Raw genomic sequence first — 115,343 nt, 5'->3', positions numbered from 1 at the left:
AGGCCTTGAATCATCAGGTTGAAAAACAGATGCGGGCTTCCATCAAAATGATCGGTGACTTCTGGTATACCTGCTGGATCGATGCAGGACAGCCCGATTTGAATACCCTTCAAGAGTTATCTGAGCAGGATAAAAAATCCGAAGCTCAGGAAAAACGCTCCTGGCTCCAGCGACTGCTCGGCATCCGACCGGAGGAGTAGTTGTTGGTTGTTGGTTGTTGGTTGTTGGTTGTTGGTTGTTGGTTGTTGGTTGTTGGTTGTTGGTTGTTGGGCAGTGCTATTGTGTGCTATTAAGTTCCAGGTCAAGGGCCTTTATTGATTAGTTTCTTAGCTAATTTCCTGAAAGCTTTGAGTCGAATTTCTAGATGTTCTTTTACCCGCTTATTTTTCTCCTGCGAATAGCTTTATATTAATAACCAATAACCACCACTGACGCTCTAGCTGGGGCCCTACTAGCCTTTCTCTGCAAGTAATGGTTGGTGAAGACACCAACCTTGGCGGTAGTAGCTTTTGGTAGATTTTTATTACCCATTTTCACCCATACTCTTCACTGACGCTTCGGCTGGTGTCTTCACCAGCCTTTCTCTGCAAGTAATGGTTGGTGAAGACACCAACCTTGACGGTAGGGAGGGACTTAATTTTCCCCCTAACAACAACTTTTACCCAACAACCAGCACCCAGCAACTAACAACCCCAAGTCCGCCGTATCTTTGCCTAATGGAATCAGTTGTTCAGATCATATTAAAGCCCGGAAAGGACGCCCCCGTTCGTCGTTTTCACCCCTGGGTATTTTCGGGTGCTATTGCCAAAGTCCTCGGGAAGCCACAGGATGGCGAAGTGGTTGAGGTTGTCGATCATCAGAAAAATTACCTCGCCACGGGTCATTACCACGAAGGTTCGATCACGGTTAAGCTCTTTTCGTTCGAACCCATTACGCCCGACGCTGATTTCTGGTTCAAGCGTTTGGAGAAAGCCTTACGCGTACGGCAGGCACTTCAGTTTACGAATACGACCTGCTACCGACTCGTGCACGGCGAAGGCGATGGTTTTCCCGGTCTGATTCTTGACTGGTACAACGGCGTAGTCGTTTTTCAGGGCCATAGCGTCGGCATGCACCGCGAACGCGAAAGCATTACTCAGGCTTTGCAAACGCTTTACGGCGATCAGTTACTAGGCGTTTACGATAAAAGCCACGAAACCTTACCCGATCGTTATGCCCAATCGGTTCAGAACGGTTACCTCTGGCAAAAAGAGACTATAAGCTTACCTCATCCTGTGCTGGAAAATGGTCATACCTTCCTGATTGACTGGCAAACGGGCCAGAAAACGGGCTTTTTTCTGGATCAACGCGAAAATCGTCAGTTATTAACCAAGTACGTAAAAGGCAAGCGGGTTCTCAACGCCTTCTGTTATTCCGGTGGCTTCTCGATTTATGCTCTTTCAGCTCAGGCTTCGCTGGTTCATTCGGTTGATGTTTCCGAAAAAGCCATTCGTCTGGTTGAGCAAAACGTAGCTGCTAATCACGAAGGTGGTCAACCCACGCATGAGGCCTACGCGGAAGACGTAATGAAGTATCTGAAAACGCACGATCAGCAGTATGACGTCGTTGTTCTCGATCCCCCGGCTTATGCCAAAAGCATGGACGCTCGTCACCGGGCCGTACAGGGGTATAAGCGACTCAACATTGAAGGGCTCAAGCGATTGGCTCCGGGTGGTATTCTGTTCACATTCTCCTGCTCACAAGTCGTAGATCGTGAATTGTTCTACAATACCATCGTTGCAGCAGCCATTGAAGCCGGTCGGCAGGTTCGGGTATTACATCACCTTTCACAAGGCCCCGATCACCCCGTGAACTTCTTCCATCCCGAAGGTCATTACCTGAAGGGTTTAGTTTTATACGTAGAATAAATAAAGGAGCCGATTCACTGTTGAATCGGCTCTTTTATTTATTGGTAGTAGCTGTTCGTCCGTGTTTCTCAGGCATTCGTGTACACAGCCGCGGACAACAATAGAAAAAAACTTTAACTCAGATTACCAATCATTCTCCTACGGCAGATAGTAACTGCCTCCTAATAAATTATCCGATTTCTAGAGTAGGGTTTCTCACTACGTTCGAAATGACAGAGTATAGGACTATCTCTAGAATTTAATCGTTGCGGGCAGATACTTCGCAATTAAATCCTGATAGTAAGGCTTCAGTTCCTTCACATTCGGTGGCACCGGAGCTTTTGAATACAGATCATACGGATTGAATAAACGAACGTATTTGAACATCTCGCGGTCATGATCGTCCATAAGGTGATCGTAAGCTTCTTCACGGTGCTGAGCGTAGAACGAGTGGTAACGCATCATGTACAGAGCTGATTCAGGCAGGTAATCCTTCATCATGTGATACAGATACTCATCGTGTCCCCAGGACATGTGTACGTTACGTAAACCGCAATTGGGTTCGTAAACACCGTATTTTGTATTATATCGTTCATCCTTCGTATCAGGATTGGCTTCAAAGAATTCGGGATAAACAATCTTATCTGAAGGTTTACAACCTACCGGGAATGTATCACCCACGACTGCCCATTGAGCTCGCCGAAGAGACATAACACCTTACCCATATCATGTAATAACCCTGTCAACACAAACCAGTCGGGATGGCCATCGGCCCGAATGGCTTCTGAGGTTTGGAGTAAGTGCTGCAACTGATCCAGTTCAATGTCGGGATCAGAGTCGTCCACGAGGGTATTAAGAAAATCAAAAGCTTCCCAAATGGGCATTTCTTTCCGATCGAACTTCAAAAAATCCGCTTTTTTTGCTGAACAAAATCATACGTCTGATAGGTGTGATTCAGTCGATAAAACTCACGAACGGTATCACGCTCGGGGTTTTCATAATTTCTGAATTCATCTTTCGCTTTAGCCGTTTGCTGAGGTTCGGGGTAACGCTCGAGTACGTCATCCTCCCACACATCCAAACTAGCCAGCGGATTCTTTTCTTCAGCAGTGAATTCGGTTTTCATTGTAAGCCGGTTTTGTAAGGTAAGAAATAGTTTTTTGCTCTTGAGATTGAATGAGTTACCATTCTTTTCAAAGGTAATAGAATTTTATAATTACTGAATCATACCACTATAATTTTGCACAATTCAAATACTAAGCTTTTACCAGAATACGGTATACAAAGCCGCAATAATTCCCCAGACTAATACCGAGAACACCACGAAAGAGGGTGAAATGCGAAACATACTTCGGGTTAAGGTAAGGCCTTTGGGGTTAAACTTACTGGCGGAATCCAGTAGGGACACTACAACCATAATACTCACCAGAATCAGGAAGCACCAGCCCGTACGGTGGAGAAAAGGAATTGGCGTTTCAGGAACAAACTTGAATAATAAGGCCAGGGGAATCGATAAGCTCGCTGCCACCAGAGCCGCCGTAGAGGTCGTTCGTTTCCAGAATAAGCCCAGGAAAAACAGGGCGAAAGCTCCGGGAGTCAGGTAATTCGAATATTCCTGAATGAATTGGTAGGCCTGTTCCAGTCGTCGCAACTGCGGAGTAATCATGAGGGCAATCGCGAAAGCCACCCAAACCGCAATACGACCAATCCAGACCGTCTGCTTTTCAGAAGCGTCTTTATTGAGAAATTTCTTGTAAATATCCAGACTAAAAATGGTCGAAATACTATTGCATTTACCCGCCAGGGAAGCCACAATAGCGGCAGTCAAGGCTGCAAAAGCCAGACCTTTCAATCCGTTCGGCAGCAAATTCATTAATGTGGGATAGGCATGATCGGGTTTGACATTTCCCGCTGCATCGACCATTTCCTGCTGGAAAGCTCCATTCTGGTAGAGTACATACGCCGCAATGCCGGGAATCACGCAGATCATGGGTATAACTAACTTCAGAAAAGCCGCAAACAGAATTCCATTACGGGCCGTGGGTAAATCAGCCCCTAGAGCCCGCTGTACAATGTATTGATTGCAGCCCCAGTAATTCAGGTTATTAATCCACATACCACCAAACAACACGGCCATACCCGGTAATTCGTAATAATACTGATGCCCTTCCGAGAAGATCATGTGAAAATGCCCGTCAGCGTGGGTTCGGAGTAAGCTTAATCCATCCATGACGCCACTTCCTCCCCATTGATCCGAGACCATTTGCAAAGCCAGAAAGGTTACCGCTACACCACCCATGACTAACACTACCACTTGAATCAGATCGGTGTATCCAATTACTTTCATACCACCCAGGGTAATGAAAATGGCAAATAGAGCCAGTCCAAACATGCAATACGTGAATGGAACCCCCGAGATGGTTTCGACCGCTAAAGCTCCCAAATACAGGATGGAAGTAAGGTTAACAAAGACGTAAAGCAACAGCCAGAAAATCGCCATGATTGTGGCCACTGTGTCATTATACCGCTGCGACAGAAACTGTGGCATGGTATAAATCTTGTTTTTCAGGTAAATCGGGATAAAGAAAATGGCAACGATAATCAAGGTAGCCGCCGACATCCACTCGTAGGAAGAAATGGCCAGACCCATCGCAAAACCCGAGCCAGACATGCCAATAAAGTGTTCAGCCGAAATATTCGAGGCAATCAGCGAAGCTCCAATGGCCCACCAGGTCAGAGAACCTTCGGCTAGGAAGAAATCTTTGGTGTTGATTTCACTGGACTTTTTCCGACGATAAATCCAGTACCCGTAGAGGGAAACCAGTAGAAAATAGATCAAAAAGACACCGTAATCAATACTTTGCAAGCCCTGCATTTCGGTTGTAAAAGTTTTAGGAGTAGAGATAAATCCTTTCAGGAAGATGAGTGGGGTATCGGCCCACAAAATAGGATTATTTATTTAATTATTTATCTCAAACCTATACAACCTACTAAAAAAGCCCGTGCTGGTTTTCAGCACGGGCTTTCAGTTATGATCAATGAAATTACTTAATCAATCAGGCGGAACAGACGTTTCCAACGGATTTTATTAAGGAAGGTTCCTTCGGGATCAAGTGACATCCAGACGAATACAGCCTTACCCACGATGTGATCGGAAGGAACGAAACCCCAATAACGCGAATCGGCTGAGTTACTGCGATTATCCCCCATCATGAAGTAATAATCCTGTTTGAAGGTATAAGTCGAAACTGCCTGACCATTGATTTTTACCGAAGTACCATCAATTTCTACTTTATCATTGTATTCGTAGTTTTCAATAACATCGCGGTACAAAGCAACATTTTCAGTAGTCAACTGAATGGTTTCCCCTTTTTTAGGAATCTTGATCGGACCGTAATTATCCCGATTCCAGTTAAACAAAGGAGAGTTAGGATAGACACTGAGATCCTGCTGACCTTTAGGGTATATTAGTGGCTCTACCTGAAGTCCCATGTCCTGAAATTGCTTCACCACTCCTGCACTCGTGGTTACATCATATCCCGTTAGGACCGTTTCTTTACGCACGGAATCAATGTCAAAATGTTCAGTCCAGTTGCGTGATTCGTTCTGACGATTCCAGATATCGTATTTCAGAAAAAACTTTTGGTCCAACTGTTCTTTCGTATGAACGAAATACGGTTCAAGCATCTTTTCAGGATTCTCCATCGCCTTGCCATTGATCCATACCTGCGTATCACGAACTTCCACAACATCGCCGGGAATACCAATGCAACGCTTGATGTAATTGGGACGTAGATCAGCCGGCAAGTGTAGGGAGTCAGGGTAGTTGAAAACCACAACATCGCCATTTTTCACGCTTGAAAAACCGGGCAGGCGGTACATGGGTAACTTGATCCAGTCGAGGTACGAATCCATATTCGTTCCCCAGATTTTCTGGTGGGTTAAAGGAACCTGCAAAGGCGTTTGGGGCGTGCGGGTTCCGTAATGCAACTTACTTACGAAAAGAAAATCACCCACTAACAGGCTATTTTCCATCGAAGGGGTTGGAATGGTATAAGCTTCCAGAAATAACCAGCGAATGAGCGTAGCCGCTACCACTGCAAACGTGACCGAATCAATCCACTCGCGAAAGGCCGATTTTTGTTTTTTAGGCTGACCCTGCTGAGCCGTTTTTACTTCCATTATCTTTTGTTTTAGGTGTTGGTTGTTAGGTATGGGTTGTTAGATATGCTGACCACCCATAACCAGCAACTACATTACTCTTCTCCTAATAAATCATCCATTCCGAACACGCCTACTTTACCTACCAGCCATTCAGCGGCTACCACTGCCCCGAGGGCGAAACCCTGACGATTGTGAGCGGTATGTTTAATCTCGATGGAGTCCACTTCTGACTGATACGTAACGATGTGCGTTCCGGGCACTTCACCTTCCCGAACGGCATGGATCGGCAAGGTAGTTTGTCCGTCGCCTTCTTCCAATACCCATTGGGATAAACGGTCATTCGTTTCCAGAATTCCTTCGGCTAACGTAATCGCGGTACCGCTGGGAGCGTCAAGTTTATGAATATGATGGATTTCCGTCATTTCCACGCTGTATTGGGGATAAGGACTGATTAACTTAGCCAGTCGCTTATTGATACGGAAAAACAGATTGACGCCAATGCTATAGTTGGAAGCGTAGAAGAAAGCTCCGCTGGTTTTAGCAGTGAGGGCCTCAATTTCGGAGCGATGTTCAAGCCAGCCGGTCGTTCCGCAAACGGTGGGTAAGCCCTGACCAATGGAATCTTTCAAATTTTGCAGAGCCGCCGAGGGGTGACTGAACTCAATAACCACATCAGCGGTCGCGGGAGAAAATTCGGAAAAACTTTCCCGATTGGTTTCGTCAATCCGACCTACAATTTCGTGGCCACGTTCCTGAGCAATGCGTTCAATGACTTTGCCCATTTTTCCGTAACCTAAGAGTACTATTCGCATATTAATTCTTGTATGAGGAAAGTTTGAATGTAGTTTGAGGCTGTTTGAATGTCTAAGAACGTGTGAAAATCTTCAAACTTTATTCAAACTAATCAAACGATTTCAAACCTGTTTTATCAAACAACATTCAAACTCAGTTACTTAAATGTATAAACGGCAGTAATGCCAATGGGCGTACTTGCGTAATCCGTTCGAACGCCGGGTTTAAATTTCAGGGAAATATCGTCGGTATTATCAAACGTTTTTAAGTGAGCTGAAACGTTCGCTTCCACCAACTGAAAGGCATATAAAACGACACAGCCAATGATGGATAAATCGCGTTGGCGGCGATATTGTGCGGTTGCTTGTCGTAACTGATTTTCAGTCAATGCTGGATAATAAGTATTTCCAATTTGAACCGGAACCGTTGTAGCCTTCTCATTAAGCAGGGTTTGCCAGCCTCCAATAGCATCCTTATACCGTATCTGGTTCCAATGGATGGCATAAGCTAACCCACCAAAACCAGCATAAATGATAGGAATCGTCCAATATTGACGGATATAAGCCTGCCCTAAACCAGGCAAAGCCAAAGATTTGTACGTTGCGTAGCGAGGAACAATATTCAGAGGCTTCTTGAGCTTACCCTTCGGAGCCGGAATCGTCTTTACCAGCGAGTCTACACCCACTTTGGCGATTTCCAGCGAATCCACTTTTTGAGCGAAGGCCGACTGGGTTAACCCTAAAAACAATACGAAGTAAAGCAGATATTTCATGGCTATCGGAAATTGAAAGGCCAAAGAACGCTCTGAATTACTTCGTATCACTTCTAAAAACTGTTAAATATTCTTATGATAACTCACCTAAAGCACCAATGATTCGCTCCAGATCTTCCTGATTGGTAAAGGGAATGCGAATTTCGCCTTTGTCTTTTTCGTCCGATTTAATCGAAACCTTTGAACCAAAGAACGAAGATAAACGGAACTGAATATTCCGAATTTCCTGCTTCAATGGTACTTTTTTCGTCTTCGAATCCGCCAGCTCAGGGTTCTGAATTTTACGAACTTCCTCTTCTACCCGCCGTACGGACCAGTCTTCATCGACAATGCGTTTGAACAAACTTAGTTGTGTATCAACGTCGTCAATGTTAATAATGGCCCGGGCGTGACCCATTGAGATTTTATTATCCCGCAGGGAAGCCTGAATCACTGGAGGAAGTTTCAGCAGACGAATGTAGTTATTAACCGTTGTCCGGTTTTTCCCTACGCGGTCGCCCAGTTCTTCCTGACGGAGGTTACACTCCGAAATCAGCCGCTGATAACTCAGAGCGATTTCGATGGCATTCAGGTTTTCGCGTTGGATGTTCTCAATCAGAGCCATTTCCAGCATTTGCTGGTCATTGGCCGTCCGAACGTACGCAGGGATGTGCGTTAACCCGGCCCGTTTGGAAGCCTGTAATCGCCGTTCGCCAGAAATAAGCTGATACTGATCACGGCCTAACTGGCGAACCGTGATTGGCTGGATAATACCCTGAATTTTAATCGATTCCGCCAGTTCCAGCAACGATTCCTCATCGAAATGAGTACGCGGCTGGAAAGGGTTGGTTTCAATAAAATTAACATTAATCTCGTTCATGGAGCTAATGTGCTCCAGAGCCGATAGTGGGGTGGCACTGGGCCGGCTATTGACCGAGTCTGAGTCCTGTAATAAGGCTCCCAGACCACGTCCTAACCCAACCCGTTTTTTATTGGTGTTATTCATATCTTCCTTCCCTGTTCAGACTTAGTCGTTCGAGGTTTTCGTTGCTCTAAATCCTAAACACGTTCTCAATCAATAGTTACTAAGCCATTTTTGGTAAGAATTTCCCGAGCCAGATTCAGGTAACTAATGGCTCCCTTCGAGTCAGCATCATGGGCGATGGCGGGAACGCCAAAGCTGGGAGATTCCGACAAGCGAATGTTACGGGGAATGATGGTATTGAACACCATATTCTGGAAGTGAGCCGTTACCTCATTCACCACCTGGTTCGATAACCGTACCCGCAGGTCGTACATCGTTAACAAGATCCCTTCAATGCTTAGGTTGGTATTCAGGCGGCTCTGAATAATCTTGATCGTATTGAGCAGCTTGCCTAAACCTTCCAGAGCAAAGTATTCGCACTGAACCGGAATAATAACCGAATCAGACGCCACGAGGCTGTTAATGGTGATCAGACCCAGCGAAGGCGAGCAGTCAATGATTACGAAATCGTAATCATCCCGAACGGAAGCCAGAGCTTCCTTCATTTTCTCTTCCCTGGTTTTCAGGTTAATCATCTCGATTTCAGCACCGACCAGATCAATGTGCGAAGGAATCAGATCCAGGTAATCAATGTCGGTTTGAATGATAATATCGGAGACGTTAATTCCATCGACCATGCATTCGTAGATGGAATTCTCAATTTCTTTCGGATTGAAGCCCAAGCCTGAAGTAGAGTTTGCCTGTGGATCGGCATCTACAATCAAAGTTCGGTACTCCAAGGTTGCCAAACTAGCGGCCAGGTTAATCGTCGTGGTGGTTTTCCCGACGCCCCCTTTCTGGTTGGCAATGGCAATTACTTTGGCCATACGTTAAACTCGGTGCGTTAGAATTTCAAAGATGCGAACATTCAGTCGGATTGCCTAGGAATGTTCCACGAAAGTTTCACGCAAAAAAAAATAAGTAGACTCCCGGAAAGTCTACTTATTGAAAATCAGTTACTTATTACTATAAATATTGATGTTACTAATTTATGAAATCTATTTAATAGCCTGAAAAAGAACTCATTACCCCCAAACTTTCGTTCCCTCCGTGCAATTTTTACACATTTCTATTTCAGAACGGCTTCGTATCAGGGAAGCCCGAAACTGTTCGTATGCTTTTGACTTCCAGAGGCTTTTAAAGGACTGTTCTTTCAAATCTCCCAGCCGATACTCTGCGTCCTTATCAAAACAGCAGGGAACCACCAGCCCATCCCAGGTAATGACGCAGCTATGCCACATTTTCCAGCAGTGATCCACAAACTTGTTTTTGATGCGATACTTGCCGTCAGCTTCTTTGGCGTACCGGGAATATTTGTCAATCGTCGGAATCAGCGGATCGCCGTCTTCGTAATCGTAAATCTGAGCGGTTTTCAAACCCACTTCGTCTACGCCCAGGTCAGCCGCCAACTGCCTCACCTCTTCAATCTGATGTTCATTGGGCTGCACGACCAGAAACTGAAAAATCACGTGTGGCGTTTGAGACTTCAGCTCCTTTTTCCACTTCAAGATGTTTTTTGTTCCTTCGATAACCTTGTGCAGTTTTCCCCCTACCCGGTATTGCTGATAGACTTCCTGCGTTGTACCATCAATGGAAATAATCAACCGATCCAACCCACTTTCAACCGTTTTTTTCGCGTAGGAATCCGTCAGGTAATGGGCGTTGGTGGAGGTAGCGGTATAAATTTTCTTTTGCGAAGCGTACTGAACCATGTCCAGAAATTGCGGGTGTAAATACGGTTCGCCCTGAAAATAGAAGATCAGGTACAGTAGCTCATCTCCGATTTCATCCATGGTTCGTTTGAATAAATCTCCTTCCAGCATCCCCGTCGGACGCGTAAAGGAACGTAACCCGCTCGGGCATTCGGGGCAACGCAGGTTGCACGAAGTCGTCGGCTCAAACGATAAAGCAATAGGTAAACCCCGGTGAACCGGCTTTTGGGTAATCTTGGATTCTATATAACTGGAGACGACTTTGAGGCCATTCCAAACCCGTTTGGCGTTGAGTTTGGAAACAAAATTAAGCCCGTCGACAAGATTTCGATTGATCATAGGTTTGTAGCGAACGCCAATGCCTGCTTTCATTTCAGAATCGGCATTCGTGAAAGGCTAACTGCATTTCTTGGTGAATTATTCCAGAGTGGCTCTGAAATTTTCTATTTCTGTGAATCAGGTACATCGGTCAGAGTTTTCATAAACAAGACCAAATCGGCCTTTTCCTGAACGGTTAGTCCCAGCGGTTCGGGCGGCAAAGTCTGGTTTGGAACGTCCAGCCCAATGCCCTGACCACCGCCCCGATCATAAAACTCCACCACTTCCTCCAGGGTTTTAAAAACGCCGTTATGCATGTAAGGAGCCGTGTGTTCAACATTCCGTAGCGTCGGCGTTTTAAAAGCATAACGTAATACACTGAAATTGGCGATCTTTCCAGCTCCCCAGTCGGAGTCCAGCGTGGGGTGATCCAGATCAGCCTGAGCCGGAACACCTAATACTTCCACATCCGAATGTTCATAGGAAGGCGGTAACATACTATTTGTCAAAGGCATGAAATGGCAGGTGGCACATTTCGCCTTTCCGGCAAAGAGGTTAAAACCGCGTTTTTCTTCGGCAGTAAGAGCATGGGCATTACCCCGCATAAACTGATCAAAACGGGAGTCCAGCCGGATCAAGGAGCGTAAGTAAGCCGCCAGAGCGTTCATAACCTGATCTGACTTTACCTCCGAACCATACGCTTTTCTAAAGGCTTCCTTATAACTTTTGTTCTGAGATAACTTAGATACAGCGATTGAAAGCGAGCCATTCATTTCCAGCGGATTTTTCATCACATCCGCAATCTGCATTTCCAGCGAAGCCGAGCGGGCATCCTGAAACAAAGTCGCCTGCAAGGCTACATTCCAAAGCGTAGGAGCATTGCGGGCTACGGTTCCCTGATGATCCAGGGTCTGACTTTTCGGTAACCCATCGGTAAAAGCCCGCTCGGGCTGATGACAGGTCGCACAACTTCGCTGCCCGTTTCCCGAAAGTAAGGACTCTTTAAAAAGCTTTTCGCCCAGGGCAATGCGGCCTTCGGTTGCGGGCCATTCGGGTTGCGGACTGTACAATTCGGGTTGAAAAACGTCTTTATCAAATATCCACCAGGCATCCGTTGCAAGAAAACGACCATTGTCTCTTAACGCCGGAATCCCAAACCGTTGTTGATCTTTCTGCAACGACTGGCACAAGGGACGCAAGCACTGAATCAGAAATTCGGCCCGATCGAAGGTATCAAAATCACCTTTTAAAGCAGCTTTGGTTTTCTTTAGATACGCTTCCGTTTCAGCACTTACTTCATAGGCATTAATCAAATCCTCGCAGCCTTCCAGCGAAGCCAGGGCTTCGGGCAAGGAGTAATGCACCACGGGTGAATCATACCCCGTAATTCCCAATGTACCTATACGAGCCAGTTCGAGCCGCAGAGCATCCCAGAAATGCACCGGCTGTAACTCATTGAGCCATGGATGTTTGGCTACTAATCGGGCGTTGGCCTGCAATTCTTCGCACTCCTGTTGCAGCTCATCCAGCCGGGTTGTATCCAGTCGGGGAAAAATGATTTCTTCGATTACCTGAAACCCTGTCGGTTCGATCAACAACTGATCTTCCATTTCAACTTCCTCCACGGGCGGGCCATTCATCTGCCGGGCCATGATGGGGTCATACCCCTCCACCAGCCACTCGATTCGCTTGTAGGCAAGCCGGGCTTTCAGAAAAGATTCACGGGAGTTTATGGTATCCAGGGGATAACTTCGTTCGAGGCGTTCGGTGGCCCGGTTAAATTCTGCCAGTCGCTCGCGAAAACGTTCTTTCAAGTCATCTGCCTGCGTACGTTCCGACCGCCAGGACGGTAAGGTAGGCAAGGCTATGATGAGCAGTAAACAAATCCATAAACGGGGCATATTAAAGCTTGAGTTTGGGAAGGATACGTGCCTTTCTACTTCAAAAGTACCGCTCTTTAGCCATCAAAAATGCCTGCTCAGAAAAATCATGATCAATTAATCAGCCTGACCGTTCAGGTATTAATCAAGCCATTATGATTATTTATACTCAAAATTATTCAATTTTATCAGCCTTTATTTAGTAACTCTATGTATTCCGAACGATTCTACCAATTGGCTTTATGGCTCACGCCTGGTGTGGGTGATATGCTTACTCGTTTACTGGTCTCCAACTGCGGGTCGGCTGAGGCCGTTTTTAAGTTACCTCCGGGAAAACTTCAGAAAATCCGGGGTATCGGTGACTTATTATCCCGAACCATTGCTGCCAAGACTAGCTTTGTTCAGACCGAACAAATGCTTCAACGGCTGGACCAGGGTGGTTATACTTTTCTGTTTTTTACGGATAAAAATTACCCTCCTCGTTTGAAATCGCTTTACGATGCCCCGGCTGTGCTTTTCTTCAAAGGGCAGGGAACTATGAACCACCCGCGAACGGTGGGTATTGTAGGCACCCGCAAAGCAACAGATTATGGCCGTCGCCTGACTGAAGAAATAGTGGAACAATTGGCTCCTTACCAACCGGCCATTATAAGCGGACTAGCCTACGGCATTGACATCACTGCTCATAAAGCAGCCCTGAAATATGATTTACCCACGTTTGGGGTAATGGCCAATGGACTTGATACGATTTACCCGGCAGAACACCAGAAAACGGCTTTTCAGATGCAGGAACTGGGCGGTATTGTGTCTGAACAACCCTTGGGTATCAAACCCGACCGACGTTTTTTTCTAAATCGAAACCGGATCATTGCCGGGCTTTCTGACGTGGTGCTTGTGATTGAATCGGCGAAGAAAGGCGGAGCGATGGGAACGGCAGAGTACGCGAACAACTATAATCGGGATGTTTTCGCTATTCCGGGTAATCTGAAAAACCCCGGTTCGGAAGGCTGTAATTTCCTGATTTATCACAACAAAGCCCAACTCTTTCTTGATGTGCCTTCGATGGTGGACAGTTTGAATTGGGGTGAACAATCAGCTAATGCTAAAGATCATTTACAGGATTTGAGCATGCTTTCACAGGAAGAGAGTCAGATTATGAGCTTATTACGAGATGCTGGTTCTCAGCACATTGATGATCTGGCCTGGCGATCACAGATTCCTATGGCTAAGCTGGCTTCTTTGTTACTTAATTTGGAATTTCAGGGTCTTATCCGAAGTCTGCCCGGAAAAGTGTATGGACTTTCTTAAGTTTGGTTCATGGTTTCGGTTCATGAAATACCTTTCAGTGGAAACCTTCGTTCTAAGCAAAATCAGAGACTATTGACACATTACCAACAACTTGGCGTTTCAAGAACGGCTTCAGCCGAAGAAATCAAGCGAGCATATCGTCAGTTGGCCGTTCGCTGGCATCCCGATAAAAACCCTAATCATTCGCAGGCGGAAGAGAAATTTAAAGCAATCAATGAGGCGTATCGAGTTCTTTCGGACCCGGCATTGCGGGCTTCGTATGACTTCAAACTAAATTCTGCTCAAAGGACTCAAACGCAAACACCCCCCCCGCCGCCGAAACCCAAACCTGCTGCCCCGTCACCGCCTCCCTCATCACGATCGACGTATCGCCGCTGGCTTATTTCGGGCGTTTCGCTTCTGATCCTCAGCGTTATTATTGGTTTTTTCGGGTTGCAGCAATATAACCATAAACAGGCCGAACAGGAAGTAGCTCAGGCTACGCGGATGCTAGTGGATGAGGACACACTAGCCGCTTTGGGAAAACTGAACATGGCCATCGTGCATGATGATCAGCTCATGCTTGCTTATCGATTGCGAGGCCAGGTATTGTTACACTTGCGGGAATTTGAAAAAGCTTACGGTGATTTATCCACGGTATCCCAGCAAACTTTACCTGAAGAAGGGCTGGAAATGGAACTGGCTACTTGTAGCTATTACCTGAAAAAATACGCTCAAAGTCGCAGTCACCTCAATAAAGCTCTGCGAAGTAACCCGGAAAATGGAAAGCTTTTTCAGATGCGGGGAACGAATTTCTGGCTGGAAAAAGATAGCCTCCGGGCCTGCGATGACTGGCAACAGGCCGTTCGTTTAGGAGAACAGGAAGCCGCAGCGTTAATGAATAAGTACTGTCGGTAAAAGAGGTGTTAGCCTACGGTTCTAATGAATTCATTAACGTCCGAATCGTTTGTTAGGAGATTTTTCCCCGTCAGGCATCCACATAGAGACGCGACTTCATCGCGTCTGGCCGGGAAATGGAAGTCCATTTAAATGGTAACCAAAGCCGCCGCCCCCGCCCTAGTTGGTGTCCTCACCAACCACTAGGCTTTTAGTAATGGCTGGTGAGGACACCAGCCAAGGCGAGGGCATGTACCTCATACGAAAAACCCCGGATTTTCATCCGGGGCTATCCAACCTGGGTCCATCCAGACCGGGACTATTCATATTTAACCCCTCCGGGGTTAGGGTCTCCATTTTCAAACAACTCCCCTACCTTTAGCAGACAGGCTGGTGAGGACACCAGCCAGGGGAACCCTGGGTTGTCACCCCGGATTTTCATCCGGGGCTATTCATATTTAACCCCTCCGGGGTTAGGGTCTCCATTTCAAAACAACTCCCCTACCTTTATGGGTTTTCTCTTTCCAAACTGAAAACTGAAAACTGAAAACTGAAAACTGAAAACTGAAAACTGAAAACTGAAAACTGAAAACTGAAAACTGAAAACTCCTACTGCTTCCAAGTTTCAGGAGCCTGACGCCATTCTCTCAGCGTAGTTACCTGATCTTCGGTGATGTATCCAAGCGGTAAAGCGGCCTGCACGAGAGCATTATAATCACTCAGGCAACGAAGTTTTACTCCGGCCTGCTCAAAATTCTGTTCGGAAATTGGGAATCCGTAAGTGAAGATAGCCGCCATTCCTACGACCTCAGCTCCACCTTTGCGTAAAGCTTCAACGGCTTTCAGAGAACTGCCTCCCGTTGAAATTAAGTCTTCAATAACCACTACTTTCTGTCCCGCTTCCAGACGACCCTCAATCTGATTACCCATGCCATGATCTTTCGGTTTAGGACGAACGTACAGAAATGGCAACCCTAACACATCCGCCACCAAAGCTCCCTGAGGAATACCCGCTGTGGCAACTCCTGCAATGGCGTCTACACCTGCAAATTCATTCTTAATCATTTCGGCTAACGCATCTTTGATATACGTCCGAACGGAGGCCGAAGAAAGCGTAACGCGGTTATCGCAATAAATGGGTGATTTCCAGCCAGAGGCCCATGTAAAGGGCGATTCGGGGCTTAGACGTACTGCTTTTACTTCCAAAAGCATTTCAGCCACGCGAGCGGCTACGGTTGATGAGGGTACGAGTTCCATGCCACAAAGGTAGGAAATTCTGTCCGTCGTCGAGGAGTTGCACTGAAGTTCCCTTCCCTTTTTTCAGTCCTTTCTTTGACAAACAATCCTTAACTTTATCCAACCTAAGGAACCATTTGAAGGCTTATCTTCTTTATCAGTTTCCTACTTCTGGACTTTGCCACACTTCCTTTATCTTTGTATTACTAACCATTTAGAGAGAGATTCATGGTCCTGTTTATCAACGACCGTCCCGTAAAAATTACTGATGCTCAACGAGCCAATCTATTACGGGAAAAGAGTGATTTTGACGTGGTCATTGATACCCGTCTGGAGGGAATTAAAACGGATCAGCTTCACGGTCATGTTTTAATTCTGAATGCTTCACTAGCGTCTCTGGAACGTTTAATGAACATTTTACACGATGAACATCCTGCCGCTTTACAAAGCATTCTGGTACAAGTAGCCGATCAGAAAGCAGCTGAAAGCCGGTTAAAAAGTTACTTCAAAGTGGTTAAAGCCGCCGGTGGCGTAGTTTTTAAGGATAATAAAATCCTGTTAATCTATCGTCTGAAACGCTGGGATTTACCCAAGGGCAAACTAGATCCGGGTGAAAAATCAAGAGGAGCTTCTATTCGCGAGGTGAAGGAAGAAACGGGTGTGGATGCAGAACTTGTCGATAAAATCTGTACGACCTGGCATACGTACACGCACAACGGTAACCGTATTCTGAAACGAACCAAATGGTATCAGATGAATTGCCTGAGTGATGAAAACATGACTCCGCAATGGGAAGAAGACATCGAGAAGATTAGCTGGATGTCTAAAAAAGAAGTGCAGAATGCGATGGTCGATTCCTATAGCTCCATTCGCTATGTTTTTGAGCGGCTCTGGAGTACGGTCCCTGCCAAAAACTAAGGTCATTATTAACTTCCCGAAAGCTTATAACTTTCGGGAAGTTGTTTTTTAGAGCTTATCGTTTTGCCCGCTCGTATTGAGAAGGCCATTTAATTTCGTCTCCGAGAACCTTCGCGGCATGAATCGGGAAGTAAGGATCTCGCAGCGATTCACGAGCAATGAAAATCAGATCGGCCTGACCCTTCTGAAGAATTTCTTCGGCCTGCTGAGCTTCGGTAATGATACCTACGGCTCCGGTTTGTACGTCTGCCTGATTTTTGATCTGATCCGAAAAAGGTACCTGATAGTTCGGCCCCGCCTGAATCTTGGCATAAGAAGCCAGACCTCCCGACGAAGTATCAATGATATCTACGCCTTTTTCTTTAAGGATTTTGGCCAGTTGAACGGACTGCTCAACATCCCAGCCATTCTCTACCCAATCCGTTGCCGAAACTCGTACAAACACGGGTAACTCTACGGGCCAAACGGTTTGTACAGCTTCCAGAATTTCCAGTAGAATTCGGATTCGATTTTCGAAACTACCGCCGTACTCGTCGGTGCGGCTATTACTAAGAGGCGAGAAAAACTGATGAATTAAGTACCCATGAGCCGCATGAATTTCCAGCACTTCATAACCCGCCCGGAAGGATCGGGCAGCGGCGTCTTTAAAGTCAGCAATCACTTTTTGAATACCCTCTTTATCCAGAGCCGTTGGCTGAACATCAGCCTCCTGAAAAGGGATGTTACTTGGAGCAACGGGTTTCCAGCCCCCTTGCGTTTCGGGTACCTGTCCCCCTCCATCCCAGGGACGAAATACGCTGGCTTTGCGTCCAGCGTGAGCCAGTTGAATACCTGCCACAGCTCCCTGCTGACGAATGAAAGAAGTGATTTGCTGTAATTTTTCGATGTGCTCGTCTTTCCAGATCCCCAGGTCTTCGCGAGAAATACGGGCTTCGGGAGAAATTGCCGTGGCTTCCTGAATAATTAACCCGGCCCCACCCACGGCCCGTGAGCCTAAGTGAACCAGATGCCAGTCATTGGCAAAACCATCGACGGATGAATACTGGCACATGGGAGAAATCACGATTCGATTACGAAAAGTGATTTTCTTGAGCGTCAGTGGAGAAAATAATAGTGACATATTCGGAAAGATGTTTAAACCTAAGTAGTAAATAAGTTAGGATAAACTTCCGTTCCCGAGCGAGCAAATTCGAACGTTAGACGAGCCTGTGTGTCTAGAGATCTTTCACCGAATAGGGCAGATATTGATCTACGCTGGCTCCATACCGATGCAAATCCCGGATGATGGTACTGGAAATGGGAGCCAATTCCGGCGAGCAAATCAGGAATACTGTTTCCAACCCTTCGTATAGATCCCGGTTAACCTGGGCAATACTGTTTTCGTATTCGAAATCCGTTGTATTTCTGAGTCCTCTCAACAAAAAGGAAGCGTTGTATTCTTTAGCCACCCGGGCCGTTAAGTCTTGGTAAGGAACTACTTGAACCGGTTCATTAATAAAGGTTCGCTGAATGGCCCGTGTCATTACTTCCACCGAGAAATACCGCTTTTTGCTGGTATTATGTCCAATACCGATGATAATCTCGTCGAAGAGCTTCAGGCCCCGTCGTACAATATCTTCATGTCCTTTCGTGAAAGGATCAAATGAACCGGGGAAAAAAGCGATTTTCGACATAACTGAAGGATAGGGTTAAGAAAGCAGGGAGGGTTACAGGCATTTCGATTGGCTAGCTCAATAAAGTAGCTACGTGATAGAAAACTGGGGAATCTCCGGGCAGGCGGGGAATGGAAACCGCATCAGGTAAGCCCAGCGACAGATTTTTAATGTGATTATAAAGCCCTTTGTAGGAGTCATCCTCTTCCGTCACCACGCCAAAAACCCAGGCCGGAATTTCTTCCGCATCGATTTTTAATTCATTCATTACAAAAAGTACGTAATAAACTAAGTCAGAAGCGGCCCGGTATACAAAGCGATTGCAGTAATGGAGCTTCGTTTCATTCACATAGACCAGCGTGGCTGCCTGTTTTTCTACGTAAATCATCAGTCCCGTACTTTTCAGTTTGGAACTTAATTCCAGCAGAAGATCGGATTGATGAAAAACCTGAATTTTTTCCAGCGGATAAATATCAAGAATCCAGTCCGAAAACAGCGTTGGGAAAGCAAATAGATTAGTAGCCTCCCACGTCGGATGTAGCGTATGCTGAACCGTCTCCTGGCTAGTCACCTGACCACGGGCCAGTGACAACGTGCGAGCAGCATATTCCTTCTTGAATAGGGCCGTCGGTACCAGGGTAAAAGATTGGTTATTGACAATAAGCCGAATAGACTTCCAGAATGTTTTTTCAGCAATGGGATGCTTGCTGACAATCTCCTGAATCTGAGCCAGGTATTCTTGTTCTGAAGTCGTTTCAGGTAAAGCGAATTCGTCCAGCCACAGACACAGATTATTGACGGGATCAATAATACTAATCTGAAAATCCTTGGGATTCAGAGCCAGGGTAAGTATATATGAACTAACCGAGGTTAGTAAAAATGCCTCCTGCCGAAATTGAAAAGCGGGGGTCATACGCCTATGGATTGATTACTGATGGTTCGTTACCCACAGTTAACTAAAGCAGTAACTGGGTATTAAAGTACCAAAACTATCAACATTTCGGCAAAGATTCGTTTCTAGTGTTGCACCAGACCCCCTTTTTACCTTCAGCTTTTAGCGGCCATCGGCAAATTCAGCCTTCGTGACGAAGAACTTGGTTTCGCCGTCAAAGTCAAACTGGAAGAGTTTTTCTTCGTAAAAAAGCGTTACCCGTCTTCCCGAACGCAGAGCTTCGTTAATGGTACTAATCGTGGAATCCTTCCCATTATCGACACTGAACTGCCATTTTTCAGCGTTCATCTGGCCCGTTCCTTCCGAAAAACCACCCAATAATAGCTCGCCCTCCCAGGTCTTAAAGACATAACCCCGTTTACTGAAGCGAGTGATGGTTCCTGCTCGTTCGCCTTCCGAATAATTAATTTTTGTAAGAATCCAGAAAACGACCAGCGTTACGACGGCCAGAATCAATAATACTTTACCAAATGTTTTCATTTTAGGTTGAATTGTTTAGGTGCCCTACTCAAGGATATGAGTAAAAGGAATCATTTAGACTCAAAGAAAAATATCTTCGTTGAATTATTAACCATTTTTCAGGCGAAGTTCCCTAAAAAACATTGCCAACTCTGTTTACTTCGAGCGGATGGCTAATACGGGGTCCATTCGGGCGGCAATCCAGGCTGGAATAATCCCCGATAACAAGCCAATACTACTCGATACGACCAGGCCAATAACGACGTTTCGTAAGGAAAGCTGAATGATTAATAAATCCTGCGGGTAAAACGTTAATACCCAAACCCAGAGAATGCCGACCATACCTCCAATCAGACTCAGGAAAATGGCTTCGAAGAGAAACTGGAACAGAATAAAGTAGGTTTTTGCCCCCAATGATTTCTGAATTCCAATGAGGCTGGTTCGCTCTTTCACCGAAACGAACATAATATTGGCAATCCCGAAGCCTCCGATTAATAAAGAAAAGAGAGCAATAATAATCCCGGCTCCGCGAAGGGCACTAAAGATCGTTTCCACCAGATTCTGAATGGCCTCGGGGCGATTAAGGGAAAAGTTATCTTCCTGATAAGGCTTCAACCCGCGTTTGCTCCGCATGAGCCCCGTTAATTCGCCTTCAAGTTCCTGAAGCTTTTCGTCCCGATCATATCCTTTTATGGAAATATTAGGTTCTGAGTATTTGGTGTGAAAGAGTTTTGAGAAGGATTTATAAGGAATGTAACAACGGATGTCTGGCTTACCGCCGATCTCAAACATGCCCGTACCAATGCGTTCTATTACGCCAATTACCTGAAACCGCAGTCCTTTAATCTGGACAAATTTCCCGACGGCTTCCTGAAAAGGGAACAAATTAGCCGCCACATCCGCCCCGATAACGACCACGTTTCGGGCAGCCTCTTCTTCCATCGGACTAAAATAGCGTCCTGATTCAACGGGTAAATCTGAAATTTGGTTGTATTGATAACTAATACCCCGCACGCCAGCCGTCATGGAATTATTCCCATTTTTGATGGTCTGGCCACCCCGTCCGTCCGAAATGGCAACATATTGGGCGTTTTCAAGGTTACGTTCTAAGAACTGAAAATCAGAATAACTCGGAGCAGGCCGCCGGAAAAATTTCCACCAGGCATAATCCGGGCTGCTGTAATCCCAGGACCACTTGGAAACGAAAATGGTATTACTGCCCGTAAAACTCAGGCTTTCCCGAATGCTGCTTTCCAGTGAGTCGACCATGGTAAAAACGGCAATAATTGAAAAAATACCCACGCTTACGCCCAGTAGCGACAATACGGTTCGTAACAAATTAGAACGTAAGGCCTGCCAGGCAAAGCGAAGACTTTCGAAAACCTGCCGAAGAAATTTCATGTTTATGAGTCTATCTGAGGTGCAAGTTTCAAAGTAGAAATCATTCCAAATGTTTTACAAGAAAAAGTTGGTTCAACTATACTTTTTAAAGGTTAAACGGAATACCGCTTTTTAAATATTTTTTATAAAATTTCCAAAAAAGCTTGACATTCGGCCTTGATAAAGTGCATATTTAGCCAACACTATCTGGTATCTAGCTGAATTCCATGAAGTTATCCGAATTTAAATTTGATTTGCCGCAAAATCTCATTGCCCTCCATCCAGTCGAACGCGGCGAAGCACGACTGATGGTAGTTAATCGTCAAACCCGGCAATTCGAACATCGAAAATTCGGTGATATCGTGAATTATTTTGGCGAAGGCGACACGATGGTTGTGAACGATACTAAGGTTTTTCCAGCTCGTTTGTACGGTAGCAAGGAAAAAACCGGAGCACAGATTGAGGTATTCTTACTCCGTGAGCTAAATCGTGAACATCGCCTGTGGGATGTGCTGGTAGACCCGGCCCGTAAAATTCGGGTGGGTAACAAGCTGTACTTTGGCGATAGCGATCTGGTAGCAGAGGTAATCGACAATACCACTTCGCGGGGTCGTACCATTCGTTTCTTGTACGATGGCGACCACAATGCGTTGATGAAAGCCATTCACGAGCTGGGCGAAACGCCTCTACCCGAAGAAATTAAAAGTCGTCGGAAAGCCACGGATGAAGACCGGGAGCGTTACCAAACCATCTTTGCGGATGATTCGAAAGTAGGAGCCGTAGCTGCCCCTACCGCCGGTTTGCATTTCACGAAGAATATCAAGAAACGCATGGAGATTAACGGCACCGACTTTACGCCGATTACCCTTCATGTAGGTTTGGGTACTTTCCGTCAGGTAGACGTAGAAGATCTCACCAAGCACAAGACGGATTCTGAGCCTTACTTCATTCCTGCACAAACAGCGGACGTAGTTAATGCTTCTCTGGACGCCGGAAAACGGGTTTGTTCCGTAGGGAATACGGTATTGAAAACGCTGGAATCGTCGGTTTCTGCGAATTCACGACTGAAACCAAGCGAAGGCTGGACGGATCGTTTCATTTTCCCTCCTTACGATTTCAAAATCAGTAATGCCTTGTTAACGAACTTCCACTTACCAGAATCCGTACTGCTCATGGGCGTTTGTGCCTTTGGTGGGTATGACTTGATGATGGAAGCGTACCAAACGGCCATTAAGGAAAAATATAAGTTCTTCAGTTACGGCGATTTAATGCTGATTCTGTAATTGGCTCGTTAGCTATGGGCTGGTAGCTGATAGCTAACAGCCCATAGTTATGAAACGATACGTTATCCTCGTTGCTGGTGGCAGCGGCAGTCGCATGGGCGTTTCATTGCCCAAACAATTCTTATCTCTTGCTGGAAAACCCATCCTGATTCATACACTGGAGCGTTTTCTGGAGTATTCTCCCGATCTACAGGTTATTCTGTGTTTGCCCGCCGACCAGTTTTCCTACTGGGAACAGCTTCGTAAAGAATATCCCCTGCCCTTTTCTCAGCCTATTATTGAAACGCCCGGCGGAGCTACTCGTTTTCAGTCGGTTCGCAATGGCTTACAACAGGTTACTACGGATGGACTCGTGGCGGTTCATGATGGTGTTCGTCCGCTGGTTCCGGTTTCGGTGATTGCCCGTAGTTTCGAAGTCGCGGCAGAAAGCGGTACAGCCATTGCCGCCGTTGCGGCCAAAGATTCTATTCGTCTGGTTACCGAAGATGCGGGGAATAGTGCTCTGGATCGTTCTAAACTTCGCCTCGTGCAAACGCCGCAGACGTTTCAGGTTTCCCTGCTCAAAAAAGCTTTTGAACAGGCCGAAAGTCCTTTATTTACGGACGATGCCAGCGTAGCCGAAGCGGCGGGTTACCCCATTCACCTGCTGGAAGGTTCGTACGAAAACATTAAAATCACGACGCCCGAAGACATGGCCTTCGCAGAAGCTCTGCTGAAAGGCAGCTCTTTAGCTTAACGTTTTTTCTTATTTTCTCCATTATCAGGCAGTTACGTAGTTTTAAAGCGACTGAAAACAATACAGCTTTTTCTGATTCTTTCTTTAAATCAGACGCTTAATTTGTAATTAACCGGATTAGAATTTTCTAATCTTCTGTGGATAAGTGCGTTTTAGCGGGATAGAGTAGGATAAAATCGATATATTTACTATACTATCCATAGCGGAATAGTTAGTGTTTTCTATTCATCACCTTCTCAATTCGCTCTATGTTACACAATACTTCACCTCCATTACGGCTCCCCGGCGTTACTATTACTCATCGCTCGCCCTTCCGTCGCTTTTTTTATCATCAGGTTCGAAACTTTCGCACGCTGAATCCAAAGCAGGTCACCAAAGATACCCTTCTCATCGTCTTTGGGATCTTCACTGCAGCGGTAGGGCTTCGTGGCTTTTTATTACCCAGTCACTTTCTGGATGGTGGCGTTACCGGGATTTCCCTACTCGTACGTGCTCTGACCGATTGGAATCTTTCCATTTTGCTGGTCATCTTTAACATCCCCTTTATTTTTCTAGGCTTCCGACAGATTTCGCTGGGTTTTGCCATTCGTACGCTGTTTGCGATTATTGCTCTGGCTCTCTGTCTGGCCTTTTTGGAATTGCCCGTCTTCACGCACGATAAGCTGCTGATTGCCGTCTTTGGAGGTTTCTTCCTGGGAGCAGGTATCGGGCTTTCCATTCGGGGGGGCTGTGTATTAGATGGAACAGAGATTCTGGCCTTATACCTGAGCCGTAAAACCGGATTTACCGTTGGGGACATCATCATGGCCATCAACGTCTTTATTTTTAGTATCTCTGCCCTCTTAATTAACGTAGAAACCGCTTTGTACGCCATGCTGACGTATTTTTCAGCCTCTCGTACAATTGAATTTATTATTACCGGCCTGGAAGAATATACGGCCATTACTATTGTATCCGAAAAAAGTGACGCCATCCGCCGCATGATTGTGAATGAAATGGGCCGAGGTGTTACCATGTATAAAGGCCAACGCGGCTTCGGCAAACGTGGCGACCGCGAAGGAGATATTGATATTGTATATACCGTTATTACTCGCTTAGAAATTACCCGGCTGAAAAACGCCGTTGACAAAATAGATAACCAGGCGTTCATTGTGCAGCACAGTATTCAGGATACCAAAGGTGGCATGATCAAAAAGCGGGCGTTTCATTAATTAACCTCGAAAACCAATCCCCGGACCTTCGCTTGTTCGGGGATTTTTTTATAGCCTTTTCCTGAATAGGAGACTAATTAAATTAGCAGGCCTTTGTTAGCCCGTATTTCTAACGCGGATTACAGAGGAAAGCGTTTGCGACGCTTAGTTCAGCCATCCACAACTGTGTCGCGGACGAACACCTCTGGAATGAGATTGCCTCTCGTTCCTACAGTAACGGCAGGTTCCCACCTGCCAACCTTCAGAAATTGGCTAGTCTTTCGTCGTACTCTCCATCAGTGTAGGTGTCACGATTCGCTTTAGCGTCCGACGATTAGAATAAATTTTAGATGGTCTCTTAAGATCGCTTCCGTTTTTTCGTTAATACAGAAACAAGTCCTTGTCATTACCAGCGAAAACCAGATATTAGCTGGTAATTGACTTTCTTTCAGCGAATTATTATTCTTTAGAATAGGTTACCTACTCAGAAGTTTTTCATTCCGTTTCAGTAAAACCCCACCTGATGAAATTTTTTTCGCACAAAACGAAAAAAATAGTTGTAGAACTAAAATATTAGTTCAATCTTTGAATCAAGTTATTATTCTCTGATACAAAATCGGGCGAAAGTTCCTTTTGTATCCAAACGCAAGAACAATTATGGTTGAAAAAGAACTTACCCGGGCCGAAGAACAGATTATGCACGTACTCTGGTCTCTTGAGAAAGGTTTTGTGAAAGACGTTCTTGACCAATTGCCTGAGCCTAAGCCAGCGTATAATACCGTTTCCACCATTGTTCGCATTCTGGAACAGAAAGGCTTTGTGGGGCATAAAGCATACGGCAAGTCACACCAATACCATCCGTTGATTACTAAAGAGCAATACCGCACCTTCGCAACGGAGAAATTGATGGAAAGCTATTTCGGTAATTCGATCGGTAGTCTGTTTTCCTTTTTCGTAAAGAAAAAGAAAGTAGAACTCAACGAAGCTGACGATATCCTCAAGATGATCGAGCAAATGAAACAAAAGTAAGAATCCGGTTTAGAGTGTGAACTGGATTTACACTCTAAACCGATTCGACCGCTTTCCAACCCTCTCACCTTTAGACGACCGCTGAGGCCATCATACAACTATGAATTGGTTGCACTATCTCCTGCAAGTAAATCTGTATTTGGCTGGATTTTATGGGTTTTATCGCCTGATCCTCCGTAAAGAAACGTTTCATCAGTTGAACCGGAGTTTTCTGCTGGCGGGAACCGCACTGGCCTTTTTTATCCCGGCCATGCAGTCCGACTGGATTCGTACCTGGCTGCTTACCCAGCAGGTAAACGAGTCGCTTTACACCTATTATAATCCCGGCGTCGTTTTTATTACCCCTGATTACCTCGATAATTCCCGCTCGGCACACCCCATGGCCTGGGGTCATTTGTTAGCCGTTGCTTACCTCTGTGGGATTTTGATTCTGCTGGGCAGATTTGCGTTTCGACTCATGCGACTGGGCGATCTGGTTCGCTATCGAACGAATCGCAAAGTAGATCAGAATATGGCGTTTGCTTTCTTTAATCACTTTTTCGTAGGAAAGAATCTGTCGAATCGCCGCACCATTGAAATGCACGAGCGGGTACACGTTCGCCAGTTACACTCGGCTGATGTGATCTTCTTTGAGCTGATTGCCATCATGAACTGGTTCAATCCGGTGGTGTATTTCCTGAAACAGGACATTTGCCTCATTCACGAATACCTGGCCGACGAAGTAGCCAGTCGGCTGGAAACCAGCCGGGCAGATTATGCCATGCTATTGTTCTCGCAACAGTTTGGCGTTCAGCAGATGGAGCTGGCTCACACCTTCTTTAATAAATCTTTTCTCAAAGCCCGGATTTCCATGCTGAAGCAAAAGCCTTCGCAAACGTCGGCTCTGGTAAAATACGCACTGATTGTTCCCGTTTTCGGATCGATGATCTTTCTGGCAACAGCCTGTGCTCAGCAAGAAAAAAAGGAGGAACTCGTCATTATTCCCATTGAAACTCCGGCTCCGGCACAAACGAATGCGAAGGAGGAAGTTTTTACCGTAGTTGAAAAGCAGGCTCAGTTTCCAGGTGGTGACTCAGAAATGTACCGATACCTTTCTCAGCACGTCAAGTATCCGGCTGCGGCTCAACGAGCGAACGTTGAGGGTAAAGTTTTTACCAGCTTTATAGTTGAGAAAGACGGTTCCATCGCCGATGTAGAAATTATGAAAGGCATTGGCTTTGGCTGCGATGAAGAAGTATTAAGAATTATGAAGGATATGCCTAAATGGAAGCCCGGTTATCAGTCAGGCCATGCCGTTAGAAGCCGCTTTAATTTACCCATTACATTTACCATGGAATAGCCCTCCTGGCTCGGTTTCGAGTACGACTTTTTAGGTAATAAGTGACGATTATTCTAGTCGAAGTGATTATCCCCACTTATTAAACGTTTATTACTATGCGTTCAATCGTATTCGTGTTTGTACTTGGACTCCTCAGTTTTATTACCCAGGCCCAAAGTCCTGCTCATTACGCCGGTGGCCGATCGGAAATGCTAAAATTTCTGGCGAAAAACACCCGTTACCCCACGGCTTCGCAGGAAGAAAATGCTCAGGGTATAGTAAGGGCCTCGTTTACAGTGGGTAAAGATGGAATCATTCAGGAAGCGAAAGCTAATGGGGAGAATTCCGGCCTTTCAGAAGAAGTTTTGCGGGTAATTCAAACCATGCCGAAGTGGCAGGCAGCTAAAGATAAAAATGGTCAACCAATCATTAGTACCCACGAATTAGTATTTGCGTTTGTTATTGACAGCAAAAATGCAGCCATTACCCGATTGCCAGAAGCCGAAAAAGCGGATCTGGTAGTGACTACTTACCGAGATTGATAAATCATCCACCTAACCGTTCTATTGGTAACTAATAAGCGAGATACCCTAGCCGTTTGATGTTTTGAGTTAACGGGTTAGCTACTAACTCTCCACTCAAAACTCATCAAACCATTCATTACTAACCTCTGATAATGTATGAAACGACTTTTACCTGTCCTGGCATTTTTGCTGGGAACCTACGCTGCTTTTGCCCAAATGCCAGTAGATGCTTACGCAGAAGCCCAGCGATTGGTACGTTCCGGCAATTACTCGCAGGCCATTCCTCTGCTTCAAAAACTTAGCGAGACAGATTCATTAAATAATAATCTCGCACTGGAACTTGGAATCGCTCATCAACGAATTGGGAATTCGCTGGCGGCCCGCCGAACCTACGAACGCATTCTGAAACGGGATACTTCCCAGCGGGATGCCCTGCATCAGTTAGGAATTCTTTTCGAGAAAGACGCTCAATACCGCAACGCCCTGGCTCAGTATCAGAAACTCATTCAGATCGACTCTTTGAATGGATATTTCCAACGGCAAGCGGCCCTGCAATACGACCGACTGGAGCAGGATGAGCAGGCAATCATTCATTATGAAAAGGCTTTAAAGATCAATCCAGAGGATCGGGAGTCTTTGGCGGAACTGGCTCGTCTGTATCTGGACCTGAATCCCAATAAGTATCTAACTATTGCGGGGGAATATATTGAACGCGGGCTGGCGAAAGATTCCACCTCCATCCGTTTTCTATTACTGAACAGTCGGGTTGATTTTCGCCTGGCCCGATTCGAAGCCGTGGTGCAATCGCTGGAAAAAACGATGGCTATGGGCGACTCAACCGCTTATTTTCAGCGAATGCTGGGGCGGGCCTACTATGAAACGGGCCGATTTGATAAATCGATTTTTACCTTCAATCGCCTGATTAATCTGGGAGAAGAAACCGAGCATAACTACGGTGGACTCGGCACGGCTTATCTGTTGCAGGCAAAAAAAGATTCTTCTACGATTTTTAATATTAATTCTTTCAGACGTTTCGATCAGGCCGTTCGACTGGCTCAAACCCGCGTACCGGATTATCAGATGGGCATGGCGGATCTTTACGAACTGGAGAAACAACCTTCTTCCATTAAAACCGCCATAAAGCAGTACCAGGCCATTTTTAACAATTTCAGACGTCCGAAGGCCGTTTTCCGGCTGGCTCAACTGAACGATACACATCACATCAACGCCGAACTGGCTCTGCTGTATTACGAGGAGACACTCAGGCTCTGTAAAAACGTGTATTCGAGAAAGTATAGCAGCCCACAGGATCGCCTGGATTGTATGGCGGTTGATAAAGCAGCGGCCCGACGGCTGGCAGAACTAAAACCGGAAAAGGTAATTATCCTCCCCGCCCCCGTCGCTGTTGTCGCCCAGGATACTAGCCATAGTATTCCTGACACGCTCAAAAAAGACTAACACCCAAACCTAACCTTTCCTTCAACCTTTACAATCATCTCTAACATAGCCCACTTGCTGGGCTTTTCTTAAATCCCAATCAACTAAAAATTTAGTTAAACTATGGAAACCCTGCAAACTTTAGAGGATTACGTATTCTCCAACCGAAATCGGAGCTATGGAGCCTACGAACTGCGTCAGGTATACGGAAAAAATATCCGCTTGGCTCTGCTGATTGGTGTTAGCTTCTTTCTGCTCACGGCGTTCTCACCTTTGCTTTTTGCAAAAATTACTAAACCAGAAATCGAAGTAAAAGCTAAGCTATTAACGAAAGATGTCATCATCGAAGAACCCGAACCCTTACCTGAGCCACCCGTAGTTACTCCTCCGCCTCCAGTGGAGACGCAACCCGTGAACACTTATAAGTTATTACAACCGGAGATTACGCCCGATGTACTCGTCAAAGAAGAAGTAGACGTTACCCAGAAAATGTTGCAGGATCATCAGGCGGGAAGTCAGACCGTTCTGGACGGCAGTGATATGCCCGCGGTGGTAGATATTTCTGATCATACGGGAGGAATCAAAAATGCAATTGTTGAAATTAAACCATCCGCTGACAACGATGCTCCGCTGTTAAATGTAGAAATACAACCTGAATTCCCTGGTGGTATTGAAGCTCTGAATCGTTTTTTACAGAAAAATCTGCGTTACCCTACGCAGGCTCAGCAGGCTAATATTTCGGGCAGAGTTTTTGTTTCTTTCGTAGTAGACCGGGACGGTAGTATATCACAAATCGAAGTTGAGAAAGGCATCGGCTTTGGTTGTGATGAAGAAGCCCGACGCGTTTTAAGGGAAATGCCTCGCTGGAAACCCGGTCGTCAACAGGGTCGGTCTGTTCGGTGCAGATTCCATTTACCCATTGCATTTACTTTAGAATGAGTCAGTTATGATGAACGGAATTTAACTGGCTGATTTAGTAGAAAGTTAGCTTCCGTTCATTTCTAACTTTTTAATCTACGGTAAATGAAAATAGAATTATCCCAATAAAAAATTTAAAATTGGATATTACCGTGCTTCACTTTATATAAAATTCTGATAGTCAGTTGTTTTATTGTTCCGTTGCTTGCATATTTGTTTCGGAAATCAAAATGAATAATCCAACCATGAGTCTGTCTAAGCAATCTCTCAAAAGCAAGCCAATCACTAAGGTAACCTTCTTAGTTCCTGCTGAATCTGGCAAAGGAGCAGAAAAAGTAGCAGTTGTAGGTGAATTTAACAGCTGGGATGTAAACGCCACGCCTTTGAAAAAACAAAAGGATGGATCGTTCAAAGCCACTGTTGAATTAAGCACAGGTAAAGAATATCAGTTCCGTTACTTAATCGATGGTACCAATTGGATCAATGATTCGGAAGCTGATAAGTATGTATCCAGCGGTGTCTCATTCGAAGAAAACTCAGTCGTAGTATTGTAAATTTTTCGATCTTCTCTATACCCTTCCCCGGCTTTAATAAAAAGTTGGGGATTTTTTTGTCTGTTCTGCAACGTTTTTCCTTTCCATTGCATCCTTATCCTGTAAACGCTTCAATAGACCGGATACAAACAAATTAGTAAAAAAATAGGTACCATGTATTGCAAAGTACCTAACAACACCTATCTTTGTATCATCAGGGTAAGCTATTGAAACCGAGCTATCATCCGTTCATCCGAAATTGCTGGTAAAGCTCATCCTGAATTTGTTACTTAGAATCACCGTCTGACTTTAACCTTCTTTCAGCTATGAAGTTCTTTGGTTTAGCTTTCCGAAAAATTTCCTTTTTGCTGGTTCTTATAGGCCTGTTTAATGTTCAGGGTTTTGGCATGGGCATGCCCCATCGCCTGTATAATGGTAAAAGCCTGGTAAACCAGCTGGCCAAAAAAACCAGCACGTTTGTACAACCAACCCCGAAAAAAGATCTTTCAGAAAACGCAGCGAATTTAACTTCTTATCCTAAAGTTGCCCGTTCGCTCATGAATATTGTCCTTGACTGGGCCATTCAATTGTTCCTGTCTCAGGAAGACGTCACGATACATACCTACCCCGGCCTGAAGAGCACTCCTCTGACGGATTCTGTCTATTGCCGGGCTTCATGATTTTTTTAGTTTTGGTTAAGGGTTAGTTGGACAAAGCCGCTCACTTGAGCGGCTTTGCCTTTACAACCAACCCCTGGAGTTCAATCTTGCTTCTCATCCCTCTATGCATTATCTATTCGTATACGGTACCTTACGCCGTACGGCTGATCACGCCATGCACCAGGTACTGAAAAATCAGGCCGAGTGGGTTGCCGACGGCTCCGTACCTGGAAAACTTTATTTGGTGGACTGGTACCCCGCGTTGATTTCAACAACGCAGCATGAAGAGCGGGTACAGGGAGAGGTGTATTTATTAGCTAATCCTGAAAAAACCTTCTCCGAATTAGATCCTTACGAAGGGTATTATCCCGATGATGAAGCTCATTCTGATTATTTACGACAGCAGGAGACTGTTCAACTCAGCGACGGCTCTTCTGTCACGGCTTGGGTTTATGTCTACAATTTACCCATCATTGGCCTCTCCCAAATTACCAGTGGTGATTTTATGAAGCGTTAATATAACCCGTTTTTCACGGCGTACACGACCATCGCTGCCGTGTTTTTTGCCCCAATTTTTTCCATAATTCTAGTGCGATGCCCTTCTACGGTTCGGTCGCTCAGAAATAATTTGGCGGCAATCTGGGCATTCGTCAAGCCACTACAAATGAGCTGAAGCACTTCCAGTTCGCGTTCGCTTAAGGCAGGCTGAGCCGTAAAGCTGGGCTTCTTGGTTTTGGCTTTATCCAGCATTCGGCGGTGCATTACCTTATTGATAAAGGCTCCGTAGTAATAATTTTCCTTCACAACGGTTTGAATGGCTTTTACTACTTCATCTGGATCGCTGTCTTTAATGATATACCCATTCGCCCCAAGCTCCATCAGGTGAGCTACAAAGCCGTCATCATCGTGCATGGAGATAATGATGATCTTTACGTCAGGGAAGCGAAGGCGAAGTTGTTCCGTAGCCTTGATGCCATCCATTACGGGCATTTGCAGGTCCAGCAGGATTACGTCGGGAGCTTCGAAGGCCATTTGGGTTAGTAAATCCTGCCCGTCCTGGGCTTCAATAATGACTTTGATCCCGTCATATGTATTAAGAATATTAGCCAAACCCCGCCGAAAAAGTGCGTGATCATCAGCAACAGCAACTCGAATTTGATCAGTAATAATTGACATCATGGGTTGGAATGGAGTAATGGAATTTCTATAACGGTATGCATGCCTTCACCGGGTGAAGTCTCAAAAATAACGTGACCGCCCACAACGTTGAGGCGACTTTCAATATTTTTCAAACCCAGCGAAACCGTCTGTTGCTGAGCTTCTTTCAGATTAAACCCAACGCCATCATCACTGAAGGTTAACAACACGCGATGAGGTTTAAACAGAAGGAATAACTCAATGCGGGAAGCCCGGGAATGCTTCAGGCTGTTATGAAGTAGCTCCTGGGCAATGCGAAAGAGTGTAAATTCAATGGAACGTTCGAGTCTTTCGCCTTCACCCTGGCATTCCAGGTCAATAGCAATAGCCGGGTTGGCTAGTTGAAGCTTTCTTACCAAATCATGCAAAACGGCTACCAAACCCAATTTCTCGAGAGCAGGAGGTTGAATATCTTTGGTGATGCGTCGAACGTTTTCTACGGCCTCTTCGAGTAGCTTCTTCGTGTGATCGGCTGTTTCTTTGGATTCTACGCTATCATCCAGGTGTTTCGTTACCTGCGAAAAACTCATCCGTGTGGCGGAGAGTAAGGTTCCGATATCATCGTGTAAATCTGCTGCAATTCGCTTGGCTTCTACTTCCTGCGAGCGAATACTTGCTTCCAGTAACGCTTTCTGGTGTTGTTCTTCGAGTTGCCGAACCTCCTCCTTCTGCTTATCCTGCCTGCGTTTATACAACACTAGAAATAATACGATGAATATCGCCATCAAAAGCATGATGGCGATGCCGGCAATTAAAGCTAAACGGACGCCTCCCAGCGAAATATTCATCGTTGACTATAAGCTATTCTTTGAATTGATTCAACTCCCAATGTTGCTCCACTAATTTTCGGTGTAGAAACCAGACTAACCCTATAATGACGAGTGAAAGACTAATCATACCAGAAGAACCAATAATAATAATTTCTCTCAAATGCAGTTGAATATAGTTCATCACTTAATTAGGTTGGATTTTTATTACTGATTTTTTCTGAGCTAATCCTATGGTCAGAAGAATATTATAGAAAATATTCAGCCATTTAATCATATCCCATAAGTCCCCCATCGTATCCATATCTGCAATGATATACTTCCCGAAAAGGAACACAAAAATGGTTCCTGAGAAGAAAATCAGAATGCCCGCACTAATCCAGAACATGGGATATTTCGTTAGGACGGCTATTTCCGGTTGCTTTAGTAAATCGTAAAAGAATAACAGTACGTAAGTGATCAATAATGCGTTGGACAAACTCCAGCTTAAATCATCGTAGGCGTGCGGATCAATGAGACAACGAACGGTAGCTAGTAAATCAAAGGCAACAATTGAAATGAGAACTATTCTTTTAAACAGTTTAGTTTTAATGAATTTTACGTATAATAAGCCTAATAACGTAACCTCCAGGATTGTATATATATTATACCCAATCATGTTACCCTTAGAGTTCATGAAAAAAGTGATTTCTCCCCAGGTTTCTACCAGAACAGATGCCGTTAAGTATCCTAGTAATAATTTATAATCTTCTTTGAGGTAATGAAATCTTAATAACCCTACTATGAAAGGTAATAAGACAAAGGCAATAGAAATGTGACGCAACCACTCCTGCGAACTCATAGAAATAGATTCAGATTATAGATTCATAAATATAGAGGTCTTCCATTTTTTAAAACCAGGTGATCCTATAAAATAAAAGCTGGATTGGGAGAATTCTCCCAATCCATTCAATTGATTACTAGCCTTTTCCCGGAGGAATGGTTCCAACTCGATCGGCAGCATAATCGCCCCCATCTTCCTCTCCGCGTTGAGCCGAAGCATCGTTTCGCAGAGGAATCCGATTTCCATCCTTATCAGAAGGATACAAGACGATGTTGACTTTACCGTCCTCAAATTCTCCAAAGAGAATTTTAACGGTGTCCACACCTTCAGGAGCCAGCAATTGTTCAACAATGTTTCTACCGACAATAAAACCTTCCAGTTGACCCGGATGCGTTTTCTGGTAACGGGCTATCAATTCTTCGGCTTCTTTAAAAGGAATTAACTCGCCCGTAGGTAAGACTGAATCTGCCATATGTTAAGTAGATAAAGGGAGATTATGTAAAGTATTCATTAACAATACTTACCTAAGAAGGCAGCATGGTTACCTAAGTAAATTTGCACCAAGTTTTTTATATTGACTTTTACCAAGAGGTAAATCGGTTAATTACCCGCATAAAAAAGGTGAAAATACGTAAGCATTATTACTCAAAACGCCTGCTTTTAAGCTTTACTGTCTTATGCTGGCTCGTTTGTTTGTATTTTGCTTATCTATTTTTGAAGTACGAAAAGCCTGAAGATAAACCTGCCTAGCTTATGCAACCACTTGCGGAACGCATGCGTCCGAAAACAATCGATGAATACATTGGTCAACGTCATTTATTAGGACCGACCTCGGTGCTAAGGCAGGCGATTGAAGCTCAACGCATTCCCTCCATGATTTTATGGGGCCCGCCGGGTGTGGGTAAAACAACGTTAGCGACGCTGATCTCTCAATCGCTGAAAGTTCCATTTTTTAGCCTTTCTGCTATCAATTCGGGAGTTAAGGATATTCGGGAAACCATTGATGCTGCCTCTAAACAACGTTTTTTTAGCTCAGCCAGTCCCATTCTGTTTATCGACGAAATTCACCGCTTTTCCAAGTCTCAGCAGGATTCATTACTTGGGGCCGTAGAACGCGGCATTGTCACTCTCATTGGGGCTACTACCGAAAATCCTTCCTTTGAAGTAATTCCGGCTTTGCTCTCCCGCTGTCAGGTATACGTCTTGAAATCGATTGAGAAAGAAGACCTCATCGAAATGATTAATCGAGCTTTACAGCAGGATGAATTTCTGAAAGATCGTAACATTCAGGTGGAAGAATACGAGGCAATGCTACAGTTATCCGGTGGTGATGGTCGGAAATTATATAATGTACTGGAGCTAATTACCAACTTTCAGCGAGCCGGCGAGCCACTTCTGATTACCAACGAATTGGTCTTCGATAAAGTCCAGCAAAACATTGCTTTATACGACAAAGGCGGCGAAGCTCATTACGACATCGCTTCAGCTTTCATTAAATCCATTCGCGGTTCTGACCCCAATGCGGCGGTTTATTACCTGGCCCGGATGCTGGATGGCGGAGAAGATATTGAATTCATTGCCCGTCGTATTCTTATTTCAGCCGCAGAAGACATTGGTTTGGCCAACCCTAATGCTCTATTACTGGCCGAAAGCTGTTTTCAGGCCGTTAAGGTGCTGGGATTGCCCGAAGCCCGCATTCCCCTGGCTGAAGCAACAATTTATTTAGCCACTTCGCCCAAAAGTAACTCAGCGTATTCAGCCATTAATCAGGCCTTGGAGCTAGTTCAGAAAACCGGAGCCCAGCCGATTCCCTTGCACTTACGAAATGCTCCAACGAAACTGATGAAAGAACTGGATTACGGGAAAGATTATCGCTACGCCCACCAGTATAAAGGCAATTTTGTGGAACAGGAATTTTTACCGGAATCCCTGAAAGGCACGAAGCTATTTGACCCGCAGGGCAACGCCGCTGAAGAGAAAATCAGGGAGCGACTGAAAGCTTTATGGAAAGAAAAATATGGGTATTAAAGGGTTTGAGTGCATTCGAAGTGGTTTGATATGGTTCTTTTCAGCGTATAAAGTCTTCCCCGGGTTGGATAGCCTTGGGCTATTCTTAATTTAATCCCGCTGGGGTTTTGCTGACCCTTACCCTACTGTATTGATAACCTCCCCAATGTTTGAACCTTTGGGGAGGCTATTTTCAACTCCTGGAGCCTACATCAAACCACCTTAAACGTATGTACTAAGCCTTTGTTACCTGATAAGCCAGAATTAACCAGCCAATGATGAGGGACGTTCCGCCGATGGGAGCCACGGCTCCGAAGGCTTTAATACCGGCAAAACAGATCGTATACAGCGAGCCGCTAAAAATGATTACGCCAATCAGAAAAGCCCAGCCCGCCCAACCTAAGCCTTTTTCAATGACTGGTAGCTGATTAATTAATAATCCGATGGCCAGTAAAGCCAGGGCGTGATAAAACTGGTATCGAACTGCGGTTTCAAAGGTATCAAACCGACCCGTTGCCACTAACATAGGCTTGAGTGCATGGGCTCCGAAAGCTCCCAGCCCTACGCCTAACGCTCCCAATAATGAACCCGCCAGCAGGGCAAATCTTGCAGTCATAGAAAAATATACGTTTTAATAAGAAAATTTGAGCTATTTAGGAGTATCCTTTCGGCTACGCTCCGAGAGCGTAAATTTCGGGTACGATTGTTACATTTCTCTTAATAATAACGAGCAAAGGCGTAAGTTTTTATTCTAATTCCGTTCTTTGTTCATATTCCCATTCAGAGACTATCTTGATTCATAGCTTATGATTGTAGAAAAAATACGACTTTCCCAACGTGCGGATAACAAAGGCTGGAAAAAGTGGGGGCCATACCTCGCTGAACGTCAGTGGGGTACGGTACGAGAAGATTATTCATCGAATGGCGACGCCTGGAATTTTTTCTCGCATGATACTGCCCGCAGCCGTGCCTACCGCTGGGGCGAAGACGGCATTGGTGGCCTTTCCGACAATAAGGGTCACATCTGTTTTGCCTTCGCTTTCTGGAATCATAAAGATGGCATTATCAAAGAACGTCTTTTTGGTTTGACCAACCCCGAGTCGAATCACGGAGAAGATGTCAAGGAATTATACTATTACCTCGACTCAACTCCGACGCACTCGTACATGAAAATGCTGTACAAGTATCCACAGCAAGCTTTTCCGTACGAACAGATTTTGCGGGAAAACCGGAATCGGAATCGCGAACAACCCGAATTTGAATTAATGGATACGGGCGTTTTCGATAAAAACGAGTATTTCGACCTGGAGATGGAATACGCGAAGGCCGACGAAAACGACATTCTCATTCGCCTGACGGTACATAACCGTGGCCCTAAGGCGGCTCCCATTACGGTATTACCTACGCTTTGGTTCAGAAATACCTGGATATGGGGTTATGAAAACTACAGTGTGCGTCCGATGCTGACGGGTTACTCCAAGTCGCTCATTGACGTTGACCATAAAATTCTGGGAAAATACAAACTCTACATCGAAGACGCGGATTCGCTGCTTTTTTGCGAAAACGAAACCAACTTCGAACGCGTTTTTAATAGCCCTAACTTCTCTCCTTACCCTAAAGATGGAATTAACGATTATGTCGTTTCCGGTGGTAAGAAAAAGACGGTTAACCCCAATCATATCGGGACTAAAGCTTCGGCGAAATTTACCCGAAAAGTAGCCGCAGGCGAAAGCTTTACCGTTCGTTTACGCTTTGCTAATTATTCCAATCACGAGCCTTTCGAGGATTTTGATACCGTTTTCAACCAGCGAATTCAGGAAGCCGACGAATATTACGACGATCTTCAGAAAAACGTCAAAGATGCTGAACTAAAGAAAATTCAGCGTCAGGCGTATGCGGGTATGCTCTGGTCGAAGCAATTTTATTACTACAACGTCAACGAATGGCTCAATGGTGACCCCGCCATGCCCAAGCCCGCTCCCGAGCGGAAGTTTGGCCGTAACCGCACGTGGCGACACATGTATACCGCCAACATTCTCTCCATGCCCGACAAGTGGGAATATCCCTGGTTTGCGGCCTGGGATCTGGCCTTCCACTGTGTTCCCCTTGCCCGCCTGGATCCTGACTTTGCCAAGCGTCAGTTAGCCGTAGTTCTTCGGGAGTATTACATGCACCCGAACGGTCAGATTCCGGCCTACGAATGGACTTTTTCGGACGTAAACCCTCCCGTACACGCCTGGGCTACCTGGAAAGTGTATGAGATTGACAAGCAAATGAACGGGAAGGGAGACATTGGTTTCCTCGAACGCGTCTTTCATAAATTGTTACTCAACTTCACCTGGTGGGTTAACATCAAGGATGAACAGGGTAACAACATCTTCGGCGGTGGTTTCCTCGGCATGGATAACATCGGGGTGTTTGACCGCTCCGCTCAGTTACCCCTGGGCGGGCATTTAGAGCAGGCGGATGGTACGGGCTGGATGGCCATGTACACGCTGAACATGCTACGGATTGCCTGTGAAATTGCTCTGGAGCGTTCGACTTATCAGGATATGGCTTCGAAATTCTTTGAGCACTTCCTGCACATTGCCGGAGCCATGAAATCGCTGGGCCGTGAAGAAATTAGCCTTTGGGATGAAGACGACCAGTTTTATTATGACTTGTTGCACATTCCAAATGGACCGAGTATGTTACTGAAACTCCGGTCAATGGTAGGGCTGATTCCACTGTTCGCCGTTGAGGTTCTTGACCCTGACTTGCTGGAACGCTTACCTGATTTCAAACGTCGGGTAGAATGGGTATTGGCAAACCGCCCGGATTTGGCTTCGCTGATTTCCCGCTGGTACGAACCCGGTAAAGGCGAAACCCGTCTGTTGTCGATCATTCGTGGTCACCGGATGAAGATGATTTTGAAACGGGTATTCGACGAAGCTGAATTTCTCTCCGACCACGGCGTGCGTTCGCTTTCCAAGTATTACGCCACCAACTTACGAATTTCGGGTGGGCAATGAGGTATTACGGGTGGCGTACACGCCCGCTGAAAGTACCGGAGCCATGTTTGGGGGTAACTCCAACTGGCGGGGTCCCGTGTGGTTCCCCATGAACTTCCTGATTGTGGATTCCTTACTCAAATTTCATCAGTATTACGGAGATGATTTCGAGATTGAATATCCGACGAATTCAGGACAACTGGTCACTATCAAGGAAGCCGCCTTGGCCGTTGCGGGCCGTCTGATTAAAATCTTTACGCCTGATCCCCAAACTGGATTACGTCCTTACCAGCAGCAATACAGTAAGTTTAATACCGATCCGTATTTCAAGGATTGCTTGCAATTCTTTGAATACTTCAACGGAAATGACGGTTCAGGTCTGGGAGCCGCTCACCAAACGGGCTGGACGGGTCTGGTAGCGGAGTTAATTGAATACGTGCACACGCTTCAGCAGACCGTCGAGGCGGAAATTGCAAAGTCATAACGTTTTATAACGAATGAAGGCCTTTTCTGAATCGGGAAAGGCCTTCATTCGTTAGGGGCTTTATCACAGCAACGATTTCTATAGAACATAAAAAAGCGTCCCTCTCCGAAGAAAAGGACGCTTCCCATGCTTGGGGTGACAAGCTATTAATGTTTGAAGTGACGAACGCCCGTGAAGACCATTGCCATTCCATTTTCGTTGCAATAGGTAATGGAATCCTGATCACGAACAGAACCGCCGGGCTGAACCACTGCCGTAATACCCGCCTTGTGAGCAATCTCCACACAATCGGCGAAGGGGAAGAACGCGTCAGAAGCCATCACTGCACCGTTCAGATCAAAGCCGAATTCAGCTGCCTTCGCAATGGCCTGTTTCAGAGCATCTACGCGAGAGGTCTGCCCTACGCCACTGGCCAATAACTGGTTTTCTTTCGCCAGAACGATGGTATTGGATTTCGTGTGTTTACAAACTTTCAGAGCAAACTCCAGAGCTTTGTATTCGCTTTCAGTCGGAGCTTTTTCCGTTTTAGGCGACATTTCCGCTGCCGTTTCCGCTACGTTATCTTTATCCTGAACCAATACGCCATTCAGGATAGTCTTGAACATCTGCTTTGTTGGCTGCACTACATTACGCTTCAGCAGAATGCGGTTCTTTTTAGACTTCAGCAGATCAATAGCATCCTGATCGAATTCAGGAGCAATCAGGATTTCCATGAACAGTTTGTTCAGTTCTTCCGCTACGGCAATATCCACTTTTGCATTCGTAGCCACTACGCCACCAAACGCCGAAACGGGATCGCAGGAAAGAGCATTCAGATACGCTTCTTTCGCCGTAGGAGCCGTAGCAATACCGCAGGCGTTCGTATGCTTGATAATGACGAACGTAGTATCCGTAAATTCATCAATCAATTGCACGGATGCGTCCACGTCAACCAGATTGTTATAGGAAAGCTCTTTGCCGTTCAGTTGCTCGAACATGCCTTTCAGATCGCCGTAGAACGTTGCCGACTGGTGAGGGTTTTCACCGTACCGTAAAGAATTGGCGGGTAACTGCTTGAAGTTAAAAATATCAGCGGCACGACCCGTGTACGTCTGGCCTGCAAACCACTGGTAAATTGCTGAATCATACTGAGAAGTAACCCCGAACGCCAGCGTAGCAAAGTAACGACGTAACTCAAGGCTAGTCGTGGCCTGATGTTCGGACAAAATGCGAAGTAACTCCGCATATTGAGAACGGCTGGATACGATCAGAACATCTTCGAAGTTTTTAGCCGCTCCACGAATCAGCGAGATGCCACCGATGTCAATTTTCTCGATGATTTCATCTGTTGAACCACCCGCTGCTACTGTTTCTTCAAAAGGGTATAAATCTACTACCACCAGATCAATGGGAGCGATTTCGTATTGCTCAGCCGTTTTAACGTCGTCTTCGTTATCCCGACGGTACAGAATACCACCGAAAATTTTAGGGTGCAGGGTTTTTACCCGGCCACCGAAAATAGAAGGATAACTGGTCAGTTCTTCTACGGGAGTTACAGGAATCCCCATTTCCTCGATGAATGACTGGGTACCGCCCGTTGAATACAATTTAACCCCCTGAGCGTGCAGAGATTCAACAATAGGAGCTAAGCCTTCCTTATGGAATACAGATAGAAGAGCGGAAGTGATTTTCTTGTGCGACATGGATTCGTCGATTAAAACTCAGTTTGCAGTTTCGAGTTTACAGGGGGCTTTGGCTTTATCCTTAAACTCCTTGCCAATGGCTATTACTTCCCAAAAGAATTGAGTATGAATAAAAAAACCCCGAGGAAAGCTCAGGGATTTTTTAGGGAGGTACCAAGCGGATTCGAACCGCTGTAGGAGGTTTTGCAGACCTCAGCCTAGCCTCTCGGCCATGGTACCTTGTTATTTCTCAAAAGCTCTTCCGCTCTTGAGGCTGCAAAAATAGGGCGAAAATTGCGTTTTCCATTCATTCGCCTCTTTTTTTTTATTATTTATTATCTATTTTTTTATAAAACACTGACTAATAAGTATTTAAAAATATATTTTCACATAGGTAGAGACGTCATTATCGCGTCTCCTACTCGGTCAGTTTTAAATTCATTTGCTTTCAAAAAAGAAGACGCGATAAATCGACGTCTCTACGAAAGATAACCTTCGATAAAATTGTAGACGTTTCGGATGGGTGTAACTATTCGACAGTAATCAAATGATAGATAATAAAGAAGGGCGAGCCTTTCAGCCCGCCCTGTCTTAAGCATTATTGAATCGCCTGTGGAATTAGTTTCCGCGTTCCATTTGCTCTTTCAGAGCAGCCAGAGCGTCCAGATCGCCAAGAGTAGACTTTTCAGCAGCAGCCGTTGTGTTGGTTTTCTCAACCGCTTTCTGCGTCTTCTTCTTCTCTTCAACTTTCACTTCTTCCTTCGCATCACTCCAGATTTTAGAGTGAGATACAACGATACGACGTTCTTCTTTGTGGAATTCAATTACTTTGAAGTCGATAGACTCACCTACTTCAGCATTTGATCCGTCTTCTTTCGCTAATTGCTTGATCGGAGCTTGTCCTTCGATACCGTAAGGAAGCTCGATTTGAGCTAACTTGTCAGACTTAGCAATGATCGTTCCTTTGTGTACAGAGCCGATCGTGAAGATGTTCTCGAAGGTATCCCATGGGTTTTCTTCAAGTTGTTTGTGGCCTAATGAAAGACGACGGTTTTCAGCATCGAGTTCCAGAACAACCACATCCATTTTGTCACCTACTTTCGTGTATTCAGAAGGATGCTTGATTTTACGAGTCCAAGACAGGTCAGAAACGTGAACCAGACCATCGATTCCTTCTTCCATTTCCAGGAACAGGCCGAAGTTAGTCAGGTTACGAACGGTTCCTGAATGCTTCGTACCAGGAGCGTATTTAGACAACAGTTCTGTACGAGTCCAGGGATCAGCTGTCAGTTGTTTGATACCTAAAGACATCTTGCGTTCAGCACGATCGATCGTCAGTACTACTGCTTCGATTTCGTCACCTACTTTCAGGAAGTCCTGAGGATTACGCAGATGCTGAGACCATGACATTTCTGACACGTGAATCAGACCTTCTACGCCAGGCTGAACTTCTAAGAACGCACCGTAATCGGCTACGTTCACGATTTTGCCTTTCACGCGGGCACCGGGCTCTACTTCGGCAGGAAGTGCTTCCCAAGGATGAGCAGTCAGTTGCTTCATACCGAGAGAGATACGCTTCTTGTCTTCGTCGAAGTCCAGCACAACCACCTGAATGCGTTGGTCCAATTTGAGGACTTCGCTTGGGTGGTTGATACGACCCCAGGAGATATCGGTAATGTGCAGCAGACCATCTACACCACCCAGATCGATGAATACACCGAAGTTGGTCATGTTTTTGATCACGCCTTCGAGTACCTGACCTTTTTCCAGGTTCGTCAGGATTTGCTGACGTTGCTGCTCCAGATCTTTCTCGATGAGGACTTTGTGAGAAACGACTACGTTATCATTAGCGTAGTTGATTTTCACCACTTTTACTTCCATACGCTTGCCAACGAAAATATCGAAGTCGCGGATGGGTTTAACGTCAATTTGAGAACCGGGTAAGAAGGCTTCTACACCGTAGATATCTACGATCAGACCACCTTTCGTCCGACGCTTCACAAAACCATCGATTACGAGGTCTTGATCCAGAGCTTTCTGAATATTATCCCAGGCAGTGATTACCTTCGCTTTCTTACGAGAAAGGATCAGCTGACCGTTAGGATCTTCCTGATTTTCGATATACACTTCCACTTCATCACCAGCTTTCAGCTCGGGCATGTCGCGGAATTCAGCACGGGGAACCATCCCGTCTGATTTGAAACCAATGTTTAAGATTACTTCACGATCCGTAACTCCAACAACGGTACCTTTAACAACTTCTTTCTCAGCTACCTGACTCAGCGTACCTTCGTACAGAGCAGCTAATTCATCACGCTCAGCTTTAGAGTAACCACTACCAAAGCCGCGATTGTCCGCGTGATCCCAATCAAAATCAGTTACTTGTGGTTTTGCCATAATAAGAATTTGGCTCGCCCTGGATACATCAGCCGACCGGGCGAAGAGCCTGCTGAACTTTAGTGAATCCGTTTTTTCAAAACGGAATGCAAAGGTAGTCATTTTTACTGATACTGAGCAGGTAATCCTCAAAATATACGCTCTTTTTTTCCGTCCCTGCTTCTTTCTCCCATTTGTATTGATGCTAGCACACCCTACGCTGTCTCTTGCCATGAATCAGCATACTTAGCTTCCACATTGTGTCAGGTTATACTTATCAATGGCGTTACCAAAAGTCGTTCCTTCTTCAAAAAATACGCAGACGTAACCCAAAATCCGATTAACCGACTTAACTATCATCATCAGCCGTTAGAATTCGACGTAGGTACCCGCTGGCACGACTTAGTTCGAAGCGGCCAGATCATCTGCTCCATCCCTCAGGCTGAACTGGACGCTCAACCTCGCTTGTATTCGCAGAATGCAGGGGATTAAGTGACATTTTCTTTTTTATTAACGCAAAACTCCGACATGTTTTCTGCCGGAGTTTCTGGTTTATAACTTATTTTAAGCTATTAAATTTTCCAAAACCTCAAATATTTCTTAAGCCATAATGAATAAATAATGCCGTATGTAAGGCCTGCCATTAGCCAGGATATTAAAGTCACAGTATAGTATTTGCCTTCACGTGTCAGGAAAAATAAAATGGTTCCATAGAACCCAAAACACCCCATACTCAAAATAACATAATGAAATTTATTCTTTATTTTAAAGTAATTAATTAAACTATGAAATGTCCCTATAGGAAACAGGTAAAAGAGTAGCATTCCATAAAAAACAAAAACTATAAATGTGCTCAACGAATCATTTAAATAATCTATTTCATATGTTTTGTGTAATCTATCTATCAATCTATGGTAAACTAAAGCATGAAACCAAAGGGTGATTAATACGGCTATCAATACCTTAAAAAATATTTTCCCCATCGTTATATGGCTAAATGTAGCTTTAAAATGGCTTTAATTACTAATTCTTTCTCCTTACCCAAAGACCATCTATCAGTCCATACAGCAAACCTGTTATTCCCAGCCCTATCATATCTATTAACCAAAAGTTACTTTTTATTAACTTAAGAGTCAAGAATACGAATGCTCCTATACTTCCAGTAATACCCGCTCCGATCACTAAAGCCCAAAGCGATTGAATCTTAAAGCGATAAACTATTAGATGATACATAGCGGGTATCACCAGATAAGCTGGAAAGAATAACAGAACGGTATATAAATAAACAGATAGGATATGTCCCCCTAAAGCGTACGTTCCTGGTTCAGAAACATAGGCTGCTGCTCCACCGTATTTAGTATCAGATCCTACTGAAAAAACTACATATACGAACAAACAGAAGTAGAGATTAATCAGGATTTTAAAGAAAGATTTCCACATTATTTATCTAGTTAAGAGTTTCGCATTTTCTTTAAGTAAAAGAAAAACCGGAGACAGAATCTCCGGCTTTTCGAGCAACACCAATATGAAAAATCCGTAATGACTATTTATCGTAGTTTGTATTCTGTGGGTTGAAGTTGGTCCAGTTAGCAGTCCAGTTTGTAGTTCCGAAAGCTCCAATGAAATTTTCTTTCGTGAAGAAAGAGTCAGACGCTTTATCTGTCCAAACGGCACCCGTTAATAAAGGAGATCCCGTTTTAGGCAGGAAGTTTACCGTAGCATCCAGTTTCCAGTTGCTATCATTTAGCGACAGCGTAGAAACGTTAGCCGCAGCAATGATTTGGTTAGCGAAAGCTGTCGTATTGAAGAAGGTTTTTGCCTCAGTATCAGTCAGACCATTTGCACCACGAACGTCTGTGTTTACATTAGCCAGGATTACTTTACGAATCTGCATGCGTGAAGGGTTGCCCACTGTGCTTGGCAAAGTAGTTGCGTTATCTAAACGCAAACCTTCAGGGAAACCAACAAACAGAGAGTTAAATACGCTCAAAGAAGTGGCACGACGTAAGTGCATAGCAGACTGGAATCCACCATTACCTTTAATCGTAGCATTTGTAGGTGTGCCACTCGTTCCGAAGACACTCACGTTAGCAAAAACAGGTGCAGTATAAGGTTCTGGAGCTGTACCAGAGTTTGTACCATCACCAGACTGGTTGTCAGATTCAAAACCGTTAGAACCAGATTGATCCGCAAACTCAGGATCACGAAGTGCTAAAGCGTATTGTACTTTACCGTTATAACCAAAATCTGTATCGAAATCATCATCCCAGGTACGGTAAGCTACCAGGTGTTTAGCATTTACAGAACCACCGAACCACTCGAATGAATCGTCACCACTATAAGAAACCTGAACGTAATCGATCGTTGTTCCTGACCCTACACCGTATAAAGTAAGACCGTTAATTTCAGAGTTAGCCTGTGCAGACAGAGCTACACCAGCAAATTCGATACGTACATATTTCAAGACACCTGAATTGTCATTAGCTACTAAACTTGCACTAGGAGCTAGGTTACCTTCAATACCACCTTCGAAATCCTTTTGAGTAATCTGGTTGTGTGTACCGTTACCGGCAATAACAACTCCACCCCAGTCACCGTAGTAGCGAGAACCCGCAGCTTTTGAAGAAGTAAATACGATGGGCTGTGTTTCGGTACCTTCAGCCATAATTTTAGCACCCTTAGTAATAATCAACGTAGCTGCACGACCGTTAGGATCTAAATCTTTACCACCACCTTTGATAACCGTACCAGGCTTAATCGTTAAGGTTACTCCGCTGTTTACATATACATAGCCTTTCAACAGATACACTTTATCGGCAGTCCAGGTTTGATCAGCAGTGATACGTCCTGAAACTTCCTGTACTGCTTTTGCCGATAATGTGAAGCTCGTAGAGCTCGTTACGGTTTTATCACCTACTTTAACTGTAACAGGACCGTCCTGAGCACCTGCGGGTACTGTTGTCGTGATGCTGGTAGAAGTAACCGCTTTAGGCGTGGCACTTACGTTTCCACTGAAAGTTACCGTAACGGCTGAAGTGCTGGTGCCGAATTCAGTTCCTGAGATTGTGATATCTGTTCCTACAGGAGCAGAAGCTGGATTGATTCCCGTGATACTTAATGCTGGTTCTGGAGACTTGTCGTTGTTACAACTTGTCAACGTAATCCCCGTCGAAAACAGGGCCAGAATGACAATATTTACTCGTTTGAACAATTGCATAGTCAATAAGGGTTTTGACTTGTGGAAAGGTTTGATTAACTAATCTAGTCTTACTTGTTTATTAAGGGATAACGGTTCTGCCGAAAGAATAAACTACGCTAAGCGTGCTATAACTGCCTCTCTTGAAGCTACGGATGGTTTGCTCTTTACCTCCATCAATTTTCCCATTACGATTGAAGTCCTGTTCCAGGCGAACGGCTTGGTTTAACAGATCCTGTACTCCTAGACGTAACTCCCATTTCTTGTTGAAGGTCTTACTTACGTTCAGGTCAATGACGTTACGAGGCATTTCGTAAATCGTTGGGCTATCTACGTTTCCTACAGCGAAAATCCGGGGACCGAATACGTTGTAAAGAATGTTAGCCTGCCATCCTTTTTTATCTGCATAATAAACACCAGCATTAACCAGGTAAGGAGATTGGTTCATCATCGGACGCTCCGTGTCCGTAAGGCCGCGAATGTCGATGGTTTGTACTACTCCGCTCAAACCGGGAGCCGTTACGAAATCACCTAATTTGATTTTACTTCGGATCAGTGATACGTTAGCTACCAACGTCAGGTTTTTAAGAAATTCACTACCTGAGTTAGCCAATGACTTTCTTGCTTCCAGCTCCAGACCATAACTCATGGCACTTTTCGAGTTAATGAACGTGTATGCCAATCCATTTACCTGAGGAATCAGGAAGCTTTCAATTGGATTTTTGAAATCTTTATAGAAACCAGTTATCGAGATTACTTCCCCATCGCTAGGGTACAATTCCCATTTCGCGTCGATGTTCTGAATCTGTGCGTTAACCAGCGTTTCATTACCTCGAATATCTGCATTCAGAGCGAAGTCAAAGTAGTTAAATGGAGCCTGCTCACGAAACTCAGGACGGTTCACTGTATAAGAATAGGCTAACCGTACATTTTGCTTATCATTCAGTTTGTAGGTGAAGTTAGCCGAAGGAAGTGGGCTAAATACCGACTGATTCACCAGGTTTGACTGAAGCACATTACTTAATTTCCGAATGTTATACTCACCGCGGAAACCTAACGTTAAGCTGGTTTTAGGAGAGAAGTTGATGTCACCACCTACGTAACCCGCAGCATAAGTATTCGTTGCGTTATAAGCATCGGTAGGTTTTGTACCGTCCAGCATAGAGTAAGCACCGTCGCCACCGTTTACATTGGCAGAGCTAAATACCTGTCCAATACCTTGGCTAGCAATATTCTGAACGTTACCTAAACGCTGATAACCATAGAAACGAGCATGAAAATCACGATTCTTCTGCTCAACATAGGCACCGGCACGAATTACGGCAGGCTCACGATCGGCAGGGTTACCTAATTTTTTCTGGAAGTTAGCCGAACCTGTATATACGTATTCATGAAGCGTAGACCAAAAACGTCCTGATTCTTGCGGAGAAGGATCATTAGGAGTAGATACTGTAAAAGGCTGGCTGCCATCCGAAGGACGGATGTAACGAACACGTTTCCAGTCAGGCTCCCAACGACCAGTGAAACCAAAACCACCCATCCAGTCCAGTTTTGTTTGCTCATCAATCTGGTGCTCGCCAGAAAGCTGACTGGTTAAGATACTACGGTTTTCAAAACGTTCTGAATAACTCAGACGATCTTGCTCAATCGAGAAGTTTTTACCTTCCCGCATAACCGTTTCTGTATTCCCTAACTGATTAAATAAAGTTTTCCACTCTAATGTGAAGTTAGGGTTAAAACGCAGAGCCCAGTTTTGTAAAACGCCTAAACGCGTATTACGCTGATAGCTATGGTCCATGTTCTTTTCAGCGAAATCATTTACCGATGCACCGTTATTATAGATATTCAATTGAATATCTGCTAACTGATTTGTCATCGAGTAGTTCACGCTCGTTAAACTGCTCAGACGCTTGTCACCAATGTCAACCCGGCGACCCATATTAAAGGCAAAACGAATGTCGGGAGACACGGCAATGTTATTCAGACCCCAGGTATTAGCGAATAACTGTGCGTAAGAAGCCCGTGAAGCGGCGTTGAGGGCATTAAATCCATTAGCCGTTGCAGGGAAACTGGTTGGAATTTGTTGATTCTTATCCCATAAACCTAACCAGGCCAAACTGCCCCGATCATGCGTTTGAGCACTTTGAAATGTAGTATTGGCTCGGTATCCTACCGTGAAACCAGCATCGGTAAAGTTATTATCTGGCTTTTTCTTGGTATATATTTTAATAACCCCACCGGCAAAATCGCCGGGTAACTCAGCCGCACCTGATTTGAAGATAATCATGCGGTCCAGGATATTACTGGGAATAAGGTCAAATGAGAAGGCACGCACGTCTACTTCTGACGAAGGCGTAATCATTTCATTCACCATTACCGTATTGTAACGGGAACTCAAACCCCGAACCATCACGAAACGATTATCTACGATAGATACACCGGGAACCCGACGAATGGCCGCAGCCGCATCGCGATCCTGTGATTTCTGGATTTGCAGGGAAGAAATACCTACGGCAATGGGTTTGAATTGTTTGATTTCGGAAATAACAGCTACTTCTGTGTTAGTAGCCCGACTCGCCCGAATGACGACGTCTGAAAGATTTTTACCTTCTTCCACTAATTCCGTCTCTAAAACGGTTGTGTTTCCGGATTCTACGCGAACATTTGGAATTTCACGGGTTTGGTAAGAAATGTACGTCACAAAAACCTTGTGTGTACCTGTGGGAACATTACTGATCACAAACGAGCCGCTTACATCGGTTTGTGTTCCCAGGTTAGTGCCATCGATTCGAATCGTTGCACCGATGATGCCTTCTTTGCTTTTAGCATCGTTGATTTTACCTCGGATACTACCCGTTTGGGCCATGGTGACCAGTGCGGTCAGGGAAAGGAACCAGGTAAAAATTAGACGTTGCATAATCGTCTTTGAGGGTTTCATAAATTTTAGTTTTCGATATTGGTATTTGCTGGTGCAAAATTCGTTCGGGCGTATTACCTGAGTTTTTCGGCAGTTTTAACAGAAAGTGAAGTTTAAGCAGGGTCAGTTAACAATTTGGTAATACAATAGCCTCTTGGCTTAGAACCACTTAGGGCTAGCAGGCTCTATTTTTAATCCTATTTTTATCTAGTTGTCGCAGAAAAAGTCCAAGTGGCCGAAGGCTCATTGCCTTTTGCTCATTTTTGCCAAATTTTCTGTATATTTCGACCACTGTTCACCTAATTTAGCTTCATCACGGATGAGACGATTGATTCTGGCCATCGGCGTTTTTTGTGCAGGATGGTCTTCAGTGTATGCCCAACGGGGCAATCTTCCCTCAGCGGAGTTCAATGCGAACACGCGATTTGAACAACTCGGCACCGCCCTGCCTACCCCCAACTCGACGCGTGCTGCTTCGGGAGCTCCAGGAAAAGAATACTGGCAGCAACGGGCTGATTATGACATTAAAGTAGAATTGGATGATGCCAACCAACGCATCATCGGAACGGAGACGGTTACCTACTTTAACCATTCTCCCGACGATCTGCCTTACCTCTGGATTCAGCTGGATCAGAACCTGTTCAAGAAAGACGCCATCGGAGCCACAACGCAGTTGGGTGGGGTTAATCCACAGGGTATGTCAGCAGGTCAGTTAACGAAGCTGGCGGGTACGTCGACGAAAGAGTACGGCTATAACATCACTTCGATCAAAGACGCGAAAGGGAACCCGCTGCACACGGTGACTAACCACACCATGATGCGGATCGATTTACCTACGCCTTTGAAGCCCAATCAATCCGTTAGTTTTTCGGTCGAATGGAATTACAACATCACGGAATACTATGGTCGCTCGGGTTATGAGTTTTTCAAAGACGGTAACTACAATTACTTCATCGCTCACTGGTTTCCCCGCATGGCGGTTTATGACGACGTAAACGGCTGGCAACACAAGCAATTCCTGGGTCAGGGTGAATTCACCGTGCCTTTCGGAAATTATAAAGTAGCCATCACTGCCCCCAGCGATCACATCGTAGGAGCAACGGGCGAGTGCCAGAACTATTCGCAGGTGTTATCCAAAACGCAGATGGATCGCCTGAACAAAGCGAAGAAAAACTTCAAGGAGCCTACGTTGATCGTTACGCAGGAAGAAGCCGTAGCCGCTGAGAAGAACAAGGCAACGGGCAAAAAAACCTGGGTTTTCAAAGCCGATAATGTTCGTGACTTTGCCTTTACCAGCAGCCGGAAATTCATCTGGGATGCCATGATGACGAACGTACAGGGTAAAGACATCCTTTGCATGAGTTACTTCTCGAAAGAAGGGAATCCTCTTTGGGAAAAATACTCGACTCAGGTAATTGCTCACACGCTGAAGAGTTACTCTGCCCGTACGATTCCTTACCCCTACCCTGTGGCTATTTCCTGCCACGCAACACCCGGTGGTGGAATGGAATACCCCATGATTTCCTTCAACGGTGGTCGTCCTGAGCCCGATGGAACGTATTCAGAGTCTGTAAAATACGGGATGATTGGCGTTATCATTCACGAAGTAGGTCACAACTTCTTCCCCATGATTGTGAACTCCGATGAGCGTCAGTGGTCATGGATGGATGAAGGTTTGAATACCTTCTGCCAGTACTTGGCCGAGCAGGAATGGGATCGTAACTACCCCAGCCGTCGTGGTGAGCCTCAGTATATCGTTGATTACATGAAATCCGCTCCTAACACGCAGGTGCCTATCATGGCTTCTTCGGATAACATCATGCAGTTTGGTCCTAACGCTTACGCAAAACCTGCCACTGCTCTGAACATTCTGCGGGAAACGGTAATGGGTCGTGAATTATTTGATTACGCCTTCCAGGAATACGCTCGTCGCTGGGCCTTCAAACATCCTACACCTGCGGATTTCTTCCGTACGATGGAAGATGCTTCCGGTGTAGATCTGGACTGGTTCTGGAAAGGCTGGTTCTACGGCGTTGAACCCGTTGATCAGGATTTAGCGGAAGTAGAATGGTTTGCCATTGATGCCATGGACCCAGCCATCACCAAGGCTGCTCAGAAAGCTGCCGATGAAAAGAAACGCCAAACGATGGCCGTACAACGGAATAAAAAAGACATCAAACAGACCGTGGTTGAAGCCAATCCGGCGATGAATGATTTCTATAATAGCTACGACCGTTATGCCGTTACTGAAGCCGACAAAAAGAAATACGCCGATTACCTGGCTACTTTATCTGACGACGAACGTAAGTTATTAGAGTCCGGTAAGAATTTCTATACCTTGAGTCTGAAAAACAAGGGAGGCGTTCCGATGCCCGTTATTCTTCAGGCGAAGTACGAAGATGGCACGACGGAAGTATTCCGTTTCCCCGCTGAAATCTGGCGGATGAACGATGTCAGCATCAAAAAGGTAATTCCAACGGATAAAAAAGTAGCTCAATGGACGCTCGATCCCTTCCTGGAGATTGCCGACATTGATACCGAGAACAACAGCTACCCCCGTCAGGCAGCCCAACCGACCCGTTTCCAGATGTACAAACAACGTCAGGGAGGCTCTCAGCAACCAAACCCGATGCAACAACAGCGTCAGGGAGCCAGCGGAGCCGTTGGAGGTCGCAATTAATTTTCTTTGATTACAAGGTGGTAATCAACCCTTTAGTGTCCCGAACCAAGTTCGGGACACTTTTTTTTTGAAATTTTTATCGGGCTCAAGTTGCGGAAAGGGCATTTTTACCCCTATATTTGCACCCACATTTTCGGGATGTGGCGCAGTCCGGTAGCGTACTTGCATGGGGTGCAAGGGGTCGTGGGTTCGAATCCCGCCATCCCGACTTTACAAAAATAGACCTGCTCAGTAATGAGCGGGTCTGTTTGTTTTTATAACGTTTACTCTTCTTATTGGCATGGGGTGTAAGGGGTCGTGGAACTAGCCGTTCGCAACTAGCCGTCCGCGTTCGAATCCCGCCATCCCGACTTTACAAAAACAGACCTGCTCAGCAATGGGTGGGTCTGTTTGTTTTTAAGGCCTTTACTCTTCGCAGAAGGTTGGCTAGGAATAGCTAATAAAAATGGAATGCTGAGCCCAGATTCTATTCCTTTCTGAAGCGAATTCTGAACTTACACAAAATGAATGTCGATTCTGTAAGGTTTGCTTCGGAGTTGATCACATCTTTCATCCTTCTGAAAAAACCATAGTTGTTACGGCCTATTTCATTGTACTGACAGACCAAAAAATCTTGTTCTTTATCAATAAAGATAAGCGAAGACTAGTCTTCTTGTTTTTCTCACTTCAAGTCTAATTCATCTTTTTTAAATGCAATAAAAAAATTCAAACTGCAAACGTTTGCGAAATCATTTCCGCAAACGTTTGCAGAAAAGTTTAACAAAAACGTGTTTTAATTATATTTTTCTTTTTATTCTATTTGCTCCCCTTAGGCAAATGAAATAAAAAATGAAAAAATTATTATTTACTCTACTGCTCCTCGGGGGATATACCAGTTTCGCACAATCAGTTGTTGCCACTCTGAAAGGGCGGGTACTGGGCACCAAAAATGAACCCCTCATTGGTGCCTCTATTGTCTTGTTACCTGACAATAAATATTTTATTACTGACCAGGACGGAAACTTTACTCTGGAAGGTCTTCCTGCCGCTAAGGATGTCAGGCTTAAGTTTTCCTATTCGGGGTATACCGCTACGGAACGAGTAGTTGATTTAAGTTCGGGAACGGCTCCTAATTTGGTCGTTGTTCTTAAGGATGATCCACTCGAATTATCCGCTGTAGTAGTTACTGGTGTAGCGAATCCGGTTTCCAAGCTGACCTCCAGTGTCTCGATCAGTACGATTAAAGTGGACGATATCCAGAAGTCATCGCCTCGTACTACGGCTGAAATCTTTCGTACCATTCCCGGTATTAAAGCTGAAGCCTCAGGAGGTGAAGGTAACACCAACATAACTGTTCGGGGTGTCCCCATTTCTTCAGGGGGTTCGAAATACCTGCAACTTCAGGAAGATGGTTTGCCAGTATTGCAGTTCGGAGATATTGCCTTTGCTACTTCCGACATCTTCCTGCGAGCGGATCAGACGCTGGCTCGGGTGGAAGCTATTCGCGGCGGTTCCGCTTCTACACTGGGAACAAACTCACCCGCTGGTATCATCAACTTTATCAGTAAAACGGGTCAGAAGCAGGAAGGAAGCATCGGCATGAGTGCGGGTCTTGATTATGGTAATTTCCGTACGGATTTTAACTATGGATCTCCTATCGGCAATGGTTTTCATTTCAACGTAGGTGGCTTCTACCGACTCGGCCAAGGGCCTCGGACGGCTGGTTTTACTGCCAACAACGGCGGTCAGCTTAAAATGAACCTGACGAAAAATTTCTCGAATGGGTATGTTCGTCTATACGCTAAGTACCTTAATGACCGGGCTGCTTCGTACATGCCCATGCCTATCCAGGTAACTGGAACGAATAGCCATCCTACCTATTCCGCCTTAGAGGGATTTGATCCCAAGCACGGATCCTTACAGAGTCCTTACCTACTGCATGATTTGGGTTTGGGCGTAAACGGCGAATTACGTCAGGCTAACGTAGCCGATGGAATGCATCCCGTCTCTTCTTCGGTTGGTGCAGAGTTTAGCTTTGATTTGGGCGAAAACTGGTCCATCGAGAGCCGGGCTCGTTATTCACTCAATAGTGGCCGTTTCATCTCTCCTTTTCCGGGCACAGCGGGTAGTACATCATCTATGCTGAGTGCAATTGCAGGTGCTCAGGGCTGGAATCTGAACAATGCACGACTGACTGACGCCATTACAGGAACTGCTTTTACGGGTAGTCGGGCCATGATTATTCACATGTTCGATGTGGAGCTGAACAACCTTAATAATTTCGTTAACGACTTCAAGTTGAAGAAAGATTTTGGAGCAGGTTCTGTAACGTTTGGTTTCTATAAAGCATACCAGAATATTGCCATGTCCTGGCTGTGGAATTCTTACCTGACTACCCTGTCAGGCAAGGGACTTCGGCCCCTGGATATTACGAATGCCAGTGGCACGCGACTTACGCAAAACGGCCAGTTTGCTTATGGTGTACCCTTGTGGGGAAATCTGCAACGGGACTATAACACGGCTTACAATATGTCTGCTCCTTACGTAAGTGGCTCCTGGGAAGTTACGCCATCCCTCAACGTTGATGCCAGTGTACGCTGGGACTTTGGTCAGGTTAACGGTACCTATAGCGGGGGAACTACGGTACGTAAGGATATGAACAATGACGGCGTCATTCTTGCCTCAGAAGAAAAAGTGGCCTCTATTGACTACGCTAGCACTAAACCCGTCAACTATAAGTACAATTACGGTTCATTCTCGCTGGGAGCCAATTACAAACTTCAGGAAAATCAGTCGGTGTTTGCCCGTTACAGCAGCGGTGCCACTACGAAAGCTGACCGGATTCTTTTCACTAGCAACGTTTTGGCTGACGGAAGCATCCGTGGCGTGAAAGATCAGATTGATCAGGCAGAACTTGGCTATAAAGGAAATCTGGGCTTCGGAGGATTATTCGTGACCGCTTTTTACTCTCGCGTGACGAGCAGGGGGGCTTTGAAGCCACTACTCAGCGAGTGATAGCCAACCACTACCGCTCGTTTGGTCTGGAGATTGAAACCATTGTGAAGCTGTCCAAAGCCTTCACGATCAATGCCAGTGCTACACTGACCGACGCTAAAATTACGCAGGGTGCTAATCAGGGTAACTTCCCCCGCCGCCAGTCTCCTTTTATCTTTACCCTTCTGCCCAGCTATACGGCGGGTCCCTTGTCCATCGGTGTAAGTACGATTGGAACGGCAGGTTCGTATACGCAGGATGTCAATCAGTTAAAGATGAGAGGATACGTTATTTTCAATCCATACATCAACTACCGATTCAGCTCTTTCCTCACGGGAACCATCAGTGGCAACAACATTACCAATACACTGGGGCTGACGGAGGCCGAAGACAGCTCCATTACGGATAACGCTACCAATATTGTTCGGGCACGATCCATCACGGGTCGTACCATCTCAGCCAGTTTATTATTAACTTTCTGAGTATTTACCGGGCGGGGGGAACGTCCTCCGCCCGTTTTTTCTCCATTTCACCCCCCTTGCCTTCCAGCACGTATGGCATTCATTAAGCCCTCGCTCAGTTTCAGGTCCATCATCAATATGAATGTGGGCTTTTTCGGCATTCAATACAGTTTTGGATTACAGCAAACCAACATGACACCGCTGTATTCCTACCTGGGAGCCAATCCGGATGATATTCCCCTGTTAAATCTGGCTGGTCCCATGACGGGGTTAATCATCCAGCCCATCGTAGGAGCCATGAGCGATAAAACCATCAGCCGCTTTGGCCGACGGGTTCCTTACTTCATGATCGGGGCTATTTTTTGTAGCATCTGCCTACTCCTGATGCCTTTCAGCCGAACACTATGGATGGCAGCGGGTTTACTGTGGATTCTGGATGCGGCTAATAACATCACAATGGAACCGTACCGGGCTTTCGTCAGTGATAAACTTCCACCCTCCCAACACGCTACGGGTTTTTTAACCCAAAGCTTTTTTACCGGCCTGGGCATTACCTTGGCCAACCTGACGCCCAGTTTGCTGGTCGCTTCGGGGCTGATTCTTGAAAATAGCCGCAGCAGCAATCACATTACCTACTCTACGTACGCGGCCTTTCTCATTGGGGCCGTGGCCTCCCTTACTTCGGTCTTTTACACAATTTTTACGACGAAAGAGTACCCCTTAACCGAACAGCAGATTCAACAGATTAAACAAGAAACCCATCACGGCATCGGTTATATTTTTCGGGACATTGCTCAGGCCTTTCAGGACATGCCTCCGCTGATGCGGCGATTGGGGGTGGTCTATCTTTTCAATTGGTACGCCATGTTTGTTTACTGGCAATTCATCACGTTGTGTCTGGCCAAAACCATTTTCAATACCCAGGACCCTAACTCACTGGCTTTTAGCTCGGCTCAGCTACTAACGGGGAAGGTCAATGCCACCTATAACATTGTGACGTTTTGTACGGCTTTCCTGCTGGGCTGGCTAGCCAAGAAAATCAGTCCAGTGGGTATCCACACGTTGAGTTTGCTGTTGGCAGGAGTTGGCTTGCTGGTACTACCACTGATTTCCAATACCTCCCTGCTCTTTCTGCCAATGATTGGTTTCGGAATTGGCTGGGCCAGTATGATGGGAACGCCGTACGTCATTCTAGCCGGAAGCATTCCCGAAGAAAAGACGGGCATTTATATGGGTATCCTCAACATGTTCATTGTGATGCCAATGATGCTGGAAACCCTGACGTTTCGCTACATCTATCGGTATGTGCTCCAGGGTAATCCCGTATATGCCATCTACTTTGCGGGCGTACTGATTACAATAGCGGCGGCATTGACCCTCACGCTGAAAATGGGCCGCACCCGCCAGCCAGAACTGGCGTATGCTTCACGCTAATTAACTGCTTTCATGCTATCTATTTCCGATTACGAACGCAGTCTGCACTTGTTGCAGCAAGCGGCAACCCCAACGGGATTTACCGCTGCCGTTCATGAACACGACAACTACAAACGCGTCTGGACCCGCGACGGCGTCATCACGAGTCTGGCCGCCCTGGCCAGTCAGGACCCTGCCCTGATCCAAACGGCGAAGGCGACCCTTCAGACCTTGTTCGATCATCAGCATCCGGTGGGGTTTATGCCCAGCAACGTTACGCCCGGTACAAACGCTGTTAGCTACGGCGGTACCGTTGGCCGGGCCGACAATCCTTCCTGGGCGGTGATTGGCCTGCTGTTCTATACGCTTCATACGGAGGATACGACCCTGGCCGACCAATACCAGCCCCAGGTGCAAAAGTGTTTGGCAGTACTGGAGGCATGGGAATTCAACGGAAAAGGTCTGATCTACGTCCCCCAAAGTGGCGACTGGGCCGACGAATACATTCAACACGGCTACATTTTATACGACCAGTTGCTTCGACTCTGGGCACTGGAGCTGGCGGCAGCCTATTACCATGATCAGGCTTATCGTGAAAAAGCTCAGCAGATTCGCTCACTTCTGCAAGTCAATTTCTGGTACAGTGAGCGTACTACCGGATTATATGCCGCCAATATGGTGCACCAAATGCCGTTAGTGCAGAAACCATACTGGTTGTTGGGGTTCAATCCCGCCCGAATCTATCCGCAGTTCGATCTACAGGCTAACGCTCTGGCTCTGCTTTTGGGACTGGGTACGCCGGATCAAAAGGTGACCCTGATCAACTTCATCCGGTCATCTTTGCAGTCCCAGCAGGATTTGTTAGCTTCCTTTTCTCCGGCCATTGAAGAAGATACTTTTTTCATGGAGGAACTCCGGCATAATCACGCCTATGGGTTCAGGAATTTTCCCCATGAATTTCACAACGGGGGGTTATGGCCCGTCTGGAACGGCTTCCTCGTTGCTGGACTCATGGCCTGTCAGGAAGTAGAATTGGCCCAGCAGGTAACCGAATACATCCACCGAGCCAATCACAAACATACCTCCGCCGCTTCCTTCGGTTTTTACGAAAATCTACACGGGTTAAGCAAGGACCCCATTGGCGTTCCGCTCTGTACCTGGAGTGCCGCCGGAGCCGTAATTGCCGAACTAAGCTTATCTGGATTTTCTTTTTCGCTTATCTAATCCACTAACTCATGCAATCTTACGTCCTTGTTATAGGGGAATTACTAATAGACGCCATTAGCTGTGAATATGTAGATCATTTGGGACAGGCGGCCTCCCTTGGCCTTCATCCTGGCGGAAGTGCTGCAAACTTTTGCCGATTCCTTCATACTTATCAGGTTCCAACGCGACTGGTTGCTGCAGTGGGTCAAGATGGACTGGGCCGTCAACTGCTCGATCATTTACAAAGCATTGGCCTCGATACCTCATATGTAGCGACGATGGCTCAGCACGCCACGTCACTCATCGTTGTAGGCCGAACGAAGGGTACGCCCGATTTTATACCGTATCGGGGTGCCGATGCTCAGATTGCTCCCATTACCGACGATTTGATTGAGCCAGCAGGCCTACTGCATACCTCTGCCTTTGCCCTGAGCCAGCAACCCGCCCGTGACACCATTTTACAGGCTTTCGACAAAGCCGCTCAGCGAGGCATTCCGGTATCGATTGACTGGAATTACTCCGAAAAAATCTGGGCGAATCCTGAGGAGGCCCGCCAGACTTTGGAGAAGCTACAAATGTTTAAACCTTTGTTCAAATTCAGTCTCGACGATGTAAGCCGAATGACGGGCGAGCCCATGAGCATTGTGCAGGCGAAAGTATACTTGTCCAATCTCCAGTCCAACGTAGTATGTCTTACCTGCGGCGGGGATGGAGTGTGGTACAAACACGCTCAGGAAGACTGGCAATACTTACCTGCTCAAGCTATTTCCGACATTAAAGATGCTACGGGGGCGGGCGATGCGTTCTGGGCGGGCTTCGTTAAGGCGTATCTACGAAATAGTCCTCTGGCCATATGCGTTCAGCAGGGTATTGATACTGCCTCCCAGCGATTGAGAGGAATACTCTAAGTAGAGTGTGATTGTATCGTGCTAAATTTTATTTATTTTGCACTATTTTACAAAATAAATTTCTTTCCGCTCGAAACGATTTATACCTACTGACGAGTAGCGTAAATTGTAGATACAATCCTCATGAAAGCTGAACCTACCACACTACGAAAACTTTCTGAACTTTTAGGCCTGAGTATCAGTACCGTATCCCGAGCACTTAAAAACCACCCGGATATTTCTGAAGCCACTAAAAAGAAAGTGTGGGAATTGTCAGCCGAACTCGACTACGAACCTAATACCTACGCCGTCAACTTAAGGACCAATCAGAGCAAGCTCTTTGGGGTGATAGTTCCTTCCATATCCAGCTATTTTTATAATTTCTTTCTGGCATCTCTGGAAGAAGAAGTGAAAAAGCAGGGATACTCGCTGCTGATTTTGCAGTCCGGGGATGATCCGGTTATGGAGTTATTTAATCTGAAGGTATGCAAGGAAAATCGAGTAGCTGGAATCTTCGCTTCTCTGACGTCCGAAACCAAAGACATTAGTGCCTTTCTCAAGCTAGCTGAACATTCCATTCCGGTTCTGTTTTTCGACAAGGTTCCTACCTGGGAACCTTGTCTTAAGGTATGCCTGGCCGATGAACAGGCGGCTCGTCTGGCGGCTCAGGCACTCATTGCCCAGAAAAAACAGCGAGTATTGGCTTTGTTTGGTCATCATAACATGTCCATTTCCATGATTCGTCGGCAGGCTTTCCTCGATGAACTGGAAAGCCAAGGCGTAGCGTATCAGGCTCTTGAAGTCACCAGTCAGACGCACGCCTATCAACAAACGTATCAGATGCTTACCTCGGACGCTTCCTTTGATACCATTTTTTCCATGAGCGATGAAATTCTTCTGGGTGTGTTAAAAGCGGTTCAGCAATCAGGCATTCAGGTTCCAACTCAGGTAGGCATCATTGCGATCAGCGACGGCACCATTCCTCAGAATTATTATCCCGAAGTTTCCTACGTAGAAACCAGTGGTCGCAAACTAGGAAAACAAGCGATTGCCGCTATGTTTGAATGCATGCATTACGGGCTAACCGCTCAGCAGTGGATGGTAGAATCTGTGTATGTGTCTGGGGGGACGCTGTAACTGTCTCTCTTGAAATTATTACCTGTCTTACTTCGCTATTAATAGTGAATCTACTAGTTTAAGGCACATTCATTCTATTTCTACACAGATTCATTCAGCTGGAATCAAATTGGCAGCAGTCTTTTAACTTCAGTATATCCGCTACTAGAAACCAGCATATAATTACGGTTTAACTAATGGGAGTATGCCCTTTACATTTAAACTAATCTACCAACCTGATAGAAATATTAAAGTATATACTCAGCTAACGTAAGTAAGTTGGAATAAAAGCCCACATACTACCATGGTAAGTATGATTGATTTTTGAATCAACTGGATGCCTAACTACTTAAAAAAATGGAATATCGAAACGTTTGCGAATAATCTAACAAACGTAAAAAAAATTCAGTTTACTAAAATTGATGCTACCCAACAATCGCAACAGCTTACATTTCTTCAACCTTTACATGAGGGCGTGTCGCTTACCAGATCTTTTTGAATTAGTTAACCATACCTATTCAGGCATCCTTTTGCCTTCTATATTTTAGTTTCCTTTAAACTCACTCCTCTTTTTTAATTCATCAACCGAACCACGTTATATTTTTCATCAATCACATACCGACTCGTATCCATAGTTAACTTTCCTCCGAGCCTATACTTGTTATAGGTTCTGCTATACAAATACGTTTTGCTGGTGTCCTGACGCGTTTTAATGCGGGCCTGTAGGGTGGAATCTATCGTTAGGTAATGTTTCAGAGAGTCGTAAAGAATAATCATTCGCTTGGCTGCGTCTTCCATTTCTATCTTATGAGCAGCCGTAGGCTGTACACCCCTTTTCTGATCGGCTTCTACTTCATTAAGCTTTTCTTCGATCCTCTCTTTTTGATCCTGGTATTTATTCCAGAATACCTTAGTATACACTTCATTCGTAGCCAATCGCATGCGGTCGAGTTGGTTTTCATTGATCGTATCGAAAGCGACGGTCTTGATATCGAAAATAGCCAGGGAAAGCTGATAGGTTTCGGCGATGTCCTCCATGTTGGCCCGAATGGCTTCATCAATTTTTGAACAGACTTCTTCTTTCGTCGGCGTGCAGGCCACTAAGGCTGCTAGGAAGGCAAGGGGTAATAAACAAAGTAACTTCACGAGTAATACGTTATGTTGATCACTCAAAGATAACCCTTCATTCCCTGTAATAGAATAATTGGCAGCTATGCATCGCTGAGGCGATCTCAGGTAGCATTACTGAGTCACGACAGAAAGCTATTGTTTTGATTATAAATAAAAAATGCCCTGCTTCTCAGCAGGGCATTTGGGAAACTATTTCTAAACAAACCTAATTCCAGCCACCGCCTAGAGCCTGGTAAATATTTACCATGGCGTTCAGTTGCTGCTTTTTGGTTTCAATCAATTCAAACTTCGATTCCAGGGCATCGCGTTGGGTTAATAACACCTCCATGTAATCGGCACGAGCGGCCTGAAACAGATCATTGGAAATGGCCGTTGACTGCGTCAGAGCTTCCACTTCTCTTTCCTGCAAACTGTAACTCTGCTCCAGGTTACCGATTTTTGCCATCTGATTGGCTACTTCAAAATAGGCATTCAAAATGGTTTTCTCGTAGTTATAAACGGCCTGAATCTGTTTTGCGTTCGCATTGGCGTAGGTTGCTTTGATCGCATTCCGGTTTACCAATGGCCCTACCAATTCACCCGCCAGCGAATACAGAATTGACTCGGGCGTTTTAATCAGATAGGCCGGATTGAACGCCCGGTAACCCAAAGCCGCACTGATTCCCAACGAGGGATAAAACTGAGCTTTCGCTACCTGTACATCCAGTTTGGCTGCCGCCAGTTCCTGTTCCGCCCGTTTGATGTCGGGGCGATTGGCTAATAACTGCGAAGGCAAACCCGCCTGAATGGCCTGAGGGGTTAAGCGATTGAAGCTATCATCGTTACGGGGAATTGGCTGAGGATAACGAGCCAGCAGGAAGTTAATCCGGTTTTCTGTTTCAGTGATTTGTTGCTGAATTTTATACTGCAAACTGCGTGTATTTAATACCTGAGCTTCAAATCGACGAACGGCTAATTCCGTTACCCGCGTAGCCTGCTTCTGCAAGCGAACAATTTCCAGAGCGTTGGTCTGAATGTCGATGTTCTGCTTCAGGATCGCTAACTGGTTATCGAGAGCCAGCAACTCAAAATAGGAGTTGGCAATTTCAGCAACCAGGGAAGTAATGACGAAGTTTTTACCTTCAACCGTCGCCAGATACCGATTCACTGCGGCTTTTTGAGCATTATGCAGCTTATTCCAGATGTCAATTTCCCAGCGAGCATACGCTCCTCCCAGGAAGTCAGGCACCGGATCAGGCATGGCACGACCGGGCTTCATTTCCGTAGTCGCTTCCATTGCTCCGATGTTGGTATAACGGGCCACTTTATCCACACCTACTCCGGCTTTCAAGCCAACGAAAGGTAAGTACTCCCCTCTTCTGACTCTGATTTCGTTCCGGGAAATTTCAATCTCCTGCAACACCATATTTAACTCCTGGTTATTATGCAGGGCGGTGTCAATCAGGGCCGTCAGGTAAGGATCGTTATAGAATTCCTTCCACTTCAACTGAGCAGTGTTGGTACTGTCCTGCGAGTTGTTATAACTCGCAGGGGTTTTTCTATTCTCGGTTTTTGGTACCAGCGAAGGTACTTTACAGGCCGTTGTGTACAGTAAGGTGAACAGCGTAATCCCTACGTACTGAACAATTCTATTTTTAACCATGATGTTCAATTTCTTCAGTGAGGGGATTTTCGTCTTCATGCTTGATGAGTTTACGCTTAGCGGCAATACTGCCGAAGATGTAATACAAGCCGGGCACAATGATTACTCCGAATACGGTCCCGAAAAGCATACCTCCCAGAGCTGAAGATCCAATCGTACGGTTACCGATGGCACCAGGACCGGTAGCAATAACCAGAGGGATCAGACCAGCAATAAATGCGAAAGAGGTCATCAAAATGGGGCGGAAACGTTCTTTTGCTCCTTCAATGGCGGCTTCAAAAACGCTTACCCCCTGCTCGTGTCGCTGGACGGCGAACTCTACAATCAACACGGCGTTCTTACCTAACAGACCTACCAGCATGACCAGACCTACCTGAGCATAGATGTCATTGGCCAGACCCATCGTTTTGATTAACAGGAAGGATCCGAAAATCCCGGCGGGCAGTGAGAAAATAACGGCCAGCGGCAGGATAAAGCTTTCGTACTGAGCTGCCAATACCATGTAAACGAAGGCTAATACAATCAGGAAGATGACTACCGCCTCATTTCCACGAACCACCTCATCTTTGGATAGACCTGCCCAATCAATGTCAAATCCCCGGGGCAGCGTTTTTGCCGCTACTTCCTGAATCACTTTAATGGCCTCACCACTACTATATCCCTTCGCTGGAGCACCCCGGAAGGCCGCAGTTGTGTACATGTTATAGCGGTTAATCTCGTTGGCTCCCTGAGTTTTCTTGATCTTCATGAATGCCGAGAAAGGCACCATTTCATCGCGGTTGTTTTTCACGTAGAGCTGCATCAGATCGTCGGGTAAGCGGCGATATTCTGGACCAGCCTGCACGAACACCTTAAAGAAACGCTGGAACTTGATGAAACCTAATTCATACGAACTACCAATCAGGATGGACAGCGTGTTCATGGCTTTGCCAATCGAGACGCCTTTCTGCATGGCTAGTTTGTTATCAATTTCCAGTTCGTACTGGGGATAGTTCGCACTGAAGAAGGTGAACAGACCCGTCAGTTCTTTACGTTTTTTCAGCTCCGCCATAAAGTCGTTACTCACTTTCTGAAGCTGCTGATAATCGCCAGAGTTCGTTTTATCTAACAATTGCAGCGAGAACCCACCCGCAGCACCGTATCCAGGAACGGCTGGGGGATCGAAGAACTCGATGGTCGCTCCAGGGATTACCTTCGCTTTTTCTTCAAGTTCGTAAATGATCTCGTTTACCGTCTGCTTGCGTTCCGACCAGGGTTTAAGGTTAATCAAACAGGTACCGGCGTTAGAACCACGACCTTCCGTTAATACCTCATAACCTGCTAGTGCTGATACCGATTCGATTCCTTCAACTTTTTCGGCAATTGCCTGCAATTTGCGACCAATGTCATTCGTCCGTTCCAGCGTAGAACCTGGAGGCGTTTGAATAATCGCATAAATCATCCCCTGATCTTCGCTCGGAATAAAGCCAGAAGGGAGTGTTGTACTGATACCGAAAATACCGGCACCAAAAGCTAACAAAATACCGAAGGTGATCACCCGACGATTGACAATCAGTCGAAGCAGACCGGTGTACTTACCCGTTAGTTTATCGAAACCACGGTTAAAAGCATCCAGACCACGATTAAGGATGGTTTTCTTCCGAGGCTTACCGTGATTATTTTTCAGGATCATCGCACAAAGCACTGGCGTCAGTGTTAAGGCCACCAGACCAGAAAGTACGATAGACGTAGCCATGGTAATCGAGAACTGACGGTAGAAGATACCCACCGGACCCGACATGAAGGCTACGGGAATAAACACCGCCGTCATCAATAAGGTAATGGCGATTACGGCCCCGCTGATTTCGTTAAGTACTTTTTTCACCGCTTTATAGGGCGATAAGTGCTCTTCCTCCATCTTGGCGTGAACGGCCTCCACCACCACAATCGCATCATCGACTACGATACCAATCGCTAATACCAGGGCGAAAAGCGTAATCATGTTAATGGTCAGCCCGAAGAGCTGCATGAACATAAAGGCCCCAACCAGCGATACCGGAACGGCAATGGTTGGAATGAGCGTTGAACGCCAGTCCCCAAGGAAGATGAACACCACGAGAGCTACCAGAATAAAGGCATCCCGCAGGGTATGGATTACGTTTTCAATGGAAGCATCCAGGAAGTTAGATACGTCATAGCTGATTTTATAATCCATTCCGGGAGGGAAGGATGATTTTTTCAGTTCGTCCAGCTTAGCTTTTACTTCCTTAATTACATCACTCGCATTACTACCGTAGGTCTGCTTGAGCACGATAGCGGCGGAAGGATAGCCATTCAGGTTCGAGTAAATATCGTAATACTCACTACCTAACTCTACGTTGGCTACGTCTTTCAGATACAGAATTTCACCGTTAGGGTTAGCCCGTACGATTACGTTCTTATATTGCTCTACTTCGTTAAAGCGACCCTGATAGGTCAATACGTACTCGAGTGCTTCAGCCCGCTTTCCATCACTTCGGCCCAAACGACCGGGTGATCCAATCACACTCTGCTCATCCAGAGCATCCATCACTTCTTCAGCCGAAATATTATAGGCCCGCATCCGGTCGGGTTTCAGCCAGATACGCATGGCGTACTGACGGCTACCGAGGATACTCGCCTGTCCGATCCCGTTCAGACGTTGTAATTCGGGAATCATGTTCACCCCGGCAAAGTTGAAGAGGAACTTCATGTCGGCGTGCGGATCTTTACTGTACAAGTTGACATACATCAACATGTTCGGAACAATCCGGTTTACAATTACCCCTTCCCGTTGAACCAGAACGGGCAAACGGTTCAGAACCTGAGCAATACGGGTGTTGATGTTCAAAACCGCCTGGTCAGGGTTAGTTCCTAAGTTAAAAACTACCTGAATGTTAGCTTCCCCCGCACTGGTGGCATCGGAAGTCATGTATTTCATACCAGGAACGCCGTTAATGGCCTGTTCCATTGGAATCAGTACGGATTCCGTTAATACTTTGGCACTCGCTCCGGGATAAGAAGCCCGAACGATAACCATTGGCGGTGAAATTTCAGGGAATTGGGAAATAGGCAAGCTATTGATCGCAAGGATACCCGTAAATACGATTACCAACGATATAACAATAGCAAGTACTGGTCTATGAATGAACTGTTTAAACATGTTCTTGCTCTTTTAAAGGCTTGTACTACTCGGAATACACTTTCAGTTTCGGAATTACCGCTTTGGGGTCTTCGTAATCGAAGGTGATCTTGTCACCATCTTTCACTTTCCGAATACCTTCTAATAGAATTTTCTCGTCCGCCTTCAAACCGTCTCTTACGACGTATAAGTCCGGCATTTCAGCGGCGATATTGATTTCCCGAGTGTGTACTTTATTATCTTTTCCAACTACGAAAACGTAGCGTTTTTCAAGCACCTCGAAGGTGGCTTTCTGCGGAATAATAAGGGCGTTTTTCAGGGGAACGGTCATTTGAATATTACCCGTCTCACCGTGACGTAACAGACCTTTAGGGTTGGGGAAGGTAGCCCGGAAAGCAATATTACCCGTTTCGTTATTGAAGTCCGCTTCAATGGTTTCAACCACCCCTACGTGTGGGAAAAGCTCGTTATTAGCCATCAACAGATGAACTTTCATTTTATCATCTGTCTGATTATGAGCCTTAAAGTTCAGATACTCAGCTTCAGGAACGTTGAAGTAAACCCAGAGCTGACGGTTATCAGAAAGAGTGGTTAATAACTGACCTTCATCCACCAAGCTTCCTAACCGAACCTGAAAACGGTCGATAATGCCATCAAAAGGAGCCCGGATTTCGGTAAACTGAAGGTGTACTTTAGCTAAGGAAAGTTCGGCTTTGGCTTTTTCCAGTTTGGCATTGGCCATCGCCAGTTCGTTTTTAGCAACGACGTTTTTCTCCGCCAGTGGTCTGGTATTTTCCACTTCGATCTCAGCGGCTTTTGCCTCAGCCTGAGCTTTTTCCATTTCAGCCTGATAGATGTTAGGCATGATACGGAACAACAGCTGGCCTTTCTTCACGAACTTACCCTCGTCTACGTAAATGTTCTGAAGGTAACCTCGCTCCTGAGCTCTTAATTCGATGTGACTAATGGAGTGGATTTGACACACATAATTCTGTGTAATTAGGGTGTCCATTTGAGCAGGACTGGTGACCAGATACTTGGTCTCTTCTTCCTTTTCTTCGTGTTTTGATTCACAGCTTGTTAGGTAGAACAGGCCAGACAAGCTCATCAGCATGAGAATTCTCTTCATAGCGGGAGCGGTTTTGCTTTTAGGGAGCAATACGGTTTTCGAAATGGATATAAGTAGGAAAAGGGTAATGGGATCCGGCCCACTTAAACTTGGTAGCCAGACTTAAAATCAATGATTAATCTATTTATAATCAGCCATTTAAACACAAATGACTGCTTCTTGAATCATAAGCGAAGCACCCGCAAAACGATGTATTTATTAGCGGATGTACCTGAAGATTTTGTGTAGAAAGAATAAGGATGATTAACGTAACGATGATCATATACGGACGTTAAGGCATCGTAGAAACTGGAGAAATACTGGCTTACTTCCAGGCTTTTCTCCAAGGATTTGAGCTCCTCTTCTTCAACCTTCCTTTCAGCAGTTTCAATTGAATCCGTAGCTTCTTCAGCCGTGAATGGAATGGTTTTGATTAGTAAGGATCCTTCGTTTGCAGAAACTTCTTTAACTGACTTTTTAATCTGGACGGGGGAATAATGAATAGGATTCTCATACGACGAAGCGTAGGAGTAACTGTATCCATTTAGAAGGATAAAACTTAGCGATAACAAGAATCGAATTAGCACCTTCATCGTTGATTAAAAAGAACCTGAATTAAGCAGGACACCCGTTATTAAAACACTTTTCTAACCGTTAATGACTGAGATTAAAAAGCATTTATAATCATTATGTAACAAAAAGAAGATAATTTAAAATCTATCTAATAACAGACCTCTAACCAATTACCTATAACACTGATAATCAGAAACTTAACTGTTACTTCTACTCCCTTTGTACTTCAAAAGTAGACGCATCACATAAAATCCATCTTGAATACAGATTAAAATGGAATTAAAATGATCCATTTTCTTAATGATATTCAACCTCTTTACCAATGACGTTTGTGGGCTTTATAGGTCAAATCCATACATTCAAAAAATGGATTACTTGAATTAACCAATTGACTGTAAATGATTTACATAAAGTATTTTTAAAAGTTATTTCAATCGTAAAGCAAAAAGGTTATGCTTAGAAATAAGCATAACCTTTTTAAATCTAATTTAATATCATTAAAATCCAGTTGATGTCGCTACGCTTCTCCAGTCTGCCATATCTTTTTGAACGTTCTGAATTTTAGTCTCAGCGGTCGTGTATGCATCTTCTCCTAAGAATAGGTGTAATGGAGGATTCTCTACCTGAGATAAATCAATTAATACCTGAACCGCTTTTTCCGGATCACCGGGCTGGGCTTGATTGATCTGTTCGCGATGCATCTGCTGTGAAGTCCGAACGGCCTGATAGGCTTCAATGGGCTGTTTGGGTAAGCCCAGGGAGTTATCGGTCAGGAAATCCGTACGGAAGTAACCGGGGCTAACAATGGTCACCTTCACACCAAAAGCTTCAGATTCAGCCGCGAAAGACTCGGAAAGCCCCTGTACAGCAAACTTCGTTGCACAATAAATCCCCCAACCGGGGAAAGCCCCTGAGAAACCACCAATGGAAGAAATATTATAGTAACGCCCCGACTGCTGGGCTCGTAACTGGGGCATGGTAGCCCGAATCACATTCAGCAAACCAAAGACATTTACCTCAAAATTGTCTCTGGACTCGGTATCGCTTAACTCTTCCAGACTTCCGATTTGGCCGTAGCTGCATTATTCACTACTACGTCTATACGACCAAATTTCTCTAGCGTCTGGTTCACCGCCTGTTGTACGGAAGCTTCACTCGAAAGATCCATTTCCAAAGCCAGAAACTGGTCCGTTTCACTCACTGCTTCCTGCAATGATTTTTTATTACGCGAAGTGGCAGCCACAGCATATCCCTGAGCCAATAATTTTTTAACCAGCGAGAGACCCAAACCCTTGGAGGCTCCCGTCACAAACCATATATTTTTCATTTATTTATTGAAAATCAGTTGAATAAGAAATTGCTTTAAACTCTTCTAACTCCCGTTGAAGCAGGTTCACTTTTTGCGTAGCCCGTTTGTAGGCATCACTTCCCATGAAAAGGCGAACGGGCGGATTTTCCATCGTAGTCAGGGAAAGAATAACCTCCGCGGCCCGATCAGGATCTCCTATTTGGGTGCCGTTCATGTGGCGATATTTATCATGAGAATCCCGGATGGATTGATAATCAGCAATCTGCTCCTGGGCGAATACCAGGGATTCTTCGGTAAGAAAACTGGTGCGGAACGCTCCCGGCTCCAACACGGTTACTTTGATACCCAACTCCCGAACGTCTTCGGCTAATACTTCTGAAAAACCAACCACCGCAAACTTGCTGGCGGAATAAATAGCCCAACCCGTATTGGCCGAAAAGCCAGCAATGGAAGCAATATTAATGATGTGACCGGAACGCTGCTCCCGCAGCAGGGGCATAGCCTTACGAATGACGTTCAGCGTAGCGAAAACATTAACATCAAAACTCGTCCGTGTCTCCGCATCGCTGAGCTCTTCAATGCTCCCACCAATCCCATAACCCGCATTATTAAGGATCACGTCGAGTTTTCCAAAAGTCTGGTGTGTTTGCGTAATGGCTTGCTGAACCGAACTTTCGCTGGTAAGGTCCACCTGAAGGGGTAAAAATGAAGAAGAAGACGCTCCTACCGCCTGCACTAGGCTGTCAAACGAGCGGGAAGTAGCAGCGACCGAGTGGCCTTCTGCCAGTAATTTTTTAACCAGAGCCAGCCCTAAGCCTTTGGATGCTCCGGTAATAAACCATACTTTTTTCATAGCTTTTTCTACCTTTTTTGGTTGACACAAAGGTAGAATCAGGCTAATGGCTGGACTTTACGTAGAACAAACGAATGATTACAAAAATCAAACAGTTCTAAAAACAGTTGGGCTTTGCTGGGTGTGTTTCTTGAAAAAATTATTGAAATGCGTTGCTTCTTCGAAACCCAGACTGTAGCTGATTTCAGAAATATTCCAGTCGGTATGCTTGAGTAAAGCTTTGGCTTCGTTCAATACTCGCTGAGCGATTACGGAAGAAGTGGTCATACCGGTTGTCTGCCGAACGGCCCGGTTCAGGTGATTGACGTGCATGGAAAGCTGGTCGGCAAAGTCGCTGGCCGAACGCATGGTAAATCGTTGTACGGGTGTTTCAATCGGGAACTGACGTTCCAGTAACTCCGTAAAAACAGTCGTGATTCGCGTGTTCGCGTCAGCATGCTTATAAATCGTCTGCGTTGGCTGCATCTTCAGAGCCGTGTGAATCAACTCCATCGTATAACTCTGCAAGAGATCGTATTTATACTGGTAATCACCAGCCATTTCATCCAGCATCTTATCATATAAAGCAGAAACCTGCCGATCCTGTTCTTCAGTAAGCACGTAAGCGGGTTTTCCGGCGGGAGTAAACATCGGCATTTCACCGATATTCCCTCGGTACCTTTCCGTATAAAAGGAATCCGTGAAAATACAGAAATAACCCGTTCGCTCTTCGGAAAGAGCCTCCCAAGTATAAGGCACCTGGGGATTGAAAAACATTAAGGTCGTACCGGAAATTTCGATACTCTTGTCCGCATAATGATACAGGTTTCGACCCCGAATCAGCAAAATTTTATAAAACTCTCGTCGACTGTAATGGATGGGCGTACTTTCAGGCCGAAAACAATCTTCCAGCCGAAAGACATTGAAGTGACCCACGCTGGGCTGAAAATTATGGGGTAGTTGATTGAATTTATGATAATAAAAATCCTGAACGCTTTCCGTCTTTTCCATAAAACAAACTTACAAAAATCAAACGGAATTTCTGTATTCTTACTCCTTGATGCCAAGCACTAGTCAGGTAACCTCCCTGTTTGGCATTGATTTTTCTGCATTAAAAACCTTCCAACAACCTTAGCTTTATGAAAACCACTTCCCGGAAAAAGAAAACCTGGCGAATTGTTCTCGCCGTACTAGCTCTGTTCGTTGTGATTCGGCTGGCTCTGCCCTATGTCATTCTGTATTACGCCAATAAAACGCTGGCTACCATGGATGGTTACCGCGGCCATATCAAAGACATTGATCTGGCTTTGTTACGGGGAGCTTATAAAATTGACAGCGTATATCTTAATAAGTATGATTCAGCTTCGCAGCAGCAAACGGCATTTTTCGGGGCAAAAATGATTGATCTTTCAGTAGAATGGAAGGCTCTTTTCAAAGGTGGAATTGTGGGTGAGCTGGTTTTTGACTCGCCTACGTTACGTTTTACGAAAGATAAGGTTGAGCCTAATCAGGTGCAGAAAGACTCCAGCGATTTCCGTACCCTGCTGAATAACTTCATGCCACTGGATGTAAACCGGGTGGAAATTAATAACGGTCGTATTGCTTACATCGATGAGCATTCCAGCCCTAAAGTAGACATTGCCCTTACCAATGCTCATCTGCTGGCCCTCAATTTGCGAAATAGCTACGATTCTACGAGCGTACTGCCCGCCACCGTTACCGCTCAAGCCGATGTGTACGAGGGCACTCTGACCATCAATGCCCGGTTAAACCCGATGAGTCCCCGGCCTACTTTTGACGTTAACGCTGAAGTAAAAAACACCAATCTGGTTAAGCTAAATGACTTTTTTAAGGCTTACGCTAGTGTCGATATTAACCGCGGAAGCTTTGGGCTTTACTCTGAGGCGGCGGCGAAAAATGGTCGTTTTGACGGTTATGTGAAGCCCCTCATTACTAACCTGAAAGTGCTAGGCCCTGAAGACCGACACGACACCCTTTTGCAGAAAATCTGGGAGGGTATTGCCGGAGGCGTTGCCCAGATTTTTAAAAACCAGCGAAAAGATCAATTAGCCACAAAGATTCCCTTTGAAGGCGATATCAAGGAACCGGAAACCAATGTCTGGTTCGTGATTGGAAATATTTTGCAAAATGCCTTCATCCGGGCCATTCAACCTTCACTGGATCATGAAGTTAGTTTAGGAACGGTGGGTACCCGAAAAGAAGAAAAGAAGACCTTTCTAGAAAAAGTCTTTGGCAGTAAGGACGATAAAAAAGATAAAAAGAAAAAGGATTAACCTTGATGCATGATGCATAGGTAGAGTGATAGAGTTATTTATTAGGTGTTTTCTTGTCTGATTCTTACAAATACTTTTATTTGTACAAGAAAATATTCAAATAATTACTCTAAGTCTACCTATGCAACCTTCTCCGTTTTGGGGTGAATTAGTCGGCACACTTGTGTTGATTTTGTTGGGCGATGGCGTTGTAGCGAACGTTCTTTTGAAACACTCCAAAGGCGAAAACAGCGGCTGGATTGTCATTACAGCAGGCTGGGGTTTTGCCGTGATGCTTGGAATTTTCGTAGCCAAAGCCTTTGGAAGTGCAGATGCTCATCTGAACCCGGCGGTTACGCTAGCCTTCGCCGTTTCCAATCACGATTATTCCAACGTGCTTTCCTACTGGTTAGCTCAGATGATTGGGGCTTTTCTGGGAGCCGTTCTGGTCTGGCTGCACTACCTTCCACACTGGTCTGAAACAAATGATCCGGGCCTCAAACTAGCTGTTTTTGCTACGAGTCCTGCCGTCCGCAAACCAGCGGGTAACTTCATTTCAGAGTTCATTGCCACAGCCTTATTAATTCTGGGCGTTAGTTCTATTTCCGGGGCGGGTGAACTAGCCATTGGTTTAGGACCTTATCTCGTAGGTTTATTAGTCTGGAGTATCGGATTGTCATTAGGCGGCCCAACGGGTTATGCCATGAGCCCAGCCCGGGACCTGGCTCCGCGGATTGCTCACGCCTTATTACCGATTCCCGGCAAAGGTTCTTCCGATTGGTCCTACGCCTGGATTCCCGTCGTGGCTCCTCTACTGGGCGGCGTGGCGGGAAGTCTGTTATTCATGGCTTTTCATTAATTCAGCGTAGCTCCCGGCTTCTTACGCTGCCGAGCCTTCCCTGAAACCAGTAAACCGAAAACTACAAACTGAAGATGTACATTGGCTCCATAGATCAGGGTACGACAAGTACTCGTTTCATCATTTTCGATAAAAAGGGCGAGATTATTTCCATGGCCCAGAAAGAACATACCCAGTACTACCCCCAACCCGGCTGGGTGGAACATAACCCCGATGAAATCTGGGCGAATACGCAGGAAGTGATTAAAGAAGCCTGGCAAAGGCTAAACTGACGACTAAAAGTTTAACCGCCGTCGGCATTACCAATCAACGCGAAACGACCGTCGTCTGGAATAAATTTACGGGGAAGCCTTATTACAATGCCATTGTCTGGCAGGATACCCGAACGAGTTCATTAGTGAACGAACTGGCCACCGACGGCGGGCCCGATCGCTTTCGGGAAAAGACGGGTTTACCGCTGGCTACTTACTTCAGCAGCTTAAAAATCAAATGGTTATTGAAGCATGTGGCTACGCTTGAAAAAGACGCGATTAAGGGCGAAGTCCTTTTTGGCACGATGGACACGTATGTCATCTGGCAACTGACGGGAGGTAACAAAAATGCCAAACATATTACCGATGTAACCAATGCCAGCCGTACGCAGCTCATGGATTTACGGACGCTGAAATGGGATGATTCGTTACTGGAAACCTTCGGTATTCCCCGAAAAATGTTACCCGAAATCCGCTCGTCTTCGGAAGTGTATGCAAAAGCAAAAGGGGTGCTGGAAGGCGTACCGATAGCCGGAATTTTGGGTGACCAGCAGGCAGCCTTGGTTGGACAAACCTGTTTTCGTCCGGGTGAAGCGAAGAATACCTACGGCACCGGGTGTTTCATGTTGTTAAATACCGGCGATGCTCTAACCCAATCGACGCATGGACTCATCACGACCGTTGCGTATCAATTAGGGAATCAACCCGTTCAATATGCCCTGGAAGGTTCAGTGGCTATTGCCGGAGCATTGGTTCAGTGGCTGAGAGATAACCTGGGTCTCATTGAAAAAAGCTCGGATATTGAAGCTCTGGCCCGAACCGTGGAAGACAATGGCGGCTGCTACTTTGTCCCTGCTTTTTCGGGCATGTACGCTCCCTACTGGCGAAGTGATGCCCGGGGCGTGGTGGCAGGGTTAACTCGATTTGTTACGAAAGGGCATTTAGGTCGAGCCGCTCTGGAAGCTACCGCTTTTCAAACGCTGGAAATTCTGGAAGCGATGGAAAAAGACGCCGGAATCCGCTTATCCGAGTTACGGGCCGACGGCGGCATGACGGTCAATGAATTACTCATGCAGTTCCAGTCAGACTTATTAAATGTACCCGTTGTACGTCCAAAAATGATTGAAACCACGGCTTTAGGTGCCGCCTACGCTGCCGGACTGGCGGTGGGTTACTGGAAAGATTTGGACGATTTACGCCAAAACTGGGGCATCGAAAAAACCTGGAAACCCCAAATGCCCCGAGCCAAACGGAACTCCATGTACCGAAGCTGGCGAAAAGCCGTGCGGCGTTCATTTGGGTGGGAAGAATAGTTTTAAGTTGTTGGTTATTAGTTGTTAGGATATTAGAATAAAGGAAACGGGGTACTGACTATCAAAACTGATAATCATTACCCCGCTTTCTTTCATTAGTTCGTTGACTGCAAGTTATTACACATAACCCTCAACCAACAACGAATAACTATTCCTGAATGAATGGGTAATCCTCCTGAACGTACACATCTTTGTACGCTTCGCTTGGATCTGGCCAGGGAGATTCTTCCGCAAACTTCACGGATTCAGCTACCTGCTCTTTTACTTTATCTTCAATCGCAGTCAGCTCTTCTTCCGTTGCGAAACCGTTTTCAAGAATCGTTGCCCGGGTCCACTCAATAGGGTCACGGCGTTTGTATTCTTCTACTTCTTCTTTCGTCCGGTATTTCTGAGGATCGGACATGGAGTGACCACGATAACGGTACGTCTTGAATTCCAGGAAGGTAGGACCTTCACCGGCACGAGCACGCTCTGCCGCACGGCTAACCGCTTCGTGAACGGCTTCAACGCTCATCCCATCTACTGGTTCTGAAGGCATGTCATACGCTTCACCAATCGTGTACAGATCCGTTACGTTTGACGTACGAGCTACCGAAGTACCCATCGCGTAACCGTTGTTTTCTACCACGAAGATAACGGGCAGTTTCCAGGTCATGGCCATGTTAAAGGCTTCGTGCAGAGCACCCTGACGAACGGCACCATCTCCGAAGAAACAGATACACAGGTTTTTCGTTTTCAGGTATTTCTCAGCAAAGGCGATACCAGCACCCAGGGGAATCTGAGCACCTACGATTCCGTGACCGCCAACAAAGTTTACTTCTTTGTCAAAAATGTGCATCGAACCGCCTTTTCCTTTAGTCGTACCCGTAGCTTTGCCGTACAATTCGGCCATGATGGCATTGGGGCTCGTTCCTAAAGCCAAAGGAAAACCGTGGTCACGGTAGGCGGTAATCCATTTGTCATCTTTCGTCAAAGCAGATACTGAACCTACGGAACAGGCTTCCTGACCAATGTACAAGTGGCAAAAACCACGGATTTTTTGTTGTCCATAGAGCTGACCGGCTTTTTCTTCAAAACGCCGTTGAAGCATCATATTTTCAAACCAATAGAGGTAGGTTTCTTTCGGGTATTTTACCTTCGCTTTGGCTTTTTCTTTTGTGGCCATTACACGCGGGATTAGAAGAGTGGAAATAACGTCTGATTTTCCGAACTTTTTCTCCGGCCAAAGGCACGAATTTGGAAAACCTGGTACAAAACTTTCGGCGAAATTAGCCTGCAATCGTCAAAACACAAAGATGCTTTTTCTAGAACGGCTTCATTTAACTCATTATAAGTCCTACGAATCGGGAGCCTTTCTCTTTTCCGAGCGGGTAAATGCCATTGTCGGCGAAAATGGCAGTGGCAAAACCAACCTGCTCGATGCCATTTATTTTTTGTCTCTGACGAAAAGTGCCTTTACCAGCCAGGATGCTCTGTCTATCCAGCATGGGGCGGATTTTGTGCTTATAGACGGCGTGTTCTCCCGTTACGAGGCTCACGAGCCTGCTATTAACCTGGCGAAAATAACGAATGATTCGGAGGAAAACCATTCTCCGATGGCTATTTCTGAAGAGACGATTGCCGAACCCTCCGAAGAGTCCCGAATAGCTGCCCCCCTTCGCTCGTCTCAGATTACCATTTCATTACCGCGAGGTCAGCGAAAAGTGGTGATGAATGATCGTAAAGCGTACGAACGGCTGGCGGATCATATTGGAAAATTCCCCGTGGTATTAATCGCTCCTGACGATACAGATTTAATCCGGGAAGGTTCAGACGAGCGTCGGAAGTTTTTTGATGGGGTATTGTCCCAGCAACGCCCGGATTATTTGAGCGATTTATTGCAGTATAACCGTATTCTGGATCAACGAAATATCTTATTAAAGCAATTCCACGAACGCCATTACATGGACGAAGACCTGCTGGAAGCCTATTCTCAACCGCTGGTGGAGCTGGCTTTACGGCTAAATGCGATCCGAAAAAGCTTTCTACAGGAATTTCTCCCGGTTTTTCAGGAGCATTACGCTCAGTTGAGTGAAAGTCGCGAAACGGTAGAGATTCGTTATGACTCTGAAGTAGACATCGAACAGTTCAAGCATCAATTCTGGCTTAATCGCCACCGGGATGTGGCCGCTCAACGCACCACCCTCGGTATACACCGGGATGACTTTGTCTTTGAAATTGACTCGTATCCGCTGAAAAAATTTGGTTCGCAGGGTCAGCAAAAATCTTTTGTGGTCGCTTTAAAACTGGCTCAGTTTCATTTATTAACCCAGGAAAAAGGCCATCAACCCATTTTACTGCTAGATGATATTTTTGATAAACTGGACGATCGCCGCATTGCCAAGCTTATGGATATGATGCAGGACGGTACCTTTGGCCAGGTGTTTCTAACCGATGCTCGCCCCGAACGAACGCAGTCTTTATTAGCAGAATCGGGGATTACAGCGAATATTATCCGAACGACTTAAAGGTTGAATAGGGTCTCATGAACTGGTGCGAGATCCATCTCGTACCAGTTCATGAGACCCCGCTGCTCGTTTGGATTTATAATTCGAAAGCAATCGGTCAAGGATTTGCAATCCTTGACCAGCCTAAAAACAAAAAAATCTCCACCTATTGAAGTGAAGATTTTCCTAACTACGACCAACAAACTAATTATTTATTTTTTTACTTGTTCTGCCTTCTTCATCACTTTGTCGCCCGCTTTCAGATTTTTAGATACTAGTAAAAACGGCCCTGATACAATTTCTTCTCCAGCCTTCACTCCTGACAGAATTTCAATATTTTCAAAATCGCTAATACCCGTCTTTACCGTTCGCTGCTCCACTACTCCATTTTTATTTACAAAAACTACTTCTTCCGGTTTTGCTTCCTTACGAACCTGATTTGCGTTAGCATTTCCCTGAGTATCAGAATTATTTACTTCTGCATCTTTTTCGGATGAACGGGTTGTAACGGCTGAAATAGGTACGCTTAACACCCCATTTTTCCGCTCAGTAATCACTTCAACCGAAGCTGTCATGCCGGGTCTGAAGGGAAAACTTTTTTTCTTTTTTCGATCTACTAAATCTCGGTAAGAATCCGGTAAAATCCGCATTTTGACTTCGAATTCAGTAACCGCATCTGTCGAACTTGCTGCCGCTGAAAGTGAACTTCCTGAACCATTGGCTGTATTGGCAATCGAAGTGACCAGACCTTTAAACTTCCGCCCTGAATAACTGTAAGCATCTACGTCAATAATCACCGAATCGCCGACATTGACCCGTACGATATCGTTTTCATTTACATTCACCCTCACCTCCATATTATTCAGGTTGGCAATGCGGAGTAACTCCGTTCCAGCCATTTGTGAAGTTCCAACGACCCGCTCACCCAGCTCGACATCCAGTTTGGAAATAATCCCATTCGATGGAGCGTAAATGGTTGTTTTTCGTAGGGTTTCCACGGCATCCCGTAAGCCGGCATCGGCACTTTCAACGGCATAACGGGCGGCTTCGATATTAGCCTTAGTGGATTCTACGTTCTGCCTGGCTACTTTAAAGTTAGCCTCAACGGTTTCAAAATCCGCATCCGATATTACTTTGTCAGCGTATAATTTCTTATTCCGGTTATAATCAGCCTGAGCCCGAATTAATTGGGCCTCTACCTGTCCCAAACTCGCCTTTGCCTGTTCGTAACTGGCTTTCGCCTGATTAACCGTTGCCTTCGCCCGAGCCACCAGCGACTCGTAGTTATCCGGGCGAATGCGTAATAACAACTGCCCCTTCACAACGGAATCCCCTTCATGAATATTCAATTCGATAATCTCCCCAGATACATCGGGACTGATTTTTACTTCTACCTCCGGCTGAATTTTTCCCGAAGCACTAACCCTTTCCACAATGTCAGCCGTTTTTACGGTACTGAACGTGGCTTCTTCGGCTTTTTCCTTTCCAATCCAACCGGCGGCTTTCGCTACGAAAAGCCCTCCGACCAGTACCACCACAATACCACCGAGAATCCACCAAATTCGATTTGAAGAACGTTTTGCCATGGCTTTTAGCCCTTATTTAAGTAATAGTCTAGTCAATTAATAATGAACTCAAAAAGACAAAGGTTTATTCTGATAATAGTCTAATACCTTTATTCTCAATACATAATCATACTTAGCCTGGATTTGATTAATGCGGGAACGATCCAGATTTGACTTCGCCAGATTGTAATCTACGGAGTTGATGGCTCCGGCATTAAACCGACTTTCAGAGGCTTTAAAAGCCAACGCTAAGGCCTCTACCTGACGCGTCAATGAACCATAACGTTTAGCCGCCGCAGTCATGTTGACATAAGCCTGTTCAATATTCTGACGTAACTGCAACCGAACATTGTCGGCCTGATATTGCTGATTTTGTACACTCAGCGAAGCATTTGCCGTCCGATACCGAACCTGAAAAGCATTAAAAATGGGAATACGGAGACTTAATCCGACCCCACCGTTCAGGTATTCGTTAATTGTTCGGACCAGGGAATATTTTGAGTAGTGTATCCGGGCTGAGTAGTTGTAAACGTGATTGGAACCTGTTGCCCTTGAAAATCAACGTAAGCCGTATTCGTGATAGTGGTGGGGTTACCTGCCAACGAACGGCGGGCGGCACTCGAATAGTTACTACCCAGACTCACGTTAAAAGCCAGGGAGGGAAAGTAAGAGCCCCGGGCAATGGCTACCCCCGTGCGGGCACTCAGCGTTCGAAGATCAGCGGCCTGAACAGCCGCCTGCGTTTTCAGAGCGGAAGCATAAATCTGCTGGATGGGCGTGTTGTACGTATCATCAGGCGTATTCACGCTCATCCGATCCAGTGTAATTTCCTGAATTTCAGGATCATTCATTAATTGAAGCAACTGCAATTTTGAAATAACCAGGTTATTCTCAGCCGTCACGACCGATAACTCATCGTTGGCATATTGAGCTTGTAAATCCAGCAGATTCGCCTGAGGTAAGGCTCCGGCACTAACTAGTTTTTCGGTTCGGGCAACCTGTTGGCCTGTAATATCCACCTGTGTTCGGGAAACGGCCAGAACGTCTTCGTTATTTAATACCTGCAAATAAGCCAGTACTACGTTCAACGCTACCTGATCGCGAGTGGCCTGTACATCTAACTTACTGGCTTCCAGCAATTGCTGATTTTGTTTGATGGTATTCGTAACGATTCCACCGTTGTAAATGATTTCTGAGGAAGTCAGGTTGAGGTTATTATAATTCAACGTCTGAGTTACGTAAGCGTTGGTGAAGGGGTCAATGTTACGCCCCAGGTTCAGGCCCTGAGTAATAGCACTGTTGAGGGTAGGCAGCCGGGTATATTTAGATTGTTCGAAGGTGTTTCGATTGACTTCCACCTGTACTTCACTCTGCTTGACCTGAAGGTTATTTTTCCAAGCAATATCCACGCAATCCTGAAGCGATTTTTTCGGAGCAGTCGTCTGCCCAAAGGCGGGTAAGGTTACCGCCAGACTCACGCCAAGAAACCAAACTTTGAGACTTGTCATCATCTTTCCAAACTATTGTTCATCAATGATACACAAGCCCAGCCACAGTGACGAATAGTTTTGGGATAAGCGGCGATAATTTAGTTTGTGGGTTTTGAGTTTGGGGTTCAGAGTTAATACTAAAAGTTTATTTATTTAACCTGATATATTGGTGATGCAGAAAAATTCACAACTCAAAACACCAAACCCAAAACTCTAAACTCGTCAAAACACAAAAAAGTCCAGAAGAACGACTTCTGGACTTTCCTTTTCCCCCATTGTTTTACCTAACCTAACAAACCCTTTCGGGTAAGACTCTTTATAATTACACGCGAGCCGATTTACTTCGGATGTTTCGCATGAAGTTAGTAAATTCAGTACGCTCTAATCTGTTTTGCGGACGGTAATACCCCAGGTCCTTCTTTGATCCAAAAGCGTCCAGTATTGCGGCGATTGCAGCCCCTACTCCCAGGGTTAACAGCATGATTAGAGCTAATGACATAATTATTTAAGATGTGGTCTTGGTTTTTATGTAATCTTATACTGTGCCTCTACGAATAAAGGTTAACAGGAATGATACCACGGCGATTACTAATAGGATGTGGATAAGACCTCCAGCACTGTATCCTACTACTCCAATAAGCCAGCCGATAATCAGGATAACTGCGATGATATACAATAGACTTCTCATGACGGTTAAAGTTTTTTTTTCGTGATTTGGATGTTGACTAGGTAGATAAAAACAGTTTGCCAGGAGTGCCAGAAGCCCATATAATAGGTCTATACGTTTAAAGAAAAAGAAAACGAGTACAATATTCCCCACGGCGGGGAAATACCCCTGAGGTACAACGGGGAACGGAAGTGGCATTATAATGGTAATTCCATAGATACATCAATTATCAACCCTCCACTGTATGAATCGTCTAAAGTCTATTGGTAACTTTTTTCTGGAAGTTTATAATGAGTTTTCAAATGACAATGCACTAAAAATGAGTGCATCCCTGTCGTACTATACGATCTTCTCCATGGCCCCCATGCTTCTGGTCATTATTTCTCTGTTAGGAATTTTTTATGGACAGGAAGCCATTCAGGGGCAGGTCTTCGGACAGATTCAGGGGTTGGTAGGAAAAGAGGCCGCCCTCCAGATTCAGGATCTAATCAAGAAAGCCGAACTCTCCAATCGTTCGCCCTTAGCCCTAACGGTTGGTATCATTACGCTCGTGATTGGGGCTACCGGGGTTTTCGGTGAAATGCAGGATTCCATTAATCGTATCTGGTCGTTGCGGGCTAAACCCAAAAAAGGATGGCTGAAACTATTAATTAACCGCCTGCTTTCGTTCTCTATGATCATCAGCATGGGTTTCGTACTGCTGGTATCCCTGGTACTGAATTCCATGATCGATGTATTCAGCAACCAGCTTGAACGCATCTTCAATAACGATCTGGTTGTCGTTTTTTATGTGGTTAACCTACTGGTCATTTTTGCGGTCATTACTTTACTATTTGCACTAGTTTTTAATGTATTACCAGACGGAAAACTTTACTGGAAAGATTCATTTGTAGGAGCGGGCTTTACCGCCATTCTATTCATGATCGGGAAGTTTTTGATTGGCCTTTACCTGAGCAAATCAAATGTAGGCTCTACCTATGGTTCAGCCGGTTCTATTGTGATCGTACTGCTTTGGGTTAACTATTCAGCAGCCATTCTCTACTTCGGGGCAGAGTTTACGAAAGTTTACGTCAGACGTTTTGGTCGGGGCATTGTTCCCAAAAGCGAAACAGTCATTGTTTACGAACAGGAAATTAGTCCCGATCAGTTAGAAGAAGGCCAGTTGGGCCATGTGAATGTCAACAACCTACGGGGTTATTACGAGCGACGTTAATTATTTACCCACCATCAATTTATCAAGGTCATGAATACGATTTATGAAAAACCCAATTCATTCGCCGTCAAAAGTTTACAGGTTTTAAATCTGCTTACCTTTCTGGTAACCATTGCGGCCAACTGGGCGGCGGTAAGTTTGCCTTTGAACAACAAAACCACCAAGCAGCTTTCGGATCAATACCCGAATCTCTTTACTCCAGCAGGCCTAACTTTCTCTGTGTGGAGTGTGATTTATCTGAGCCTGGGTCTTTTTATAATTTATCAGCTCAAAGGACTCTTCAATCATCAACCGCATGAGTACGTACAGCAGGTGGTAGCCCGGGCGAGCGGCTGGCTTATTGCAGCTAATCTGCTAAATGCCAGTTGGATTATTGCCTGGCACTACGAATACGTGAGTCTTTCCGTAGCAATTATGCTGGGCTTATTGGTGAGTTTATTGGTGTTATTATCTAAAATGTTTGAAGTATCGTCGATAGAAACGAGCTGGTGGCAGCGTTTCGTGGTACGTACACCTTTTGGACTCTATGCAGGCTGGATTTCCATCGCCACTATTACTAACATTGCGGCCTGGTTAGTCGATATGAACTGGAATCAGTTGGGTCTTTCGGAAGAAACGTGGGCAGTTATTATGATCATTACGGGTACCATTCTGGCTCAGATTGTACTTTTCACGTATCGCAGTGTTGCTTATGGCTTAGTGGTTATCTGGGCATTAATAGGTATTATCCTTCAGCGTTACCAGGCACCAGAACCTAACATGACTATTGTATACGTTAGCGAAATCTGTATTCTAGTCCTTACTATCTCCGTAGTACTGATTGCCTTTACCAATCTGGTTATTCCGATTCGCCGCCGTCCCGTTTTAAACTGGACGCACCCTAAAGTATAACCATCTCATTCATAGACTCATAAACCCAAAAGCCTTCGTTCTTGAGTACGGGATCGAAGGTTTTTTCATATAATCTGTCCAATGTTAAAACAACTTATTACCGAGGGACGTTTTTCAGAAATAGGATGAGCTAAAATAAAATCTACTTAAAAAATAGAGTTTAAAACCTAACCTTCTGAAAACGCCAGTGTTACAAAAAAATATTCATTTTTTACCACCAGAAAGTACTGCATACTTTTTCATTTCAAAAGTCTTGTATCTTTGCCACAAAAAACCCGGTTTTTAGGCAATTTTATTGTATTTTACTAAGTCCGAAGCTTAGTAAACGAGCTACCGAGAAACGCATTCCTAACCGTCGTTTTCTATATTCTCCATGGAGTTTACTATTGCACAGGTGGCCCAGCTATTGGGCGGTGAAGTTAAAGGTCAAGCCGATCAGAAAGTAAGTCGATTGGCTAAAATCGAGGAAGGAACTGAAGGAGCTATCAGTTTTCTTTCCAACCTCAAATACGAACATTTTCTTTATACGACCTCTGCTTCGGCGGTGATTGTAGATAAAGGTTTTGAGCCTAAAAAGGCCTATACTCCGACGTTAATTCTAGTTGATAACGCATACACTGCCTTCACTAAACTGCTGGAGGTTTATCATAACGCCATTACTTTTCGTAAATCCGGCATTGAAGAACCCAGCTCTCGCGGAAACAATACCGAAATTGGGGAAGGCCTTTATCAGGGAGCTTTTTCCTACATTGGTGATAACTGCCGAATTGGCAAAAATGTCAAGATCTATCCACAGGCGTTCATTGGAGATCAGGTAGTTATTGGAGATAACACTATTATTTACGCCGGAGCTAAAATTTACGATAACTGTAAAATTGGAGCGAATTGCACCATTCACGCCAATGCCGTTATTGGCTCAGACGGATTTGGTTTTGCTCCTCAGGAAGACGGTTCGTATAAGAGCATTCCGCAGTTGGGTAATGTGATTCTGGAAGATAACGTTTCCATTGGCTCTAATACCACTATTGACTGTGCAACCATGCCAGAAGCTTCCACCATTATCCATGAAGGAGTTAAACTGGATAACCTGATTCAGATCGCTCACAACGTGGAAATTGGCCGTCATACCGTCATGGCCGCTCAGAGCGGTGTGTCTGGTTCGGTCAAAATTGGGGAATATTGCATGATTGGCGGCCAGGTAGGTATTTCTGGTCATCTGCAATTGCCTAATCATACCATTATTACTGCTCAATCCGGCATTTCAAAGACAATTACCAAAGAAGGAGTCGTATTAACCGGGTCTCCGGCCTACGAAAACCGGGAGAACCTCAAATCGCAGGCCGTATTTCGTCGACTTCCTGAATTGGAAAAGCGGGTAAGAGAACTGGAAAAACTCCTGAAAGAATTATCTTTGCCGGCTAATAGCATCCAGTAGTTCAGCAGCGAGTCGATCAAAGCTGGCAGGAGGCTTCTTTTTCAAGAGGCCTTTTGTGTATAAAGCCCATCGAATTTACCAGTCGATAGCTGCTCATTCGTCTAAAATGAATCTTAAACAGCATACTATTCAAAAACCTGTCACCGTATCTGGTGTTGGGTTACATACCGGTGTCGTTGCCTCCATGACGTTCCTACCGGCTCCAGCGAACCACGGTTACAAGTTTCAACGGATTGACTTACCCGGCCAACCCATTATTGATGCTGATGTAGATAACGTAGTGGATGTTTCCCGGGGTACAACGCTTGAACAGAGCGGTGCCCGTGTTCATACCGTAGAGCATACGCTGGCGGCCCTGGTGGGTCTTCAGATTGATAACTGCCTCATCCAGCTAGATGGTCCTGAACCTCCTATCATGGACGGTTCTTCCATTAAGTTCATCGAGGCTCTGGATGATGCAGGCATCGAAGAACAGAATGCCTTACGAAATTACTTCGAGGTTCCTTCGGAAGTACGCTTCCGTGATAAAGACCGCGACGTTGAAATCGCCGCTCTGCCCCTTGACGATTACCGCGTAACGGTCATGGTGGACTATAACTCCAAGGTCCTTAGCAGTCAGCATGCTTCTCTAAACGATATTACGCTTTTCAAACAGGAAATTGCCAAGAGCCGTACCTTCTGTTTCTTACACGAACTGGAAGCTCTGTTTAAAGCAAACCTGATTAAAGGAGGTGACCTTTCAAATGCCATCGTGATCGTGGATCGTGAGTTTGAAGATGGCGAGCTTGACCACCTTTCTTCACTCTTAGGTAAGCCTAAAGTAAGTGTGGTCCCAGGAAAAGGAATTCTTAATAATATCGATTTACACTATGCCAATGAACCTGCCCGCCACAAACTCCTTGATGTTATAGGAGATTTGGCTCTGGTTGGACGCCCCCTGAAGGCTCAAATTCTGGCGGCTCGTCCTGGCCACGCGGCAAACGTTGAAATGGCGAAAAAAATTAAAAAACTGATGCGGGAAACTCAAAAACCCAGTATCCCCGTATATGACCCCAAGGTCCCCCCGGTGATGGATATTAAGCAGATTTCTAATCTGCTGGCACACCGCTATCCCTTCCAGTTGATTGATAAAATCATTCATATGGACGAGACCAGCGTTGTTGGTGTTAAGAATGTTACAATCAATGAGCCCTTCTTTACGGGTCACTTTCCTGAAAACCCGGTAATGCCCGGCGTTTTACAGATTGAGGCTATGGCTCAGACGGGTGGTATCCTCGTAATGAGCACCGTACCAGATCCTGAAAATTACTGGGCGTACTTGGCAGCGATTGAAAACTGCCGTTTCCGTCGTAACGTAGTTCCCGGTGATACGGTCATTTTCAAATGCGAATTCATGGCTCCCATGAAACGTGGCATTGCCAAAATGCACGGACAGGCCTGGGTGGCCGGTCAGCTGGTCATGGAAAGTGACATGACTGCGAGTTTAGTTCGTAAAAAATAAGCCAGAACGTTACGGTAAATAGCTTCCCATACGCTACCGTAATCCGTAAATGAAAGAATGATACAGCCCTTAGCATACGTTCACCCTGACGCCAAAATCGCCCCCAATGTGGTTATTGAGCCCTTTGCGGTTATTCATAAAAACGTTGAAATTGGCGAAGGAAGCTGGATTGGCTCTAACGTTACCATTTTTGAAGGTGCCCGCATTGGAAAAAACGTTCAGATTTTTCCATCTGCCAGTATCTCAGCCGTTCCTCAGGATTTGAAATTTGAAGGGGAAGAAACACTGACCGTCATTGGTGATTATACAACCATTCGGGAATGTGTCACCATTAATAAAGGCACCAAAGCCGCCGGAAAAACGGTAGTAGGCAAAAACTGCCTGATTATGGCTTACTCGCACATTGCTCACGATTGCATCATCGGTGATCACTGCATTATGGCGAATAGTGTGCAAATGGCAGGACACGTAGAATTAGGCGACTGGGCATTCGTGGGAGGTACGACTGCCATTCATCAGTTTTCTAAAATCGGTGCTCACAGCATGATTGGTGGCGGTTCTCACGTCCTGAAAGATATTCCTCCCTACACCAAAGCGGGTCGTGAGCCGATTGCTTACGTGGGTTTAAACTCCATCGGTCTGCGTCGCCGGGGTTTTAGTAACGAGAAAATTGCTGAAATCCAGGAAATCTATCGCTACGTTTTCCAGAAGGGATATAACAACGCCGAAGCTTTACACCGCATTGAAATTGAATTACCAGCCTCGGCTGAACGGGATGAAATTCTACACTTCATCCGCTCTTCCGAACGAGGTATCATGAAAGGCCCTAACAAGAGCTCTTCTGCTGAATAATTAAAAAAGGTCAGGCTATCATGACGATTCCTGACCTTTTTTCTTCTCTGATTCCCATGCAATTAATTCTCGAACAGCTGGGTAAACGGTTTATTCGGGAATGGATTTTCCGCCGATTATCCCTCGAACTTTCTTCCGGCCAGCGAATGGCCATTACCGGTCCTAACGGCTCGGGGAAATCCACGCTCCTTCAGGTCGTGGCGGGAGCTTTAGCCGCCAGTGAAGGAAAGCTCACATACCGCAACGAAAATCAAGACATCCCAGCGGACGACGTGTTCCGACAGGTGGCCATTGCAGCTCCTTACCTGGAGTTGATTGAAGAGTTTACCTTAACTGAGCTGGTTGACTTTCACCAGAAATTCAAACCCTTCAAGAATAATCTTCAAACGGCTGAATTCATTGAAAGACTCGATCTGAAAGCTTCCAGCGATAAGTTCATTCGTAATTTTTCTTCCGGAATGAAACAGCGTCTGAAACTCGGTCTGGCTTTCCACAGTCAGGTACCCGTTGTCATTCTGGACGAACCCACTTCAAACCTTGACGCCCGCAACAGCGAGTGGTATTACCGCGAAGTACAGAAGCTGGATGATTCTCAGTTGGTTATTATCGGTTCGAACGTCCCGGCTGAGTATAGCTTTTGTGAAAAAAGGCTTGATATTCAGGCGTATAAATAATTTTCAGGTCCCTGCTTAATCAGGGTTACTGGCATTCGTAGTATCTTCGTTTTATAACCTCCCATGAAGATATGCGAAACCTTTTTACCTGTCTATTTCTTTTCCTTACCACCTTTGTTCAGGCAGAAAATCAGCCAGTTACCTTCGTTCCTAACAAAGGTCAGTGGGAGGACGGCGTACTGTATCGCGTCCAGATTCCGGGCGGCCAGATGGACCTTCGCCGGGATGGTATGGATTACGTCTTTTACGACACGGACTATTTCCGGAAACTGCACGACCAACAACTGAACGCGGATGCACCTCTGCGACTCCACGGCGTTCGGGTCTATTTCGAGGGTTCTAATACCAGCCCTGCACTACAGCATGATCTTTCCGATGGTATTTCCCGCAATTACTTTCTGGGCAATAACCAGAGCCGCTGGGCCACGGGCGTAACTGGTTTTGGGGAAGTTATTTACAAAGAGTTATATCCCGGCATTGACCTTCGGCTGTATGCTCACCAGGCCACCATCAAATACGAATTCATTGTTCACAGCGGAGCAAACCCTGAGGTGATTAAAATGCGATATGAAGGCTCCGAACAAATGAGCGTTTCGGAGCACGGTAATCTGGAAGTGAAGACTTCCGTAGGCTGGTTTCGGGAGTTGAATCCGTATAACTATCAGGAAATTGGCGGTAAAACCAAGGAAGTCAAAGGGCATTTTTCCATCCAGAATAAAAATACGGTTGGGTTTAGGTTACCCAACGGCTACGACCCCAAGCATCCGTTGGTAATCGACCCGGAGTTAATCTTTGCCACTTTTTCGGGTTCTTATGCGGATAACTGGGGCCATACGGCTACGTATGATGCAGAAGGTAACCTGATTTCGGGTGGCTCAGCTAATGCCTCGGGTTTTCCCGTTACGGCAGGGGCTTACCAGATCAACTACCGGGGGAACAACAGTGGTACTCTTTGGGATGTAGCCATTTTAAAGTATAACCCTACCGGAACCCGCTTACTTTATGCCACCTATCTCGGCGGAACGCAAACCGATGTTCCGCACAGCCTGATTGTGAACAGTAAAGGCGAGTTATTGATTTTCGGAACAACTTCCTCCCAGAACTTTCCTACGCACGAAAAAGCCTACAAACGCACCTTTACCGGAGGTAAAGCCTTAACGGATACGGAGGCCCCCCTCTCTGGAATGGATTATAATTTCGGCAGTGATATCTTCGTCGCTAAACTCAGTGCCGACGGAAAAAGCCTGCTGGGGGCTACGTATTATGGCACCACTGCCAACGATGGCTTAAACCTGAACACGGTTCTCGACATCCGTTATTATGGCGATGCCTACCGGGGTGAAATTGTTACGGATGATCAGGATAACATCATCATTGCCACGACAACGCCTGCCGAACTTCCCCTAACCCGCCCCGACCGCCTGGCGGCTACGGTTCTCAAATTTTCCGCTGATTTATCTACCCTCGCCTGGGAAAAACCACGACTCATGGGTGGTTTCAGTGGAGCATATTGCTATTCGTCTGCACTTCCGGTACTATTTACGTATGCGGGGCCGTTCGTGATAACCTTCAAACTCCTGAAGATGGCTGGATTATTAAGCTGGATAGAAACGGAAATGTATTAAAAACCAAACGAGTAGGAACGAACAATGCGGACGTAGCCATGTTACTCGATATTGACAAAAACGAGAACGTCTATATTCTGGGTTTGAGCGATGGCGGACAATATCCGGTTACTTCAGGTACTTATTCCAATCGCTCCAGCGGACAATTTATTCATGCCTTTGATCAGACGCTTGACCGCACCTTATTTTCCACCGTAATCGGCAGTGGTCGCGGTCGCCCTGACCTTGCTCCTACGGCTTTTCTGGTCAATGAATGCGGGAATATCTACGTAGCAGGCTGGGGCGGGGCGGTGAATCATACCTTAAACACCCCCATTGCCTTAGCCAGTAGTACCCGTGGCTTACCGATTACCAACGACGCTTTCCAAAAAGCTACCGATGGTAATAACTTCTATCTGGCCCTACTGGAAAGTGGAGCGAAGTCGCTGCTATACGCTACTTATTTTGGTAATACGACTGTTTCTGCTCAAATCCGTGGGGATCACGTGGATGGCGGAACTTCCCGCTTTGACAAACGTGGCTATGTTTATCAGGCCGTTTGTTCCTGTCAGCCGTCTTCCTTTCCTACTACGCCGGGAGCCTGGTCCAGTACGAACCGCTCCAACAATTGTAATAATGCCGTTTTCAAGTTCGATATTGATAATCTTGATGTAAAATTTGACATCATGCTGGACGGGAAAAAACAGGATACGGTCAATGCCTGTGCTCCCCTGAAACTGCAATTTGTCAATACCAGTACGGGCGGTAAAAACTATGAGTGGACCATTGGTAACCTGGATCGTTCTACGAATCCATTAATGACGGAATATAACTTCACCAAGCCGGGCATTTATGTCATTTCACTGGTAGGAAGAAATCCATTAAGCTGTAAAAAGGAAGCCGTTTATCAGCGAACCATTCGTATTTCTGAACCCGCTTTCCAGATTAGTAAGGATACTACCATGTGTCTCGGGGGCACTGCTCGCCTATCGGTCACTGGCGGCACCAATTACCAGTGGAACGCCGACCCCAGCCTTTCCAGCACGACGCAGGCCAATCCTAGTGTCAGCCCTAGCCAAACCACGACTTATACGGTTAAAGCTACGGATGCCCAAGGTTGCCGAGGCGAAAAGTCTGTTACGGTTACGATTCAACCCCTGCCGGTAACCGTGCAAGTTTCAGAGCCGACAATCTGCAAAGGTCAAACCGTTCAGATCAATGCCAGCGGGGGGTCGAGTTACCAGTGGAGCGGCGACGGTGTTACGAATGTCACTCAGCCCAATATTAAAGTTACACCCACCCAGACCACCGTTTACACGGTCACGGTACGCGATTCAAAAGGCTGTCGGGGTCAGGCTACGGCTACAGTCACCATCGATGAATCCTTTCGGCCCGATTTTACGGTTGATCGCATTTTTGATTGTACCCGACCTACTCAGGTACGGATTAATCTGGCTAATTCCGGCGGTGAGCAGTATTCCTGGAACATGGGTAACGGCGATTCATTGAGCGTTCAGAAACCCGACCCTTACACGTATCTCCATCCTGGAACGTATCAGATTACTGGTTCGGCCAAACGAGGTTCCTGTACCTTATCGGCAGCAACACCCGTGACCATTGATCCCCCCCTTGATGTTCCTAACGTAATAACGCCGAACGGGGACGGTAAAAATGATCGTTTTGTCATTGGCACGAATGGCTTAAAGCTGGATGTATATAATCGTTGGGGTAAAGCCGTTTTTCAGCAGGTTAGTTATCAAAATGACTGGATTCCATCACTAGCCGCCGGAACGTATTATTACCTCATTACCTTCCCAGACGGCAAGCAGTGCAAAAGCTGGGTTCAGATTGTTAATTAACTAGCGGTCAATGCATTGAATTTATTTAATCTTTTATCTTTGTTTCCTACTATCATTCCAATCTCCATGAAAGCACTCGTCTTTTTTCTGGCTTTAGGCCTTTCGATAGCTACCGCTCAGGCTCAGGACTCCTATCACGGAGCAAAAATTACGGCAGATCAAGCTCTTTCTACGAAACAACTCGTTGAGAAAATGAAGACTACCGATACGCTGGATACGAAAGTAACCGGCACGGTTGAGTCCGTTTGCAAGATGAAAGGCTGTTGGATGAAAGTGAAATTACCCGAAGGGAAAACCATGCGGGTAAGCTTTAAGGATTATGATTTCTTCGTGCCCAAAGACATTGAAGGAAAAACGGTAGTGTTTGAAGGAAAAGCATTTTCCCGCGTTACACCCGTTAAAGAACTGAAACATTACGCGGAAGACGCGGGTAAATCTAAAGAAGAAGTTGCTAAAATCACCGAACCCGAAAAAGCTCTGGTTTTCGTTGCGGACGGAGTGATTGTCAAGCAATAATACATTTCTCTAATGACAAAGCCGGATCAGCAGTTGCTGATCCGGCTTTCTTTATAAATAATAAAACCGGTGCGAGCTTCCTGTCTGCCATTACTTGTGAATGCAATTTTTGTATAGATGCCCATTTATGGCGTTTGGTAAAGGCAATGTTGACAATGCTGCTCTTTAGGAGGTTGTAATTACTCCAAGCGGATCACAGATCCGGAACAGCCGAATTTTGCTACCACTTACCTTACCATTTTTTGTAGAGACGCGACTTTATCGCGTCTGGGTAGAGGCAATTTTAACGATACTCTTGCGGATTTATAATTTTTACAAGCGAATCACATACCCACGACAGTCAGGTTTTGGATTGCAAATCCGACAACAGCAAAAGGCGTAAGGTGATTGTATTCTGTTTCGAGGAAATCAGTGCATAAGACGGCCAGAGGCCTACGGTTAGATCGTCACTCGGCAGGGCAAGAGCCGAGCGACTGTAATGGGGTATGTATGGCTTAATTTCGTTGCGTTAGTTTCCAACGCGTGGCGGATAAGGCCAATAGCACCAGGGAAAGGAAATAGATCACATTTCTGGAATCGATTAGCCCTCGTCCCAGAGCATTGTATTGCGTATCAAGACCGAGCCAGCCGAGCCAGTAAGCTGCCCCATTCCATAACTCCAGTCCAGCAATAGAACTGAAGCCTACGTATAGAATAAAGCTGATAAATACGCCCAGTAAGAACGCTACAATCTGATTGTCCGTTAAAGAAGAAGTAAATAACCCAATGGCTGCAAAGACGCATCCCAATAGAAAAAGTCCCAGATATGAACCCTGTACGCTGGCAGTATCAATGTTCCCGACGGGGTTACCCAACTGATACACCGAGAAATAATACAGGAGCGTAGGAAGTAAAGTTAAAAACAGTAAGAAACAGGCAGCCAGAAACTTTCCACCTACCACTTGCCACTCTGTTACGGGTTTAGTAAACAATAACTCCAACGTCCCAATTTTACGTTCTTCGGCGATGGAACGCATGGTAATAGCGGGAATCAGAAAAAGAAAAACGTACGGAGCCAGGTTAAAGAACGAAGCCATATCGGCATAACCGCCCTCCAGCACACTTGTATCAGGAAAGACCCAAACCAGTAAGCCCATCGCCATGAGGAACACCGCCATCACGACATAACCGACCAGCGAGCTTAAAAAGGAATGGACTTCTTTCTTGAAAATGGTAAACATGGATATGAAAGGAATGCTCGTAGGAGTAACGCAAGGAACGTAAAAACTAATATTAACTAAACATCGGCCGGTCTTTTTTTACTACTGCCGCTACGATTAAACCCAGTAACGTTCCAACCACAACCCCAGTAAAAATCGTCATTACAAAACTAAAGCCAGGATTCGTCATCATGGTTACAAACCGCATAGCCGTATCAATTTGCTCGTCATTCATGCCACGTTCTTCGTAGGCATTTCGTAAAGCTCGTAGTGTTCTTTCCTGAGCAGAGTTATCAATAAACTGGGTATAAATCAGAATAATACCTGCTGAAACCACTCCCCAAACTGCCCCCGTCAAGGCCGTTATTCCTACGCCCTGTCCGTAAGTAATATAACCTTCATTCCAACTTCTAAACTCGCGGGTAGCCATTACTAGTACTAGTACCGTAAAACCAATTTGCAGGAAATTAGCCAGCAAACCCATTCCCATATTAGCCTTCATCGGATCATCTGGCATCAGATTAAAAGCTTGATATCCAATGGAAATAATACCGGTAATAATTCCAGAAATAATTCCCCATTTCAAAGCAATCCGGGCGGTTGAGGGTGTTTGGTCCATGACTCAATTTCCAGTTTAGTATTTTCTGTTTTCAGTTAGGTAATGTTCTGCTAATAATAGGTACTTAAACTCGTTTTTCGAAGATAAACTCCGACTAAAGCTGCATACAGAAAATGAAAAAGCATCCGAAGAACTCCGAAATTACTCCAGAAAATTGAACTAGGCGAAATCTGTTCAATCTGCTGAAGGAAGACCTGAAAATCAATCGGTCCGCTGGCTTTGTCATCCCCAAATTGTTCCTGAATGGAAGCCTGATCCTGCAAAGCTAATTTCTTGAGTTCGACAATAAATTCAGGAATGAGCGACGGTTCAACCGAAGAAGTGTAATAAGCAACCAAGCCCCCATCTACTGCACTGGCGATCAGAACAACAATGATACAAAAACCAAAGATTTCCAGAAAGTTAACCGTCTGATGAACCGTTTTCCAGTACCGAGAAGCTCCTACGGTCATTGCAATCCACATGAATATCATGCCGATATTCCGACGAGTCCCCAGCGGCATAGCGTCGCTGATTTTCAGAATATAGAAAAATAAAAAACACACCAGTCCAGCCACGAGGCCGGAAATGACTGATAATTGAAGAAACGCTTTACTTTTCATGGAGAAAGGAAGGGCTAACGTTTGCTTGACAAACGTTAGCCCTTCTGTTTATACTTTAAAACTCAGGGGCTGACTATGAAACGTACTTTTACCCTGATTAACAATACCATACACTTTTCCGCGTAAGGTATTGCCCAGGAAAGGCGTATTTTTTCCTTTCGATTTCCATTCCGCTGCGGATACCGTCCATTCTTCATCGGGATTGAAAGCCGTTAACTGAGCAACCTGTCCTTCGGCAATGGTAACGGGGCTACGTTTCAGAATAGAGCGGGGGTGTGAAGTAAATAAGGCTAATACTGTATCCAGCTCTAAATCGCCATAAGTGATAGCAGTAGCAAAGGCAGTTTCCAGGCTACTGATTCCAAAATCAGCTAAATCAAATTCCAGATTCTTAGATTCGGCATCCTGCGGGTAATGATCCGAAACCAGAGCGTCGATGGTCCCATCGGCTAAGCCTGCTTTCAGGGCCGCTACTTCCTCAGCCGGACGGAAGGGAGGCATTACTTTCAGATTGGTGTCAAAACTCACTAGGTCTGCGTCCGTGAACGCCAGGTAATGTGCCGCCGTATCGCAGGTAACGGGTAATCCCTGAGCTTTAGCCTGACGGATTAACTCTACTGAACGAGCGGTTGATACCAGTGAAAAATGCAGTCGAGGACGTAAATCGAACGTTTCCACAGCGTATTCCAGCAACCGTAAATCCCGTTGAATCATTAACTCCTCGGCCATGGTTGGGATACCCCGCATGCCCAGCAAGGTACTTACCTGACCTTCGTGCATTTGTCCGTGAACCGTTAAAGAAGGTTCTTCTGGACGCTGAATCAGAAGTCCGTTGACCTGAGCCAGATACTGAAGTGATTTAAGTAAAATGTCAGGGTTCCAGATGGGTTCTTCGCCATCGGTATACGCCACAGCACCCGCATGATGCAGGTCAAGCATTTCGGTAAAATCCTTCCCATCACAACCCAGCGTTAAGGCAGCCGTAGGCAGGAATTGAACCGCCTGCTGCTCCGAAAAGCGACGGATGTAATTGAGACTTTCCTTACTCTGAATGACCGGTTTAGTATTGGGCAGTAAAACAATCTCGGTAAAACCACCCGCCGCTGCCGCCCGTTTCAGGCTATATAAATCTTCTTTAGACTCATAACCGGGATCTTTGGCGTGCACGCGTAAGTCGCACCAACCGGGAGAAAGGCACAAGCCGGGAACGTTGATTTCCTGCCCCACCGAAGCGGACGAAAGATTTTGACCAATTTTACGAATGACCCCGTCTTCAATCCATACGTCGGCCAATTGACCATGCAGCGGCGAATGAGGATCAAGAATTCGGGCGGAACGAAAGAGAAGATTCATTTCTGAAGGGTCGTATGTTGAACAAGGAACAAAGCAGACCGATGGCTCGATTCACTTTGTTCCTTGCTCAGGATCTTTAATGGAGAAAACGGCGGAATGAAAACTTACCATCTTTCATTCCCATTTCGTTTCTATTAATGTACAGACTGCTGATACGTTGCCGCATCCATCAGGTTATCCAGATCAGCGGGATCGTTTACTTCCAGCTTAATGATCCAGCCTTCACCGTAAGGATCAGAGTTCAGCGTATCTGGATTATCGTTGAGTGATTCGTTCACTTCCAGAACTTTACCAGCTACGGGCAAAAACAGGTCAGAAACCGTTTTCACAGCTTCTACGGAGCCAAATACTTCGTTAGCAGCCAGTTCTTCGTTCAGTGAATTCACCTCAACGAAAACTACGTCGCCCAATTGATCTTGAGCATAATCGGTGATACCAATCAATGCTACGTTACCGTCTACGAGCTTAATCCATTCGTGTTCGGTAGTGTAGCGAAGGTCTGCGGGAAAGTTCATGTGTTTGTGATGCCAATCGGTGCTAAATGGCACGCAAGTTAGTCAAAGAGTTTAGGGTTTTGAGTTCTGGGTTTTGAGTTTTTTTAAACTTTAAGCGTTTAGGGTTGAGGCTATGGGTTTTGATCTGTAGAAATACAGGGTTCTTTACCCCGTCTCTTTGCTTCCGTTTGTATTAGAAATTCATAAAAATTGGACTTCTTCCTCACTTTGGTACGCTGTTTTTACCTTTATCCGTACATCAACCCAATAATCACTATGAAAACGAACACAGCACCCAGAGGCCAAAGCCATATCAATAAACCCGAAAACAAGGATAATCTGGACAGCCGGGTAAAGGAAGAACGCAACAACAACTCCAATAACCAGAAAGACGTGAAACTGCACAAACCAAAGGCCAATAATTAGTTTTCCGTTTGCAGTTGTCAGTTTTGAACTGAATAGGTGATAAAAGCCGCTTTCAAAGAAATGGAAGCGGCTTTTATGTATGTATCGCTGCTAGCGTTTTTTGCAGGTAGTAACAAGTTTCCTATTTGGATCACTAGGTAACCCGAAGTAGTTATTAGCCGCTGCCAGCCTTTTCGCTGGCAGTACTACTTTAGGACTACCTAGTAACAAACGAGAAGCTTATTGCTGCCAGCAAAAAAGCTGGCCGGACCACGCTGGCAGCGGAAGAGAACTTATGCTGAAAAAAGATCCTCGATAAGCAAGTCCTTAGCTGAAAACAGTTAACCGACAACTGAACACTCAAAGACTTTGACTGATGCCTAGTTCTAATCCGCGTAACTCGGCTAAGCCTCTTAAACGACCAATCGCGGTATAACCCGGATTAGTGCGTCTTTCAGGATTTAAATCGTCCAGCATGCGGTGGCCGTGGTCGGGACGCATGGGAATATCAATGTCCGTACGCCCTTCTTTTTCACGGCGTCGCATCTCCTCTACAGCCGCTTTCATGACCTCATACATATCTGCATGTCCTTCCAGGTGATTGGCTTCGTGGAAAGTTTCGGGTACTTCATCAATTTCGCGATGCACACTTCTGAAATGGAAGAAATGAATTCGCGGACCAAATTCCCGAAGCATGGCAGGCATATCATTATCCGCCCGCACTCCGAAGCTACCCGTGCAAAAGGTTAATCCATTGGCGGGAGAATCCACCGCAGCAAACATTTCCCGCACGTCATCTGCTGTACTTAGAACACGAGGCAAGCCCAGAATGGGACGTGGAGGATCATCGGGGTGAATGCAGAGATTAATCCCCACTTCTTCCGCTACCGGAACCACCGCCCGCAGGAAGTAATATAAGTTTTGACGTAACTCGAAGTCCCCTACTTCAGCATAATAATCCAGTACTTTCTGGAATTGCTCCACCGTAAAGCTTTCTTCCGAACCGGGTAGTCCGGCAATGATATTGCGAATGAGCTGCGTTTTTTCACTTTCGCTCATTGCTTGATAGTAAGCCGCTGCCCGTGCTTTAAACGACTCCGAATATTCTGCCTCTGCCGCCGGACGTTTCAGGATAAATAACTCAAAAGCCGCAAAGGCTACCGCATCAAAACGTAAGGCTTCTGAGCCATCTTCTACGACATACGCCAGGTCGGTACGTGTCCAGTCGAGAACGGGCATGAAATTGTAACAAACCGTTTTAATGCCATGTTCAGCCAGATTTCGCAGGGTTTGCTGGTAATTGGCAATAAGCTGATCTCGATCGGGCATACCCCGTTTGATATGCTCATGTACGGGAACGCTTTCTACCACTGCCCAGGTTAATCCGGCAGCTTCAATAATGGTTTTGCGAGACTCAATGGCTTCCGAAGTCCAGACTTTACCGTTGGGAACATCGTGTAAAGCGGATACAATTCCGGTGGCCCCAGCCTGACGAATGTCCGACAACTTAACCGGATCTTTCGGTCCGAACCAGCGGAATGATTGTAATAAAGGCATAATGCGTTTAGAGTTTTCGGTTTAGAGTGGTGAATTAACTTCTAAAACGAGTTTGAAGTAAGAATAGGAGTCTACTGTGGAGTTAAACCTACTAATGTATCAGTAATCGCTTCACCCCTAACTTAAAAAAATTCCTAAAGAGTGAAAGTTACCGATTGAAGTTGAAATACGTCGGTGAAACATTCATTCTTTAGGAATCTATGGTAATTCAAAAAGTCCATTACAGCGAAACACCGCGTTTCCAGGGGATGAAATCATCCTGACCCAGACGTACCGAATGAGGTGTAACGGTTCCGCTCGCTACCTGAATCACATAATCCAGAATACGTTCGCCTGCTTCTTCAATGCCTTCTTCGCCATCGATAATCGTACCACAGTTAATGTCGATAATATCGTTCATTTTGTTGTACAACTTCGTGTTTGTTGAAAGTTTGATTACCGGTGTAATGGGGTTACCCGTGGGCGTACCCAATCCAGTCGTAAATAAAACTACCGTTGCTCCCGAAGCGACCTCAGCCGTAGTGCTTTCCACATCGTTACCCGGCGTACAAACCAGGTTCAACCCCGGTTTCGTTACCTTTTCGGGATAGTCCAGCACGTCAACTACGGGCGAAGTACCTCCTTTTTTAGCTGCTCCGGCAGATTTGATGGCATCGGTAATCAATCCGTCTTTGATGTTTCCCGGCGAAGGGTTCATGTAAAAACCAGAACCCACCGCTTCGGCCCGAGAGTTATAGACTTTCATCAGAGAATTGAAACGCTTGGCTGTTTCTTCGTCTACGCAACGATCCGATAACTCCTGTTCTACACCGCATAACTCGGGGAATTCCGCCAGAATAACGGTTCCACCTAATGATACCAGAATATCTGACGTATGACCGATGGCGGGGTTTGCTGAAATACCCGAGAATCCGTCGGAGCCCCCACATTCCAGACCAATGACTAATTTAGAAAGTGGCGTGGGCTGACGTTCAATTTTATTTGCTTCAATCAGACCTGCGAAGGTTTGCTTGATAGCTCCAGCCACGAGTTTTTCTTCAGAACCAATTTCCTGCTGCTCAAATACGTACAGCGGTTTGGCAAAATTAGGATCGCGTTTGGCAATTTCTTCCTTCAGAATGGATACCTGGGCATTCTGACAACCCAGACTTAACACTGTAACTCCGGCTACATTCGGGTGCGTGGCATAACCTGCCAGCAATCCGCAAAGAGCCTGAGCATCGGAACGCGTGCCGCCACAGCCCATTTCATGATTGAGAAATTTCACGCCGTCTACGTTCGGGAACAAGCGAGTAGGCGTACCCACTTCCTCTTCAATCGCTAAATCAGCTTCCAGAATTTCGGCTACGGATTTACCCGAACGATACAGGTTGATTAACTGCTCGGTCTGGTCTTTCCAGGTTTGGTTTTTCCCATATCCCAGCGAATCGACGAGAGCTTCCCGCATTACTTCCAGGTTCCGCGTTTCGCAGAAAACCATAGGCAATACAATCCAATAGTTACCCGTCCCGACGCTGCCATCCTGACGTGGATAACCCATGAAGGTCCGCTGTTTGAATTTAGACGTATCCGGCTTCTCCCAGTCCAGCTTCCGCGAGCCTAAACCGAAGTCTTCAGAGGCGTGCCGGGTATTGAACGTGTGCATCAAACCGCCCCGGGGAATAAACTGTTTGGCTTTACCCACCAGTACGCCGTACATCGTAATGTCTTCATCTACGGCCCGGTCTTCCGTAAGAAATTTATGTTTGGCCGCAATATCATCGACCAGCTCATACTCAACGCCTTCGAACGTAATGACTTCGCCCTTCTGTAAGTCAGTGAGGGCTACAATAACGTTATCTGCGGGGTGGACTTTTAATACTCGTTGCTGCATGGAGGTAAAAAGATTCTTTCCTTTAAAAGAAAAATCTCAGGAATTGCTACCCTAAATTATCTAAAAAAGAACAGATAGTTTATTAACTACGCCAGAGCCTCTTCAAAGGCAGCTTTAGGGCTCTCCTGGAGCTTACCGATGTAGTACGAAACGCGTTCGTTAAAACCGGGTAAAGCATTCAGATCCGTTCCCCAGAAATCCTGATTGCTTAATACTTCTGACAGATCACCTTGGCGGTTCCACCACTCAAAATACCAGCCTGCGGGCTCATCCTGAATGAGGTAAGAATCACCGTTACGTTCGCCGAAGTATTTGCCATGTTCTTCCTTCACGGCCTTCATGAATAACACATACGCTGCAAAACCCAGAGCAAAACGCTCGGGAACGGTGCCTACCTGCTGGTAATGTTTCAGCAATAGCGGTACGTTACGTGTTTTCATCTTAGAGGTATAATACAACGTAATGCTGAGCAACTTATGTTCCAGAAATGGGTTCGCAAATCGATTCAACAAGCTGGCTCCGTACGTACGAGCTGTTTCCAGATCAATGTCATACGGAATGGCGGGAGCCAGTTCCTCAAACATTAACTCTTTCACATAACGAGCCGAAACGGGATCCGCCATGCTTTCACGAACGGCATTTTTACCCGCCAGGAAATTCAATCCGCAGGTTAAAGAATGCGAACCGTTCAGTAAGCGAAGTTTTAGCTCACGATACCGATCAATATCTGGTTTAATAATTACGCCCAGAGCATTAGTTTCGTCGCAATCCGCCTCGTCGAAGCTCAGTACGCTTTTCACTTTTTCGTCGCCTTCAATGGCCCAAAGACGGTATACTTCCGATACGCAGAGTAAGTGATCCTGATAACCCAGTTTCTGCTCATAATCAGCCTGATCGGTAGCATTAGGTTTGCCCGGAACAATGCGGTCTACCAGGGAATTACAGAACGCGTTAGCTGTTTCCAGCCATTGGATAAACTCTGTTTCCAACTGACCACGTTTGGCCAGCTCCAGCACAATTTTGCGAAGGTTCGTGCCATTATCGGGTACCAATTCCGTTGGAACGATCACCATTCCTTTATCGGCGGCTCCTTCGAAGGCTTTCCAGCGAGCGTATAAAAAGGCGGTTAATTTACCGGGAAAGGATTGCGGCGGCGTTGCCTGAAGATTTTCATTCTCATCAAGCTGAATACCAATTTCCGTTGTATTGGAAATGACAATCTGCATATCCGGGTTAGATGCACAGGCAATAATGGCATCCCACTGGCTGGGAGCAGCCAGCGTCCGGGAAATGCTGGCGTTAATAATATACTCTTCAATGGGCTGACCGTTTTCATCCAACCCACGAATGGCCTGCGTGAATAACTGATCCTGCTGATCAAATTCAGACGTATCTGTTCCTGTGGATTTAACAACGACAATCCGACCGTTGAATACGCCCTGGCGGTTGGCTTTGTCAACGAAATAATCGCATAAACCACGTAGTAAAACGCCGGTACCGAATTGCAAAATGCGTTCGGGCAATTCAAAAACGGAGGGATCTGGTAATTGAACCGGTACGGATGCCGAAATTTGAGACAAATTTTCGCGGGAGAGCAACATGACGGAGTAGTTATGATAAGTTTTGGGTGAAAGACCGGACAAAAGATCAGTTGGGGAAAACCCACGCTGCCACTGTCCTGCTTTTAATCCATTCAAAAAGTAGCTGTTAAACGTCGATCAATTATAAAAAGGACGGGCGAAACTGTAGAACACCCTGAAGAAAAAGAAATGATGAACGAAAGAACTTGGAAGAATGAAGAGGACGCTAAGGAAAATCCAGCATTTTCGAATGAATTGGTCGTGACTAAAGATGGGAGCCATACGTTATACTCCGCTCGATTTAATCAATGGTATCATTCCGTTTCCGGGGCATTTGAAGAATCTCGCCGCATTTTTCTGGAATTGGGTTTCGATTATATGAAAGCCTCTGGTAAAAGCTCGTTACGCATTCTGGAAATGGGCTTTGGTACTGGCTTTAATGCCTTACTAACCTTATTAAAAGCTCAGGAAGAAAACATTCCGGTGCATTATACCAGTCTGGAGGCGTATCCGGTTAGTGCAGAAGAATATCAAAAGCTGAATTACGATGACTTTATGCATTCGGCGGCCTTGCAAACGCTTCATCAGGCTCCCTGGAACGAAGCGGTGACGATCCAGCCGAATTTTACGCTTTACAAATTACATACAACCATTCAGGATTTTATTCAGAAACAGGTTCAGGACGAACCTTACGATTTGGTTTATTACGACGCCTTCGCCCCTAACTCCCAGCCTGAGTTGTGGACACCTGAAATCTTTGCAGGTTTAGCTCAGCGATTACATGCGGGCAGCGTATTAACAACCTATTGCTCGAAAGGAGATGTTCGGCGGGCCTTACAAGCGGCTGGTTTTCGCATTGAAAAACATCCAGGACCGGGACGAAAGCGGGAGGTTGTTCGGGCTATTCTTCAATGAAATGACATTTTTAATGCAGTTTGAGACATTTTGTCATTAATAAAAATATAGATCACCAAAATTTAAGTCATTTTGTCATTATAAATACTTTTTTTACGTTCGGCACAAGTGTTTAAATAAGTAGAGCGTCCGACAATTTATACGTCGGTTACTATCGAAAACAATAAAACGTAAGAATAGCCATGACACTCGTTAAATTCAATCAACCTGCTTTTCCTTCTTTAGTTAATCGTTTTTTTAACGACGACTTTTTCAAGACTTACAACGGCGTAGCTACGAAAGATGAGTTTCATTCGTTGCCTGCGGTCAATGTGAAAGAAGTAGAAGGTGCTTTTCAGATTGAACTGGCCGCTCCCGGTCTGAAAAAAGAAGATTTCAAAATCAGCGTACACGAAAATCGTCTGTCGATTTCGGTGAAAAAGGAAAGTTCTAACGAAGAAACTACCGAAAAATACAGCCGGAAGGAATTCAGCTACAGCAGCTTCCAACGTTCGTTCATGTTACCCAAAACGGTAGATGGCGAAAAAATCGAAGCTTCTTATACCGATGGAATTCTGAACATTACGCTTCCTAAAAAAGAAGAAGCGAAAGTTCAGCCCCGCGAAATTTCCATTGCCTAACCCTAAATGGTGCCGTTGGATTGTGAGGAAAAGCAGAGAGAGTTTGATAATTCTCTCTGCTTTTTTAACTTTCAGCCCTGCAATTCCCCTATCATCACATTCTGTTGTTAAAAAAGCTTAAAGCCGCTAATTTCGCAACAGATTTTCTCTAACTGCGTTAAGGTTAGCAAGTCTAAGTACTTACAAAACTTTGGTATAAACTTTTGTTGAATCGATTTGGAGCACTGTTACTCAACTAAATTTTTTGAATTTCCCTCTCCAAACAACGTTTAACAGCTATGAATAACAGCAATTGGAAATCTCTAGCCCTTGTAGGGGTTTTGAGTAGCGGCATCACCCTTGGAGGAGCCCACTTATTAGGATTAGGATCGAGTCGCGATGTGATTTTCACAGAGGCGAGCTCTTCAGGATCAAACGCGAAGTTCACAACGAACATGGCCGGCATTCCCGGTGATTTCGTTTCAGCTGCGGATAAATCAACGCCCGCGGTAGTGCATATTAAATCGAAAGTCGTTCGGCAGGTAAGCCAGCGGCAGATGCCTAGCTTCTTCGATTTCTTCGGTGATGAAGATTTCGGCGGAGGTAGCCGTCGTCCGCAGCGTCAGGAAGGTATTTCTTCGGGTTCTGGGGTAATTATCAGCCCTGATGGATACATTGTCACCAATAACCACGTGGTAGCCGATGCTTCCGAACTGGAAGTCGTATTAAGCGATAAACGCACCTACAAAGCAAAACTGATCGGTACGGACCCTAACACGGACATTGCCGTTATTCAGTTGCAGGGTGATAAAATCCCTAACAACCTGCCTTACCTGCCCTTTGCCAACTCTGACGATATTAAAGTAGGAGAATGGGTACTGGCCGTAGGTAACCCCTTCGATCTGGAGTCAACTGTAACGGCTGGTATTGTTAGTGCCAAAGGTCGTTCGATTGGTATCATTGGTGATCGTGACAAAGCTCAAAGCCCGATTGAAGCCTTTATTCAAACGGATGCAGCCGTAAACCCTGGTAACTCCGGTGGTGCTCTTGTCAATTCGAAAGGCGATCTGATTGGTATCAACACGGCCATTGCCGGTGGTCAATCGGGAACGTATGTAGGTTACTCCTTCGCCGTTCCTTCGAACCTGGTGAAACGTGTCGCCAGCGATCTGCTGAAATACGGTAATGTTCAGCGTGGTTTCCTGGGTATCTCTCAGATGCAAGCCGTGGATGAAAAATTTGCCGCTCAGAAAGATCTGAAAGCCACTTCCGGTATCTACTTCGGTAGTTTCGGTGAAAACGCCAACGCCAGTGCCGCCAAAGCTGCGGGTCTGAAAATTGGTGACGTAATTGTTAAAATTGACGGTAAAGAAGTGCGTGACCTGCCTCGTCTGGTTGAACTGGTAGGTGCTCAGCACAAACCCGGTGACGTGGTAGTGGTAACGGTTAACCGCGACGGTCAGTTGAAAGACTTCAACGTTACCCTGAAAAACATGGAAGGTAACACCGGTATTGTGAAATCCCCTGTGACTTCATTAGTTCAGGTAGAATCCATCGGTGCGAAACTGGATAACGTGAACTCTAACGAAAAAGCGAAATTCCGGATTAACGGAGGAGCGAAAGTCGTAGAAGTTCTGCCAGATGGCTGGATGGAATATCAGGAAGTTCCCGTTGGCTTTATTATCACGAAAATTGATGATACGGCCGTGAAGGATGCCAAACAAGCCGGAGATCTGCTGGCGAACCGCAGAGGTCGCGTACGGATCATTGGTATTGATCCTTCCAGTGGACAACAGTACCGCATTGATGGCACTTTACGCTAATCAATCATTAAAAATTTAAAAAATCCTCGTCATTTGACGGGGATTTTTTGTTTCTCTAGATTTCTAAACATTACTTTCCGTACTTAATTACCTTAGATACTTACTTTTTACATTGAATATTTCGTTTTACCTCGAAGAGAAAACAGTAAAAGCCTTATGCCGAAGTTAGACGTTGCCGCCATTGAAACCTACGCTAAAGCGTATGCGGCACAGCTTTGTAAAGAGCAGTATGCTCATCGGGATCGGATTGACGGAGATACCCTCCTGCGGTTAAGCCCGGTTTCCCAAGTGAACCTGTTTGTCGTTCGGGATCTGTACGACGTCTGGAAAGAGACCGCAACGGCTTTCCGTAGTCCTTATTTCAATTTCGAAAGTGAGGAAGTAAAAAAGGCCCTGCAAAGTTTTCTTAATACTGTTTCCAAGCATATTTCCGTTCTGCAAAAAGACCTGGAGCCACTGCTGGCCAAGGCTACACACGAAAGTCTGGAGTTTCTGCTGGCTCCGCAGGAATACCTGGAAGGCTGGTTACGTGAGTTACCTGACTTTCGATTGACAGCCGAAAACCTGAAAGCTTTTCAAAAATATAACCGACTTCACAAGGGAGTTATCAGCGGCCTCAGCGAACGGCTGGGTAACGATTCTGCCGTTTATACTGCACGGGCCATTGAATGGGTACAGGAGTTAACCGCCGATGCCAGCCGTCTGGATTCTATTCCGGCAACCCTTGATCTTTTTGCTTCTACCCTTCCCGTTGATGAGCAATCGTTGTACGAAAAAGAAATTCCAGCCGAATCGGATCAAAGCTTTTTTGATCAGGTGGAAGTAACGACAGCGGGGTCTTCACCTTCGAAGGATGAATACTACATAGCGACTTCTGGTATTAGCCGTACGGAATCCAGCCCTGACTCTATTGCCTCCAGCATTTCGACTACTTCAGCTCCGGAAACGGCACTGCCCGCTCCCGATTACGCTGCAATTCCAACGGCCCCGGCCATTACCCCGGCCGAAGACGTGACGGCCAGCGTAAACGATCAATTTTCGATGCAGCCGACGATGCTTAATGAAAAACTGAAGGAAGAAAAACCAGCAGAAACGCTGGGCAGTCAGTATCAGCATAGACCCATTTCCAGCATTCATAGCTTCATTTCGCTGAACCATAAATTCATTTTCATCAATCAGCTTTTTAAAGGTGACGCTACCGCCTACCATCAGGCCATTGATGAACTGGAAAAAGCCCAGAGCTTTGATCAGGCCAAGGATTTGATGAATCGGGTTTATGCTCCTCAATACAAATGGCGGGACGTAGCCGACGAGGCCGACGATTTTTATGAAATTGTTCGAAGAAAATTCAATTAAAAAAAGGAAACCCCGACCTGCTCAGGTCGGGGTTTCCTTTTTTTAATCAATCATAATGCTAATTAGCGGATAATACCTCTAATTCGAATATTAATGGAACACTTGGGTAAATGACGTATTGGCCATACCCATCTCTTCGGCCATTCACACCGTAACCCAAGGCAGAAGGGAAGATGATGATTGCTTTCTCTCCTACTTTCATTTTTTGTACCCCTTGGGTAAATCCACTTACCAAACTAGTTACTCCTACCGTAAAGGAAAAAGAATCGCTTTTATCAAACACAGCACCCGTTACAAGCTTTCCTACATATTTCACCACTACCGCTTTACCTGCGGCGATAGTAGAGCCTGTTCCCTCTTTCAATCGGATGTAATTCAGGTTATCAGTCGTTGATCCTGTCACCTGTAGCTTGTTTTCTGCAATGTAATCCTGAATCTGTTCGGATTCATTACGGGTTTTTATAAGCTTAAGATCAAACCGAACGGGAGCATAAGCCGGTAAAAGAACGTTACCCAGCGTATCTTTAATAGCATCCATTCCAAACGCAATGGAGTAAGGAGATAAAAGGACGCTAGACTCACCTTCCTTCATGTAAGACAAGCCCTCGTGGACAGCTAAGGGTCCAGTCGTGTAACCGAAATAGCCTTTGAAAATTTTGTTGGTAGTATCACCAACTACTTTGTTGTTTAATTGAGAAATTACACGTGTATAGGATACCAGTTCTGCTTCCTTAGGAGCCCTTGCGGTAGGAATTGTATTTTTTAACTGATAATATAAACCAGAAGGCGACTTTGTTGGAGCTAAATTGTTACTTGCGATATAAGCTTGAATTTGTTTATCATTTTCATCAAGCTTCTCAGAGGCCTCATTGTTAATTCCTTTGCAACCTGCTAATAAACTTGCTCCTGCCAATACGAAAGGGAGATAGAATTTCATTGCGACACAATTTTTGTTAGTAAACGATGAAAGACACCAAAGCGGTGTCTTTCGGTTGGAAGATTCCTGAAAAGTTTCGTCGAAAAATCGAAATTCAGTGACTAAACAGGTAATTTACCCTTTTTAATGTCAATTAATTGTACGTCGAATACCAGGACAGAGTTGGGAGGAATGGCTCCGGGAGAACCCTGCTCGCCATATCCATGAGCTGACGGAATCAGGATGGTAGCTTTTTCGCCTTTTTTCAGGTTTTGAACGGCCTCATCAAAACCGGGAATCATCTGACCCACACCCACGGGGAAGGTTAAGCCTTCTTTGTGGTTTTCGTCAAAGATTTTTCCGCTTAATAATTTACCCGCGTAGAACACTTTCACCGTATCACCTTTGGCAGGAGCCACGCCCGTTCCGGGAGTTGTTACGGCGTACTGCACTCCTGAAGGTAACTTCACCGCGTTTTTAAGGTTATTTTTTGCCAGGTAAGCAGCAATATCCGCTTCTTCTTTCTTCGGACGAGCCGCACGTTCGGCTTCGGCACGTTTCTGGAATGCTTCCTGGGTTTCGATTTTCAGCAGCTTTACCTGAAATTTAAAATCAGTTCCGGGTTTTGCAAATGGAGGTGGAGCCTGCATACTTGCTCCACGGAAGAGTGAGTCCACGCTGATATAGAACGTAGCACTGTCACCAGCAGCGAGCATTTTCATGCCATCTTCAAAACTGCCTTTGTAGGGGCCTTTCTGAGCCAGCATTACCAAAGGCTGGCCTTCTTTTTGAGAATCGCGAAGGATAGAGTCACTAGCCGTTTTCACGACCATGTTGAACGTCATTACTTCGCCATCTTTCGCTACTTTACCTTTTTCATCGTGTTCGTGAAATTGGTATTTTACTCCATTTTCAGCGACGCTGACCTTAAATTGGTTACAGGACCACAGGGTGGTGGCAGCCAGAACCGGCAGCATCCAGAGTTTTTTTTGCATGAGAATTAATTCTATTTCAGAGTTTAAAAACAAAAGTACGGAATTGAAGACAATGGAGAAAAAAAGCCTCAACTCCGCCAGGGGTAGACTGGTTAGATTTCCCGATCTAACTGGTCTTTAATTTCAGGTAATAGGGAAACCAATCGATTAACCGTTCCCTCCAGAGAATCCTGACTACGTCCGCCAGCGGCATTGCGGTGTCCGCCACCGTTGAAATGCTTCCGGGCAAATTCATTCACAAATACGTCGCCCACGGAGCGGAATGATAACTTAACCTCCCGATCCCGTTCGATAAGTAATACAGCCATTACTACGTTTTCAATCGAAAGGATATAGTTAACTACCCCTTCCGTATCGCCCGTTTGGGAATTGAAGCGTTTAAGCTCTTCGTTCGTCAGGGCAACGTAAGCTGCTTTGTATTCAGGTAATACGATTAATTTTTGCGATAATACATACCCCAGAAACTGCATTCGGGTCAGGGAGTTGTTATCGAAAATCAGGCGGTGAATGCGATTCGTGTTTACGCCTAACTCGATCAACTCCGCAGCCATCCGGTGAACGGCTGGATTAGTGCTGGGGTGGCGAAACGAACCCGTATCCGTCATCAAACCGGCGTATAAGCATTCGCCAATGCTTACGTCCAGCAGATCTTTTCCACCCAGTTCACCAATGATCTGGTAAATCATCTGAGCCGTTGCCGCTGCGGTGGGTTCAGAAATAGCGATGATGGCAAAATCTTCGGGATGGTAGTGATGGTCTATCATTACCTTAGGAGCCGTAGCATTGCGAATAATGGCCTCCAGATCGTGCAAACGAGCCAGAGCATTGAAGTCCAGACAAAAAATTACGTCTGCCGCCGCTACGGTCTGAGCCGCCAGGGCCGCGTTTCGGTGACTAAACTCAATAACATCTTCATTACCCGACATCCAGGAAAGAAATCGCGGCGACTCTGACGGAGTGATTACCTTAACCGTATGCCCTTTCTTTTTCAGATAACCAGCCCAGCCTAACGAAGAACCCAGTGCGTCGGCATCGGGATTATAATGAGTGGTGATAACTACCCGTTGTGGCGTGTCGACCAAAGTCTGTAAAGCCTGCAACGCATCCTGATTCATACTCAATTCGTTCATTTTTTAGTCGTAGTCTTTACTGAAACAGCCCATAGGCTTGTTTTCAGCTTGTAAAGATTACTGTTCGTGAATCCCCATACCGTAGGAAAGAAGCGATTTGATCCAGCAATATTCTGTGAATCAATTCTTTATCAAACGCATTTTGCTAAGTCTTCCGTCTATTGGGCGGGCAAAGTTATTGAAAAACAGTTCAAAAACCTTTGCATTTCTGCGGAGGTTAGCCTTCTGGTAAAAATGTATCCCTAAATTGCGGCCATAATGGTAAAATTCAAGGCTTTTCAGGTCGTGAATCTACCCTTCTTTTCATCATCACTTTAAATTGAATTCTTTAACCCTGTTCAATAGTATGGCACAGAACCGCACCTTTACGATGATTAAACCTGACGCCACAGCCGATGGTCACACCGGAGCAATCATCAAGCTAATTGAAGAAGCTGGATTTCGTATTGTTGCTTTGAAGAAAACACTGCTGACGAAAGAGCTGGCGGGCAAGTTCTATGCCGTACATGCCGAGCGTCCTTTTTATAATGATTTGTGTGCGTATATGTCTTCTGGCCCTATCGTTCCGATCATTCTGGAAAAAGACAACGCCGTAGCTGACTTCCGTAAACTGATTGGAGCCACCAATCCTGCCAATGCAGAAGAAGGCACCATCCGGAAATTATTTGCAAAATCGATGGAAGCCAATGCGATCCATGGATCTGACTCAGATGAAAACGCTGAAATTGAGTCTAATTTCTTCTTTGCTCAGACCGAACAGTATTAAGTAATTTTCTCTTATCTGAACGAGGCTTGAAGTTTTTTCAAGCCTCGTCTGTTTTTATGGTATTTAGATATTGATAAGTTTAAAATGAAAGGGAGAGAATAGTTCTAGTTAGACGTGAACGCTCTAAGGATTTTTTAACTACTAAAGTCTTTATAACAAATCCCGATAGACAGACCACGAATATGTCCACCAGAGACCATGCGAACAGAAAGGAAGAAAGCTGGTAGTAGCCCTGCTCATTACTACAGGTTTGAGTCATTAACTGGGGCTGCCCGCACTCCTGACTTAAACTGTAGATTTGACTAAGATAACCACTTTGCCCGACTCGAAGGTATCCATTGGCATTGATATCTTCATACACCCAGCCACTCACCTGAGCTGACTAAAGAACCGCTCGCGATCGTTAAAAGGCTTATTAGTACAGGTTCTTTCATAAGATGATTTACCTTGGATAGTTAGGTAGACGAATGGATGAGCCACGCTTTTTTCAATCTTTTCGATGGAAACAAGCCTCAACCCGAAGACTAAGGATTGGCTCCATAGTCTTCGGAGACTTCTTTTGTTTTTGGCATATAGCCTAATGGCACTTTGTAGGCTTTGGAATTAAACCCATCTATTGTGAATTCATTACCACCTGACCCCGTTATATTTTCAATGTAAATACCTGGAGCTCGGTAAAGTGTTGCTATATTTTTATCCGTAGGGTAGGTATATGTTGTCTTAAATAATGTAGTCCCGGCTGTATTCTTGGTTACAGTAGAGGTATTAAATCCACGAGCAAACTCGTAGCTTTCTGTGGGTCCAGCTGTAGATTCCCGAATAGGGTCATCTGAGGAATCAAACAGGGTATATCCATAATAATCAGGATAACCATTTTCGTAACTTAAAAAAGTATAATAATTAACTCTATCACCTGTTCGTTCTTCTACGTTAGAATATAAAATAGGTGTCACTGCCATTGAGTTAATTGGTTCCGACTTCCATACATCTACTTGGTAAGCTGCATAACAATCAGAACTTAACGTAGTTACATAATGGTTATCCGGCCAGTCAGCTACGGCTCCACTAGATAGGTTATTAGAATCGAATCTATTATATTTATACTCTTTCACTTTAGCTACGGTAGTGTCTCCTACGTAATCTGTAATTTTTTTAATTCTCAGACCGCCGACATTAGAAATCAAATCAGTTACTGTAGTAATAAGCGTAACCGTAGCCGTAAGTACATCCCCCGTATTAAATGGAGCTAGCTGACAATGCTTATTCATAAAGTTTTCTGCTGTATAATTACCAGCGGAAAGTACATCAGAATTAGGTAAACCCTGACAACTTTGATACATACTAAGGTTGTTGCCATTTTTGTCTCGCAATGAATACGTTATTTTACAGTTCGTTGCGACAGATAAACTAAAGTTATTACTACTATTTACGTTTAGACTTTGGCCATTATAAGTCCACTCAAATACTTTACCTCTATAAAGGGTTCTAGTTCGTGGACTAACTGCAGCTTGTTTATAACTAGCGGTATTAAGCTCATATTCAAAACTTGATGATCCTCCCGTTGGGTATTGAACCTTGTTTAGCGATCCCATGAGAGTATGGTAATAAGAGGGCTCTCGATTAGAAACAATTTCCCCGTAAGTAATCAAACTATTTTGTTCGGGACCATTGTAATACCCCCAGTAGTCAACAGCTCTGGTTGTTCCAAGCTTATTCAATGATTCATATGAGAATATATATGGATTTGCTCCACTTTCCTGAAAGGTTGTTAACAAGTCTAGACCTTCAGAATCATAATCAAAACTAAAATTTTTGATAGGTATACTAGTGCCTATGTTAGAGGTAATTTGTATGGCCTTGAGTTTTCGAAAGTAACTAGTACTTCCATTGAGCGGTTTGCTCTGAAGAATAGAATTAAAACTAATTTTTACAGTAGAGCTTTCTATGGATGAAAGATATCGTTCCGCAGAATAGTTAAACTGTATACCATCATAATCCAGACTGGATACGCAAGCGGGAACCGGTAAAATTTTCCTTTGTGTATAACTACATTGTACTCGCTTGTAGGTGTCAGAGGGAGTAGTATAGGAAAAATTAACAGCATTACCTGTTATATCTATTACCTTGGAAATATGCCAAGAAGTAATAGACTTACTATTTTTGATATTATAAGCCCCTTGAGGAGATTCACTCCACCCATATTCGGCGTCTGAAAAGATATACTGAGTTCCGTTTTCAACCGTAAAAATCCATTTGATAATAGATCTGCCAATGGCGGAGTAGGTAGCGTCTAAAGGCTGAGTGGCAATTTCATAGGTTATTTTTAAGGGGAGGTTTGAACTAATATGTATTAGTCCATCAGAACCAAAACTGAATTTGCCGCTGTATGATCCAAACGAAAATGAAAAAAGATCAGGTTCAGCATCTTTAGCTCCCGATGCTACGGTTTTCAAAAAAGCCTGGTTACTCGCATTGTTTTGATGCAGATCAACAATGCTTTTTACAATCGAATATGTAGATAGGTAACCGTCATTTAGGGCTTCATCCCGCAAGCCCCGTATGGTCCTACTTACTGTACCGGTAGAGAAAGCCCAACCTCTGCCAACCCAGCTGGCTTCTTCAGAAGGACGATAGCCCGTATAGGAATACGATAGGTATAGGGGCCAGGTCAATCCTTTCTCCTGAATCGTATAAATGGGAATTTGCAAGCCCACCTGCCCAGTGCTTAAGTTAACGGGAATGTCTCCATACTTTGCAAAACTTGCCACGTTAGGGGACGGAGGAATTACCTCAGGCTTTTGAGAAAAAGAATTTAAGGCCTGAATCAATGAAAGGATGATCAAAAAGTATTTTAATCGCATAGTATTTACGTTTTACTAACTCTTGAATAGCAAAAACCTTTTTACGTTATTTGAATTGATAAGGCTTTAATAACTATGCCTATTTTATCAGGATCAAAGTAATCGAACTGACCATTGACATCCTCATATACCCCCAGATAAAGACCCACCAGCAATCGTTAAAAGGCTTATTAATAAAGATATTTTCATGGTATGATTTACCTCAATAATTAGGTTAGGTTGACGAATGAATGGGTTACGCTTTTTCCAGCCTTTCGATTGGAATTGGACTCAACCCAAGACTAAGGTCAACTTCCTAATCTTCGGGGTACATTTTTAGTTTTAGGCATATGGTCTAATGGAATTTTTTTTCTTAGATTATTACTATTTTTTATATTTCATCGGATGTTGTCCATCAATAGATTGGTCCACTTAATACTCACAACGACGGATGACTATCAGTCTGTAACTGGCAGCAGTTATAAACTGCCTTTTTATCGTTCGTTCCAAGTGGCGTCCTTTGGACGAACACTTGGAACAGGGGGGGCCGGAGCCGTCAGAAAGCGGTTCAAAAGAGAAGCTTTGCTGGGGCTAAGCCCTTTGGGTACGTCGAGAAAACGTAGAGATACAGCCTGACCCACGGTCACCGACAAAGTATACCATCCCTGCCCATCGGTACGGGTCTGATCGATGAGTTGGGATTGGGCATTGAAGGCCGCGATGCGAATGCCCGCAATGCCGGCTTCAAAGGCATCCTGGTTACCGCTGGCGTTGCCATCCTGATAGACTTTGCCCTGAATCTGGGCAAAGCAGGTGCCGCTCAGCAGGCTGAAGGCCCACCATAAAAACACATATATTCGCATAGGTCAATGGATTAATTTGCTAATGTTGAATTAAAGTTTAGATACTGAAGTAAGCTACCTTAGTGAGACTTTGGTAAAGGCATATCTTTAGGATAACCTTTGTTTATGGTAGCAGGTACAGTAAAAAACTCATCATTAACTAAAGCCTTTGAATATATTTTATAATATTCGTCTTTATTTAAAATATGATAAAGAACTTTAATTGTCTTGGTTTTGTCTGAAAGCTTATAATTAACACTATCTTTAAAAAATAAGTTAAGAGTATCATTTTTAAATGAATATAAAAATGGTTCAAGCCCTCTAACTGTATAAGAAGAGTCAGCTATATCTTTAAGCTTATTAGGGTTGTTTGAAATACATGACATCTGATAATCGTTGGTTACACCCCAGTTTACAGTATTTACATAAATAGTTTCACCTTTTGTAGATTTAAGCTGCTTTGATTGGAAGTTATCTCCTTCAGATAAACAACTTGTTAATAAAAACACAAAAATCATTACACATGCTTTCATTTTTTTGTATTTAATCGTTTATATCCTTCCTTAATTCCTTCCAGTATTCGACGCCCTGAATACGGTTCTTCTCCATAATACGGAGCTTTTCCAAATGCTTTGCCATTTAGCATAATTTGAATAATGTTAAGTTTATTATATTTTCTTTGCTGATAAGCTCCGGCCAACTTCATATAGGTTTCTCCACTAATATGATGACCTTGAAAAGTTCCCATAACACCATTCATACCAGCTAGATAGTTGCCAGCTGATCTAGCAGTGGTATATTTACCATTTAGCAGTCTTCCTGTCATTTGCGGAGGATCGCCTGTAGTCCATGCTTTATTATTTTTTATGTCTAACTCAGCTTTAAGTTTAGATTCCTTCTGTGTTATTGTTAAATCTTGGTTAATAGCTCTGTTATTACCCCAATCAATAAGATCATCCCATGAGGTATTGAATATAATTCTACCACCAGCTGTACTAGTCCCTGGAATAATGAACTCATCCCAATAAGCCGTCTCGCCCATTTTTTTCCCTTTTGCTGAAGTATCTTTATTTGAGTGCTTTTTGTCTATATCTTCCTTAGTATTAGCATCTTTGTGTGTATAAACGCCCAAGTCGCCGTCATTATAGACAGCTAATATGTTACCATATAAATCAGTATGTGTTGATTTAATATCCATTCCATCTGGATCGAATAATACAATTGGATTATTTGAAACGTAATTAAACGGTGATATAGATATAAATTTTTCACTTAGAGGATCAATACTCATCCATCGTCCAATAGCAGGATCATACTGCCGAGCCCCATAATCCAGAAAACCCGTTTTCGGCTGTAACTCTTTGCCATTGTAAAGATACTTATTCGAGCCCATCGTTTTCGGAATCGCTAGCCCAAAAGCAAAGTACTCCGTCTCCTGTACTTTATTCCCATTCTCATCCAGCACCACCCGCACGTTGCCCTGGTGATCTTTGAGGTAATACTCCACGGCGTAGTTATTACCGCCATTGCTCACCCTGATCTGCCCTTCCTCCGTAGCGATGCGCGTTAGAAAATTATTTTCATCGTATTCAAAAAGACCTGCATACCGCGTGTGGTACACGCCCCCTCGGGTCATTCTTACTTTGGTTCCTGAAGCGTCATAATCGTAGGTGATTAGGCTGTCCAGCTGAATGGACCCAATCAGATTCAACAGGTTGTATTTGATCCCCTCAGCCGCAATGCCCCGGTTGGCATCCTGAATCAAGTTCCCTGCCGCATCATAACTATAGTCTGTGTTATTCACGGTAGTGCCATTGTCAAAGCCTTTCGCTTTATCACTGCCCGTAGTAGCATCATAGACCTTGCTTAAACGGTTACCGCTATAAGTATACGTGAGATCATCCCACTGACTCCCTTCTCCCCAACGACTCAGGCCGTTAATATTACCATTGCGATCATACGAGGATATCGTCTCTCGATACGTATACGCCTTGATGGAACCAATGGCCCCTACCCCTACCGCCGTCTTCAGCCGACCGGCTCCATCGTAGGTGTAGTTAAAACCCGTCCAGTCATTGGCATTCTTCTTCCAGAGCAACTGAGCAATATTCCCGTTTTTCTGAGCCGTCGCTCCCGAACTTACCTGATCGTAACGCAGATCAATGCCAAAGTTGTCCCCCCCACTGCTTTTACCCAGGATCGTACTT

Annotated in this window: 96 protein-coding genes, 2 tRNA genes and 4 pseudogenes (1 of these 102 running past the window's edge); 46 read left to right on the top strand and 56 right to left on the bottom strand. The window is 45.2% G+C overall.

The features are described 5' to 3' along the window. Positions 1–200 carry the 3' end of a zinc dependent phospholipase C family protein gene (locus BWI96_RS02585; protein ID WP_157830187.1) on the top strand. Its footprint begins 751 nt before the window's first position, so the window shows 200 of its 951 coding nt (coding positions 752–951); its start codon lies beyond the left edge, outside the window; it ends in the stop codon at positions 198–200. Positions 201–716: 516 nt separating this feature from the next. Next, on the top strand, positions 717–1,907 hold the full coding sequence (locus tag BWI96_RS02580) for a class I SAM-dependent rRNA methyltransferase (RefSeq protein WP_106635135.1): 1,191 nt from the start codon (positions 717–719) through the stop codon (positions 1,905–1,907). A gap of 231 nt (positions 1,908–2,138) precedes the next feature. Here BWI96_RS02580 and BWI96_RS02575 read toward each other — a convergent pair. The 9 genes and pseudogenes from BWI96_RS02575 to BWI96_RS02530 form a co-directional block, all read right to left on the bottom strand. Beyond that, a pseudogene (locus BWI96_RS02575) lies at positions 2,139–3,012 on the bottom strand (inositol oxygenase family protein). A gap of 138 nt (positions 3,013–3,150) precedes the next feature. Further along, entirely contained in the window at positions 3,151–4,761 is a 1,611-nt protein-coding gene (locus tag BWI96_RS02570; RefSeq protein ID WP_106635134.1) for a sodium/sugar symporter, read from the bottom strand. A 173-nt stretch (positions 4,762–4,934) separates the two neighbouring features. Next, complete coding sequence (lepB, locus tag BWI96_RS02560; protein WP_198555126.1) at positions 4,935–6,068, bottom strand: signal peptidase I; 1,134 nt, start codon at positions 6,066–6,068, stop codon at positions 4,935–4,937. Between the two features lie 74 nt (positions 6,069–6,142). Continuing rightward, the gene (gene dapB, locus BWI96_RS02555) at positions 6,143–6,862 is read right to left on the bottom strand and encodes a 4-hydroxy-tetrahydrodipicolinate reductase (protein ID WP_106635131.1); all 720 of its coding nucleotides are present in this window, start codon (positions 6,860–6,862) and stop codon (positions 6,143–6,145) included. 137 nt (positions 6,863–6,999) lie between these two features. Next, complete coding sequence (locus BWI96_RS02550) at positions 7,000–7,614, bottom strand: DUF5683 domain-containing protein (protein ID WP_106635130.1); 615 nt, start codon at positions 7,612–7,614, stop codon at positions 7,000–7,002. Positions 7,615–7,687: 73 nt separating this feature from the next. After that, positions 7,688–8,599, bottom strand: a complete 912-nt coding sequence (locus BWI96_RS02545) for a ParB/RepB/Spo0J family partition protein (RefSeq protein WP_106635129.1) — start codon at positions 8,597–8,599, stop codon at positions 7,688–7,690. A gap of 65 nt (positions 8,600–8,664) precedes the next feature. After that, on the bottom strand, positions 8,665–9,444 hold the full coding sequence (locus tag BWI96_RS02540; protein WP_106635128.1) for a ParA family protein: 780 nt from the start codon (positions 9,442–9,444) through the stop codon (positions 8,665–8,667). Positions 9,445–9,642: 198 nt separating this feature from the next. Next, the gene (locus tag BWI96_RS02535; protein ID WP_106635349.1) at positions 9,643–10,665 is read right to left on the bottom strand and encodes an SPASM domain-containing protein; all 1,023 of its coding nucleotides are present in this window, start codon (positions 10,663–10,665) and stop codon (positions 9,643–9,645) included. Positions 10,666–10,772: 107 nt separating this feature from the next. Beyond that, positions 10,773–12,548: a cytochrome c peroxidase gene (locus tag BWI96_RS02530; RefSeq protein ID WP_106635127.1), complete on the bottom strand. Its 1,776-nt coding sequence runs from the start codon at positions 12,546–12,548 to the stop codon at positions 10,773–10,775. Positions 12,549–12,737: 189 nt separating this feature from the next. Here BWI96_RS02530 and dprA point away from each other — a divergent pair, with 189 nt between their 5' ends. Together dprA and BWI96_RS22775 are read left to right on the top strand one after the other, a co-directional pair. Then, positions 12,738–13,835: a DNA-processing protein DprA gene (gene dprA, locus BWI96_RS02525; protein ID WP_106635126.1), complete on the top strand. Its 1,098-nt coding sequence runs from the start codon at positions 12,738–12,740 to the stop codon at positions 13,833–13,835. A gap of 72 nt (positions 13,836–13,907) precedes the next feature. Further along, positions 13,908–14,732 carry a DnaJ domain-containing protein gene (locus tag BWI96_RS22775; protein ID WP_255400545.1) on the top strand — a complete coding sequence of 275 codons (825 nt, stop codon included), beginning with the start codon at positions 13,908–13,910 and terminating at the stop codon, positions 14,730–14,732. Positions 14,733–15,320: 588 nt separating this feature from the next. Here BWI96_RS22775 and pyrE read toward each other — a convergent pair. Further along, positions 15,321–15,968 (bottom strand): orotate phosphoribosyltransferase, encoded by a 648-nt coding sequence (gene pyrE, locus BWI96_RS02515; RefSeq protein ID WP_106635124.1) that lies wholly within the window; start codon positions 15,966–15,968, stop codon positions 15,321–15,323. Between the two features lie 207 nt (positions 15,969–16,175). Between pyrE and BWI96_RS02510 the strand changes: the two genes are divergently transcribed. Then, positions 16,176–16,865: an NUDIX hydrolase gene (locus BWI96_RS02510; RefSeq protein ID WP_106635123.1), complete on the top strand. Its 690-nt coding sequence runs from the start codon at positions 16,176–16,178 to the stop codon at positions 16,863–16,865. A gap of 55 nt (positions 16,866–16,920) precedes the next feature. Here BWI96_RS02510 and namA read toward each other — a convergent pair whose 3' ends face one another. From namA to BWI96_RS02485, 5 genes are all read right to left on the bottom strand, one after another. After that, positions 16,921–17,985 (bottom strand): NADPH dehydrogenase NamA, encoded by a 1,065-nt coding sequence (gene namA, locus BWI96_RS02505; RefSeq protein WP_106635122.1) that lies wholly within the window; start codon positions 17,983–17,985, stop codon positions 16,921–16,923. 94 nt (positions 17,986–18,079) lie between these two features. Continuing rightward, on the bottom strand, positions 18,080–18,538 hold the full coding sequence (coaD, locus tag BWI96_RS02500; RefSeq protein WP_106635121.1) for a pantetheine-phosphate adenylyltransferase: 459 nt from the start codon (positions 18,536–18,538) through the stop codon (positions 18,080–18,082). A gap of 52 nt (positions 18,539–18,590) precedes the next feature. Further along, a complete protein-coding gene (locus BWI96_RS02495) occupies positions 18,591–19,430 on the bottom strand; it encodes a DUF3822 family protein (RefSeq protein ID WP_106635120.1) in 840 nt (279 codons plus the stop codon). A gap of 141 nt (positions 19,431–19,571) precedes the next feature. Continuing rightward, positions 19,572–19,949 (bottom strand): hypothetical protein, encoded by a 378-nt coding sequence (locus tag BWI96_RS02490; RefSeq protein WP_106635119.1) that lies wholly within the window; start codon positions 19,947–19,949, stop codon positions 19,572–19,574. 135 nt (positions 19,950–20,084) lie between these two features. Beyond that, positions 20,085–21,329, bottom strand: coding sequence for an ABC transporter permease (locus BWI96_RS02485; RefSeq protein ID WP_106635118.1), 1,245 nt, complete (start codon positions 21,327–21,329; stop codon positions 20,085–20,087). Positions 21,330–21,535: 206 nt separating this feature from the next. Here BWI96_RS02485 and queA point away from each other — a divergent pair, with 206 nt between their 5' ends. The 11 genes from queA to BWI96_RS02430 all read left to right on the top strand — a co-directional run bounded on the left by queA (position 21,536) and on the right by BWI96_RS02430 (position 31,452). Then, entirely contained in the window at positions 21,536–22,591 is a 1,056-nt protein-coding gene (gene queA, locus BWI96_RS02480; protein ID WP_106635117.1) for a tRNA preQ1(34) S-adenosylmethionine ribosyltransferase-isomerase QueA, read from the top strand. 49 nt (positions 22,592–22,640) lie between these two features. Next, positions 22,641–23,327: a 2-C-methyl-D-erythritol 4-phosphate cytidylyltransferase gene (locus BWI96_RS02475; protein ID WP_106635116.1), complete on the top strand. Its 687-nt coding sequence runs from the start codon at positions 22,641–22,643 to the stop codon at positions 23,325–23,327. 248 nt (positions 23,328–23,575) lie between these two features. Continuing rightward, entirely contained in the window at positions 23,576–24,538 is a 963-nt protein-coding gene (locus BWI96_RS02470) for a YitT family protein (RefSeq protein WP_106635115.1), read from the top strand. 636 nt (positions 24,539–25,174) lie between these two features. Further along, positions 25,175–25,546: a BlaI/MecI/CopY family transcriptional regulator gene (locus tag BWI96_RS02465; protein WP_106635114.1), complete on the top strand. Its 372-nt coding sequence runs from the start codon at positions 25,175–25,177 to the stop codon at positions 25,544–25,546. A 100-nt stretch (positions 25,547–25,646) separates the two neighbouring features. Then, positions 25,647–26,885, top strand: coding sequence for a M56 family metallopeptidase (locus BWI96_RS22110; protein WP_106635113.1), 1,239 nt, complete (start codon positions 25,647–25,649; stop codon positions 26,883–26,885). A 95-nt stretch (positions 26,886–26,980) separates the two neighbouring features. After that, positions 26,981–27,406, top strand: coding sequence for an energy transducer TonB (locus tag BWI96_RS02455; protein WP_106635112.1), 426 nt, complete (start codon positions 26,981–26,983; stop codon positions 27,404–27,406). A 138-nt stretch (positions 27,407–27,544) separates the two neighbouring features. Continuing rightward, on the top strand, positions 27,545–28,846 hold the full coding sequence (locus tag BWI96_RS02450; protein WP_106635111.1) for a lipopolysaccharide assembly protein LapB: 1,302 nt from the start codon (positions 27,545–27,547) through the stop codon (positions 28,844–28,846). Positions 28,847–28,948: 102 nt separating this feature from the next. Beyond that, positions 28,949–29,764, top strand: coding sequence for an energy transducer TonB (locus BWI96_RS02445; RefSeq protein WP_106635110.1), 816 nt, complete (start codon positions 28,949–28,951; stop codon positions 29,762–29,764). Positions 29,765–29,988: 224 nt separating this feature from the next. Then, entirely contained in the window at positions 29,989–30,297 is a 309-nt protein-coding gene (locus tag BWI96_RS02440) for an isoamylase early set domain-containing protein (protein ID WP_106635109.1), read from the top strand. A gap of 305 nt (positions 30,298–30,602) precedes the next feature. Further along, entirely contained in the window at positions 30,603–30,956 is a 354-nt protein-coding gene (locus BWI96_RS02435; protein ID WP_106635108.1) for a hypothetical protein, read from the top strand. 103 nt (positions 30,957–31,059) lie between these two features. Next, the gene (locus BWI96_RS02430; protein ID WP_106635107.1) at positions 31,060–31,452 is read left to right on the top strand and encodes a gamma-glutamylcyclotransferase; all 393 of its coding nucleotides are present in this window, start codon (positions 31,060–31,062) and stop codon (positions 31,450–31,452) included. Here the strand turns inward: BWI96_RS02430 and BWI96_RS02425 are convergent. From BWI96_RS02425 to BWI96_RS02410, 5 genes are all read right to left on the bottom strand, one after another. Continuing rightward, positions 31,449–32,114 (bottom strand): response regulator transcription factor, encoded by a 666-nt coding sequence (locus BWI96_RS02425; protein WP_232793546.1) that lies wholly within the window; start codon positions 32,112–32,114, stop codon positions 31,449–31,451. The two genes, BWI96_RS02430 and BWI96_RS02425, sit on opposite strands and share 4 nt — an antisense overlap. After that, positions 32,111–32,920 carry a sensor histidine kinase gene (locus BWI96_RS02420; RefSeq protein ID WP_106635105.1) on the bottom strand — a complete coding sequence of 270 codons (810 nt, stop codon included), beginning with the start codon at positions 32,918–32,920 and terminating at the stop codon, positions 32,111–32,113. Before BWI96_RS02420 ends, BWI96_RS02425 begins: the two co-directional genes overlap by 4 nt. Before the next feature lie 13 nt (positions 32,921–32,933). Then, positions 32,934–33,083, bottom strand: a complete 150-nt coding sequence (locus tag BWI96_RS21410; RefSeq protein ID WP_157830186.1) for a hypothetical protein — start codon at positions 33,081–33,083, stop codon at positions 32,934–32,936. A 3-nt stretch (positions 33,084–33,086) separates the two neighbouring features. Beyond that, entirely contained in the window at positions 33,087–33,740 is a 654-nt protein-coding gene (locus BWI96_RS02415) for a hypothetical protein (protein ID WP_106635104.1), read from the bottom strand. 118 nt (positions 33,741–33,858) lie between these two features. Beyond that, complete coding sequence (locus BWI96_RS02410; RefSeq protein ID WP_106635103.1) at positions 33,859–34,194, bottom strand: hypothetical protein; 336 nt, start codon at positions 34,192–34,194, stop codon at positions 33,859–33,861. Between the two features lie 281 nt (positions 34,195–34,475). Between BWI96_RS02410 and BWI96_RS02405 the strand changes: the two genes are divergently transcribed. Further along, complete coding sequence (locus BWI96_RS02405; protein ID WP_106635102.1) at positions 34,476–35,750, top strand: replication-associated recombination protein A; 1,275 nt, start codon at positions 34,476–34,478, stop codon at positions 35,748–35,750. A 214-nt stretch (positions 35,751–35,964) separates the two neighbouring features. Here BWI96_RS02405 and BWI96_RS02400 read toward each other — a convergent pair whose 3' ends face one another. After that, positions 35,965–36,345, bottom strand: coding sequence for a DUF423 domain-containing protein (locus BWI96_RS02400; RefSeq protein ID WP_106635101.1), 381 nt, complete (start codon positions 36,343–36,345; stop codon positions 35,965–35,967). Between the two features lie 190 nt (positions 36,346–36,535). On the opposite strand from BWI96_RS02400, the pseudogene BWI96_RS02395 reads away from it, so the two are divergent. Then, positions 36,536–39,203: pseudogene (locus BWI96_RS02395) on the top strand (glucosidase). Positions 39,204–39,349: 146 nt separating this feature from the next. On the opposite strand, the gene purH reads toward BWI96_RS02395, so the two are convergent. The 3 genes from purH to rpsA form a co-directional block, all read right to left on the bottom strand. After that, entirely contained in the window at positions 39,350–40,885 is a 1,536-nt protein-coding gene (gene purH, locus BWI96_RS02390) for a bifunctional phosphoribosylaminoimidazolecarboxamide formyltransferase/IMP cyclohydrolase (RefSeq protein ID WP_106635100.1), read from the bottom strand. 148 nt (positions 40,886–41,033) lie between these two features. Further along, positions 41,034–41,104: transfer RNA gene (locus tag BWI96_RS02385), tRNA-Cys, on the bottom strand. A 378-nt stretch (positions 41,105–41,482) separates the two neighbouring features. Next, the gene (gene rpsA / locus BWI96_RS02380; RefSeq protein ID WP_106635348.1) at positions 41,483–43,261 is read right to left on the bottom strand and encodes a 30S ribosomal protein S1; all 1,779 of its coding nucleotides are present in this window, start codon (positions 43,259–43,261) and stop codon (positions 41,483–41,485) included. Positions 43,262–43,498: 237 nt separating this feature from the next. Here rpsA and BWI96_RS02375 point away from each other — a divergent pair, with 237 nt between their 5' ends. Further along, positions 43,499–43,732, top strand: a complete 234-nt coding sequence (locus BWI96_RS02375; RefSeq protein WP_106635099.1) for a hypothetical protein — start codon at positions 43,499–43,501, stop codon at positions 43,730–43,732. A 531-nt stretch (positions 43,733–44,263) separates the two neighbouring features. Here the strand turns inward: BWI96_RS02375 and BWI96_RS02365 are convergent. From BWI96_RS02365 to BWI96_RS02355, 3 genes are all read right to left on the bottom strand, one after another. After that, the gene (locus BWI96_RS02365) at positions 44,264–44,680 is read right to left on the bottom strand and encodes a hypothetical protein (RefSeq protein WP_106635097.1); all 417 of its coding nucleotides are present in this window, start codon (positions 44,678–44,680) and stop codon (positions 44,264–44,266) included. A 103-nt stretch (positions 44,681–44,783) separates the two neighbouring features. Continuing rightward, a complete protein-coding gene (locus tag BWI96_RS02360) occupies positions 44,784–46,457 on the bottom strand; it encodes an IPT/TIG domain-containing protein (RefSeq protein ID WP_106635096.1) in 1,674 nt (557 codons plus the stop codon). Positions 46,458–46,518: 61 nt separating this feature from the next. Next, positions 46,519–49,353 carry a TonB-dependent receptor gene (locus BWI96_RS02355; protein ID WP_106635095.1) on the bottom strand — a complete coding sequence of 945 codons (2,835 nt, stop codon included), beginning with the start codon at positions 49,351–49,353 and terminating at the stop codon, positions 46,519–46,521. 319 nt (positions 49,354–49,672) lie between these two features. Here BWI96_RS02355 and BWI96_RS02350 point away from each other — a divergent pair, with 319 nt between their 5' ends. From BWI96_RS02350 to BWI96_RS02320, 8 genes are all read left to right on the top strand, one after another. Next, the gene (locus BWI96_RS02350; RefSeq protein WP_106635347.1) at positions 49,673–52,033 is read left to right on the top strand and encodes a M1 family metallopeptidase; all 2,361 of its coding nucleotides are present in this window, start codon (positions 49,673–49,675) and stop codon (positions 52,031–52,033) included. A 134-nt stretch (positions 52,034–52,167) separates the two neighbouring features. Next, positions 52,168–52,241, top strand: a tRNA-Pro gene (locus tag BWI96_RS02345). 620 nt (positions 52,242–52,861) lie between these two features. Continuing rightward, a complete protein-coding gene (locus BWI96_RS02340; protein WP_198555125.1) occupies positions 52,862–55,027 on the top strand; it encodes a TonB-dependent receptor domain-containing protein in 2,166 nt (721 codons plus the stop codon). Further along, on the top strand, positions 55,024–55,488 hold the full coding sequence (locus BWI96_RS21810) for a TonB-dependent receptor (protein WP_232793545.1): 465 nt from the start codon (positions 55,024–55,026) through the stop codon (positions 55,486–55,488). Before BWI96_RS02340 ends, BWI96_RS21810 begins: the two co-directional genes overlap by 4 nt. Positions 55,489–55,560: 72 nt before the next feature. Then, positions 55,561–56,901, top strand: coding sequence for an MFS transporter (locus BWI96_RS02335; RefSeq protein ID WP_106635094.1), 1,341 nt, complete (start codon positions 55,561–55,563; stop codon positions 56,899–56,901). A 12-nt stretch (positions 56,902–56,913) separates the two neighbouring features. Further along, the gene (locus BWI96_RS02330) at positions 56,914–58,104 is read left to right on the top strand and encodes a glycoside hydrolase 100 family protein (RefSeq protein ID WP_106635093.1); all 1,191 of its coding nucleotides are present in this window, start codon (positions 56,914–56,916) and stop codon (positions 58,102–58,104) included. Positions 58,105–58,115: 11 nt separating this feature from the next. Continuing rightward, complete coding sequence (locus BWI96_RS02325) at positions 58,116–58,994, top strand: carbohydrate kinase family protein (RefSeq protein ID WP_106635092.1); 879 nt, start codon at positions 58,116–58,118, stop codon at positions 58,992–58,994. 123 nt (positions 58,995–59,117) lie between these two features. Next, positions 59,118–60,110, top strand: a complete 993-nt coding sequence (locus tag BWI96_RS02320) for a LacI family DNA-binding transcriptional regulator (protein WP_106635091.1) — start codon at positions 59,118–59,120, stop codon at positions 60,108–60,110. Positions 60,111–60,662: 552 nt separating this feature from the next. Here BWI96_RS02320 and BWI96_RS02315 read toward each other — a convergent pair. From BWI96_RS02315 to BWI96_RS02280, 8 genes and pseudogenes are all read right to left on the bottom strand, one after another. After that, positions 60,663–61,262 (bottom strand): hypothetical protein, encoded by a 600-nt coding sequence (locus BWI96_RS02315; RefSeq protein WP_198555124.1) that lies wholly within the window; start codon positions 61,260–61,262, stop codon positions 60,663–60,665. A gap of 163 nt (positions 61,263–61,425) precedes the next feature. After that, positions 61,426–62,862 carry a TolC family protein gene (locus BWI96_RS02310; RefSeq protein ID WP_106635346.1) on the bottom strand — a complete coding sequence of 479 codons (1,437 nt, stop codon included), beginning with the start codon at positions 62,860–62,862 and terminating at the stop codon, positions 61,426–61,428. Beyond that, positions 62,855–66,022: an efflux RND transporter permease subunit gene (locus tag BWI96_RS02305; protein WP_106635089.1), complete on the bottom strand. Its 3,168-nt coding sequence runs from the start codon at positions 66,020–66,022 to the stop codon at positions 62,855–62,857. The genes BWI96_RS02310 and BWI96_RS02305 overlap by 8 nt, the downstream gene beginning before the upstream one ends. 25 nt (positions 66,023–66,047) lie before the next feature. Then, entirely contained in the window at positions 66,048–67,130 is a 1,083-nt protein-coding gene (locus tag BWI96_RS02300) for an efflux RND transporter periplasmic adaptor subunit (RefSeq protein ID WP_106635088.1), read from the bottom strand. Positions 67,131–67,294: 164 nt separating this feature from the next. Next, entirely contained in the window at positions 67,295–67,702 is a 408-nt protein-coding gene (locus BWI96_RS02295; protein ID WP_106635087.1) for a hypothetical protein, read from the bottom strand. A gap of 477 nt (positions 67,703–68,179) precedes the next feature. Further along, positions 68,180–69,009 (bottom strand): annotated as a pseudogene (locus tag BWI96_RS02290) (SDR family oxidoreductase). Between the two features lie 4 nt (positions 69,010–69,013). Beyond that, positions 69,014–69,844: an SDR family NAD(P)-dependent oxidoreductase gene (locus tag BWI96_RS02285; protein WP_106635086.1), complete on the bottom strand. Its 831-nt coding sequence runs from the start codon at positions 69,842–69,844 to the stop codon at positions 69,014–69,016. An 87-nt stretch (positions 69,845–69,931) separates the two neighbouring features. Then, positions 69,932–70,834 carry an AraC family transcriptional regulator gene (locus BWI96_RS02280; protein ID WP_106635085.1) on the bottom strand — a complete coding sequence of 301 codons (903 nt, stop codon included), beginning with the start codon at positions 70,832–70,834 and terminating at the stop codon, positions 69,932–69,934. A 128-nt stretch (positions 70,835–70,962) separates the two neighbouring features. On the opposite strand from BWI96_RS02280, the gene BWI96_RS02275 reads away from it, so the two are divergent. The 3 genes and pseudogenes from BWI96_RS02275 to glpK all read left to right on the top strand — a co-directional run bounded on the left by BWI96_RS02275 (position 70,963) and on the right by glpK (position 74,519). Continuing rightward, positions 70,963–72,117, top strand: a complete 1,155-nt coding sequence (locus BWI96_RS02275) for a DUF748 domain-containing protein (protein ID WP_106635084.1) — start codon at positions 70,963–70,965, stop codon at positions 72,115–72,117. A 121-nt stretch (positions 72,118–72,238) separates the two neighbouring features. Further along, the gene (locus BWI96_RS02270) at positions 72,239–72,955 is read left to right on the top strand and encodes an MIP/aquaporin family protein (protein WP_106635083.1); all 717 of its coding nucleotides are present in this window, start codon (positions 72,239–72,241) and stop codon (positions 72,953–72,955) included. A gap of 68 nt (positions 72,956–73,023) precedes the next feature. Continuing rightward, positions 73,024–74,519: pseudogene (gene glpK / locus BWI96_RS02265) on the top strand (glycerol kinase GlpK). Positions 74,520–74,667: 148 nt separating this feature from the next. Here glpK and pdhA read toward each other — a convergent pair. Further along, positions 74,668–75,684 carry a pyruvate dehydrogenase (acetyl-transferring) E1 component subunit alpha gene (pdhA, locus tag BWI96_RS02260; protein ID WP_106635082.1) on the bottom strand — a complete coding sequence of 339 codons (1,017 nt, stop codon included), beginning with the start codon at positions 75,682–75,684 and terminating at the stop codon, positions 74,668–74,670. Positions 75,685–75,814: 130 nt separating this feature from the next. Between pdhA and BWI96_RS02255 the strand changes: the two genes are divergently transcribed. Then, positions 75,815–77,026 carry a DNA replication/repair protein RecF gene (locus BWI96_RS02255; protein ID WP_106635081.1) on the top strand — a complete coding sequence of 404 codons (1,212 nt, stop codon included), beginning with the start codon at positions 75,815–75,817 and terminating at the stop codon, positions 77,024–77,026. 191 nt (positions 77,027–77,217) lie between these two features. Here the strand turns inward: BWI96_RS02255 and BWI96_RS02250 are convergent, their stop codons facing one another. The 5 genes from BWI96_RS02250 to BWI96_RS21400 form a co-directional block, all read right to left on the bottom strand. Beyond that, complete coding sequence (locus tag BWI96_RS02250) at positions 77,218–78,591, bottom strand: efflux RND transporter periplasmic adaptor subunit (RefSeq protein WP_106635080.1); 1,374 nt, start codon at positions 78,589–78,591, stop codon at positions 77,218–77,220. A gap of 48 nt (positions 78,592–78,639) precedes the next feature. Beyond that, complete coding sequence (locus tag BWI96_RS02245) at positions 78,640–79,035, bottom strand: TolC family protein (RefSeq protein WP_232793563.1); 396 nt, start codon at positions 79,033–79,035, stop codon at positions 78,640–78,642. Beyond that, entirely contained in the window at positions 79,032–80,081 is a 1,050-nt protein-coding gene (locus BWI96_RS02240) for a TolC family protein (RefSeq protein ID WP_106635078.1), read from the bottom strand. Before BWI96_RS02240 ends, BWI96_RS02245 begins: the two co-directional genes overlap by 4 nt. Positions 80,082–80,382: 301 nt before the next feature. After that, positions 80,383–80,559 carry a hypothetical protein gene (locus BWI96_RS21405; protein WP_157830184.1) on the bottom strand — a complete coding sequence of 59 codons (177 nt, stop codon included), beginning with the start codon at positions 80,557–80,559 and terminating at the stop codon, positions 80,383–80,385. A gap of 36 nt (positions 80,560–80,595) precedes the next feature. Continuing rightward, positions 80,596–80,748, bottom strand: coding sequence for a lmo0937 family membrane protein (locus BWI96_RS21400; RefSeq protein WP_157830183.1), 153 nt, complete (start codon positions 80,746–80,748; stop codon positions 80,596–80,598). A 223-nt stretch (positions 80,749–80,971) separates the two neighbouring features. Between BWI96_RS21400 and BWI96_RS02230 the strand changes: the two genes are divergently transcribed. The 9 genes from BWI96_RS02230 (at position 80,972) to BWI96_RS02190 (ending at position 91,272) form a co-directional block, all read left to right on the top strand. Further along, positions 80,972–81,940, top strand: a complete 969-nt coding sequence (locus BWI96_RS02230) for a YihY/virulence factor BrkB family protein (RefSeq protein ID WP_106635076.1) — start codon at positions 80,972–80,974, stop codon at positions 81,938–81,940. Between the two features lie 30 nt (positions 81,941–81,970). Further along, a complete protein-coding gene (locus BWI96_RS02225) occupies positions 81,971–82,831 on the top strand; it encodes a hypothetical protein (RefSeq protein ID WP_106635075.1) in 861 nt (286 codons plus the stop codon). A gap of 373 nt (positions 82,832–83,204) precedes the next feature. Beyond that, positions 83,205–84,266, top strand: coding sequence for a UDP-3-O-(3-hydroxymyristoyl)glucosamine N-acyltransferase (lpxD, locus tag BWI96_RS02220; protein WP_106635074.1), 1,062 nt, complete (start codon positions 83,205–83,207; stop codon positions 84,264–84,266). Positions 84,267–84,372: 106 nt separating this feature from the next. After that, entirely contained in the window at positions 84,373–85,767 is a 1,395-nt protein-coding gene (locus BWI96_RS02215; protein WP_106635345.1) for a bifunctional UDP-3-O-[3-hydroxymyristoyl] N-acetylglucosamine deacetylase/3-hydroxyacyl-ACP dehydratase, read from the top strand. 57 nt (positions 85,768–85,824) lie between these two features. After that, a complete protein-coding gene (gene lpxA, locus BWI96_RS02210) occupies positions 85,825–86,619 on the top strand; it encodes an acyl-ACP--UDP-N-acetylglucosamine O-acyltransferase (RefSeq protein WP_106635073.1) in 795 nt (264 codons plus the stop codon). Positions 86,620–86,639: 20 nt separating this feature from the next. Next, a complete protein-coding gene (locus BWI96_RS02205; protein ID WP_232793544.1) occupies positions 86,640–87,293 on the top strand; it encodes an ATP-binding cassette domain-containing protein in 654 nt (217 codons plus the stop codon). A 71-nt stretch (positions 87,294–87,364) separates the two neighbouring features. Next, positions 87,365–88,918 (top strand): hypothetical protein, encoded by a 1,554-nt coding sequence (locus tag BWI96_RS02200; RefSeq protein ID WP_106635072.1) that lies wholly within the window; start codon positions 87,365–87,367, stop codon positions 88,916–88,918. Beyond that, complete coding sequence (locus BWI96_RS02195; RefSeq protein WP_157830182.1) at positions 88,804–90,756, top strand: gliding motility-associated C-terminal domain-containing protein; 1,953 nt, start codon at positions 88,804–88,806, stop codon at positions 90,754–90,756. Before BWI96_RS02200 ends, BWI96_RS02195 begins: the two co-directional genes overlap by 115 nt. 66 nt (positions 90,757–90,822) lie before the next feature. After that, complete coding sequence (locus BWI96_RS02190; RefSeq protein WP_106635070.1) at positions 90,823–91,272, top strand: DUF4920 domain-containing protein; 450 nt, start codon at positions 90,823–90,825, stop codon at positions 91,270–91,272. Between the two features lie 494 nt (positions 91,273–91,766). On the opposite strand, the gene gldF is transcribed toward BWI96_RS02190, so the two are convergent. From gldF to gcvH, 5 genes are all read right to left on the bottom strand, one after another. Next, the gene (gene gldF, locus BWI96_RS02185; RefSeq protein WP_106635069.1) at positions 91,767–92,492 is read right to left on the bottom strand and encodes a gliding motility-associated ABC transporter permease subunit GldF; all 726 of its coding nucleotides are present in this window, start codon (positions 92,490–92,492) and stop codon (positions 91,767–91,769) included. 52 nt (positions 92,493–92,544) lie between these two features. Further along, positions 92,545–93,090 carry a DUF4199 domain-containing protein gene (locus BWI96_RS02180; protein WP_106635068.1) on the bottom strand — a complete coding sequence of 182 codons (546 nt, stop codon included), beginning with the start codon at positions 93,088–93,090 and terminating at the stop codon, positions 92,545–92,547. Positions 93,091–93,140: 50 nt separating this feature from the next. Next, a complete protein-coding gene (locus tag BWI96_RS02175) occupies positions 93,141–93,692 on the bottom strand; it encodes a DUF4199 family protein (protein ID WP_106635067.1) in 552 nt (183 codons plus the stop codon). Between the two features lie 48 nt (positions 93,693–93,740). Beyond that, positions 93,741–95,045 carry a dihydroorotase family protein gene (locus BWI96_RS02170; RefSeq protein WP_106635066.1) on the bottom strand — a complete coding sequence of 435 codons (1,305 nt, stop codon included), beginning with the start codon at positions 95,043–95,045 and terminating at the stop codon, positions 93,741–93,743. A 134-nt stretch (positions 95,046–95,179) separates the two neighbouring features. Continuing rightward, a complete protein-coding gene (gene gcvH / locus BWI96_RS02165; RefSeq protein ID WP_106635065.1) occupies positions 95,180–95,560 on the bottom strand; it encodes a glycine cleavage system protein GcvH in 381 nt (126 codons plus the stop codon). Positions 95,561–95,815: 255 nt separating this feature from the next. Here gcvH and BWI96_RS21805 point away from each other — a divergent pair, with 255 nt between their 5' ends. Beyond that, a complete protein-coding gene (locus BWI96_RS21805) occupies positions 95,816–95,965 on the top strand; it encodes a hypothetical protein (RefSeq protein WP_198555123.1) in 150 nt (49 codons plus the stop codon). 339 nt (positions 95,966–96,304) lie between these two features. On the opposite strand, the gene uxuA is transcribed toward BWI96_RS21805, so the two are convergent. The 3 genes from uxuA to BWI96_RS02150 form a co-directional block, all read right to left on the bottom strand. After that, complete coding sequence (uxuA, locus tag BWI96_RS02160; RefSeq protein ID WP_106635064.1) at positions 96,305–97,501, bottom strand: mannonate dehydratase; 1,197 nt, start codon at positions 97,499–97,501, stop codon at positions 96,305–96,307. A 220-nt stretch (positions 97,502–97,721) separates the two neighbouring features. Further along, a complete protein-coding gene (locus tag BWI96_RS02155; RefSeq protein ID WP_106635063.1) occupies positions 97,722–99,374 on the bottom strand; it encodes a UxaA family hydrolase in 1,653 nt (550 codons plus the stop codon). 86 nt (positions 99,375–99,460) lie between these two features. Next, positions 99,461–100,975: a tagaturonate reductase gene (locus BWI96_RS02150; RefSeq protein WP_106635062.1), complete on the bottom strand. Its 1,515-nt coding sequence runs from the start codon at positions 100,973–100,975 to the stop codon at positions 99,461–99,463. A 168-nt stretch (positions 100,976–101,143) separates the two neighbouring features. Here BWI96_RS02150 and mnmD point away from each other — a divergent pair, with 168 nt between their 5' ends. The 4 genes from mnmD to BWI96_RS02130 all read left to right on the top strand — a co-directional run bounded on the left by mnmD (position 101,144) and on the right by BWI96_RS02130 (position 105,647). After that, complete coding sequence (gene mnmD / locus BWI96_RS02145; RefSeq protein WP_232793543.1) at positions 101,144–101,869, top strand: tRNA (5-methylaminomethyl-2-thiouridine)(34)-methyltransferase MnmD; 726 nt, start codon at positions 101,144–101,146, stop codon at positions 101,867–101,869. Between the two features lie 182 nt (positions 101,870–102,051). Beyond that, entirely contained in the window at positions 102,052–102,489 is a 438-nt protein-coding gene (locus BWI96_RS02140) for an Hsp20/alpha crystallin family protein (RefSeq protein WP_106635061.1), read from the top strand. A gap of 278 nt (positions 102,490–102,767) precedes the next feature. Next, positions 102,768–104,291: a trypsin-like peptidase domain-containing protein gene (locus BWI96_RS02135; RefSeq protein WP_106635060.1), complete on the top strand. Its 1,524-nt coding sequence runs from the start codon at positions 102,768–102,770 to the stop codon at positions 104,289–104,291. 156 nt (positions 104,292–104,447) lie between these two features. Further along, positions 104,448–105,647, top strand: a complete 1,200-nt coding sequence (locus BWI96_RS02130; protein ID WP_106635059.1) for a hypothetical protein — start codon at positions 104,448–104,450, stop codon at positions 105,645–105,647. A gap of 58 nt (positions 105,648–105,705) precedes the next feature. On the opposite strand, the gene BWI96_RS02125 is transcribed toward BWI96_RS02130, so the two are convergent. The 3 genes from BWI96_RS02125 to BWI96_RS02115 all read right to left on the bottom strand — a co-directional run bounded on the left by BWI96_RS02125 (position 105,706) and on the right by BWI96_RS02115 (position 108,688). Next, complete coding sequence (locus tag BWI96_RS02125; RefSeq protein ID WP_106635058.1) at positions 105,706–106,584, bottom strand: FKBP-type peptidyl-prolyl cis-trans isomerase; 879 nt, start codon at positions 106,582–106,584, stop codon at positions 105,706–105,708. A gap of 101 nt (positions 106,585–106,685) precedes the next feature. Beyond that, on the bottom strand, positions 106,686–107,558 hold the full coding sequence (locus BWI96_RS02120) for an FKBP-type peptidyl-prolyl cis-trans isomerase (RefSeq protein ID WP_106635057.1): 873 nt from the start codon (positions 107,556–107,558) through the stop codon (positions 106,686–106,688). A 92-nt stretch (positions 107,559–107,650) separates the two neighbouring features. After that, complete coding sequence (locus BWI96_RS02115; protein ID WP_106635056.1) at positions 107,651–108,688, bottom strand: bifunctional oligoribonuclease/PAP phosphatase NrnA; 1,038 nt, start codon at positions 108,686–108,688, stop codon at positions 107,651–107,653. A gap of 346 nt (positions 108,689–109,034) precedes the next feature. Between BWI96_RS02115 and BWI96_RS02110 the strand changes: the two genes are divergently transcribed. Further along, entirely contained in the window at positions 109,035–109,454 is a 420-nt protein-coding gene (locus tag BWI96_RS02110; protein ID WP_106635055.1) for a nucleoside-diphosphate kinase, read from the top strand. A gap of 524 nt (positions 109,455–109,978) precedes the next feature. Here BWI96_RS02110 and BWI96_RS02105 read toward each other — a convergent pair. The 4 genes from BWI96_RS02105 to BWI96_RS02090 all read right to left on the bottom strand — a co-directional run. Further along, the gene (locus tag BWI96_RS02105) at positions 109,979–112,315 is read right to left on the bottom strand and encodes a hypothetical protein (RefSeq protein ID WP_106635054.1); all 2,337 of its coding nucleotides are present in this window, start codon (positions 112,313–112,315) and stop codon (positions 109,979–109,981) included. A 473-nt stretch (positions 112,316–112,788) separates the two neighbouring features. Next, a complete protein-coding gene (locus BWI96_RS02100) occupies positions 112,789–113,157 on the bottom strand; it encodes an SdrD B-like domain-containing protein (RefSeq protein ID WP_106635053.1) in 369 nt (122 codons plus the stop codon). 59 nt (positions 113,158–113,216) lie between these two features. Further along, positions 113,217–113,669 (bottom strand): hypothetical protein, encoded by a 453-nt coding sequence (locus BWI96_RS02095; RefSeq protein WP_106635052.1) that lies wholly within the window; start codon positions 113,667–113,669, stop codon positions 113,217–113,219. Further along, the coding region (locus BWI96_RS02090) for an RHS repeat domain-containing protein (RefSeq protein WP_198555122.1) at positions 113,666–115,343 on the bottom strand (1,678 nt) is incomplete at its 5' end. The genes BWI96_RS02095 and BWI96_RS02090, both read right to left, overlap by 4 nt.

Source organism: Siphonobacter sp. SORGH_AS_0500, from assembly GCF_002838835.1.
Taxonomy (GTDB): Bacteria; Bacteroidota; Bacteroidia; order Cytophagales; family Spirosomataceae; genus Siphonobacter.
This window is presented reverse-complemented; position numbering and strand designations above follow the sequence as displayed.

Coding starts and splice junctions, on each gene's coding strand:
- BWI96_RS02580 (WP_106635135.1), top strand. CDS start 717: ATGGAATCAGTTGTTCAGATCATATTAAAGCCCGGAAAGGACGCCCCC.
- BWI96_RS02570 (WP_106635134.1), bottom strand. CDS start 4,761: ATGCAGGGCTTGCAAAGTATTGATTACGGTGTCTTTTTGATCTATTTT.
- lepB (WP_198555126.1), bottom strand. CDS start 6,068: ATGGAAGTAAAAACGGCTCAGCAGGGTCAGCCTAAAAAACAAAAATCG.
- dapB (WP_106635131.1), bottom strand. CDS start 6,862: ATGCGAATAGTACTCTTAGGTTACGGAAAAATGGGCAAAGTCATTGAA.
- BWI96_RS02550 (WP_106635130.1), bottom strand. CDS start 7,614: ATGAAATATCTGCTTTACTTCGTATTGTTTTTAGGGTTAACCCAGTCG.
- BWI96_RS02545 (WP_106635129.1), bottom strand. CDS start 8,599: ATGAATAACACCAATAAAAAACGGGTTGGGTTAGGACGTGGTCTGGGA.
- BWI96_RS02540 (WP_106635128.1), bottom strand. CDS start 9,444: ATGGCCAAAGTAATTGCCATTGCCAACCAGAAAGGGGGCGTCGGGAAA.
- BWI96_RS02530 (WP_106635127.1), bottom strand. CDS start 12,548: ATGCCCCGTTTATGGATTTGTTTACTGCTCATCATAGCCTTGCCTACC.
- dprA (WP_106635126.1), top strand. CDS start 12,738: ATGTATTCCGAACGATTCTACCAATTGGCTTTATGGCTCACGCCTGGT.
- pyrE (WP_106635124.1), bottom strand. CDS start 15,968: ATGGAACTCGTACCCTCATCAACCGTAGCCGCTCGCGTGGCTGAAATG.
- BWI96_RS02510 (WP_106635123.1), top strand. CDS start 16,176: ATGGTCCTGTTTATCAACGACCGTCCCGTAAAAATTACTGATGCTCAA.
- namA (WP_106635122.1), bottom strand. CDS start 17,985: ATGTCACTATTATTTTCTCCACTGACGCTCAAGAAAATCACTTTTCGT.
- coaD (WP_106635121.1), bottom strand. CDS start 18,538: ATGTCGAAAATCGCTTTTTTCCCCGGTTCATTTGATCCTTTCACGAAA.
- BWI96_RS02495 (WP_106635120.1), bottom strand. CDS start 19,430: ATGACCCCCGCTTTTCAATTTCGGCAGGAGGCATTTTTACTAACCTCG.
- BWI96_RS02490 (WP_106635119.1), bottom strand. CDS start 19,949: ATGAAAACATTTGGTAAAGTATTATTGATTCTGGCCGTCGTAACGCTG.
- BWI96_RS02485 (WP_106635118.1), bottom strand. CDS start 21,329: ATGAAATTTCTTCGGCAGGTTTTCGAAAGTCTTCGCTTTGCCTGGCAG.
- queA (WP_106635117.1), top strand. CDS start 21,536: ATGAAGTTATCCGAATTTAAATTTGATTTGCCGCAAAATCTCATTGCC.
- BWI96_RS02475 (WP_106635116.1), top strand. CDS start 22,641: ATGAAACGATACGTTATCCTCGTTGCTGGTGGCAGCGGCAGTCGCATG.
- BWI96_RS02470 (WP_106635115.1), top strand. CDS start 23,576: ATGTTACACAATACTTCACCTCCATTACGGCTCCCCGGCGTTACTATT.
- BWI96_RS02465 (WP_106635114.1), top strand. CDS start 25,175: ATGGTTGAAAAAGAACTTACCCGGGCCGAAGAACAGATTATGCACGTA.
- BWI96_RS22110 (WP_106635113.1), top strand. CDS start 25,647: ATGAATTGGTTGCACTATCTCCTGCAAGTAAATCTGTATTTGGCTGGA.
- BWI96_RS02455 (WP_106635112.1), top strand. CDS start 26,981: ATGCGTTCAATCGTATTCGTGTTTGTACTTGGACTCCTCAGTTTTATT.
- BWI96_RS02450 (WP_106635111.1), top strand. CDS start 27,545: ATGAAACGACTTTTACCTGTCCTGGCATTTTTGCTGGGAACCTACGCT.
- BWI96_RS02445 (WP_106635110.1), top strand. CDS start 28,949: ATGGAAACCCTGCAAACTTTAGAGGATTACGTATTCTCCAACCGAAAT.
- BWI96_RS02440 (WP_106635109.1), top strand. CDS start 29,989: ATGAGTCTGTCTAAGCAATCTCTCAAAAGCAAGCCAATCACTAAGGTA.
- BWI96_RS02435 (WP_106635108.1), top strand. CDS start 30,603: ATGAAGTTCTTTGGTTTAGCTTTCCGAAAAATTTCCTTTTTGCTGGTT.
- BWI96_RS02430 (WP_106635107.1), top strand. CDS start 31,060: ATGCATTATCTATTCGTATACGGTACCTTACGCCGTACGGCTGATCAC.
- BWI96_RS02425 (WP_232793546.1), bottom strand. CDS start 32,114: ATGATGTCAATTATTACTGATCAAATTCGAGTTGCTGTTGCTGATGAT.
- BWI96_RS02420 (WP_106635105.1), bottom strand. CDS start 32,920: ATGAATATTTCGCTGGGAGGCGTCCGTTTAGCTTTAATTGCCGGCATC.
- BWI96_RS21410 (WP_157830186.1), bottom strand. CDS start 33,083: ATGAACTATATTCAACTGCATTTGAGAGAAATTATTATTATTGGTTCT.
- BWI96_RS02415 (WP_106635104.1), bottom strand. CDS start 33,740: ATGAGTTCGCAGGAGTGGTTGCGTCACATTTCTATTGCCTTTGTCTTA.
- BWI96_RS02410 (WP_106635103.1), bottom strand. CDS start 34,194: ATGGCAGATTCAGTCTTACCTACGGGCGAGTTAATTCCTTTTAAAGAA.
- BWI96_RS02405 (WP_106635102.1), top strand. CDS start 34,476: ATGCAACCACTTGCGGAACGCATGCGTCCGAAAACAATCGATGAATAC.
- BWI96_RS02400 (WP_106635101.1), bottom strand. CDS start 36,345: ATGACTGCAAGATTTGCCCTGCTGGCGGGTTCATTATTGGGAGCGTTA.
- purH (WP_106635100.1), bottom strand. CDS start 40,885: ATGTCGCACAAGAAAATCACTTCCGCTCTTCTATCTGTATTCCATAAG.
- rpsA (WP_106635348.1), bottom strand. CDS start 43,261: ATGGCAAAACCACAAGTAACTGATTTTGATTGGGATCACGCGGACAAT.
- BWI96_RS02365 (WP_106635097.1), bottom strand. CDS start 44,680: ATGTGGAAATCTTTCTTTAAAATCCTGATTAATCTCTACTTCTGTTTG.
- BWI96_RS02360 (WP_106635096.1), bottom strand. CDS start 46,457: ATGCAATTGTTCAAACGAGTAAATATTGTCATTCTGGCCCTGTTTTCG.
- BWI96_RS02355 (WP_106635095.1), bottom strand. CDS start 49,353: ATGCAACGTCTAATTTTTACCTGGTTCCTTTCCCTGACCGCACTGGTC.
- BWI96_RS02350 (WP_106635347.1), top strand. CDS start 49,673: ATGAGACGATTGATTCTGGCCATCGGCGTTTTTTGTGCAGGATGGTCT.
- BWI96_RS02340 (WP_198555125.1), top strand. CDS start 52,862: ATGAAAAAATTATTATTTACTCTACTGCTCCTCGGGGGATATACCAGT.
- BWI96_RS02335 (WP_106635094.1), top strand. CDS start 55,561: ATGGCATTCATTAAGCCCTCGCTCAGTTTCAGGTCCATCATCAATATG.
- BWI96_RS02330 (WP_106635093.1), top strand. CDS start 56,914: ATGCTATCTATTTCCGATTACGAACGCAGTCTGCACTTGTTGCAGCAA.
- BWI96_RS02325 (WP_106635092.1), top strand. CDS start 58,116: ATGCAATCTTACGTCCTTGTTATAGGGGAATTACTAATAGACGCCATT.
- BWI96_RS02320 (WP_106635091.1), top strand. CDS start 59,118: ATGAAAGCTGAACCTACCACACTACGAAAACTTTCTGAACTTTTAGGC.
- BWI96_RS02310 (WP_106635346.1), bottom strand. CDS start 62,862: ATGGTTAAAAATAGAATTGTTCAGTACGTAGGGATTACGCTGTTCACC.
- BWI96_RS02305 (WP_106635089.1), bottom strand. CDS start 66,022: ATGTTTAAACAGTTCATTCATAGACCAGTACTTGCTATTGTTATATCG.
- BWI96_RS02300 (WP_106635088.1), bottom strand. CDS start 67,130: ATGAAGAGAATTCTCATGCTGATGAGCTTGTCTGGCCTGTTCTACCTA.
- BWI96_RS02295 (WP_106635087.1), bottom strand. CDS start 67,702: ATGAAGGTGCTAATTCGATTCTTGTTATCGCTAAGTTTTATCCTTCTA.
- BWI96_RS02285 (WP_106635086.1), bottom strand. CDS start 69,844: ATGAAAAAAGTATGGTTTATTACCGGAGCATCCAAAGGCTTAGGGCTG.
- BWI96_RS02280 (WP_106635085.1), bottom strand. CDS start 70,834: ATGGAAAAGACGGAAAGCGTTCAGGATTTTTATTATCATAAATTCAAT.
- BWI96_RS02275 (WP_106635084.1), top strand. CDS start 70,963: ATGAAAACCACTTCCCGGAAAAAGAAAACCTGGCGAATTGTTCTCGCC.
- BWI96_RS02270 (WP_106635083.1), top strand. CDS start 72,239: ATGCAACCTTCTCCGTTTTGGGGTGAATTAGTCGGCACACTTGTGTTG.
- pdhA (WP_106635082.1), bottom strand. CDS start 75,684: ATGGCCACAAAAGAAAAAGCCAAAGCGAAGGTAAAATACCCGAAAGAA.
- BWI96_RS02255 (WP_106635081.1), top strand. CDS start 75,815: ATGCTTTTTCTAGAACGGCTTCATTTAACTCATTATAAGTCCTACGAA.
- BWI96_RS02250 (WP_106635080.1), bottom strand. CDS start 78,591: ATGGCAAAACGTTCTTCAAATCGAATTTGGTGGATTCTCGGTGGTATT.
- BWI96_RS02240 (WP_106635078.1), bottom strand. CDS start 80,081: ATGATGACAAGTCTCAAAGTTTGGTTTCTTGGCGTGAGTCTGGCGGTA.
- BWI96_RS21405 (WP_157830184.1), bottom strand. CDS start 80,559: ATGTCATTAGCTCTAATCATGCTGTTAACCCTGGGAGTAGGGGCTGCA.
- BWI96_RS21400 (WP_157830183.1), bottom strand. CDS start 80,748: ATGAGAAGTCTATTGTATATCATCGCAGTTATCCTGATTATCGGCTGG.
- BWI96_RS02230 (WP_106635076.1), top strand. CDS start 80,972: ATGAATCGTCTAAAGTCTATTGGTAACTTTTTTCTGGAAGTTTATAAT.
- BWI96_RS02225 (WP_106635075.1), top strand. CDS start 81,971: ATGAATACGATTTATGAAAAACCCAATTCATTCGCCGTCAAAAGTTTA.
- lpxD (WP_106635074.1), top strand. CDS start 83,205: ATGGAGTTTACTATTGCACAGGTGGCCCAGCTATTGGGCGGTGAAGTT.
- BWI96_RS02215 (WP_106635345.1), top strand. CDS start 84,373: ATGAATCTTAAACAGCATACTATTCAAAAACCTGTCACCGTATCTGGT.
- lpxA (WP_106635073.1), top strand. CDS start 85,825: ATGATACAGCCCTTAGCATACGTTCACCCTGACGCCAAAATCGCCCCC.
- BWI96_RS02205 (WP_232793544.1), top strand. CDS start 86,640: ATGACGATTCCTGACCTTTTTTCTTCTCTGATTCCCATGCAATTAATT.
- BWI96_RS02200 (WP_106635072.1), top strand. CDS start 87,365: ATGCGAAACCTTTTTACCTGTCTATTTCTTTTCCTTACCACCTTTGTT.
- BWI96_RS02190 (WP_106635070.1), top strand. CDS start 90,823: ATGAAAGCACTCGTCTTTTTTCTGGCTTTAGGCCTTTCGATAGCTACC.
- gldF (WP_106635069.1), bottom strand. CDS start 92,492: ATGTTTACCATTTTCAAGAAAGAAGTCCATTCCTTTTTAAGCTCGCTG.
- BWI96_RS02180 (WP_106635068.1), bottom strand. CDS start 93,090: ATGGACCAAACACCCTCAACCGCCCGGATTGCTTTGAAATGGGGAATT.
- BWI96_RS02175 (WP_106635067.1), bottom strand. CDS start 93,692: ATGAAAAGTAAAGCGTTTCTTCAATTATCAGTCATTTCCGGCCTCGTG.
- BWI96_RS02170 (WP_106635066.1), bottom strand. CDS start 95,045: ATGAATCTTCTCTTTCGTTCCGCCCGAATTCTTGATCCTCATTCGCCG.
- gcvH (WP_106635065.1), bottom strand. CDS start 95,560: ATGAACTTTCCCGCAGACCTTCGCTACACTACCGAACACGAATGGATT.
- BWI96_RS21805 (WP_198555123.1), top strand. CDS start 95,816: ATGAAAACGAACACAGCACCCAGAGGCCAAAGCCATATCAATAAACCC.
- uxuA (WP_106635064.1), bottom strand. CDS start 97,501: ATGCCTTTATTACAATCATTCCGCTGGTTCGGACCGAAAGATCCGGTT.
- BWI96_RS02155 (WP_106635063.1), bottom strand. CDS start 99,374: ATGCAGCAACGAGTATTAAAAGTCCACCCCGCAGATAACGTTATTGTA.
- BWI96_RS02150 (WP_106635062.1), bottom strand. CDS start 100,975: ATGTTGCTCTCCCGCGAAAATTTGTCTCAAATTTCGGCATCCGTACCG.
- mnmD (WP_232793543.1), top strand. CDS start 101,144: ATGATGAACGAAAGAACTTGGAAGAATGAAGAGGACGCTAAGGAAAAT.
- BWI96_RS02140 (WP_106635061.1), top strand. CDS start 102,052: ATGACACTCGTTAAATTCAATCAACCTGCTTTTCCTTCTTTAGTTAAT.
- BWI96_RS02135 (WP_106635060.1), top strand. CDS start 102,768: ATGAATAACAGCAATTGGAAATCTCTAGCCCTTGTAGGGGTTTTGAGT.
- BWI96_RS02130 (WP_106635059.1), top strand. CDS start 104,448: ATGCCGAAGTTAGACGTTGCCGCCATTGAAACCTACGCTAAAGCGTAT.
- BWI96_RS02125 (WP_106635058.1), bottom strand. CDS start 106,584: ATGAAATTCTATCTCCCTTTCGTATTGGCAGGAGCAAGTTTATTAGCA.
- BWI96_RS02120 (WP_106635057.1), bottom strand. CDS start 107,558: ATGCAAAAAAAACTCTGGATGCTGCCGGTTCTGGCTGCCACCACCCTG.
- BWI96_RS02115 (WP_106635056.1), bottom strand. CDS start 108,688: ATGAACGAATTGAGTATGAATCAGGATGCGTTGCAGGCTTTACAGACT.
- BWI96_RS02110 (WP_106635055.1), top strand. CDS start 109,035: ATGGCACAGAACCGCACCTTTACGATGATTAAACCTGACGCCACAGCC.
- BWI96_RS02105 (WP_106635054.1), bottom strand. CDS start 112,315: ATGCGATTAAAATACTTTTTGATCATCCTTTCATTGATTCAGGCCTTA.
- BWI96_RS02100 (WP_106635053.1), bottom strand. CDS start 113,157: ATGCGAATATATGTGTTTTTATGGTGGGCCTTCAGCCTGCTGAGCGGC.
- BWI96_RS02095 (WP_106635052.1), bottom strand. CDS start 113,669: ATGAAAGCATGTGTAATGATTTTTGTGTTTTTATTAACAAGTTGTTTA.